Genomic DNA, 115,343 nt, shown 5'->3' on the forward strand with positions numbered 1-115,343 from the left:
TTCTAAGGTCCGCTTACACAAAAATCCTTTGCGTGTACTTGATAGTAAAGATAAGGATGATCAAAAACTTGTGGCAGATGCGCCTTCAATTTTGGATTATCTATCACCTGAATCTGCGAGCCATTTCGAAACCGTTAAAAATCTTTTAAAAGCTTTGAATATTGATTATACCGTTGACGCATCCATGGTTCGCGGCTTGGATTATTACAATCACACAATCTTTGAAATCATGGCTAACGATAAGGCTCTTGGAAAAGGCGATGTGACCGTTTGTGCTGGTGGCCGTTATAATGGCCTCGTTGAAGAGCTTGGTGGCCCTGAGACACCAGGAATTGGGTTTGGATTGGGCGTTGAACGTTTGTTGTTACTTATGCAGGCTCAAAATGCTCCATTACCAGCAATTAATCCTTTAGATGTATACGTTGTTGGCATTGGTGACGAAACAAAAGCTGAAACTTTAAAAATTGTCGAAAAGATTCGCAGCAATGGTTTTAGTGCTGATCAGGATTATTTAGATCGAAAACCTAAGGCGCAGTTTAAAACGGCTGATCGTCTAAATACCAAAATTGTCATCACCATTGGAAACGATGAATTAACAAACAAAGTCGTTAACTTAAAAGTGATGGCAACAGGTGATGAACAAAAAGTTAAATTAGAAGATGTTTACAAGAACTTTCCAGAATTATTTGGTAAGTTTTTAGAAAAGTAGGGAGATCATAAAATGAAACGAACAACATATGCCGGATTGGTTAATAAGCAGTATTTAGATCAAAAAATTGTTTTGAAGGGCTGGGTCCAGAAACGTCGGGATCTAGGAAATTTGATTTTTATTGATTTGCGGGACCGGGAAGGCATCGTCCAGTTGGTTTTTAGCAAGGAATTTTCTGAATCAGCCTTGGCCGTTGCAGATCAATTACGAAGCGAGTATGTTATTGAGATTAACGGTAAAGTTGTTCCACGTTCTGAAAAAGAAATTAATCCCAAAATGAAGACTGGCGAGGTTGAAGTCGAGGTATATGAAGCCAAGATTTTAAACAAGGCTAAAACACCACCTTTTTACATTCAAGATAACATCAATGTCTCTGATGAATTACGCCTAAAATATCGTTATTTAGACTTACGCCGTCCCGAAATGCAACGTGGATTAATGATCCGTAACCGCATCACACAGGCCGTTCATAGTTATTTTGATTCAGAAGGCTTCGTTGACATTGAAACCCCAGATTTAACAAAATCTACTCCAGAAGGAGCCCGCGATTACTTAGTTCCTTCACGATTATATGCTGGTCATTTTTATGCGTTACCTCAATCTCCTCAACTATTTAAGCAGTTACTGATGGGAGCTGGTTTTGACCGCTACTATCAAATTGCCCGTTGTTTCCGTGACGAAGATCTTCGTGGTGATCGTCAACCCGAATTTACCCAGATTGATATGGAAACGAGTTTCTTAGATGCTGAAGAAATCCAGGACTTAACTGAAGGCTTAATTGCTAAAGTTATGAAGGATACTTTAAACATCGATGTCAAACTCCCATTTGATCGGATTACTTGGAATGAGTCAATGGCCCGTTTTGGAACTGACCAACCTGATTTACGATTTGGAATGGAATTGAAAGATCTTTCAGATATTATGAAAGATTCTGAATTTAAAGTATTTTCTGGTGCTGTCGAAAAAGGCGGTCAAGTTAAAGCAATTGCAGTTCCAGGTGGAGCAGACCTCTATTCTCGTAAAGCAATCGATAAGTATACAGAATACATCGAACGCTTTGGTGCTAAAGGTTTAGCCTGGCTTAAAGTTACAGATGATAGCTTTTCTGGCCCAATTGCGAAGTTTTTCAAAGATGATGCTATTCGGGATCAAATTTTGACTGCCACTGAGGCTAAAGTAGGCGACTTACTCCTGTTTGTCGCTGACCGGACAAAAGTTTTAGCAGATACTTTGTCATACTTGCGCGTAGCAATTGCCAAAGAACAGAACATGATTCCCAAGAATAAGTTTGCCTATGTTTGGGTTGTAGATTGGCCACTGTTTGAATACGATGAAGGGGATAAACGTTGGGTACCAGCTCATCATCCTTTCACTATGCCAAACGAAGAAGACGTGCATTATTTGATGAATGACGATGAAGATGCCCATAAGGCCCACGCCCAAAGCTATGATATTATTTTAAATGGTTTGGAATTAGGTGGTGGCTCAATTCGTATTCACCAACACGATCTTCAAGAAAAAATGTTGGAAGCCCTTGGATTTACTAAAGAACGTGCGGAACAAAGTTTTGGTTACTTATTAGAAGCTTTGGATACTGGTTTCCCACCTCATGGCGGTTTAGCAATCGGCTTAGATCGTTTTGCCCGCTTATTGGCTGACCGTGATAATATTCGTGATGTTATCGCCTTTCCAAAGAATTCCAAAGCCATTGAACCAATGACATCAGCTCCTCGTCCAGTTGCCGAAAAACAGTTACAAGAATTACATTTATTTTCTGTTAACGAAAATGATCAAAATAAATAATTAAAATGATTATCAGCCGCGTAATGGAGGACGTTACCGGCTGATTTTAGGTTTAAAGCCAAAACAACAGAAATAGCTTGGCGATTATGATACGATATAAGCTAAAAGAAACAATTTCTTATTAAATTTAAAATGGAGATGGCTATTATGAGTGAAGAAGAAACCGCAATATTTGCAGGTGGTTGTTTTTGGTGCATGGTTCAGCCATTTGACTCTTTACCAGGCATCAGTAAGGTAGTTTCAGGTTACACAGGTGGACATACCGTCAATCCTACTTATGAAGAAGTAAAATCTCACCAAACCGGACACACAGAGGCTGTTAAAATTTCTTTTGATCCAAAAGTGATGTCTTATCAAAAACTGGTTCAAATTTATTGGCAGCAAACGGATCCTACAGATGCAATGGGGCAGTTTCAAGATCGCGGAGATAATTATCGCCCGGTCATTTTTGTGAATAGTCCCAAACAACGTAAAATTGCTGAACAATCTAAAAAAGATTTACAAAATCGAGAACAATTTGATAAACCAATTGTGACTACAATTGAAGATGTCGTTCCATTTTATCCAGCGGAAGAAGCTCATCAGGACTTTTACCAAAAAAATCCTGATGCTTATAAGCAACAAGAAGCTGGTGGGCGAGAAGCATTTAAAAAAGCAAATTGGGAAAAGGAGAATTAATTACCTTTCATGGATAAACAGTTTAAAAAGATTGCCAAACGTCATCAGTATTCAACTTTAGCTGGAACTGCTTTTATTTACGCTATTTTGGTCTCTATTGCGATGAATTTCTTTTGGACTCCGGGTAAAATTTACGCCTCAGGAATTACTGGATTTGCACAACTGGTTTCAACATTAAGTGGTCGTTATCTATCATTTAACTTATCAACCGCCCTAATGCTTTTTGTGCTAAATGTACCTCTGTTCTTTCTAGCTTGGCGTCAAATTGGTCATCGATTTACATTATTTACCATTCTTTCTGTTGGTTTGGCTAGTATCATGATCAAAGTTTTGCATCCCATGACCTTAACAACGGATCCCATTATTTGCGCTATTTTTGGAGGTGCTGTAAATGGTTACGGAACCGGATTAGCCTTAAAAAATGGGCTTTCCACTGGTGGGTTAGATATTTTAGGAATGGTCATTCGCAAGCGGACAGGTAAGAGTATTGGCACAATCAATATTGTTTTTAATGCCATGATTGTTTGTGCAGCTGGTTTTATCTACGGTTGGCCATTTGCGTTTTATTCTGCAATTGGGTTAATTGTAAATGCCAAGATTATGGACATGACCTATACGCGACAACAAAAAATGCAGGTAATGATCGTGACTGATCGTCCTAAGAGTGTGATTGATAGCGTTCAGAACCATATGCGGCGGGGGATTACCATTGTTCACGGTGCTGAGGGTGCCTACAATCATAATCAAAAAACGATTTTGTTCACCATAATTTCTCGGTACGAAATGAGTGATCTGGAGATGGCAATGAAAGAATCGGATCCAAAGGCGTTTGTAAGTATCTCAGGAAGTGTCACTATTCTGGGGCATTTTTACGAACCTTCACTTTAAACAAAGAGGAAAGAAACATGAAAATAATTTATACATTTCTTGTTCGACTCTGTTCATTACTCTTTATATGGCAAAAAAAATCACAAATTAGCTATCTAATGAGTTTTGGGAATAATCAAGATTTTGTCCGTCAACTCGCAAAACAAGTGAATCCAAGAACGCTTCATGTTTATTATCAAAAAGAAGTAAGCCAAAGCATTGTCCCACTGAAAAATGTGGCTAACATTCGATTTTCTGTTCTTGATAACGGTCCGCAATTATTTTTAAAAGTAATCCCCGGGTTGATGCGCAGTAAATTGATTGTTATTGATAATTATTTTCCTTTTTTGGGGTCTTTGTCTAAAACCAAAAATATAAGAATTTCACAAATATGGCATGCAAATGGCGCCATTAAGGAATTCGGTTTTAATGATCCAATGACAAGTCAACGAACCGCGTCTGATCAAATCCGTTTTCAACGCGTTTATAACGCTATGGATGATATTGTGGTTGGCTCAGAAAAGATGGCGGATACATTTCAACTGAATTATCGTTTGAATGGGGAACAGATTCGCCGACTTGGATATCCACGTTCGGATAAATTCTTAAACGAGAAATGGATTCATAAAGTACAAGCAACTTTTTTTGAAAACTATCCTGAATTAAAAAATAAACATTTAATTTTATATGCACCTACATACCGGAAAGATAGTCAATTTGCGTTTGCACCTGATTTTAAGAATCTGCAGCTACCGAAAAATACAATTTTAATTTTACGGTTACATCCACATTTGCAAGCCATGGAAAAGTCATGGGAAGAACGAATGCCTTTTATAACCTCCATTGATGCAAAGATTACCACTGATGAACTATTAACCGTAGTTGAAACGTTGATTACAGACTATTCTTCGATTTTATTTGATTATACCTTGCTGAAAAATGCTCGAAAAATTGGTCTTTTTACGTTCGACCAACTCGAGTTTTCCAAAACTGTTGGCTTACGATCAGATTTTTCAACGGAATTTCAGTCTATTGTAATCAAGGATGTCAATCAATTAACGGATTTTTTGGCCAAATCGGACAATAATCAAGCCATGATTGAGAAATTAAATTATGACTGGAATCAATTCAACGATGGTGCTGCTACAAAACGAACAATAAATTTTTTGTTGAAACGGAGCGACCTTTAAAATGCGTCATTTCATTACCCAACCCATAAAACTTTTGAGTCGTTATATTTTGATAGTCATTAATGAATTGCTGATTCGGTTACCGATTAAAAAGAATTTGATTATTTTTGAAAGCTTCAATGGCCAGTCCGTAAATGATAATCCAGCTGCTATTTATAAAGAAATTAAAATTCTTCATCCGGAACTTGCTTCAAATTTATTTTTTGGCATAAAGGGGAACTGTTTTTCTCAAGTTCAAAAAGATAATCCTGATGTGCAATTACTTAAGCGTTGGTCACTAAAATGGATTTTGGTCATGGCAAGAGCCAATTACTGGATTTTTAATTCGCGATTGCCATTATGGTGGCACAAAAACGCCCAGACTGTTTATGTTCAAACATGGCACGGAACGCCGCTTAAAAAATTGGGCTTGGACATTAAAAATGTTGAAATTCCGGGAACCTCTACAGAAAAATATCATCAGGATTTCAAAAAAGAAGCGGCCCGGTGGAATTATTTGATTGCACCTAACGCTTATTCTGAAACAATTTTCAAACGGGCTTTTGGGTTTAAAAATAAATTTATTCGGTCTGGATATCCCAGAAATGATGTCTTATTTACAACAAAACAAACAGAAATAAATAGTCTTAAGAAACGCCTTGTTGGTGAGAAGGTTGCACAAGTTGTTCTTTATGCACCAACTTGGCGAGATGATAATTTTATCTATAAAGGTCGCTATCGGTTTAACTTACCTTTTGATTTAAAAGAATTTTTTGAAGCTGTGCCATCGCATACAATGTTAATCATTCGTCCTCATTACTTGGTGAAGGATCACATTGATATACGGGGATTTGAAGATCGTGTCAAAATTTTGGCAGAAACCGACATTAGTCAGTTATATCTAATTAGTGATTTGTTGATTACAGATTATTCTTCTGTAATGTTTGATTTTGCTAATTTGAAACGGCCCATATTGTTTTTCCCATATGACTTAAAACATTATGCAGGCGAGCTCCGCGGCTTCTACTTTGATTATTTACGTCAGTGTCCAGGTCCCATCGTGACAAAAAGATCAGAACTGTATTCACAACTAAGAATTTTTTCAGAAAATAAAAGTTTTCCAAATTATCAAGAACAAATTAATGACTTCGAAGAAAATTTTTTGACTTGGGAACATGGGAATGCTGCAAAACAGGTTATTGAAGCGATTGGAATTTAGGAGGTAAATAAAATGTTATTAGGATCTCACGTTAGTATGAAAGCGCCAAAAATGTTTCTCGGATCTGTTGAAACCGCGGTTAGTTATCGTGCTAACATCTTCATGATTTATACAGGAGCTCCTCAAAACACCCGACGCAAGCCCATTTCTGAGCTTAATATTCCAAAAGGCCAGCAACTTATGGCCGATCATCAGATTTCAGATTTAATCATTCATGCCCCATACATTGTGAATTTGGGAAATACCAAAAAACCAGAAAGTTTTGAGTTTGGTGTAAATTTTTTGAAAGAAGAAATTAAACGTGCAGACGCCTTGGGTGCGAGCAATATTGTTTTACATCCAGGTGCCCATGTTGGCGCTGGCCCTGATTTAGCGATTGCTCAAATTGTGAAAGGGTTAAACGAAATCTTATCCGAAACTCAGCAAGTTAACATTGCCATTGAAACAATGGCTGGTAAGGGAACCGAGGTCGGAAAGACATTTGAAGAAATTGGCTCAATTGTCCACCAAGTTAAACTTCAAAGTAAAATTTCTGTTTGTTTAGATACTTGCCATACAAATGATGCGGGATACGCTATCCGTGAAGATTTTGATGGGGTACTTGAAGAGTTTGACCAAAAAATTGGTTTGGCCTATTTAAAGGTCATTCATTTAAATGATTCTAAAAATGAGCAGGGTAGTCACAAAGATCGTCACGAAAACATCGGATTAGGGACAATCGGCTTTAATGCTTTGAACACCATTGCCCATCATCCGCAACTAACGAATATTCCCAAAATCATGGAAACACCATGGGTTAAAGATCCATCAAACGCAAAGGTAAAATATGCCCCGTATGGATACGAAATTGCGATGTTAGAGCATCAAGTTTTTAATCCAAACCTGGTGTCAGACATTCTTTCTCAAAAATCAGTTGATACCTTTTTAAAATAAATAAAAAGCACTAGTGAAAGTGACCAGTTTTGGGTCAATGAACTGAACCCCGATAATTGGAGTAATCCAAATTATCGGGGTTTTGTTATGTTCTCAAAGGAAAATAAAATAAATGCAGTTTTAGAATTAACTAGTGGCCTGCCGCAAAGTATTATCATGAAAAAGTACGGTATCAAGGGCTCTGCCACTTTATATGAATGGAAACGCAGGTTAGAACAGTTCGGTGTTGAAGGTCTAAGTTTAAACCATAAGAAGACTTACTTTGATTATTCGTTTAAAATGAAAGTAATTAAATGGCGTTTAGATCAAAATGCATCCTTGCCGATAACTGCTAAGCAGTTTCGAATTAAACATCCAGCTGTAATTTGGCAATGGGAACGAGCTCTTGAACAAGGACGCCTTAATCCTAATCAAAGGCGGTCAAATACCATGTCAGATAGTAATAATGAAAAGTCTAAAAAGGAATTAGAAGAAGAAAACCGTGAATTGAGAGTTAAATTAGCTTATTTGGAAAAATTACACGCCTTGGTTCAGAAAAAGAAAGCATTAAAAACCAGGAAAAAGCACAAATAGTTGCTGAATTAAGGCGTGATTTGAACGAAGTGCTTAGCTTTATTTTAAAAGTTGTCGGTATGTCAAGTAGTAGTTATCATGATGCACTTAACCGACAATATAAAACTAATTATTCCCAGGACTTAGTGGATGAAATTCTTCAAATTAGACAAGATAATCCAGATTTCGGGTATCGTACGGTTACCGATGCATTAAGGAACAACGGTAAAATTGTTAACCATAAAGTGGTATTAAAGATCATGAAACAAAATGACGTGCTTTGTCATGCTTTTGATCGAAAAACTAGAAAATATAATTCTTATCGAGGTACTGTTGGTAAACTTGCTAAAAACAAACTGAATCGCAGATTCAATACGGATCGACCTTATCAAAAAGTAGTGACCGATGTGACTGAAGTTCGCTGGGGTTCTGGTTCGATTTCTGAGCGTGCTTATTTTACTTCATTTGTTGATCTTTACAGTAACGAGATATTGTCATGGAATATTGGTCTTAGCCCTAATGTAGCGTTTGTCACAAAACCTTTAATGGATTTAATTCGTTCAAAACCACAATTACCTTATAAGATGACAATTCATTCAGATCAAGGTTTTCAATATCAGAATTATCAGTATGTTTCCAAGCTAAAGAAAAACCACATTATGCAGAGTATGAGTCGCAAAGCGACTTGTCTGGATAATGCGGTTGCTGAGAGTTGTTTCCATATTTTAAAAGTTGGAACGGTGCATAATAACCACTATTCCTCCTACGAAGAATTAAGAATAGCCATAACTGAATACGTTAGTTATTATAATAATAAAAGAATTAGAACAAAACTGGCCGGAAAAACTCCGGTACAATACCGAAACCTATCCGACCAGTTGGTTGCTTAAAATTCACTCCAAATTATGGGGTTCAGTTCACAATCTCACTAGTGCTTCTTTTTTAATTAAATTATTTATTCGTCGCTCACATCAACTTCTAGGCTTTCCATAATTAAAGTTGCTGTTTCTTCAATAGATTTGTTTGCTGTATTAATCACTAAACAGCCGATTTTTTTGAAAACGTCATCGGCGTATCCTAATTCTCGTTTAATGCCTTCAGTATTTGAATAAGATGACTCAGGATTTAAACCGTAGGAAATCATTCGCTGACGTCGAATATCATTTAAAACATCTGCCGTCGTGGTTAAACCAAAGACCTTTTTAGGATCAACCTTCCAAATTTCATCTGGAATGGACGCCTGAGGTACGAGTGGTAAATTAGCTACCTTCAATCCCTTGTTTGCGAGATAGAGCGAAAGGGGAGTTTTAGATGTTCTTGAAACTCCTAGAAGCACAATATCAGCTTTTAAGAAACCGGTTGGATCTTTGCCATCATCATAAGTGACTGCAAATTCCATGGCCGCAATCTTGTCAAAATAGCCCTCTGTTAAATTATGGACAGTCCCTGGCTCATTAGCTGCTTCAACACCTGTTTGTTGCTTAAACAACGAAATAGCAGGGGTTAAAACATCATAATAGTAAATCTTGGCCTGTTCACATTTTGATTTAGCAAATTGATTTAATGCTGGATTGACGAAAGTAGAGAAAACAATAGCTCCTTGACGTTTGGCACGCTTTAAAATACCGTCAAGTAAAGACTCTGTTTGTGTAAATGGATAACGATCAAATTCAAAGTCTTCACTAGGAAACTGAGCAGATGCAGCCTTGGCGACAGACTCAGCAGTTTCACCTACTGAATCGGAAATTACAAATATTTTTGTAGACATAATCAATCACCCTCATCCTTTTAGGGTAAGTTTACCATAGGAAATAAGGAATGAAAACGGTTTTATGCATTTTAAAATGAATTTAAGAAAACTGTGATTGATGTATTGACGGGAAAATCTATGTTATGTATAATAATAAAGAACAACGGATTTACATTAGTTAGATTCGTCTGTTACTTTAGAGCTCGGAGGGAGGGATTCAAAATGGCAAAAACAGTCGTTCGTAAAAACGAGTCACTTGATGACGCTCTTCGCCGCTTTAAACGTACAGTTTCTAAATCAGGTACTTTACAAGAATATCGCAAACGGGAATTCTACGAAAAGCCAAGTGTTAAAAAGAAGTTAAAATCAGAAGCTGCTAGAAAACGCAAAAACAAGAAGCACTTCTAAATTTTTAACGCTCCTGAGAATATCAGGAGCTTTTTTTGTACAAAAAATAAAATTTCAACAAGGAGAATACTTATGAGTTTAGTAGATACAATTACGGATGATATGAAAACAGCCATGAAAGCTCGTGATAAAGAGACATTGAGCGTTATACGAATGCTTAAGGCTGCCTTAATGAACGAAAAAGTTAAAGTTAACCATGAGCTTAGTGATGAAGAAGCCCAGGCTGTCATTGGTCGTGAATATAAACAACGAAAAGAATCTGTAGAAGAGTTTGCAAAAGGTAATCGTGACGATTTAGTTCAATCAACTGAAGCCGAGATTAAAATCGTTGAAAAATATTTACCTAAGCAACTATCCAAAGACGAAATCGAAAAAATTGTTGCTGATACAATTTCGGCAGTTGGTGCAACCAGCAGCTCTGATTTTGGTAAGGTAATGGGTGCCGTTATGCCAAAGGTTAAAGGAATAGCGGACGGAAAATTGGTAAATCAAGCAGTTAAAAGTCAACTTAGTTAATAACTTAAAATAAAAAATATTTTGCGAAAGCATGTAGTTGAGAAGGAGACAATGCGACTTGGCTGAACAAAAAACAATTGAAAAAGAATTTTTGTTGTCCAAACAAAGTGATGAGTTATCACTTCTAGGCAATCAAGATCGATTCGTACAAATCCTTGAAGAAGGAATGAGTGTTTCCATTCATCCATTTGGAGAAAAAATTACGGTCACCGGTGAATCAGAGGCTGTTGATCGAACAATCAACGTTTTTAAGAGCCTTTTATCTTTAGTCCAGCAAGGTATTCAGCTTAACACCGCAGATGTTGTGAGTGCGATGAAAATGGCGGATAAGGGTACCTTGAATTATTTTCAGGACTTGTATAAAGAAACACTTATAAAGGATAATAAAGGCAAAGCAGTCCGCGTCAAAAATTACGGTCAGCGCCAATATGTAGACTCGGTTAAACGAAATGATGTTACCTTTGGAATTGGTCCTGCCGGAACAGGGAAGACCTACTTAGCAGTTGTTATGGCAATTGCTTCTTTAAAACGCGGTGAAGTAGACAAGCTAATTTTAACTCGACCTGCTGTAGAAGCGGGGGAGAGCCTTGGGTTTCTACCGGGAGATTTAAAAGAAAAAGTTGACCCTTACTTACGACCTATTTATGATGCTTTGTATCAAATTATTGGAGCAGAACATACAACACGTTTAATGGATCGTGGTGTCATTGAGATTGCTCCTTTGGCATATATGCGGGGACGAACTTTGGATAGTGCTTTTGTGATTTTAGATGAAGCTCAAAATACAACCAGTGCGCAAATGAAGATGTTTTTGACTCGTTTGGGATTTGGGTCCAAAATGATTGTAAATGGGGATAAGACACAAATTGATTTACCACACGGGGTTCGTAGTGGGCTTGTAGAAGCTCAACGCATTTTACAAGATCTTCGTCATGTGGGCTTTGTTAATTTCAGTGCGGAAGATGTGGTTCGCCACCCGGTTGTAGCGGAAATCATAAATGCCTATGAAGGGCATAAATCAAATTAAGTTGGAGTAGATTATGGACATTCAAATTTATGATCACACAAATGAAGAACCAAAAGCTAATATTGAACTTGTTCAAAATGTTTTAAATTTTGCTGGTGATTACCTCAAATTAGCAGAAAATACAGAAATGTCCGTAACTTTGATGCATAATGATGAAATTCATGAAATCAATAAAACTTATCGGCAAGTTGATCGTGCGACCGATGTGATTAGCTTTGCAATTGAAGATGATGAAGATTCAGATCCAATCATTATGGATGAGGAGTTAGCAGAAGAGATTGCACCTAATATTGGTGATTTGATGGTTTCGGTGGATAAGGTAAAGGAACAGGCTGAGTATTTAGGCCATTCTTATCAACGGGAATTAGGATTTCTTTGTGTTCATGGCTTTTTACATTTAAACGGCTATGACCATATGGAACCCCAAGATCAAAAAGTGATGTTTCCTCTTCAGAAAGAAATTTTAAACGCTTATGGCCTTAAAAGATAAAAGACAAACTGAAAAAAATCATACTTTTATACAATCCTTAGCACATGCCAGCCATGGTGTTGCGCGTATGTTTAAACAAGAAAAAAATATGCGCGTTCATGGCGGATTAGCAATCTTAGTAATTTTACTAGCCATAGTGCTCCAAATTTCTATTTTTGAGTGGTATTGGGTTTTAGCTTGTATTGGTGGTATGTTAGTTACGGAGACTTTTAATACAATTTCTGAAAATTTAGTAGATTTAATTACTGGAAAAACCTATAGTGAACTAGGAAAACACATAAAAGACATGGCAGCAGGCGGTGTCTTGATTTGCGCCATTTTTTCAGCGATGATCGGACTGTGCATTTTTATACCCAAGATTTGGAATCTCATTATCCATTAGAATAGGAGAATTAACTTGGAAAATTCAAGTAGTAAATTTCGTTCAGGCTTCGTGGCCATTGTTGGCCGCCCCAATGTTGGAAAATCAACATTTATGAACTATGTAATCGGACAAAAAATTGCCATCATGAGTAACGTTCCTCAAACCACTAGAAACAAGATTCGCGGTATTTATACAACTGATGAAGAACAAATTATTTTCATTGATACACCAGGAATTCATAAAGCACATAATAAACTTGGTGATTACATGGTACAGTCGTCTTTATCAACTTTAAATGAAGTTGATGCGATCATGTTTATGGTTGCTGCCAATGAAGAACGAGGTGCTGGTGATAACTTTATTATTGAACATTTAAAACAGGTTAATAAACCCGTTTATTTAATCATTAATAAGATTGATTTAATCAATCCTAATAAAATGCTTGAAATTATGGATACGTATAAAGATGCCCTAGATTGGAAAGAAGTTGTTCCAATTTCTGCTACCCAAGGAAATAATGTTTCTGAATTGATGGATACTTTGTCAAAGCAGCTTCCTGAGGGACCTCAGTACTACCCAGAGGATCAGGTGACAGATCATCCGGAACGTTTCATTGTCGCTGAATTAATTCGTGAAAAAGTCTTAATGTTAACGAGACAGGAGGTTCCACATTCTGTAGCCGTTGTTATTGATTCTTTGAAACGTCAAGATAAGCGTAAGATTCATGTGCAGGCCACAATTATCGTTGACCGTCCTACTCAAAAGGGAATTGTTATTGGGCATGGCGGCCAAATGTTGAAAAAAATTGGAACGCTGGCAAGAGAAGACATTGAACGACTCCTTGGTGACCAAGTTTATCTTGAATTGTGGGTGAAAGTTTCTGAAGGTTGGCGTGATAAACAATCACTGTTACAGTCTTATGGCTATCGGAAAGATAATTAATAGGTAATTACTATGGCAACACAAACAACTGCGCAATTTGACGGGATTATCATGTTTCGTAAAGATTATCGTGAGCGTGATCAATTAGTTAAAATCTTTACGCGTCAGTTTGGAAAGAAAATGTTTTATATTCGGGGCGCGCGAAAAAGAGGCTTTAAGCTTGCTGCTGCTATTTTACCGTTTACTAAGGGCGTGTACGTCGGCTTAATCCGAGAAAAGGGATTATGTTATCTAAATGCAGAAAAATCTCTGACTCAGTTCGAAAAAATTAATGAAGATATTGAACGTAATGCATATATTACGTATATTTTAAATTTAATTGACTCCGCCTTTGATGATAGTGTGCCAATACCAATATGGTTCGATATGGCTTCAGCAGCCTTGGAAAAGATTAATGCGGGGTTTGATCCTCAAATTATTGCCCATATTTTTGAACTGCAATTACTACCAACTTTTGGTGTTCAACAAGAATGGCAACAATGTATCGTCTGTCATCGAAACGATCTTCCCCTTGACTATTCAGAATCCTCCGGTGGTGTCTTGTGTCAGGACCATTGGCATCTGGACCCCAACCGTTCACATCTTGATCGCCGAACTATCTATTATTTGCAGCAATTAAGTTCGGTGAATTTACAAAATGTTCAATCTATTCAGGTGTATACAGAAACCAAAATTAGATTAAAAACAATTATTGATACGATCTATGAAGATGAAGTGGGCTTAAAACTAAAAAGTAAACACTTTATTGATACAATGCCTTCATGGAATTGAGTACTTTAGATATTGACTTTAGTGCCTATTTAAACTACTATAAAAGAGAATTTAATACTGAACTGTGATGAAAAGAATTTTTAAATATTTTTTTAGAAAGCTTAGGGTTGATGAGACTAGGTAATTTATTTAGAAATTGGCGTTTCGGAGTTTACAAATTAAGCTGCTGGTTGTTTAACCAGAAGTAGGGTGGAACCGCGAGTAATTCGTCCCTACGTAGATATTTGTCTACGTAGGTTTTTTTGTGTTCATAAATAAACTTAAATTATCTATTTTTGAAAGGAAGACACACAATGGTTAATAAGTTAGCTGTACAAGACATAATTTTGACCTTGCAGCACTACTGGTCCGAACAGGGCTGTATGTTGATGGAAGCGTACGATACGGAAAAAGGAGCAGGGACTATGAGCCCTTATACATTCCTACGGGCAATTGGACCCGAACCATGGAACGCTGCTTATGTAGAGCCTTCACGTCGTCCTGCTGATGGTCGCTATGGAGAAAATCCTAATCGTCTTTATCAACATCACCAATTTCAAGTTGTAATGAAACCCTCCCCAGAAAACATCCAAGAACTTTATTTAGGCAGTTTGAAGGCCTTAGGAATTGAGCCTTTAGAACATGACATTCGTTTTGTTGAAGATAACTGGGAAAATCCTTCTATGGGCTGTGCCGGTGTTGGTTGGGAAGTTTGGCTTGATGGAATGGAAATCACTCAATTTACCTATTTCCAGCAGGTTGGGGGCTTGGAAGTTTCACCTGTCACTAGTGAAGTCACATATGGACTAGAACGACTAGCTTCATATATTCAAAACGTGGACTCCGTTTTTGATTTAGAATGGGGCCACGGTGTCAAGTATGGTGAAATTTTCAAAGAACCTGAATATGAAAATTCTAAATACTCTTTTGAAGAGAGCAATCAAGAAATGTTGTTGCATCTTTTTGATGATTATGAAAAAGAGGCTAAAGCACAAATTAAAAATGGGTTAGTTCATCCTGCTTACGATTATATTTTGAAGTGTAGCCATACTTTTAATTTGTTAGATGCTCGTGGAGCAGTTTCTGTGACAGAACGAGCAGGGTATTTGGCGCGAATTCGAAATATGGCTAAATCAGTTGCCAAAGCCTTTGTTCAGGAACGTGAAGAACTTGGTTTTCCACTATTAAAAGATGAAGACCGTAAAAAGGAGGTTACAAAATAATGGCACATTCCTATTTACTAGAAATTGGTTTGGAAGAAATTCCAGCTCACGTGGTTACTCCAAGTATTGACCAACTAAAAAAACGGGTTAATGATTTTTTGACTGAAAACCGGGTTTCTTTTGAAACGATAACAACTTTTTCTACCCCTCGCCGTTTGACTGTCTTGGTTGAAGGCTTGGCAGATCGTCAAGAAGATATTGAAAAAGAGGTTAAAGGTCCAGCTAAAAAGATCGCTTTGGATGAAAATGGTAATTGGTCTAAGGCTGCAATTGGATTCACTCGCGGTCAGGGCGCCACTACAGATGATATTACTTTTAAAGAGCTTAAAGGTACTGAGTATGTCTATGTGACCAAAAAAACAACGGGCCAGGCAATCGCGGATGTGCTACCTAATTTAAAGGCAGTCATTGAAAAGATGAATTTCCCAACAATGATGAAATGGGCTAACTTTAGTTTTAAATATATCCGCCCAATTCGTTGGATTGTATCACTATTAGATGATCAAGTAATTCCCATTAATATTTTGGATGTTCGAGCAGGAAATGTTTCTCAAGGGCACCGCTTTTTAGGGAAACCAGTCACCATCGCTAACGCAACGGACTATGAGACTCAATTAAATGCAGCCTTTGTGATTGTTGACGCTCAAAAACGTAAACAGTTGATCACCGAACAAATCCAAAAGATTGCAATGGATAAAAATTGGGATATTCAATTAGATAAAGACCTGTTAGAAGAGGTTAACAACTTGGTTGAATGGCCAACCGCATTTGCTGGTCATTTTGATGAGAAATACTTGGAAATTCCAGAGGAAGTTCTGATTACATCAATGCGCGATCACCAACGTTTCTTCTACGTTCGTGATCAAGCTGGTAAACTATTACCAAACTTTATTTCGGTTCGTAATGGGAATCGGGAACATTTAGACAATGTGGTAAAAGGTAATGAAAAGGTTTTAACAGCGCGTTTGGAAGATGCAGCCTTTTTCTACCATGAGGATCAGAAGCACGACATTGACTATTACGTCGAAAAGCTGAAAAATGTTAGTTTCCACGATAAAATCGGGTCAATGTATGAAAAAATGGAACGAGTTCAAGTGATTGCACAAGAATTAGGTAAGTTTGTCGGCTTAGATTCACAAGCCTTAATTGATCTCAAACGAGCTAGCCAGATTTATAAATTTGATCTTGTTACGGGAATGGTTGGCGAGTTTCCTGAGTTACAGGGTGTAATGGGTGAAAAATATGCTTTATTAGCCAAAGAAAGTCCAGCAGTCGCAACTGCAATTCGTGAACATTATATGCCGATTAGTGCAGATGGTGCTCTTCCAAAAACAAAAGTAGGTGCTGTTTTAGCACTTGCAGACAAGTTTGACGACATTGGCAGTTTCTTTGCTGTTGATCTGATTCCAACGGGTTCAAACGATCCGTATGCACTCAGACGGCAAGCTCTTGGAATTGTACGTATTACACGAGATCAGAACTGGCACTTCCCGATTCAAGAACTACAAACAAAATTCCTGAAGGATCTTCATGATCACGAGGCTACTTTTAATTTAGATTTCAAACAACACGAAAATGCGGTTCGTGATTTCATAAAAGATCGTGTCCGGCAATGGTTTAGCCAAAAAAATGCCCGTTATGATATCGTTGAAGCTGTTACTAAGGGGACCGACTCGGATATTTTAGATATGCTGGATGCTGCTAAAGTTCTTGAAGAACATAAAAATGATGATAACTTTAAAGAAAATATTGAAGCTTTAACGCGGGTTCTTCGGATTTCAGAAAAAGCTGATCTAAAAGCTGGTGAATCAAATGTTGATCCTAAATTATTCGACAACGAATCTGAACAGAAACTGTATGATGCAGTGGAAGATGTTCGAAAAGCAGCCGCAGATCACACAATTAACGAAAATTTCCAGGCTCTACAAGCACTTCGACCTTTGATTGATAATTATTTTGATCAAACTATGATCATGGTTGACGATCAAAACGTGCGCAATAATCGTTTGACTCAATTATCTGTATTAGCTAAAATGATTTTCTCAATCGGAAACCTAAAAGAATTGATTGTGAAATAGACAAACTACTTAGGATTAGTTTGCCAAATTAAATAATCTTCATTCTCGATTGCAGCAAGGCATTCGAATGAAGATTATTTTTAGTTTAGGTTATTTGTCTTTCCAAACTAAGCATTTCAATTGCTTTTTATAGAATAGGGCGGTATTATTTGTTATGTGTCGATATCGTGGGTTAGTGTGCACTTGAGAGGAGGTAATTGAATTTGGCAAAAGCTATTCCAGAAGATCTTATTGATCAAATTCGTACCTCAGTGAACATTGTTGACGTGGTTGGACAATACGTACAATTAAAAAAACAAGGGAAGAACTTTTTTGGATTATGTCCTTTTCATGAAGAGAAAACTGCTTCTTTTTCGGTTTCAGAGTCAAAACAAATTTTTCATTGTTTCAGTTGCGGACGTGGCGGGAATGTTTTTAAGTTTCTAATGGAAATTAGTAACATTGAATTTCCTGCTGCCATTCATCAGGTTGCTGATTTGGCGAATGTTGAAATCCCGGCTGAATATTCTGAAACAGGACGTGTGTCTAAAGAAAGTAGTGAACAAAGCCAGCTGATCGGATTGTATGATCAGGCTGCAGAGCTATACACGCATGTACTGTTAAATACTGAAATGGGACAAGAAGCGCTCACTTATTTACACGGGCGCGGATTAACAGATGATATTATTACGAAATTTCAATTGGGTTTTGCTCCTGGAGACCAACTTTTAAAAGAGTTCTTTGCTGAAAAAAAGATAGATTATCAGCTTTTACGGCAATCAGGCCTTTTTATAGAGGATCAAGAAGGGCAACTTCGCGATCGTTTTCGTGGTCGCGTGATGTATGCCATTAAAAATCCGCAAGGCCATGTGATTGCATTTTCAGGAAGAATTTTAAATAAAGCAGACTCTCAGGCTAAATACATTAACAGCCCAGAAACACGAATTTTCAGTAAGAGCAACGTCCTCTATAATTTTGATGTTGCAAGATCAGCAATTAGACATGAAAAACGTGCAATCCTATTTGAAGGCTTTATGGATGTTATTGCGGCTTATCAATCTGGTGTAACCAACGGGATCGCATCCATGGGAACCAGTTTTACAAATGAACAAATTTATTTGTTGCAACGAACTACTTCCCAGTTAGACATTTGTTATGATGGTGATGATCCTGGACAGGCGGCAATTAATCGTGCTTTGGATGCTTTTGGGGCGAACAGTCAACTCAAATTGAGTGTTATCGAAATCCCCGATAAGCTGGATCCTGATGAATATGTACGTCAGCATGGAGCAAAACAGTTCAATGAAATCGTGCACTCTGCACGATTAACACCTACTGCTTTTAAGTTAACCTATTTGAAACGAAACTATAACTTAAATAATGAAGCAGATCAGCTAGCTTATATTGAACAAGCTTTAAAAGAAGTTGCAACCATAGATTCAAGTGTAGAACAAGATCTATATCTAAATCAATTGGCAAAAGAATTCGGTGTTCAGCCACAAGATTTGAGCAAACAGCTGCGCCAGGTTCGCTCACAAACCAGTGTTGCAAATCATCAACAACAACCAGTCAAAACCGTGTCCACAGTTAGACAAGAATATCATCGGCAACAAGTAAAACTAGATAAAGTGGAAACTGCAGAAGCTCGCTTGTTAAACTATTTGCTTTATGATCATAATGTCTGGCTTAAACTTGCTGAATTGCCAAATTTTCATTTTATTCATGAAAAATATCAGACAATTTATATGCTAGCAACAGGTTTCTTCGAAAACCATGACGGTTATGATTCAGCTGCATTTATGGATTTTGTTCATGATAGTGAACTCCAAAATGTGATCGCCGAGCTTGATTTACAGGATCTTGATGAAGAAAATGTTGACCAAGCTGTTGACGACTACATTAAGGTGATTACTTCAGAGGCGCCACTTAGTCTACAAATTACAACAAAGAAAAAATCACTAAATGAAGCTAAAAGAATGGGTAACACTGAATTGCAACAAAAGTTGGCTATTGAATTAATTGATTTATATCGACAGCGTCAAGACGCTTAATACGTTCATGGGAGGATTTAACTATGGCAGACAAAGAGACTACAACGAAAGCAACAAAAAAAACGACGACTACAAAAAAGGTAACAGCTAAAAAAGCCGTAAAAAAGACAACGACGAAAAAAAGGGCTCCCGCTAAGAAAAAAGTTGCTCCTAAAAATAGCGCAACAAGTGTATTTAATACAGCTGATTATAAGAAAAAAGTTAATGCACTTATTAAAACTAATAAACCCAGCAAACAAATTAAATATGACGAATTAGCAGACAAGATTTCAATTCCCTTTAAATTGGATGAACGTCAAATCGATGATCTTATTCAAAAAGTTGAAGATGCCGGAATTAGTGTGGTTGATGAAAAAGGCAACCCAAGTGCCCATGCTTTAAAAGCACAAAAAATCAGTAAAAAAGAATTAGACGATACAAAGGCTCCAGCTGGTGTCAAAATTAATGATCCAGTTCGTATGTACTTGAAAGAAATTGGGCGTGTATCTTTATTAACAGCCAAACAAGAAGTTGAACTAGCACTTCGTATCGAAAAAGGTGAAGAATCAGCTAAACAAGAACTTGCGGAGGCCAATCTACGGTTAGTTGTTTCCATTGCTAAACGTTATGTTGGGCGTGGTATGCAATTCTTGGATTTAATTCAAGAGGGTAACATGGGATTAATGAAGGCAGTTGAAAAATTTGATTACCGTAAGGGGTTCAAGTTCTCAACCTATGCAACTTGGTGGATTCGTCAAGCAATTACGCGTGCAATCGCTGATCAAGCTCGGACCATTCGGATTCCTGTTCACATGGTTGAAACAATCAACAAGTTAATCAGAATTCAACGTCAATTACTTCAAGACCTTGGTCGTGAACCAACCCCTGAAGAAATTGGAGCCGAAATGGACATGCCTACTGAGAAAGTCCGTGAAATTCTAAAAATTGCTCAAGAACCGGTTTCATTGGAAACTCCAATTGGTGAAGAGGACGATTCCCATCTGGGTGACTTCATTGAAGATCAGGATGCAACTAGTCCTGCAGACCATGCTGCTTATGAGCTCTTAAAAGAACAATTAGAAGGCGTTTTAGACACGTTAACTGATCGTGAGGAGAATGTTCTACGTCTTAGATTTGGGCTTGATGACGGACGTACACGGACTCTAGAAGAAGTTGGAAAAGTATTTGGTGTTACACGAGAAAGAATTCGCCAGATTGAAGCAAAGGCTTTAAGAAAATTACGCCATCCATCTCGTTCAAAACAACTTAAAGATTTCTTGGAATAAGTATTATTTTCTATTTAAGGATTCGAAGTAAAAGTACGTATTTTACTTCGAATTCTTTTTTTGTTTTTAAAATTCAGTTTTTTTAAGCAAAATTATCTTGCATGATATAATAAAGAAAAATCAAAAAAGGACTGTCTTAATGAATGCAAATAAACTTTCAGAGCGACTTCAAACTGTTGCTAGTTTTGTAAAATTAAATGCCAGAATTGCTGATATTGGCTCCGATCATGCTTACCTTCCGGTGTCTTTGGCCAAAAATAATCAAATTAGTTTTGCCATTGCTGGAGAAGTAGCGAAGGGACCTCACCAAAATGCCACTCATGAAATTATTGCTGAGGGTGTTCAAAAAATAGTATCTTCTCGTTTAGGTGACGGACTGGATGTCATTTCACCTGAAGATCAAATTGACACAGTTGTCATTGCTGGAATGGGCGGGACACTGATTACTCAAATCCTTGAACGCCAAAAAAATAAGTTAAAAGGTGTAACGGATTTAATTTTGCAACCTAACGTAGGAGAACAAAGTGTTCGTAATTGGTTAATGCACCATGATTATCAAATAAAAGCCGAGCGGATCCTCAAAGAAGATCATCACATTTATGAAATCATTGTGGCAGAACAAGGAAAAACACCAACGTACTCTGAAAAAGAACTCCTTTTCGGCCCGCAAATCTTACAAACTTTACCCAATAATATTTTTGAAGAAAAGTGGCAAGCTGAATTGCAGCGGGTTAAAAACGCAATGAGCCAAATGCAACGATCTCAAGTAGTACCGGAAGAGCGAATCATTAAATTAAACCACAAAGCAACCTTGATTAAGGAGGTTTTAACTCTTGAAGATTAGAACTTTTATTAATGAATTTGAAAAATTTGCTCCTAAAGAATTGGCTGAACCTGGCGATCCAATTGGATTACAAATTGGTGATTTGAATGCGGAGTTTTCCAAAGTCTTGGTTACTTTAGATGTTCGCCCTGAAGTCGTTACCGAGGCTATTGAACAACACTGTGATTTAATTTTTGCGCATCATCCTGCAATGTTCCGTTCAGCGCATAACTTAGATCTACCCGTTCCACAAAATAAAATGTATGCCGAAATCCTTAAACATAATATTACTGTTTATGCGGCACATTCCAATTTAGATGCAGCTGACAATGGAATGAACGATTGGCTAGCAGAGAAAATTGGGCTTCAACACACAGAACGACTATTAGACGGTTACGTGGATCAAAATCACCACCAGTTTGGTATGGGCCGGATTGGGCTTCTTGATCAAGCAATGAGCGTATTGACTTTTGCAAGGTTAATTAAACAAAGATTTGAACTGCAAGGACTTCGGATCATTACCCAAGATCCCCAACAAGAGATTTCACGCGTAGCTGTACTGGGTGGCGATGGCGGTAAATATTTCAAGCAGGCCCTAAAAAAAGGTGCTGATGTTTATGTGACTGGTGATGTTTATTATCATACGGGACACGACATGTTGGCAGCTGGCCTCACAGCCATTGACCCAGGGCATAATGTTGAAAAAATTTGCATTCCTAAATTGGCAACACTGTTCCGTTCGTGGCAACTAACAACTGACAATCAAATTCAAGTTTTCGAATCACAAGTGGATACAAATCCGTTTACCTTTATTTAAGGATTATTATTTTTTAGAATGGGGGATAAATTAATATGAATCCAGATAATCTTACAACTGCTGTGCAAGAAGCTGTTGCAGAAGCGCAAAAAGTTGCTGTCAACCGAAAACACCAAGCAATTGGCGTGCCAGAGCTATTTAAATTTTTAAGTCAACCGGATCAAATAGCTGGTGGTTTGTTTACGGAACTCGGGGTGAAAAATCAACAACTGCAACAAGAGATTGATGATGAATTGGATGCAGTGTCTATTGTTGAAGGCGAAAATATTCAATATGGACAAAGCATGAGTGGTGCTTTATTTAATTTGTTCCAAAAAGCGGATGAATTAAAAAAGAAAATGGGTGACGATTACATTTCAACGGAAGTCGTTGTCCTCGCTTTGTTGGCTATTGATGATCCGTTAACTAGTTTTTTGAAAGCAAACGGGGTTACTACTTCAAAACTAACAAAAGAAATCGAAAAAATGAGAGGAGGAGAAAGAGTGACTTCCAAAGATCAAGAGACCCAATATAAAGCACTAGAAAAATACGGTGTTGACATGGTAAAACAAGTTCATGATGGGCACCAAGATCCAATTATTGGCCGTGATGAAGAAATCCTGGACGTGATGCGTATCTTGTCAAGAAAAACTAAAAATAATCCTGTTTTAATTGGGGAACCTGGGGTAGGTAAAACTGCCATCGTTGAGGGTTTAGCACAACGAATTGCGCGAAAAGACGTCCCGGATAATCTAAAAGACAAAACCATTTTTTCCTTGGACATGGGCTCACTAATTGCCGGTGCGAAGTATCGAGGAGAATTTGAAGAACGTTTAAAAGGTGTTTTAAAGGCTGTAAAAAAGGCTGATGGTAAAATTATTCTGTTTATCGACGAAATTCATAATATTGTCGGTGCCGGAAAAACCGAGGGAAGTATGGATGCTGGTAATTTGTTAAAGCCAATGCTTGCTCGTGGCGAATTACATTTAATTGGGGCAACCACACTTGATGAATATCGAGAATATATGGAAAAAGATAAAGCCCTTGAGCGCCGTTTCCAAAGAGTTTTGGTCAAAGAACCTTCTATTCAGGATACAATTAGCATTTTACGAGGTTTAAAAGAAAGCTTTGAAATTCATCATGGCGTAAAAATTCATGATAATGCAATTGTGGCGGCCGCTAATTTATCGAATCGTTACATTACGGATCGCTATTTGCCAGACAAAGCAATCGATCTCATTGATGAAGCTTCTGCTACAATTCGGGTGGAAATGAATTCTAGTCCAACCGAACTGGATCAGACCAAGCGCCAGTTGATGCGGATGGAAGTTGAAGAAACTGCTCTAAAAAACGAAACTGATAGCGCATCTAAAAAAAGATTAGTTGAATTAAAATCCGAACTTGCAAATACGCGTGAAAAGAAAAATGCGCTTCAAAAACGATGGGAGTCTGAAAAACAGTCGATTCAAGTCGTTAATAATAAAAGAACTGAACTGGAACAAGCCAAACATAAATTAGAAGAAGCTGAAAATAATTATAATTTAGAGCAAGCCGCAAAGCTACAGCATGGCACAATTCCCAAATTGGAAGCTGAGTTAAAGAATCTCCAACAAAAAGAAGAACAGGAATCCGGCGGTTGGTTAGTGGAGCAATCCGTTACCGAGTCAGAAATTGCCACAGTGGTTAGTAAAATGACCGGCATTCCCGTTAATAAGTTAGTTAAAGGTGAACGAGAAAAGCTTTTACATTTGGCTGAAAGTTTGCATAAAAGAGTTATTGGCCAAAATGAAGCTGTTGATGCCGTTTCAGACGCTGTTCTTCGCTCGCGAGCGGGCTTACAAGACCCTAAACGACCACTTGGATCATTTATGTTTCTTGGTCCCACAGGGGTTGGAAAAACTGAATTGGCCAAAGCTTTGGCCGAAAATCTATTTGACTCTGAACAACATATGGTCAGAATCGACATGTCAGAATATATGGAAAAAGAATCAGTTTCTCGTTTGGTGGGGGCAGCCCCGGGATATATCGGTTATGAAGAAGGCGGCCAATTGACAGAAGCTGTCCGGCGCAACCCATATACCATTGTCCTTTTTGACGAAATTGAAAAAGCTCATCCTGATGTTTTTAACATCTTATTACAGGTATTAGATGATGGTCGTTTAACAGATGGTCAGGGGCGAACATTTGATTTTAAAAACACAATTCTAATTATGACATCTAACTTAGGTTCTGATATATTGTTACACGGCGTTGATGACCAGGGAAGAATATCTGAACAGACCAAACAGGCAGTCCAGCAACTTACTCAAACAAAATTTAAGCCAGAATTTTTAAACCGAATTGACGATATTATCTTATTTGCACCACTTAATTTACACGATATTGAACAAATCGTTGGAAAAATGATTACCCAGCTTTCCGATCGCTTAGCGGCCCAAGAAATTCAACTCGAAATTTCTGAACCTGCTGAAAAATGGATAGCTCGGCAAGGATACGACCCAGCGTACGGGGCACGGCCATTACGGCGTTTCATTTCAAATGAGGTGGAAACGCCTTTAGCTAGAGAAATTATTGCTGATCATGTTAAGCCACATACGATCGTAAAAATTAACCTTGAAGACGAAAAATTAGTTTTTCAAACTAAACCAACAATAACAAATGAAAAAAATTAAAAAATAAAAAACGAAGGCATTAAATTGTCTTCGTTTTTTATTAAGGTTTAAGTTTATTTTACTGAATCACTTTTAGATAATAAGCTAATTCCATTAGCGGTAATCAGGGCTACAAGTGCTGCGACGATCCCGATTGTTAATGGCTTGTACGTCATAACTTCCAAGGCACCACCGATAGCTCCAATTACTTCTCCAAAAATAAAAGCCCAAAAAATAATTACTACTTGTTTCATCATACTTGGACACCTCACAATCAAAAATAGTTTAGCACAATTTCTATAAAAATCAACTAGGATAGAAGTTAACTAGTTCATTATAAGCGATTCTTTTGTATAATGAAACTAACAAGTTAATTTGAACAGGAGGTGACAATATGGCTTTTGTACCACTACAAGTAACCAGTAGCTTTAGTTTACTGCAAAGTACCACCAGAATTACTGAACTTGCCGAAGAGGCAAAAAAACGGGGTTTTGAAGCTCTGGCCCTTACAGATAATAATATCATGTATGGCCTTGTTGATTTCTATAATGCCTGTCGAAAAGAAGGTATCAAACCAATCTTAGGTTTGAAACTGAATTTATTTGGCTGCATAGATTCCGATAATCATTTTCCGATTTTATTATTGGCTAAGGATCAGATCGGTTACCAACACCTTATGAAAATTAGCACCATTAAAAATACCCAAGCGTCAGGCGCAGATTTATATTACAAACAAATTAATGAATTTCTGACCCATTTAATCGTTATTTTCCCAGGCAAAGATTCAGAACTGGTAACGCTTGTTGGCCGTGGAGATACCGATTCTGCTCAACAGTTAATTAGACAGATCCAGGCCCAAGCTGATGACAACAGTGTTTTAATTGGTCTTAATGCGCAACAATCAACTGTTTTACAAAATACGCTTCAGCAATTGGGTAAAACTAGTAAAGCACGGACCATTGTTGTCCCCGAAGTCAATTATTTAAATGCTACTGATCATTTTGCTACTCAAGTTCTTAGAGATATCGACAAAGGCGAATCCATTCGCAATCCGGAACAGTTTGAAAATTATCAAGGCAATAATTGGCTTCGACCGGAAAAAGATTACGAGGCTATTTATAAAGAAAATGATTTAACAGACGCAATGGAGATGACTGCAACTGTTGCAAAACAATGCAACGTTACTTTGAATTTTAGGAAACCGGAATTACCAGAGTTTAAAGTCCCTGATGGTTTAGATTCCAAAACTTATTTAACAAAATTAACTCAAGTCGGTTTAGAAAAGCGATTGAAAAATCAATCGGTTGATAAAGCAACTTATCAAAAACGCTTAGATCATGAATTATCAGTAATTGATCAAATGGGCTTTAACGATTATTTCTTAATTGTTTGGGACGTTATGAATTTCGCTCATCATAACGACATCACAACTGGTCCGGGGAGAGGATCAGCAGCTGGATCACTTGTCGCATACGCATTACAAATTACAGATGTTGACCCGCTTCAGTATGATTTGTTATTTGAACGTTTTTTAAATTCAGAACGTTCACAAATGCCAGATATTGATTTGGATATTCCAGACAATAAACGTGATGAAATTTTAAACTATGTTCACGATAAGTACGGGCACAGTCACGTTTCACAAATTATTACCTTTGGAACGCTTGCTGCCAAACAAGCATTGCGTGATGTCGGACGTGTTTTTGGAATGGCACCTTACGAAATTAACGATCTCAGTAAATTAGTACCAAATGTCCTCAAAATTACCTTAAAAGAGGCTTTAAAACAATCACAAAAGCTCCAAAACTGGATCGCCGACAGTTCTAAAAATAAATTATTGTTCGAAATTGCCCAACAAATTGAAGGACTTCCAAGACACTATTCAACACATGCGGCTGGTGTTGTGTTGAGCGCCCAAAATTTAAGTGATGTTGTTCCACTTCAGTCTGGAAGTGATGCATTGTTGCTCACTCAATATCCAAAAGACACGGTCGAAGCACTTGGTCTCCTTAAAATGGATTTTCTTGGGTTACGTAATTTGAGTATTATGGCAAACGCCATCCGGATTATCACAAGAAATGGCCATCCAGATTTTAAAATTTCAGACGTTAAACTGGATGATCCACAAACGCTGGCCCTTTTTCAAAATGCAGATACAACGGGTGTTTTTCAGTTTGAATCAAGCGGTATCCGCAATGTTTTGCGCCAATTACACCCAGAAACATTTGAACTGGTTGCTGCAGTTGATGCGCTGTACCGGCCGGGTCCAATGGAAAACATCGATACTTTTATTAAACGAAAAAAAGGGATTGAGTCAGTTCAATATCCAGACCCCAGTCTAGAACCAATTTTGAAGAGTACCTATGGCATTCTTGTTTACCAAGAACAAGTTATGCAAGTGGCATCTGTAATGGGGGGCTTTTCACTTGGAGAAGCTGATTTATTACGTCGGGCTATGAGCAAAAAGAAACGGGCTGTTATTGATGATATGCAAACAAAATTCATCTCAGGAGCTGCTCGTAAAGGATATTCAAAAGATACGGCCATTCAGGTATACGATTATATTGAAAGATTTGCTAATTATGGTTTCAATAAGTCTCATGCGGTTGCCTATTCAAAAATGGCATTTGAACTAGCTTATCTAAAAGCTCATTATCCGGCCGCATTCTTTGCTGCTTTATTGAACTCTGTTTTAAATAATCCAAGTCAGATAAAGCGATACTTGATGGAGGCCAAACAACATGGTGTACAGGTTTCTGCCCCCAATGTAAATTTGAGCCAAGGTTATTTCATTTTAAAAAATGGACAAATAATTTTTGGATTAGCCAGTATAAAAGGTGCGCGTCGCGATTTTATTGCTGATGTTTTGGATGAGCGCAAACAAAATGGGCCGTTTAAAGATTTACAAGCATTTTTGCAACGAATTCCGGCGAAATGGTTGAAACAAGATTTGATGGAATCTTTGATTTATGCTGGAGCATTTGACTCATTTGGATATAACCGTGCAGAACTTCTGCAAGTATTGCCAGATTTATTAAATGGTGTTGCATTAAGTGGCAGTAGTATGAGTTTATTTGAAAAATTGACTCCAAAAATTATAAAGAAACCTGATTTGTCTCTCGAAGAAAAGCTCCAAAAGGAAAACGAGATATTAGGTGCTTACCTTTCTGGGCACCCAGTTGAACAATACGACCAATTACGTACTAAATATCGCATTACAGATATTATTGATTTGACAGTTAATCAATCTGTAACTTGCCTAATCTACATGACTAAGATTCGGGTTATTCGTACCAAACGCGGGTCACAAATGGCTTTTATTACAGGTAGTGATTTAACCGGTGAAATTGATATCACAGTTTTCCCCGAGCAATATCAACAAACAACTGAAATTCTTCAAAAGGGAAAAGTCCTCCTAATTCAAGGAAAGGTTGATGAACGCAATGGGCTACAAGTTATTGCTAATCACATTCAGCTCGCAAGCCAACTACTGCTAAATCATCCAAACCAGCGGTGGGTTTTACGATTTACCGAAACTGATAACATAACTACTGTTGAAAATCGATTACGGTCAATTCTGCAGTCCCATCCCGGTTCGATTCCGGTTTTACTTTTCTACCCAGCAACCGATAAAAAAGTTCTTTTGGAAAAACGATTTTGGACGACAAATTCAGAAGAAATCAATTCAGCGCTTACAAACCTGTTAGGTAAGGAAAATGTGGTCTTGCAATCGGTCAAAAGTACCGATATCTAGGGATTTGTTCCAGATGTTTTTTGTTAAGATTGAAGACATTCAAATTCAAAAGTGTTAAAATTATAAGTGAAGTTTAGATATTTAAATAATTTTTTGCTTGAGGTGAAGAAATGAAACGCATTGGTATTTTAACCAGTGGTGGTGATGCTCCAGCTATGAACGCTGCTATTCGTGCTGTTGCACGGAAAGCAATTAGTAATGGTTTGGAAGCATATGGTATTAACTATGGTTTCGCTGGATTAGTTGCTGGCGATATTCATAAGTTTTCTGCTACTGATTTGGACGATTCGATCGATGAGGGTGGTACAATGTTGTACTCAGCTCGTTATCCCGAATTTGCCCAAGTAGAAGGTCAATTAAAAGGAATTGAACAACTAAAGAAGTTTGGTATTGATGCTTTAGTTGTTATTGGTGGCGATGGCTCTTATCACGGAGCTCTTCGTTTAACTGAACACGGCTATAACACGATTGGTTTGCCAGGAACTATTGATAATGATATTCCTTACACAGACTTTACAATTGGGTTTGATACTGCTTTAAACACAGCTGTTGACGCCATTGATAAAATTCGTGATACAGCTAAAAGTCATCAGCGTGTCTTTGCAGTCCAAGTAATGGGCCGTGCAGCAGCTGACATTGCACTTTGGGCTGGTGTTGCCACAGGCGCAGATGCAATTGTGGCTCCAGGGTACGATACAGACGTCAAGGAAATTGCTGAGAAGTTGAAGAAGAATCGTGTAGATGGTAAGGACTATGGTATTGTAGTTATTGCTGAAGGCGATGCAAATTCTGATGCTGCACCAACATTTCTTGAAGAACTCAAGAAATATGGTGACTTTGATGCCCGTGCAGTTGTTTTAGGTCATATTCAACGTGGTGGCCGACCAACTGCTCGTGATCGAGTTCTTGCTAGCAAGATGGGTGCTTATGCTGTTGACTTGTTACTTGAGGGTAAAGGCGGTTTGGCCGTTGGAATTCTTGACAACAAAGTTCAGGCTCATGATATTACCGACTTGTTTAACTCAAAGCATCAACCAGATACAACTTTATTTGATTTAAACAACGATTTATCGTTCAAATAATTTCAAGTCACATGTTTTATAAATTTAGGTAAAAACGACGTTAAAGTCTTTTTATAAACTAATCAAGGGAGAGATATAGTTATGAAGAAAACCAAGATTGTTTCAACACTTGGTCCTGCAAGTACATCAGTAGATACGATTGTTAAATTAATTGAGGCTGGTGCAAATATTTTCCGTTTCAACTTTTCACATGGTGATCACGCAGAGCATTTAGACCGCTACAACAAAGTTATGGAAGCAGAAAAGGTCACTGGTAAAACTGTTGGTATCTTATTAGATACAAAGGGTGCTGAAATCCGTACAACAGTTCAAAAAGATGGCAATCAAGAATATCATACTGGCGATAAAGCACGCATCTCAATGGATGATTCATTAGATACAACCAAAGATAAGATTGCGGTTACTTACGCTGGCTTATACGATGATGTCCATGTTGGTGGCCATGTGTTGTTTGATGACGGTTTACTTGATTTTAAAGTCGACGAAAAAGACGAAGCAAACAAAGAATTAGTTGTTCACGCAATGAACAACGGTGTTCTTGGTTCACGTAAGGGAACTAACGCACCTGGCGTTTCAATTAACCTTCCCGGGATTACTGAAAAAGACTCAAGTGATATTCGTTTCGGTTGTGAAAACATGAATATCAACTTTATTGCTGCAAGTTTTGTCCGTAAACCTCAAGACGTTCTTGATATTCGTCAACTTTTAGAAGAAGAGAACATGACAGATGTTCAAATCTTCCCTAAGATCGAGTCACAAGAAGGTATTGATAATGCTGATGAAATTTTGAAAGTTGCTGATGGAATTATGGTTGCTCGTGGTGACATGGGTGTCGAAATTCCAGCAGAAAATGTACCTTTGGTTCAAAAATCATTAATCAAGAAATGTAACTCACTTGGTATGCCTGTAATTACAGCTACTCAAATGTTAGATTCAATGATTGAAAACCCACGTCCTACACGTGCTGAAGCATCAGATGTTGCTAATGCTGTTTGGGATGGTACTGATGCAACAATGCTTTCAGGTGAAAGTGCTAATGGTGCTTACCCTGTTGAAGCTGTTTCAACAATGGCTAAGATCAACGAAAAAGCTGAAAATGCTATGGCTGAAGATGGAAACTTACAAATCAACAAGTTTGATCAAAGTGATGTTACAGAAACAATTGGCGCTGCTGTTGCGCGTGCTGCAAAGAACTTAGGTGTTAAAACAATTGTTGCTGCTACAGAATCTGGTTACACTGCTAAAATGATTTCTAAGTATCGTCCAAATGCTGATATCTTAGCTATTACATTTGACGAACGTACTCGTCGTGGATTGACAGTTGAATGGGGTGTTCATCCAATCGTTGCTGACAAACCAGCAACTACAGATGACATGTTTGACTTAGCTGCCAACAAAGCCGTTGACTTAGGCTTTGCTAAAGAAGGCGACTTGATCCTTATCACTGCTGGTGTTCCAGTTGGTGAACGTGGAACAACTAACATGATGAAATTACAATTAATTGGTTCTAAGTTAGCAGCTGGACAAGGTGTTGGCGATGAAACAGTTATTGGCAAAGCAGTCATCGCAACTTCTGCAAAAGAAGCTAATGATAAAGCTGTTGAAGGTGGCATCCTTGTTACAAAGACAACTGACAAAGATTACTTACCTGCAATTGAAAAATCTAGTGCTCTTGTAGTTGAAAATGGTGGTTTAACTTCTCATGCTGCTGTAGTTGGTATCTCAATGGGAATTCCTGTTATTGTTGGGGTACAAAACGCAACATCAATTCTTTCAGATGATGAATTAATTACTGTTGATTCACGTCGTGGAGTTATCTATCATGGTGCTTCAAACGCTATCTAAAGCTTATTTATAAAGTAGTTTCTTTACTGGAAAGACCGCTGTTTATAGACAGCGGTCTTTTTAATACATAGTACACAACGAAAGGAACAGTCAAAATGGAAAGCTGGCTATTTTTAATTGGTATTTTGCTAATTGCAATCTGGGGGAAAAACCAATCCCTAATCTTCGCAACTGTTGCGGTACTCGTTCTTAAAGGCATTCCTAATTCAGAAAAGATTTTGCAAGTCGTTGAAAAGCAAGGAATTAACTGGGGAGTTACAATTATTTCGATTGCTATTTTAATTCCTATTGCAACTGGCAGAATTAGTTTTCAAGATCTTTTAAATGCTTTTAAATCACCAGTTGGCTGGATTGCGGTTCTTTGTGGTATATTAGTGTCAATTCTTTCAGCACGAGGGGTAGGGTTTCTGGCAGTATCACCTGAAGTCACAGTTGCGTTGGTTTTTGGAACTATTCTAGGTGTTGTTTTCCTAAAAGGAATTGCTGCTGGGCCAATTATTGCCTCTGGAATTGCTTTTTGTATCATTCAATTACTAAACATAAAAATTTAAAATATTAAATATTTAAGGAGCTAAACATGAACAATTTATTAGGACGCGTTATTGATACCAAAATGACCGATGAAAATGAAAATTATTACTTTTTGCAAAATTCCGGTGCTGTTTTTCAATTGGATAAGGAAGAACAAGTAGAACCTTTACATATTGGAGGCCATTTTAAAGGATTTGCTTATGAAAACGAGGACCACAAGTTGCAAATCACTTCAAAAATTCCCAAGATTCAAATTGGCCGTATGGGATTCGGAACTGTCGTACAAAGTCGACGAGATTTGGGTGTTTTTGTAAATATCGGCTTGCCAAACAAAGATATTGTTGTTTCACTAGATGAGTTACCAACAATTAAAAGCCTATGGCCTCAAAAAGGTGACCGGTTAATGGTAAGCCTCAGTTTAGATAATAAAAATAGACTTTGGGCTAATCTGGCTGACGAGACCACCTTTCAAGAAATTTCTCAAGCAGCACCAAAAACATTAAAAAATCAAAATTTAAAAGCCACTGTTTATCGACTGAAATTAGTGGGAACTCTGGTTATCACAAGTGATTACTATCTAGGCTTCATTCATCCAAACGAACGTGAACAAGAACCACGTTTAGGGGAAGAAGTCTCTGCTCGTGTAATTGGTGTTCACCCTGACGGCACATTAAATCTTTCGTTGAAACCTCGTAGTTATGAAGCTATCGGTGACGATGCGGCCATGTTATTAGCTATGTTACAGCACAATGATACGCACACATTACCATTTACTGATAAAAGTGATCCGGTTGCAATAAAAACCGAGTTTGGCATAAGTAAAGGGCAATTCAAACGTGCGGTGGGCCACTTACTAAAGGCTGGAGTTGTTACAGAGACAAAAACCGAATTACAATTAAAACCTGAAGACGAAGACTAGAGTTGAACAATAATGAACAATGACCTTCAAGATTATTTGCATACGCTGGTTGTAGAACAAGGACTCGCAAAAAACACAGTTCTTTCTTATCGACAGGAGTTAACTGAATTTTTCAGTTTTTTAAAGACGCAAAAAATTGAAGAATTTAATCAAATTGATCGTTATACTATTTTAAATTACTTGAAATATTGTGATGAACAAAATAAATCGCGAAATTCCGTCATTCACACGGTTACAAGTTTGCGCCAATTTTTCCATTATTTACTCATGCAAAACAAAATATCAACAGACCCAATGTTAAAAATTGACACCCCAAAAGCAGCTCATCATTTGCCACAGGTCCTTAGCAGTAAGGAGGTGGAAGATCTTTTGCAGGTGCCAGACACTAATAAGCCACTAGGAGTGCGCGACCGAACCTTATTGGAGGTCATGTACGCAACTGGTTTACGGGTAAGCGAGGCAGTAAATCTAAAGCTAGATGATTTGCGGTTGGAAATGGGACTTATTTCAACAATTGGTAAAGGTGATAAACAACGGATTATCCCAATTGGTGACGTAGCCATTCATTGGCTGTCCATCTATTTGGAAGGCGCTCGGGAACAATTATTACGGGGGAAGAACAATCCTTTTGTTTTTTTGAATAATCACGGAGAACAATTAACCCGACAAGGAATTTGGAAAAATTTAAAAATGATTGTGAAAAAAGCAGGCATTACAAAAGACGTCACTCCGCATACCCTTCGTCACTCGTTTGCAACCACGCTGTTGGAAAATGGAGCGGATTTGCGAACCGTACAGGAACTATTAGGTCACGCAGATATTTCAACAACGCAGATTTATACACATGTAACAAAAAAACATTTAACGGAAGTTTACAATAAATATCATCCAAGAGCCTAGGACAAAATTGTCCCATTCTTTAAAATATGGTAAAGTTGTTAGTAACGTTTATGAATTTTGAATTGAAACAGACCCTTAGGAGGCTGAGTTCAACTTGTTAGTAAAATATAGAGATTCTTTCCAAAAAATTGTCATGGGCTTGTTGTCTTTTATCCCAGGTCTAAAAGATATCGATCGAATTAATCAAGAATTGGATTGGTATGCAGCAAGTGACGATCGTAATTTGTATCTTCAAAAAAATGAGGCTGGTGATTTTATTGGCTTGGTAGGTGTAGAAAAGCAAGATCAATATTTGATGGTGCATCACCTGGCTTTTATTCCTCAACAACAAACACAAGCTAATGAACAAGAAATTTTTGACTCACTAGCTAAAAACTTCCCCGATTTACAAATGATGGGGACACTAGAAACCACCCCTGCATTAGCCCGATGGGAAAAAGGAAAGCCTGATCAACATGGAGAATGACACTTCGGGAAAATTACCGAACGTAAAAATCAATGATTTTGAGGGCCCTTTAGACCTATTATTGCACCTTATCAAACAGGCCAAAATGGATATTTACGATATCCAAATTTCAGAAATCACAGCGCAATATTTAGCTTATTTACACATAAATCAACAGCTCAAATTAGATATTGCAGGTGAATATTTAATTATGGCTGCCACTTTAATGCGGATTAAAAGTAAATTACTCTTACCAAGTGAACCTAGTATTGATGAGGAAACAACAGAAGAGGATGACCCACGATTGGATCTGGTCACGCAATTGGTAGAATACCAAAAGTACCAAGAAGCTGCTCAAAATTTGCAAATTCAGGAAACTAATCGCCAGCAGGCTTATACTAGAGAAGAAGCTGCTGTCCCAGATGGAATGCAACTAGCACATCTTGCACCTGGGTTAACAATAGAGACTCTCAAACAGGCTTTTGAACAGGTCTTAATTAAACAAGACCAGTCACAGCCGATTTATCGGACGATCACCGATGATCCTGTTTCAGTTACAGAACAAATCCAAATGATTAAAAATAGTTTAATTCAACATCCACAAGGAATGACATTCAATTCCTTATTTACAGACACGATTAGTTCCACAAAAATTGTGGTTACTTTTATGGCCATGCTGGAGTTAGTAAAAAAACAACAAATTAATTTTCAGCAGTCCACACGACTAGGAGCCATCAAATTATTTAATTCAGGTGATGAAGCAAATGACCAGTAATATTCAAAAAATTGAAGCTCTTTTATTTGTGAGCGGGGAAGATGGCCTGAGTTTAAACGATCTTTCTGAAATGACTGGATTTATGAAACCGGCGATTACGGCGATGTTGGACAAATTATCAAGAAAGTATCAAATGGATTCCGACTCATCACTATCAGTTTTACATTTTGGGGAAACTTTTCGATTGGCCGCCAAATCAGAAGTAGCTGATGTTATAAAAAATTATTTTGACGCACCACAATTAACGAAACTGTCCCCAGCTTCTCTAGAAGTTCTTGCAATTATTGCGTACAAACAACCGATTACAAGACTGGAAATTGACGAGATTAGAGGCGTTCAGAGTGGCACAATGCTTCAAAAATTAACAATTCGTGATTTGATTGGTGAAGCCGGGCGGTTAGAAGAACCTGGAAGACCAATTCTTTACAAAACAACAAATTACTTTTTAGATTATTTTGGTCTAAAAACAATTGATCAATTACCGGCTTTACCAAACATTCAGCCTGATAATTCATCTAGTTCAAAAGATCTTTATTTAAAACAATTTAATGAAAAACTACATGAAAACGAGGATGAATAGCATGGCAAGTGAACGCTTACAAAAAGTTATGGCAGAAGCTGGTGTTGCATCACGAAGAAAATCAGAAACTTTAATTACTGCCGGTAATGTGACCGTTAATGGTAAGCAGGTCAAAACGTTAGGCACAAAAGTAGATGAGGACGATCGCATTGAAGTGAATGGAATCCCTCTACAGAGAGAAAAATTAGTTTATCTTTTGTTCTATAAGCCTCGAGGTGTTATCTCAAGTGTTAAGGATGAAAAAAATCGTAAAACTGTTATGAGTTACTTTCCAGATGTTCAACAAAGAATTTATCCTGTTGGACGCCTTGATTACGACACCTCTGGCATTTTATTGATGACTAATGATGGACAACTGGCTAACAAACTGACTCATCCTAAATATAAGTTTGAAAAAACCTATGTTGCAAAAGTTGAGGGGATTCCTACGAATGACCAGATGGAAAAGTTGCGTCACGGTGTGCGAATTGACAAAAAGGCGACTGCTCCCGCAAAAACCAATGTTATTAGTACGGATCCAGCAAAGAAGACTGCTGTTATTGAGCTTACTATTCATGAGGGCCGTAACCATCAGGTTAAAAAAATGTTCGAAAAAATTGATCACCCAGTCATTAAGCTAAAACGAGAGAAATATGGTTTTCTTACTTTGGACGGTTTGCAATCAGGCGAATGGCGTTCTCTGAAGCTAAATGAAATCACACGTTTAATAAAGCGGTAGATAATATGGAAAAAGATTTTGATTTCGCAGACTTTTTATTGCAGTTTTATTCACGTTCTGAATGGCGACGCTCAAAAGTTATTTTAAACAATTTAATCGGGAGAAGAACCGTTTCCAATCTTTTTTGGGGAATGCAATACGGTCTTCTGCCTTTTTTTAATTTGTTCCCTAAACTAAAGCAAGATACCTTTGATCATTATCAAAAATATCTTGCGCAAACTAATTTAATTCAGATCCATGATACAGAAGCTCAGCTTACTCAAGCGGGGCAACAACGTAAAGAGGCTAAGCAAAAAGCTTTTCTTCGATATAAATTCAGCGGAATTGGTCTGTATACAAATTTAACAGTTATTCAAGACTGTCTAAATCTAAGTGTGCAAATCACTTCTGAATTTGCGTATCAAAACAATCGTTATTACCCGTTGCAGTATTCGGGACGTGTGATGAATTTTTGTAAACGCTGGTTTCATATAAATAGTACTCAAAAATTTCCTGATGAATTTCACGCGGAACTCACGGAATTCTTGGAAACTCTTAATTCAAAAGATGCTGACGTCTTTGTAGCCGGCTTTGTTGGTCATAATACTTTTGGACTTACAGATCAACAGATTGAAACTAATTTAAACCTAACCTCGTTTGAATGGCAGTTAAAAACCTTGGACCTTATTACCCAATTTATCCGGTGGTCCTCTGATGGACACCAGATAAATCATCCTCTCTGTACTCAGTTAATTACACCCTGGCTTAACGACTCACCACTTTCTATGAGTAGTGCAACAACCTATCAGCAGTTTTTGAATAATTATACTATTGAGATGATTGCTCAAAAGCGTAAGGTTAAGGTTAATACTATAAGAGAACACTTGCTGGAAGCTGCCATTTTAAAGAACAATTTTCCTTTTCAATCGTTTTTATCAAAGCCGCTTCCAGATAAGTTACATAAATATTTACAGGATAACGCGAGTGGAAAATGGCAATTTACAGATGTTACAGAATTAGCACCAGAAATTTCTTTTTTTGAATTTCGTTTATTACAAATTCGAGAGGTTAAATCCAAAAATGATGATTAATAACGAGCACATTTACCAAAAGCTTCAACAAAAATTTGGATTCACAGAATTTAAATCCGGACAATTAGAAATTATTCAACGACTTTGTGAACAAGAAAATGTGCTTGCTGTTTTGCCTACAGGTACTGGTAAATCTTTAATTTATCAATTATTTGGTTATTTAATTGAACGACCTGTTATTGTAATCTCACCATTAATTTCTTTAATTGATGATCAAGTTGCTCGTTTAAATCGGCTAGGTGAAAAACGAGTTATAGGGCTAACTTCAAAGCTCGACCATAATCAACGGCAATTTGCTTTGAACCATCTTCGAAATTATCGATTCATCTATGTTTCCCCTGAAATGGCAGATCAACCGGATGTACAACTACAACTGAGCAAAATTAATTGTGGTTTGTTTGTTGTGGACGAAGCCCATTGTCTGTCTCAGTGGGGACCTGATTTTCGGCCAGCCTACTTAAAATTAAAGGATCTCGTTCGCCAAGTCGGATCTCCAACTACTTTAATGTTAACTGCCACTGCTAAAGCTACAGTTAGAGAAGATATTATTAAAAAAATGGGGTTTGCTTCGACAGAGGTTAGTCAAGTTGTTCATTCAGTTGATCGACCAAACATTTTTTTAGAAATTGAACATTGTACATCTTCTTCAGAAAAAAATGAAAAATTATTAGATTTAGTTTCTTTACTCAAGGGACCCGGAATTATTTATTTTTCTAGCAAAAAAGTCGCTAATCAGATCTCTGAGTTAATTGCACAAAAAACTGATCGGGAAGTTGCTGCGTATCATGCGGACATTGATCTCCAGGATCGCTACCGAATTCAACAACAATTTATGCATGGAAATATTGATTTAATATGTGCCACTAGTGCTTTTGGAATGGGAATTGATAAAAACAATGTACGGTTCGTTATTCATTACCACATGCCCGGAAACTTGGAAAACTATCTACAAGAAATTGGTCGTGCTGGCCGTGATCAAAAAGCTAGTATCGCAATCTTACTTTATGCTCCTGGAGATGAATATATCCCAAGCACTTTAAACTTGGCAGGAACTCCAAGTGCAGCAAATATTCAAACTTTCTTTGCCAGACCAGAAAGTCGTGCTTCTTTTGATGAGGATCAACGACAGTTGCTTGACTATTATCGTGATCAAAACAACACTTCGGAAGAAGTTACACAAATTTTCCAGACACGACAACTAGCAAAACAGGTTAGTTTAACCAGTATGTTAGATTTCGTTAATGAAACAGGTTGTCTACGCACAAAACTGCTTGCCTATTTTGATGAACAGTTTGGCGACCATTCTTCAAGTTGTTGTGGCATTGATAATGCTTCGGAAAAGGTTAGTCAGCTTAAATTGGACTGGGAACCTGTCAAAAAGGATTCGAAAAACTCAAAAACTGGATTAATACCATGGAAAATAAGGCTTGAAAACTTATTCCCGTCAAAAAAATGAACACGTTTTTTTATCAATATGTTACAATTGTTCTGGTAGTTTTTTCTAGGAGGAATAAAAATGAATCAAAATAATGGTAATGATTCTGAAAACGAGCACAAAGACAGTAAACAACCTGATACAGAGCACTTTACAACTGATAAGCCTTCAAGAAGTGCAAGTCGAAAATCACATCGATACACAAAGCTAATAATTACTTTAGTAGGTATCGTAATTGTTTTACTATTTATTTCACCAATTGTGGTTTATAAATACAATCAGAATAATTTTAATCGACCACAAACTGATGCTCAAATTGCTTCCTCCAAAAAAAAGGCTAGTGCTTCTAGCCAAAAAATTGCAGATGCATCTGCCGAAAAAGCATCAAAAAAGGCAGCAAGTTCTGTTAGTGAAAGTAAATCGAAGGCACAAAGTACTTCAAGTGAAAAGGCCAAAAGTAGTTCTTTAGCTGAATCTAGTTCTAAAGCCAAAGCTAGTTCTAAAGCATCAGAATCTAGTTCGAGTTCAAGCAGTTCAAGTTCAAGTAGTTCAAGCTCAAGCAGTTCAAGCGGCACAAATAAAAAATATGTCACAGTTCCGGCTGGAGAAGGATTATACAGAATCGCTGTCAACAATGGGATTACGCAACAAAAATTAATGGAACTAAATGGCTTAACAAGTAGTTCCGAATTAACACCTGGTCAACGTTTGCGCGTAAAATAATTAAATAAGGGGTCGTTTTATAACATGGAAATGCAAAATATCCAGGTTGCAATTGATGGACCAGCATCTGCTGGAAAAAGTACGGTTGCCAAACTAGTAGCAACCGCGTTTGGCTATATCTACTGTGATACTGGTGCCATGTATCGAGCAGTAACATTACAAGCTATGCATGACAAAATTGAACTCACCAATGAGTCCGCAATCTTAGCAATGCTAAAACAGATAGAAATAGTTTTTAAACCTGGTGATCCAGTCCAGCATGTTTTTGTAAATGATTCAGAAGTTACGGAAGCCATCCGGCAACCTGAAATTACAAATGCAGTTTCAACAGTTGCCAGTTTACCCAGCATTAGAACTGAATTGGTTGCCCGTCAACGAGACATTGCATCTCAAAGTAACATTGTGATGGACGGACGTGATATTGGGACCGCAGTTTTGCCTAACGCACAAGTGAAGATTTTTTTGATTGCCAGCGTTGATGAACGTGCGGAGCGTCGATATAAAGAAAATATCGCCAAAGGAATTAATACATCTTTGTCAAAATTAAAAGATGAGATTGAAACGCGGGATCGAAAAGATTCAACTAGAAAAACATCTCCGCTGACTAAAGCCGCTGATGCCATTGAAGTTGATACAACCTCAATGAACATTGAACAGGTTGTAAAAGAGATTACTAAAATTATTAATAAAAAAATAAAATAAGGATTCTAATTTATTTAACTAGCTTTTATTGTCAATTTCAGCTATGATAGATTAGTATAGTGTTCTTAAGGAGGAAATTCGTAATGAGCGAAAACGAATCAGGTCAAAATAATGATTTATTAAACGCACTTAATAGTGTGGAAGAAGTAAAAATTGGTGATGTCGTAACTGGAGAGGTTTTAGACATTGACGATGACAAACAAGCTATTGTAGGTATTGAAGGTACCGGTGTTGAAGGTGTTGTTCCATTGCGTGAGCTTTCAACTGCTCATATCGATGATATTAACGATGCTGTTAAAATTGGTGACAAGTTGGATCTTGTTGTTGTTTCAAAAATTGGAAACGACAAAGAGGGCGGCAGTTACTTACTTTCTCACAAACGTATCGAAGCCCGCAAAGTTTGGGACGATATTCAGAAAAAAGCTGACGATGGTGAAGAAATTGAAGCACCTGTTACACAAGTTGTAAAGGGTGGTTTAGTGGTTGACGCTGGCGTTCGTGGATTTATTCCTGCTTCAATGATTGAAGATCGTTACGTTGAAGATCTTAACGTTTATAAAGGTCAGACTTTAAAACTAAAAATTGTTGAAGTCGATCCAGCAGAAAACCGATTGATCTTATCCCATAAAGCTATTGTCCAAGCAGAGAATGCAGCTAAACGACAAGAATTAATGGAACATTTACAGGCTGGAGATATCGTTGAAGGTACTGTGGCTCGTTTAACTAACTTTGGTGCTTTTGTGGACCTTGGCGGTGTTGATGGATTAGTTCATGTATCTGAAATTGCTTACGAGCATGTAAACAAGCCTTCAGATAAGTTAAAAGTTGGCGAAAAGATTAATGTTAAAGTTCTTTCAATCGATGAAGATCGTGGACGAATTTCATTATCATTAAAACAAACTTTGGCTGGTCCTTGGGATGACATTGAGGAAAAAGCTGCTGCTGGTTCCGTTCTTGAAGGTACAGTACGTCGCTTAACTGACTTTGGTGCTTTTGTTGAAGTATTCCCAGGTGTTGAAGGTTTAGTTCACATTTCTCAGATTTCTCATGAACATATCGAGAATCCAAGTGATGTGTTAAAAACTGGCGACAAAATTAAAGTTAAGGTTTTGGAAGTTCATCCAGATGCTCATCGTTTGGCACTTTCGATTAAGGCTTTGGAAGAAGCTCCTAAGTCTGCTGAACCAAAACGTAGCTCTAATAATAACAGTAAACCTCGTAGCAAACGTCCAGCAGCAAATAACTACCGGAATGATGCTCCAGAGGAAAGTACTGGATTTACATTAGGCGACTTAATTGGTAAAGCACTCCAAGATAGCCAAGACGATAATGACGAAAAGTAATTTAAAATAACAATTACTGAGGCTGTGATTATTTCACAGCCTTTTTTATAAACAAGAAAGTGAGGTTTTACTATGGCAAACCCTGTTGTTGCCATTGTTGGCCGTCCCAATGTGGGAAAATCAACAATTTTTAATCGGGTTGTTGGCGATCGAATTTCGATTGTTGAAGATACTCCCGGTGTTACGCGTGACCGAATTTATGCACATAGTGAATGGATTGGACACGAATTTAGTGTGATTGATACTGGTGGTATTGACATCAGTGATGAACCATTTGTTAACCAGATTCAAGACCAGGCCGAAATTGCAATTGATGAAGCTGATGTTATTGTCTTTTTGGTAAGTGTTAAAGAAGGAATAACTGACGCTGATGAAAAAGTAGCGCGAATTCTATATAAGGCTGATAAACCTGTTATTCTGGCCGTTAATAAGGCCGATAATGCAGAATTAAGACAACAAATTTATGATTTTTACAGCCTTGGCTTTGGGGATCCTTACCCAATTTCTGGTAGTCATGGACTTGGTTTGGGTGATTTATTAGACGCGGTTGTTAAAGAGTTTCCAGATGTACCAAAAGAGGAAGACGACGATTCAATTCGTTTCAGTTTGATTGGTCGCCCTAACGTAGGGAAGTCTTCACTTGTAAATGCAATTTTGGGTGAAGACCGTGTTATTGTATCTGATATTGCTGGGACAACCCGTGATGCCATCGATACTAAATTTACAACGCCTGAGGGTCATGAATTTACCATGGTAGATACGGCCGGAATGCGTAAAAAAGGAAAAGTTTACGAAAACACCGAAAGATATAGTGTTATGCGTGCGATGAAGGCCATTGATAATAGCAATGTGGTTCTAGTCGTTTTAAATGCTGAGGAGGGGATTCGTGAGCAAGATAAACGAATTGCCGGATACGCACATGAAGCTGGCCGAGGGATTATCATTGTTGTCAATAAATGGGACACTTTAAAGAAAGATAATCATACGCTTCATGAATTTGAAATGGGGATTCGTGAACAATTCGCTTATCTTAGCTATGCGCCAATAATCTTTGTTTCGGCGATTACTAACCAGCGACTTTCGCAACTTCCTGAACTCATTGAAAAGGTTGATCAAAACCATCGTCGCCGTGTGCAATCTTCTACACTTAACGACGTGTTAATGGACGCAATCGCCATTAATCCAACCCCTAGTGACAACGGCAAGCGTCTCCGAGTATACTATGGTACGCAGGTAAGTACTGAGCCTCCTACATTTGTCATTTTTGTAAATGATCCAGAAATGATGCATTTTTCATACGAACGTTTCTTAGAAAATCGAATTCGTGAGGCTTTCGACTTTTCTGGAACGCCTGTGCACTTAATTGAGCGACGACGTAAGTAATTCTTAAAAATCTCGTTATTTTTTAAGAAAATGGTTACTTATTTTGACGAATCACACTAAAAGCCTTGTCATATCAGTCTTCCTGTGATATCTTTGAAATTGAAATAATACCGTTCAGGGTTATTGTTTCGTCATTTTTGGACCACTCAAAAATGACAAATTGATGACTAGTTCATCAATTCAATTTTACCTAGGAGGTGAATTCATAATGGCAAACAAAGCTCAATTAGTAGATGATGTTGCATCAAAAACTGGTTTAACTAAAAAGGACGCTGCTGCAGCTGTTGACGCTGTCTTCGGTTCAGTACAATCCACTTTAGCTAAAGGTGAAAAGGTACAATTGATCGGTTTTGGTAACTTCGAGGTACGTCAGCGTGCTGCTCGTAAGGGCCGTAACCCACAAACTGGTAAGGAGATTCAAATTCCTGCTAGCAAAGTTCCTGCATTTAAGCCAGGAAAAGCATTGAAGGATGCTGTTAAATAATCTTTCAAACATTTTTATTTAGAAATCCAACATAGCGTAAGTTATGTTGGATTTTTTTGATAAAAACGCATAGTATGAAGATACTTATTTTTTGTTGAAAGGTGGATACCATGAGCTATTCAGAACAAGTTTTAGAGAAATTTGAGGCCGGCAATATTGAAGAAGGTAATCGTCTATACGGATGGGCATTGAGAAAAGATGATGACGACACCCTAAATAGTCTAGCTGAAGAATTATATGGTCTCGGTTTTGATGGAAAAGCTAAGCGTATATATGAGAATCTATTAAAAAAATATCCCCAAGAAGACACTCTGCGCGTTAATTTAGCTGATATTGAAATTGGACAGGGGAATACGGATGCTGCACTGCAACAACTTGCGCAGGTTAAGCCAGATTCGGATGCTTATCTGCAATCCTTGCTTGTTTCCGCAGATCTATATCAAACTGAGGAGCTTTACGAGGTAAGTGAACAAAAGCTCTTAGAAGCCGAAAAATTGGCTCCTGACGAGCAGGTTGTTTTATTTGCGCTCGCAGAATTCTACAACATGATGCAAAATTACAAAAAAGCGACTGTTTATTACTTAACTTTAGTTAAACAAGGGGTCTTACGTCTGTCCTCAGTAAATTTAGTTGCCCGCTTAGCAGCTGCCTATGCTGGAATGGGAAAATTTGAAACAAGTATGGCCTATTTTGAGCAAATTAAAGATATCGATAAGACTCCTGATATCTTATTCCAACAAGGATTTGTTTATTTGCAATTAAAAAATTACCCGGAAGCTATTGATATGCTAACCCAGCTTCGTGATACCAATCAAGATTATGTTTCATTGTATCCGGTCTTGGCAGAAGCTCAAGAAAACAATGGGGACAATGAAGCTGCCTATAAAACGATTCAAGAGGGTATTAGCTTTGACGAGTATAACGAAGATCTTTTTTCTCAGGCAGCACGTTTGGCCACACAATTACAAAAATATGATGATGCAGAACACTATCTAAAAGAAGCCATTAAAATCAACCCTGAACAGATGCGTGCGGTTGTTCAACTTAGCAACTTATTTATTCAACAACAACGCTATCAAGATAATGATGATTTGTTACAACCTTATATTCAAGAAAATGACTTGGACCCTCAGATTTATTGGAATATCGCTGTTTCTGAAGAACATCTAGAAAACTTTAAAGAGGCCCAAAATGCCTATCAAAATGCATTTCCATTTTTCACAAACAATTCTGACTTTTTGCATGCCGCAATTTATTTTTTCCGCCAAATTGGTTTAGAAGATTGGACTGTTAAATCTTTAAGAGCCTACCTAAAACTTGTCCCTGATGATCAGGAGCTCAGTTTGATGTTAGAAGATTATGAGGAAAATGGCTTTTGAGTATTGCAAGTGTTTTGTGCTAAGATAGAAGCCGTTAATTAAATTCATAAACTTTATTGAGGTAAAAAACATGTCTACTGAGCAATATAAAATAAAAACCTATTCACCAAAATTCGCGAAAAAAACAGTTACCGTTATGCGCAAAGTTTCACAACGTACTTTTGGAAGCCTTGGGACTGATAATTTTGACGACCAGGTTAGCCATTTTAAAAATGTCTTGGCTAAAAAGTATGAAATGCGCATTGTGACAAGCTTTAATGAACGGGTCATTTACGGAGTAGCTATTTTTAGCAAAACTGAGCTAATTGATCTGCTTGTGGATCCTATGAAAAAAGGACTCGGCATATCTACTGAGCTTATCGATATTGTAAAAAACCAAAGCAACGGGACACTTAGCTGTACAACAAAGAGTCGGCAATTAGCAGACTTTTTACAGAAGAATGGATTTAAACCTACGACCCATAACCAATTTGTTTGGCAAGAAAATTAGTTTCATAAAAGGAGATCCCGATGAGCAATCAAATTTACCTAGCAGCACCTTTTTTTAGTCCTGTTCAAAAAGAACATATTCAAACTGTCCAAAAACTTTTGGGACAGAATCCAACCTTAAACGCTGAAAAAATATTCATTCCCATGGAACATCAAATGGAAAGCGAAGAGTTCGGGTCATTCCGTTGGCAAACAGGTGTTTTTGGAAGCGATATGCGCCAGGTTCATCGAGCTGATGCGGTAGTTGCCATTTTGGATTATAAAAAAGACACTGATGGCATTAATCAACCTGACAGTGGGACTATTTTTGAAATTGGGGCAGCTTTTGAAGCAAACATTCCTGTAATCATGGTTCAATTTGAACATGATCAAGAATTAAACTTAATGCTTTCCAGAAGTTATACGGCATTTTTTAATGGGAACGACGAGATAAAAAAATTAGCAACTTACAATTTTAATGACCTACCAACCATTTTTAGCGACGTTAAAGTCTTTTAATAAAAATATACGAAACCTTCAAAATTTTTTTGAAGAGTTTCGTATATTTTTTTAGGTATTATTTAACTAATTTTCTTTCCAGTGGGTGAATCATAAGTAAAGCCTTCACCAATTACCTCATGAACGTCTACGACCGAGATAAAAGCATGTGGGTCAAGATCATCTACAATTCTTTTTGCTTCACTTAATTCATTTGGTGCTAAGACACAAAAAAACATTTTCTTTTTATCTTTTGAATAAGCTCCTTGGACATGCACAAAACTAGCGCCTCTTTGTAATTGCTCCATTAACTCATCCGCAATTAACTGATAGTTATCACTAATGACTAAGATTCCACGGGCAGCATAAGAGCCAACCTGAGTAAATGTAACAATTCTAGAAAATACAAACGCGGCCAAAAGGGTATACATCATCTGACGGATATCAATATAGCAAAGAGAAATCGTCAACACCACCGCATCCAGTGCAAAAAGGGTTTGTCCCATTGGTACACCACGTTTTTGCTCAATGATTCTAGCAATTACGTCCGTTCCGCCAGTAGTCCCGCCAAATCGGTAGACAAGACCACTTCCAAAACCGCCAGCGAGACCAGCTAAAATACCCGCAATAAACATATCATGACCAATATCGATATTAATTGGCACTCTTTGCCAGATCCAAAGACACATAGATAACATCAAAGTACCAAAGATTGTATAGTACAGGGCTCGTTTCCCTAAAAAACGATAGCCAATTGCCAACAAAGGAATATTAATTAAAATGGTCGAATAGGCTGGATCAATACGAAATAACGCTCTAAAAATAAGCGTAATTCCAGTTGCGCCACCCTCGGCTAAATGGTTGGGAATATTAATAGCCGCCAGACCAAGTCCATATAGACAGCAACCAAGAAAAATCATAAATAAATCTTTAAATTGAATCGATTCTTTTTTTGCCATATTTTTCACCTGCTTTACCCCAATATCATAACATATTCATTGATCTAACTGATTGCAACTATTTTTAAAAAATACCATATTCTGTTAATATTGAACGTAGGTTTAAATTTAAAATTCTTAAAAGTTTAGGTTGGCGAATTGTGTATGCAAATTAAAGAGTTACCAAAAGAGTTTATTACCGCACGTCCCATTCTTCAAACAATTGAAAAGGCCGGCTATGAGGCTTATTTTGTTGGCGGGAGTGTACGCGACACAATTTTGAATGATCATATTCACGATGTTGATATTGCCACTAGTGCTTATCCCTCGGAGGTCAAAGATCTTTTTAAAAAGACTATCAACACGGGAATTAAACATGGTACCGTCATGATTCTTGATCACCAGCAAAAATATGAAGTCACAACGTTTAGAACAGAAAGTGGCTATCAAGATTTTCGTAGACCAGATAAAGTGACCTTTGTTCGTTCTTTGGAAGAGGACCTTAAGCGACGTGATTTTACAGTTAACGCACTTGCCCTCAAGGAAGATGGCACAATCGTCGATCTTTTTTCGGGCTTACAGGATCTTGAAAAACATATTTTAAGAGCAGTGGGCATCCCTGATGAGCGTTTTCATGAAGACGCTCTGCGCATGATGCGCGCCGTCCGGTTTGCCAGTAAACTTGATTTTGTGATTGAAGATAAAACAGAAGCGGCCATTAAACATAACGCACCATTATTAAAAAAAATTGCAGTTGAAAGAATTCTAGTTGAATTTGAAAAGATGATGCTGGGACAAGCAGTCATTCAAGGAGTGAAATACTTCCTGGATACTGGTTTATATAACTATTGTCCCCAGTTTGAAGGCAAACAAGCACCGCTTAGCAAATTATTAGAATTGAATCCAAATAATCGTCTGACTTCAGAATCGCAAGTTTGGTTATTAATTTGTCATACTCTTGAGTTGTCTCCTGAGCAAAGCCGTTCATTTTTACGTGCTTGGAAAACGTCAAATGAATTAATCAACGAAGTAGAAAGTGGAATTCGTTTATTCGATGCCATTGCCAAAAATACTGTCTCTGAAAAACTACTTTTTCGAACTGGTCGAAACGTTCTCGAAGACACTATCAACGTCCTATTCGCAATTAACAGTAAAATAGACACGCAAATGCTTTTGAGTCGGTACGAACATCTTCCTATCAAGTCAACTCATGAACTTGACGTGAATGGCCACGACCTTTTAACGGCCGGAATCATAACGCCCGGCCCTCAAATGGGTATAATCCTTAACTATTTGCTTGAAGGCGTTCTTGTGGGTCAGTTTAAAAACAATCAATCGGAATTACTTTTGGAAGCTCGAAAATATACTTCCAAAAATCCAGAAAGCTGATTATGAATGCAAACTTTAAAAGCTGAAAACTTAACAGAAACATATGGTACTAAAACTCTGTTTGATGGCATTGATTTTTTGATCAACGCCCACGATCGGATTGGTTTGATTGGGACAAACGGTACAGGGAAGACGAGTCTTTTAAACGTCCTTGCAAACATTGATCCACAAGATAGTGGTGAAATTGAGACTCCCAAAAACTACACCGTTGGTTATTTACGGCAGACACCATCTTTAGATGAAAATATGACCATTCTTGATGCTGTATTTGCCGGTTCCCAGGCCGTTTTCAAAACCATCCGTTTTTATGAAGAAGCGTTAGAAAAATATTCTAAAGAACCTGAAAATTCTGAAACTCAACGACAATTTGATCTGGCTGAACAACGCATGAACCAAGAAGACGCGTGGACCGCTGAAAGTGATGTTAAAACAATTTTAACTCAGCTACATATTACTGATCTTAACCAGAAAATTGGAACCTTATCCGGTGGCCAACAAAAAAGGGTTGATCTTGCCCAAACTTTGATTCAAGCACCGGATTTATTAATGTTAGACGAACCAACCAATCATCTTGACTTTGATTCAATTGCTTGGTTAGAAAAATATCTGACAGCTTACAAGGGAGCGTTATTAATCGTTACCCATGATCGTTATTTTCTAGATCAAGTTGCTAACCAGATCTGGGAGCTATCCTTTGGCAAACTAAACCAATATCCTGGTAATTATCAGGCTTATGTAGCTAAAAAGGCTGTCCAAGAAGAACAAGCAGCTTCTCAGTCACAAAAACAACATCAATTGTACAAACAAGAACTTGCTTGGATGCGTCGTGGCCCTCAGGGAAGGGGAACAAAACAACAGGCACGAATTAATCGCTTTGATACATTAAGTGATTCGGTAAATGCTCCAGCCCAAAATACGGACAATATTGCTGTTCAACTCGGACAGCAACGACTAGGAAAAAAAGTGATTTCTTTAAAAGAGGCTTCATTGCGCCTAGGTTCACATTTAATCTTGGACAAGTTTTCTGATCTCATTCAAGCCGATGAACGAGTGGGGATTACGGGAAATAACGGGACCGGAAAATCCACGTTGCTTAATGTCATTGCTGGTCTTATTCCACTAGATTCAGGTGTGATTGACATCGGAGAAACCGTTAAACTGGGATACTATACTCAAAAAATCGAACCAATTCCAGAGGACAAACGCATAATTAACTATCTCAGTGAAGTCGGCGCCGGCGTATTAAATGCAAATGGTGAACGAATTAGTGTCACAAATTTATTGGAACAGTTTCTTTTTCCACGCGCAATGCATGGTACCCTCATTCGGAAACTATCGGGTGGTGAAAAACGCCGGCTATACTTACTAAAAATTCTAATGCAACAACCAAATGTTTTGTTACTGGATGAACCTACAAACGATCTGGATATTGGAACCTTAACCGTCTTAGAAGACTACTTGAGTGGTTTTCACGGAACAGTTATCACTGTTTCTCATGATCGATACTTCTTAGATAAAGTGGCGGATCATTTATTAATTTTTGAAGGTAATGGAAAAATAACCCATTATTCTGGGCAGTTTACCGATTACCTTAGTCATATCAGTGAAGTTCAATCAGACACAGAGAAAGTTGTACCAGTTACTGTTGATGAGCCCGCTTTATCAAAAAAGCCGGCCGTAAAAGAAAAGACTAAATTGACATACGCGGAACAATTAGAATGGCAAACCATTGAAGCAGATATCGATAAATTAGAAACAAAAAAAGCGGCTTGCCAATCAAAAATGAATGACACTGCAGATGATTATGGAAAATTAGCAGATCTTCAAAAAGAAATTGAAGACCTGGACCACCAAATTGATACAAAGATGGCGCGTTGGGAGTATCTGAGCCAATATACAGCGGATTAATCTGAGGAGGAATCACTAATGTTAGAGCAAGCTTACCTGGACTTAGAAGAATATGTTTTGAAAAATGGAAACTATAAAGATGATCGAACGGGAACTGGTACTTATAGCACTTTTGGTTATCAAATGCGGTTTAACTTGGCAGAAGGCTTTCCAATCCTTTCAACCAAAAAAGTTCCTTTTGGTTTAATTAAAAGTGAACTAATGTGGTTCTTACATGGCGATACAAACATCCGTTATTTATTGCAACATCATAACCATATATGGGATGAGTGGGCATTTAAAAAATGGATCGAAAGTGACGTGTACACTGGTCCAGATATGACCGATTTTGGTCGTCGTTCTCTAAAAGATGACAATTTTTCGGTGGCCTATCAGGAACAAAAAAAGATTTTTGATGACAAAATATTGAACGACGATGCTTTTGCTGATGAATTTGGAAATTTAGGAAATGTGTATGGCAGTCAGTGGCGGGCCTGGAAAACTTCCACCGGCGATACAATTGATCAGATTAGCAATGTCATTCAAACCATCAAAAACAATCCTGATTCACGGCGAATGATCGTCTCTGCATGGAATCCAGAAGACGTTCCCACATCAGCTTTGCCCCCTTGTCATACAATGTTTCAATTTTACGTAGTCGATGGAAAGTTGAGTTGTCAGCTTTATCAACGAAGCGGGGATATTTTCCTTGGAATTCCATTTAACATCGCCAGTTATGCTTTATTAACTTGTTTGATTGCTAAAGAAACTGGGCTGGAGCCTGGTGAGTTTATTCACACGCTTGGAGACGCTCATATCTATGCTAATCATATTGAACAAGTTAAGACGCAGCTTTCACGAACACCACGTCCGGCACCAAAATTAATTATTGATAGTCAGGCTAAAAGTATCTTTGATTACGATGTTAAAGATATTCACCTGGAAGGGTACAATCCATATCCAGCAATTAAGGCCCCTGTAGCCGTTTAAACAATGGAGTTGATCGTATGTTAGCATTTATTTGGGCAGAATCTAAAAATGGCGTCATCGGATCACAGAATAAGTTACCTTGGCGGATTCCAGATGACACACGCTATTTTAAACAACTCACAACTAATCATCCAGTTGTGATGGGACGGAAAACTTTTGAATCTTTTGGTGCAAAGGCTTTACCCAACCGTTTAAACATTGTGTTAACACGTCAAACTGATTTAAAAGAGACGAATAATCTTAAAGTGTATCATTCAGTTTCGGAATTTTTAACTGAGTTTAAATCCGATCAACGTTTAATATTTATTATCGGCGGAAAAGAAATTTACCGGCAACTTTACCCTTACGCAGAAATGTTATATCGGACAAGAATTGACAAAGAATACACAGGCGACACGAAAATGATTAACATTGATTATTCCGAGTGGACTCTCGAAGAATCATTGACGGGGGTGGGACCTAAAAAAAATCCAATTCCGCATTTTTTTGAAGTTTATACACGAAATAACACTAAAAATGAGACTAACGAATAATGAAAATGTCAGAATTCTCTGTTATAATCAATTCATAAATATATATCTGTGTAGAAAGTGTGGATTTCAATGTCAAAAGTCAAAATTGTGACTGATTCTTCTTGTGGAATAACCGATCAGGAAGCTCAAGATTATAACGTTACCATCGTGCCTTTAACGGTCATGATCGACGATACAATTTATGTAGAACGTGAAACGATTACAAACGAAGAATTCTTAAATAAAATGCAACATTCAAAAGCACTCCCAAAAACTAGTCAGCCTCCAATTGGCAAGTTTGTTGAGGTGTTTGATAAACTTGGTGAAGACGGTAGCCAAGTTGTTTGTTTTAACATGCTTGAGGCTATTAGTGGTACTGTGCACGCTGCCGAACAGGCTGCACAACTTTCAAAAACAGATGTTATGGTAGTGGACAGTCAAACAACTGACCGTGCGTTAGCTTTTCAAGTTATCGAGGCTGCTAAATTAGCCGAGGCGGGTAAATCACGTGAAGAGATTGTGGCAGCGGCAGCTAATATTCGCGACCACACAAAATTATATATGGGCGTTATGACCCTTGATAATTTAGTTAAGGGCGGCCGAATTAGTCATATGACCGGAATGATTAGTGGTTTGTTAAACATAAAAATCGTCTTGCAAGTAACTGAGGGCGAATTGAAAGTAGTTGCTAAGGGTCGCGGCATGAAGACCATTAGTAAGTTTTTTGATGGAGTCTACGAAAAAATGGCTAAATCACCAAATATCAAAGCCATTGGGATTTCCCATGTGGGGGCTCTTCAAACCATTGCGCCAATTAAAGAAAAAATTCAAGAAATGTTTCCAGATATTAACATCTTGGTTCGTGAAACGGTTCCAATTATCGCGACTCATGGTGGCCCCGGAGCATTTGCCTTAATGTACTATACTGGTGATTAAAAAAGTTACCAAACTTAGCGGGACAATTGGTAGTAGTTATAAAACTGCCTTTTGCCCCGTGTTTATATCATAAGAACCTTAAGCGAGGAGTCTGAAAAAGAGGTTAATGAAAAAAATTACTGATTTAGTGATCATGTTAATTGTGTTTGTTGTTATTGTGGCCTTAGTTGTACTGGGATTAAATTATTACTTTCCGACACATTCAACACAAGACCAATCATCAAAAACAACACACGTTATTCATAAAATCACAAAAGCAAAGAAAAAACAGATTCATATTACTGCACTCGGAGATTCCCTTACTCAAGGGGTTGGGGACAGTAAAAATGAAGGTGGCTATACAAAACGCCTTCAAAAACAGCTCAAAAACAATTATCAGATTAAAGCTAAAGTCGTGAATTACGGTATTTCCGGTGAACGTAGTGATCAAATTTTAAAACGGGTTAAACAAAGTTCTAAACTCCAAAATTCACTCAAGACTTCTGACGCAATTACAATAACTGTAGGGGGAAATGACCTTTTCCAGGCTCTTCAAAAATATTCCACCTCTTCATCTGGTGAGTTTACACTTGCATTAGAAAAATTAAATATTAAGTACGCGACACAAGTTCAAGATCTTTTAAAACAAGTTCGTCATTACAATAAATCTGCACCAATATACGTTGTGGGAATTTACAATCCCTTCTTTGTGTACTTCCCAAATATTACGCAAATTAATCGGGCGGTTACCAACTTTGACGAAACCACTAAGGCGGCAGTATCACAGACCAAATCAGCCTATTTTATCTCAGTTAATAAGTTACTTTCAAGAGGTCAATATCAAAGTGCCAAGTCACTTACAGAGCTCAAACAAAGCTCGACTGCAACCTCGGTAAATGATATGCAAATTAGTAAGGTGGAAAAGAATCTGGAAAATACTAAAGAGAAAAATATCTACCTTTCTAGTAGTGATCATTTTCATCCCAATCCAGCTGGATACGATCAAATGACACGCCTCTTATTACGTAGTTTACGCACGCATGAACAATGGCTTTATAAGAAATGAGAATAGTATATGAAAAATAAAACGGTCGAAACTAAGAAAACAAAGCTAAATATATGGAAATGGGCTTTTATCATCTTATTAGCAATCATTATTGCTTTTGGTATTTTTTTTAAGATGAGAATTGCAAATACTCCAGTCCCAGATTCACAGAACCAAACCACCACAACAAGTGCTAGTTCAATTAACGTAAATCTCAATAAAAACCAGCTAAATGCCTTAATGGCTGCTTATTTAAAGCCATATCAAACAAACAAAAATTTTTCTTATCAACTAAAAGTAAACAAACAAGTTTTCTTAATTGGTAAAGTTAAGGTTTTAGGCAGCAACGTGAATTATGCACTTTCACTAACGCCAACAGTTCAATCATCTGGAAATATTGTTTTGACGGCCAAGCATCTAGCGGTTGGGGCATTGAGCATCTCTCCCAAGCTAGTTCTATCTTATATTGGGTCTAATTATAATTTACCTAAATGGATTCGTATAAAAAATAAAACTATTACATTAAATTTACAGAAAATAAAAACTACTAATGGCGTTTATTTTAAAGCCAAAAAATTAGACATCAAAAATAACCAATTTATTTTCTCTATTAATATCCCAAAACAATCAGACTAGAGGGTTAACTATGAGTGTAAGTAAAACATTTTATCAATTTTTAATGACCCAACGTGATCCAGAAAGTTACGAACCAATCTCGGAATTTGCTAACAACGCTTTTTATGACCAGGCTTTCCCAAAACAATCGACAGATTTTGATGAACTTTCTAAATATTTAGAACTTAACGGTAACTATTTGCCTTCAATGACTATCTTTGATGAAACCTGGCAAAAATACTTAGAATCCAATGTTCACTAAGGAGATTTAAATGGATAAAAAACAACCGAAAACAGTTAAACGCACAACTTTGATTTGGTCCATTATCATTGCCTTATTAGTGGGCGGGGGGATTGCCTACGGTGTCGCATACGTCCAAACTCGTGCGGTCATTTCTCAAGCAGAAACAACCACGGCTTCAATGCAAAAAATTCAAGCGGTTTACGAAACAATTGAGAATAATTACTACAAGCCAGTTAGTTCAAAAAAAGTAACTAATGGAGCAATTAAGGGTATGATTTCTTCCCTTGATGATCCATTTTCTGAATATATGAACGAAACCGAAGCTACCAGCCTGAATAATCAGATTTCATCCAGTTTTTCTGGAATTGGTGCTGAGGTTCAAAAATCAGGACAATATATTAAAATCATTTCACCAATTAAGGGAACACCTGCCAAAAAGGCCGGATTACAACCAGAAGACATAATTACTGCCGTTAACGGAAAATCCATTGCTGGTAAATCAGTGACTGAAGCCGTTAAATTAATGCGTGGAAAAATTGGGACTAAAGTAACCCTCACTGTTAAACGGAATGAAAAATCCTTTACACAAACCTTAACCCGGGCAAAAATTCCCGTTAATACCGTGAATTCACGAGTAATCAACAAAAAAATTGGTTATATCCAGATTACTTCTGTTTCAGAACACACGGCTTCAGAGCTAAAAACTGCCTTAAAACGTTTGGACAAAAAGGGAGTTAAATCTTACGTTTTAGATGTTCGTGATAATCCAGGTGGTCTAATGGATCAAGCATTAAAAATGTCTTCAATGTTCTTGAAGAACGGCAAAACCATTATGAGGGTTCAAGCTAAAACTGGCCAACAACAGGTTTACAAAGCCGGAAAAAAATATGATGGTGGTTATAAAGTAACTAAACCGGTTGCCGTTTTAATGAACGGTGGGAGTGCAAGTGCCGCTGAAATCTTTGCAGGGGCCTTGCATCAATCTGCAGATGCACCATTAATTGGTACCCAATCTTATGGCAAGGGGACTGTCCAAACTGTCAGTGATTTCAAAGATAAGAGTGAAATGAAGATTACGATTGCTAAATGGCTGACCCCAAATGGAAGTTGGATTAACAAAAAGGGGCTTACACCCACATACAAAGCGGACTATCCAAAGTACGCCTACCTACAGTTAATGAACACCAAAAAGACATATAAACTTGGTGACGTTTCTAGTCAAATCAAAACATTACAAAAGGAGCTAAAAGCTTTAGGTTATTTCGAAGACAAAGCTAATGGTTACTTTGGTAAAACAACTCAGACAGCCGTTAAATCTTATCAACAAAAAAACAAGCTGGAAGCAACGGGCACAACGAACGCTAAAACAATCATAAGTGTTGAAACTAAGCTGCAGGCACAGATTGCTAAAAACGATGAAGCACTAAAAAAAGCTGAATCAATTTTAAAATAACTAGTAAAAATTGGAGAAAAATAATGGCAAATATTCAATGGTATCCAGGGCATATGGCCAAGGCAATCCGTCAAATTGAAGAAAAATTACACTTAGTAGATATCGTCTTTGAATTGGTTGACGCACGAATTCCTGAATCGTCTAGAAATCCGATGGTTAAAGAGGTCATTCAACAAAAGCCACATCTATTAGTTTTGACTAAAAGTGATCTTGCTGACCCAGTAATCACTAAGCAGTGGCTAGATTTCTATCAAAGCCAAGGTCAACCCGCTATTGCGGTGGATTCCCGTGCAAGAACAATCGAACGAAGCATTCAAAAGCAAGCTTCAGAAATGCTTGCTAAACGGCTACAAAATCAAACAGATCGTGGTCTGCAACATCAAACTATTCGAGCTGTTTGTGTTGGTATCCCAAACGTCGGAAAATCAACGCTCCTCAATCATTTAGTTAACAAAAAAATCGCTAAAACTGCTGATCGACCGGGGGTCACAAAAAATCAACAATGGTTAAAATCCAATAATGGGTTAGCCCTTTTGGATACTCCTGGTATCTTGTGGCCTAAGTTTGAGGATCAAACGGTTGGACAACGATTGGCATTTACAGGTGCAATCAAGGAAAATCTTTTTGCGAGTGATGATGTTGCATTAATGGGACTTGAAATTTTCAAGAAATCATATTGGCCAATGTTAAAGGCACGTTACAAGCTTAATGAAGATGATCTTTCTCTGTCCACTCCTGATTTACTCCTAAAAATTACTCAATTTTTAGGAATGGGAGAAGATTATGATCGAGCAAGTAATCGCATTATGCTAGATGCCCGAAAAGGAAAACTTGGGCGTTTTACGTTGGATCAAGTTGAGGAATTTAATCATGAAAAAAAGGATAACGATTAAAGAAATTCAATTGCAATTAGCAAACATCACAGAAGAAACGGATCCTATTTTCAAACAATATCAAGCAGATCCGCGGGCAGGGGTTCAGCGACTGCTCAATCAATGTAAAAAAAGGGTATTAAAACATCAGGTTTTAGTGACCCAGTTTCAAAAACGGCTTACGTTGGAAAAATCAGCTTGGGAAAAGGGACTTAATTTAGTCGCCGGTATTGACGAAGTCGGTCGGGGCTGTTTGGCTGGTCCTGTCGTGACAGCTGCGGTTATCTTGCCTCACGATTTTAATTTGATTGAGGTTAACGACTCAAAACAATTGTCAAAACAAACACGGGAACGACTGTATCCTCAAATTATTGAAAAAGCAGTCTCCGTTTCAATTGGTACAGCTAGTCCAGCAACGATTGATCAGCTCAATATTTTACAGGCAACGCGTCAGGCTATGAAAAATGCTGTCCTTCATTTAGCGGTACGGCCTCAACAATTGTTAGTCGATGCCGTTGATATTCCTGTAAATATTCCTAAACAACGGATGTTTAAGGGCGATTCCAAAAGTGCTAGCATTGCTGCAGCTAGTATTGTGGCTAAAGTTTACCGAGATCATTTAATGACTATCTATGATCAGCTCTATCCAGGTTACGATTTCAGTCAAAATGTCGGGTATGGAACTGCTAAACATTTACAAGGTTTAAAAAATCTGGGTACAACGCCTATTCACCGATTGACTTTTTCGCCTGTAACGCATTACGTTAAAAACTAATTGGTTTGCGTATCTTCCTTTGAGGTGAAGAATATGCAAATCAAAGAATTTTTATTAAAATTACACTTATGTAAAGGGATAGGTTGTCATGGAGAGGCTAAATTTTGGCAATGGTGGCAAACGCATCATTCCCAGGAACAGGCCTGTTCGTTGACGCCAGATCAAATATTAAATTTTGTAAGTAGTCAAAATCAAAAACGATTTCTGGCGGATTTTAGCTCAGAAAACCTACAGAATAAAGTTACTCGACATTTGACACAAACAAAAATATTGGCTATTTGTGATCCGGAATATCCGCAGCAACTGACAGAAGCTTTTATGGCGCCAATTATTCTCTTCTATGAAGGGGAATTGGCGCTTTTGCGTTTACCATTATTAGGCATGGTAGGGGCTCGCTTAGCAAATCAATACGGCGAAAAATGTCTCGCAACACTCATACCAACAGTGGTTGCCCAAAATATTGCTGTCATTAGCGGATTGGCAGCTGGCATCGATGCCATGGCTCATAAAGAAACCTTACGCCGTGGCGGCTACACAATTGGTGTAATTGGAACTGGGTTAAATCGATATTACCCAAAACAAAATGAAGCTTTACAGAAATATATGGCCTCACATCAATTAATTTTAAGTGAATATCCTTTGGATGCGGGACCAAAGCGCCATCACTTTGTCGAACGCAATCGAATCATTGCCGGGCTTTGTGAGACTTTATGTGTAGTCCAGGCTAAACAGCATAGTGGAAGCTTGATTACAGCCAATTTAACGCTACAAAATAATCGTAATGTTATCGCCATTCCGGGACGAATTGATGATGTTCTTTCGATCGGTTGTAACGAATTAATTGCCGCTGGAGCAAAACCAGTTCTGAACTCCCAACATATAGTAGAAGAATTTTTGATTTGACAGAATCCAGAATATGAAATACGATTACTAGGAATTAGGAACCCTTAAGGATTTTAAAACAAGTTCAAGATTAAAGGAGTTTGGTCATGGCAACAAAATCCAAAACAACAAAGTCCAAAAAAAAGCTCGTCATTGTGGAATCACCTTCCAAAGCAAAGACGATTGAAAAATATTTAGGTCGAACTTACAAGGTTGTCGCAAGTCTTGGTCATATCCGAGATTTGCCCAAGAGTAAGATGGGTGTCGATGTCGATAATGACTTCGAACCCCACTACATCTCAATCCGAGGTAAGGGTGATGTCATTAAAAATTTGCGTTCTGAAGCTAAGAAAGCAAAAAAAGTCTATCTGGCATCTGATCCTGATCGTGAGGGAGAGGCCATTGCTTGGCACCTTGCATACTTATTAGGACTAGATACTACTGATAAAAATCGCGTTGTCTTTAATGAAATTACTAAAGATGCTGTTAAGAACGCTTTTAAAGAACCTCGCACAATTGATATGAACCTGGTTGATGCCCAACAAGCCCGACGAATTTTGGATCGGTTAGTTGGCTATTCAATTAGTCCTTTGCTTTGGAAAAAAGTAAAGAAAGGTCTGAGTGCCGGCCGAGTTCAATCCATCGCTTTAAGTTTAATCATTAAACGGGAAGAAGAAATTAAGAGTTTCAAACCCGAGGAATATTGGACCATTGATAGCGAATTTCAAAAGGGCCGTCAAAAGTTTCAAGCAACGTTTTATGGTGAAAGTGGTAAAAAACTTGCTTTACCAAATAATGATGCCGTCCAAAATGTTTTGAAGAAAATTGATAAAAAACAACCCTTTGAGATTACAAAAGTTACAAAGAAAGAACGTAAACGATTTCCAGCACCACCATTTACAACTTCTTCCATGCAACAAGAGGCAAACCGTCGTTTAAACTTTAGAACCCGTAAAACAATGATGGCTGCTCAACAGCTATACGAGGGGATTCATATCGGAAAAGAAGGTACCGTTGGTCTAATCACTTATATGCGGACTGATTCTACCCGAATTTCTTCAATTGCAAAACATGAAGCTTCTGTATTAATTCATGAAAAGTATGGTGCCGATTACGCTGCCACCAAACCGCGTAAGGGAAAAATGCCAGAAGGCGCACAGGACGCGCATGAGGCCATTAGACCTTCTTCAGTTAGTCGTACCCCGGAAGACTTGAAGAAGTACTTGAATAAGGATCAATTTCGCTTATACAGCTTAATCTGGTCCCGCTTCGTTGCTAGTCAGATGACTCCTGAGGTTATGGATACCATGTCAGTCGCTTTAGAACAAAATCATGTGAACTTCAGAGCTAATGGATCAAAAACTAAATTTGATGGTTTTACAATCATTTATAAAAATGGGACAGATAAAGATAATATCTTACCTGACCTCGTTGAAGGCGATGCTGTTAAATTAGCCAAAACAGATCCAGCACAACATTTCACGCAACCACCAGCACGTTACAGTGAAGCTAATTTAATCAAAGCTCTTGAAGAAAATGGGGTTGGACGTCCATCCACATATGCACCGACGCTGGATACTATTCAACGACGTTACTATGTAAAATTAGTTTCTCGGAGATTCGAGCCGACCGAACTTGGTGAAATTGTAAATAAGATCATTCTTGAATTTTTCCCAGACATTGTTAATATTTCCTTTACTGCCGATCTAGAAAGTGAATTAGATGGGATTGAAGAAGGCAAAGAAAACTGGGTAGAAGTCGTGGATGAGTTTTATAAACCTTTTTCCAAGGAAGTCGCTCATGCTGAAGAGAATATGGAATCCGTCCAGATTAAAGATGAACCAGCCGGCTTTGATTGTGATATCTGTGGATCTCCAATGGTAGTAAAGATGGGCCGCTATGGTAAATTCTTTGCCTGCTCCCGTTTTCCTGATTGTCGCAACACAAAAGCTATCGTCAAAGAAATCGGCGTGGTTTGTCCAAAATGTCATAAGGGACAAATTATTGAACGTAAGTCTAAACGTGGGCGTCTCTTTTATGGATGTTCTCGCTATCCTGACTGTGACTTCGTTTCATGGGATAAACCAGTGGGTCGTGATTGTCCAAAAGATGGCCACTTCCTAGTTGAAAAGAAGGTTAAGGGTGGCAAACAGATCTTATGTCCTAATGGCGATTATGAAGAAGCTGTTCAAAAATAAAGATAAATACAAACTTAGATGTTTAATGGGGTTTGTTATTGAGTTTTCCTCCGTACTTTGCTAAAGTGGCAATGTACGGAGGTTTTGTTATGGAACAAGATTATATTAAATTATTCCTTGAGTACCTAAAGGTTGAGCGCCAGTATTCTGTAGATACAATCAAAGCTTACCAAAGCGATTTAGAGGAATTCTGTACTTTTTTAAAAGAAAATGGGGGATTCAAACCATTTAAAGATATTGATCATTTGGATGTTAATGTTTTTATGACAGACTTGTTTGATCGAAAATATAGCCGAACGACGATTTCTCGCAAGTTATCGACCATGCGGTCTTTTTATAGTTTCTTGGCAAAAAATGACCTCGTTACCCGTAACCCGTTTGCAGAAATTAAATTAAAAAAACATCAAAATCATTTACCTCGATTTTTCTATCAAAAAGAAATGACAGCCCTTTTTGAAGCAGCTCAATCAGATTCACCATTAGCATTGCGCAACGTTGCTTTATTAGAGGTTTTATATGGAACTGGAATTCGAGTAAGTGAGTGTGCAAATCTGCGTTGGCAAAATGTTGATCTTTCATTAAAAATGATGTTGATTCGCGGCAAAGGTGACAAGGAACGTTATGTACCATTTGGCCAATACTGTTATGATGCTTTAATTAATTATCATGATCAGTGTCGTAATGAAATCATGGCAAAATATCATAAACAACATGATTTCATTTTTATTAATCATTATGGTGATCAAATCACTTCAACCGGGATCGAATATGTTTTAAATCAAATCATCAAACAAAGTAGTCTCACCAGTAAGATTCATCCCCATATGTTGCGGCACACGTTTGCAACCCAGCTACTAAACAACGGTGCTGATCTTCGAACTGTCCAAGAATTACTCGGACATAGCAGCTTATCAACCACCCAAATATACACACATGTCACTCAGGAAAATTTACAAAGTAATTATCGTAAGTTTTTTCCTCGAGCAACACATGAATAATGAAAACACGCGCTTAACGAACTAAAAAAAAATTGATAACACCACATTATTTCTAAAAGATCTAGGAGGAATTTAAATGGCCGAAATTGATAAAACACCTAAACAAATTGTGAGTGAATTAGATGAATATGTGATCGGGCAAACTGCCGCAAAAAAGGCAATTGCGATTGCTCTACGTAATCGTTACCGGCGTTTACAGCTTTCAGCTTCAATGCAAACAGAAATCACACCCAAAAATATGTTAATGATTGGACCAACTGGTGTGGGGAAAACTGAAATTGCCCGTCGCTTAGCGAAAATCGTCGACGCCCCGTTTGTAAAAGTTGAAGCTTCTAAATTTACTGAAGTCGGACATGCTGGTCGCGACGTAGAATCAATGATCCGTGATCTAGTGGACAGCTCAGTTCAGATGGAACAAAAGAGCCAGTTCAAGGGTATTCGCTCAGATGCCGAACGTCGTGCCGATAACCGAATTGTCAACATTTTGGTGCCCGCAACAACGGCGGATGGCACTCAAAAACAATCCGGAGTCGATTTTCAAAACTTAGTAAGTATGGTTGAGAAAATGCAGCGTGGTGAAACTCCTGAGGTCCCAAATGCTCAATCCGAAGAAATCACTAGTGAAGTTCGTGATAAGCGTTCGGCCACTGCGGATCAATTGAGACGCGGTCTATTAGACGGTAGAGAAATTACCATCACGATGGACGACCCCCAACAAGATTTAGGTATGAATAATATGATGGGGCAAATGGGCATTGATTTTGGCACATCACTCGGACAAATGTTACCAAAAAAGCGAATTCAGCGAACCGTTGACGTTTCTGAAGCTCGTGAAATATTTATCCGTGAAGAATCCGAAAAGTTAATTAGTCATGGTGATTTATACCATGCAGCCATCAAACGGGCTGAAAATACCGGGATTGTTTTTATCGATGAAATCGATAAAATCATCGCCAAAACAAACCAGGGTGGCGAAGACATTTCTCGTGAAGGTGTTCAACGTGATATTTTACCAATCGTTGAAGGCTCTCAAGTTAATACAAAATATGGGCCAATCAATACCGATCACATCCTCTTTATTGCTTCAGGGGCTTTTCAGGACTCTAAGCCAAGTGATTTAATTGCTGAATTACAAGGTCGTTTTCCAATTCGAGTCGAGCTAAATGATTTAACCAAAGAAGATTTTGTTAAGATTCTTACTGAACCAAAAAATGCGTTAGTCAAACAATATATTGCCTTAGTTGGCACAGAAAATATTAAACTAACTTTTACAATTGAAGCCATTAATAAAATTGCCGAAATTGCAACTCAGCTTAATCGTTCTACTGAAAATATTGGTGCTCGTCGTTTGCACACCATTTTAGAAAAACTCTTAGAGGATATTCTCTACGAAGGAGCGGACATGGAAATGGGCGACATCACAATTACAGAACATTATGTAGAAGAAAAAATTGGTGAAATTGCTAGCGATAAGAATCTTAGCCAATATATTTTATAAATGAATGGGGTTTTAATTAATGGTTACTTTAGAAAATGAATATTTGCGCGTTAAAATCAATGAATTAGGGGCTGAACTTTCTAGTGTTGTTTCTTTAGATAATAATCTAGAATATATATGGCAGGCCGATAAAAGTGTATGGGGCCGACATGCACCCGTACTTTTCCCAATTGTTGGCCGTTTAAAGGATGACCAATATGAGTACCAAGAAACAACTTACGAAATGCATCAACATGGTTTTGCCCGTGATAGCAAGTTTGAAGTCGTTGATAGCAGTGACACACACGCGACCTTAAAACTTACTGACAGTAACAAAACGCACAAATTATATCCTTTTGAATTCGAACTAGTAATTAGTTTTGATTTAAAGAATCACGAATTGCATGAAACATACCGAGTTTACAACCCAGATGCAGACAATCATTTATTATTCTCTATAGGTGGGCATCCTGGATTCGATACCAACTTTGAAAAGGACCAGGTATTTGAGGACAGTAATTTAAACGTTGCGCCCAAGCAGACATACACACAAATTCCATTGAAGGCCCCTTACAATGATAAGGATAATTCATTTCCAAACGATTGTAGTAAAGCAACTCACTTAACTCATGACTTGTTTAAAGATGATGCCATCATCCTTGAATTAAATCAGCAAGAAACAACCATTATGTTAGATAATCAGAAAAATGATCATGGGGTTGCATTAACTGTGACAGACGCACCTTATGTCGGTATCTGGTCTCCATATCCAACTACTGGTGACTTTGTCTGTATCGAACCCTGGTGGGGAATTGCAGACAATGTAAATGCGACTGGCAAGCTCGAAGAAAAGATGGGAATCACAGATCTACAGCCACAAAGCGAATCTTCACAAAGCTTTGAAATTTCTTTCTTTTAATGATACAAAAAAAGGAGGTTGTCACAAATGTGATGGCCTCTTTTCCGTTACATATATTTTTTTATACTTACGATTTCTTTTTATGATTATACCAATACCCAAACGGGATCAGACTTTCCGTACCGTTTTTTAACCGTTTTATATTCTCCCGATGACGATAAAAGATAAAAACCGTTAGCACAACGGCGACGGTTGTTAAAATCCAGTCGTGATAAAACAAAGACAACAGACTGATAAGAACTAATGCAGTCATGCTTGCCACACTCACCATACTGGTCAAATACACCAAGCTTGCAAAAATGATACAAGCAACAATAAAAAATGGCGGATTATAAGCTAACAAAATTCCGGCACTAGTAGCTACTGCTTTGCCACCATTGAAGTGATCAAAGATTGAGAAAGTATGTCCTAAAATTGCAGCTAACCCAATTAATAGGGGGTTAACGTTTGGCGTCTGAAACAAGTAAGGCTGGCTAGCAGCTAACGTACCTTTTAAAACATCCATTAGCAAAACTACTGTTCCTGCTTTCGGGCCAAGAACTCGAAAGGTATTGGTTGTTCCGATATTACCACTGCCAGCTTTACGAATATCAACATTAAAGAATTTTTTTCCAATCATGACCCCAGAAGGGATTGACCCCAGTAGATAGGCAATGATCAGCATAATAATAATTTTTAACAAATGGTTGGCCCCTTTTCAATTGAGAATCATTTTCAATTTTAGCATGTTTAAAAATTGATTCCAATGTTTGTTTTTGCGTATGTTATATTAAGGAAGGTAGTATTCAGAAATTTATAAATGATATAATAATAAGGATTATAAGTAGAAAGGGTATTTTGAAATGAGTAAACGTAGTTCAGCAGAATACAATGACTCTTCCATTCAAGTTCTGCACGGTTTAGAGGCTGTGCGTAAACGCCCCGGTATGTATATTGGTTCAACCGATAGCCGTGGGCTGCACCATCTGGTTTATGAGATAGTCGACAATGCCGTTGATGAAGCTCTAGCTGGTTTTGGTAAAGAAATTAACGTTACCATCCATAAAGATAATAGCATTACAATCTCAGATCAGGGACGAGGAATGCCGGTAGGAATGCATTCTTCAGGAATTCCTACGGTCGAAGTTATTTTTACAGTTCTTCATGCCGGTGGAAAATTCGGTCAAGGCGGTTATAAGACCTCTGGTGGATTACACGGTGTTGGAGCCAGTGTTGTTAATGCGCTATCTGAATATCTTAATGTTGAAATTGTCCGTGAAGGGAAAAAATATCGCGAAGAATTCAAAAATGGTGGGCATGCAGTTGGTAGTTTGAAAAAAATCGGCAAAACAAAAGAACCAAATGGGACGGTGGTGACTTTTAAACCAGACCGTGAAATTTTCACAACCACTGTTTTTAACTTTAATACATTGGCCGAGCGCTTGCGAGAATCTGCTTTTCTTCTTAAGGGTGTCACAATCACGTTAACTGATGAACGTGAAAATCAGGCTCAAACGCAAACTTTTCTTTATGAAGAAGGAATTAAAGAATTTGTGAGCTACTTAAATGAAGATAAAGATACCCTCGGTGATATCCTTTATTTTGATGGCACTAAAGAAGGCGTCGAAGTTGAGGTTGCAGCTCAATATAATGACGGCTATTCTGAAAACGTCTTATCCTTCGTTAATAACGTGCGGACAAAAGATGGTGGTACTCATGAAGTCGGTATGCGTTCAGGGTGGACAAAGGCCTTTAATGAATACGCCCATAAAGTCGGATTACTAAAAGAAAAAGATAAAAACCTTGAAGGTAGCGATGTTCGTGAAGGACTGTCAGCTGTTATTTCTTTAAGAATTCCAGAAAAAATTCTTGAGTTTGAAGGTCAGACCAAAGAGAAGCTTGGTACACCTGAAGCACGTCCCATTGTCGACAGTATCGTAAATGAGCAATTACTCTTTTACCTCATGGAAAACGGTGAATTTGCCCAAATGCTTGTGCGTAAATCTTTAAAGGCACGAGAAGCTCGCGAGGCTGCCCGCAAAGCACGAGATGCAAGTCGCAGTGGCAAAAAACGCAAAAAACAAGATCGTCTTTTATCAGGTAAATTAACCCCCGCACAGTCCAAAAATTCGGCCCGTAATGAGCTTTTCTTGGTCGAAGGCGACTCTGCCGGCGGTAGCGCTAAACAGGGCAGAGATCGCAAGTTTCAGGCTATCTTGCCATTGCGAGGAAAAGTTTTAAATACTGAAAAAGCTAAATTACCTGATGTTATGAAAAATGAGGAAATAAGCACAATGATTTATACCATTGGCGCTGGTGTAGGTCCTGAGTTTAAAATTGAAGACAGAAATTACGATAAGATTATTATTATGACTGATGCGGATGATGATGGATCCCATATTCAGATCCTATTGCTGACATTTTTCTATAAATACATGCGTCCAATGCTTGACGATGGTCATATTTACATCGCGCTTCCACCGCTTTACCGTTTGCAAAAGAAAAATGGTAAAAAAATGAAAACTGTTTATGCTTGGACGGATGAAGAATTAGAACAAGCTTCAAAAGAAATCGGGCGCGGATTTGCACTACAACGATACAAAGGACTTGGAGAGATGAACGCGGATCAGCTTTGGGAGACAACAATGAATCCTGAAACCAGAACTTTAGTGCGTGTTCGTATTGACGACGCTGCTTTGGCTGAACGTCGCGTAACCACTTTGATGGGCGATAAAGTTGAACCTCGCCGGAAATGGATTGAAGAAAATGTTGAATTCTCTTTAGAAGAAGAGGGTAGCATTTTAGATAACGAAGCCGTTAATATTGCACATGAAGATGGTATTCTTGAAGATGACGAAAATCAATGAAAGGGGGATATAAAAAATGGCTGATGAAAAAAATCAAAAAAATGATAAAATCCAGGAACTCACATTAGAAGATGTGATGGGAGATCGTTTTGGACGCTATTCTAAATATATTATTCAAGAGCGAGCACTTCCTGATGTCCGTGATGGGTTAAAACCCGTTCAACGGCGAATCTTGTATGCTATGAATCAAGATGGAAATACCTATGATAAGGGATTTCGAAAATCTGCAAAATCTGTCGGAAATGTAATGGGTAATTTCCATCCACATGGGGATAGTTCTATCTATGAGGCCTTGGTACGAATGAGCCAGGATTGGAAACTACGCGCTCCCTTAATTGAAATGCATGGTAACAACGGTTCAATTGATAATGATCCGCCGGCCGCAATGCGGTATACCGAAGCACGTTTAAGCAAAATTTCAAGCGAAATGTTGAAAGATATTGATAAGGAAACTGTTGATTTTGTTTTGAATTTTGATGATACAGAATACGAACCAACTGTTTTACCAAGTCGTTTTCCTAACTTACTTGTTAATGGAGCTACCGGTATTTCAGCTGGTTATGCGACAGATATTCCTCCTCACAATTTAAATGAAGTCATCGATGCCTTGTTATATTTATTACAACATCCCGATGCGTCATTAGAAAAATTAATGACCTTTGTGCAAGGACCAGATTTTCCTACCTCAGGAATTATTCAGGGAATTGACGGCATAAAAAAGGCTTATCAAACTGGAAAAGGGCGAATTATCGTCCGATCGAGAACTAAAATTATTGCTTTACGTGGTAACAAATCACAAATTGAAGTTTCCGAAATTCCCTACGAAGTGAACAAATCTCAATTAGTAAAAAAGATTGATGAAATTCGCATTCTAAAAAAAGTGGATGGCATTGTTGAAGTTCGTGATGAATCTGATCGTAACGGCCTCTCAATTGCAATTGAGCTCAAACGAGATACTGATGCAAAGGGAATTTTGAATTATTTATTCAAAAATACCGATCTACAAGTTTCTTACAATTTCAATATGGTTGCAATTAGCCATAAGCGCCCTGAAACTTTGGGACTAAAAGCATTTTTGCAGGCCTACTTAGCTTTCCAAAAAGAAGTCATTACCAAACGGACTCAATTTAGTTTAACCAAGGCTGAGAAACGTCTTCGAATTGTCCAAGGATTAATTAAAGCCCTCTCTATCCTCGATCAAGTGATTGCCACCATCAGGGGTAGTAAAGACAAAAAAGATTCAAAAAATAATTTAGTTCAAAAATTTAGTTTTACAGAAGAGCAAGCTGAAGCAATTGTTTCCTTACAACTTTATCGACTATCTAACACGGATGTCACTGCCTTAGAAGCGGAATCCGATGATTTAAATAACCACGTCCAGGAATATAATGAAATTCTAAATAGTCCAACAGCATTGGCAAAAGTACTTCGTACGGAACTTACGAGCATCAAAAAACAATATGGCACTCCACGATTAACAGAAATACAAGATGAAATTGAAGAAATTAAAATTGATCGAAAAGTAGTCGTGCCAGAAGAACAGGTGATGGTTTCAGTTAGTCACGATGGCTATCTAAAACGAAGCTCACTGCGGTCATATAGTGCATCCGGTGAAAATGATGATGGCTTAAAGGATGAGGATTATCCGATTTTCTTGAAACAAGTTAGCACCCTAGATCACCTAATGATGTTCACCAACAAAGGAAATCTAATTTCACGTCCCGTACATGAGCTGGCCGATTCTCGTTGGAAAGACACTGGTGAACATATTTCTCAGACCATCGGTTTAGGCGATAATGAGCGAATTATAAAAGCATTTGCTTTTCATTCATTAAAGGAAACCGGCGAATTTCTAATTGCAACTAGCGATGGTTTCATTAAGCGGACGGATTTCTCTAATTTAACCCCTGGTCGTAATTACAAAAAACACGCGGCTGCATTTATCAAATTAAAAAGTGCTGCTTCAGTTGTGGTAAATATTTTCTTTATTGCCCACCAATTAAAACAAGCTGTCATGCTAATTTCAGAACGAGGATATGGCTTGCGCTATGATCTTGCGGAAATTCCAATTATTGGAGCTCGTACTGCTGGAGTGAAATCAATGGATCTGCGTGAAGACCAGGTCACTAACGTGCAACTTGTAGATGACTCAAATCAAGTTGGTCTAATTACGCAGCGAGGTGCTTTTAAACGAATGGCCGTTACCGATATTCCTGTTACAAGTCGTGCAAGAAGAGGAATCTTGGTCCTTAGAGAATTAAAGAAAGATCCGCATCGTGTGATTGATTTTATTAAAACAGATAAAAATTCTATTTTAGAGGTTCGAACTAGTCGGGGCACCTTACATGATATCATTGTAGCTGAACATCCACTGAGCGCACGGTACTCTAACGGCTCATTCGTTGTTGATATTGATTCAGAAGGTATTCCAGTTTCTATGAAACTAAAACCGGTTCCCGTTGTAGCGTCCACACCTGAACATTAAATCTTAAATTAGAATTAACCTCCGGATTTTCCAGTTACAATTTGTTGTGTTTTTTTTCATTAACCATTAGAATAATTATAGTTATTATTTAAGTGACATTATGATGATAAAAAACTTAAGGAGTAAACAGAATGAAATCAAAACAAGAAACGATCTTTTCATCTAAAACTTTAACTTACTTCCTGCAATTGGCAGATACAATGAATTATACGCAAGCTGCCCAAATTTTAGGGATTACACAGCCTGCTTTAACTCAACAAATCAAGAAGCTGGAACATACGGTAGGTGCACCATTATTCTATTCCGTTGGTAAAAAATTACGTTTATCAGATGCTGGATACACGATGCTGAAGGCAACTCATAATATCAATGAGGTTTTAAATCAGGCTACTGATGAAATTCAACAAACAACTTCTGCAACTCACGGTGAAATCAACATTGGCATGTTGGCTTCGATTGAATCCCGTGTGTTTGAAGACTTCATCACAAAATATTATGAAAAACAGCCTGACATTCTGATTTCGTTCCATACCTTAACACGTAAAGAAATTTGGGAACGGTTAGAGAATAATCGTATTGATTTGGCAATTATGTACTTGCCAGACGACAGTATCAAAAATTGGAAACCCTACGAATCACGAAAAATTATTAACGAAGATTTATTTTTCATTCACCATGAAGAAAAGCTTTCTAAACAAAAGAAGATTAAATTAAAGCAAACATTAAACGCTAATTGGGTTACTTATCCGGAAGGTTATTACTTAGAGGGCGTTTTACGTGAGGCATATAAAAATCAATTAGTTGATGTGCCAAATAGCGTTGCGCGTTTTACGACACCAGATCAAATTCGCCGCTTTGCAGAAACTGCAAAAGTAAATACAGCCTTACCTGCTTCGTATGTAATTTCACATCCGGGATCAAGTGAGACATGGATGGCACGTTTTGACCCAGCCATTAACTTTGACTTAAGTTTTGTTTTCCGAAAAGATAAGGATGAAATCCCCAGAATCAATACTTTCTTAGAAGAATTTGATGACTATCTAAGCAAAGAAAGCTACACAGAACGTTTACGTAAAATGATCGGTAACCAAAATTAAATATATAAAAATTAAATATATATAAGGAGTTTTTATTAATCATGAGTAAAGAATTAGTTTTTGGTCATAAGAATCCAGATACAGATGCCATCAGTTGTGCAATTGAATATGCTTATTTAGCAAACAAGTTAGGTGACGAGGTTGAAGCTGTTGCTTTAGGTGAGACTAATAACGAAACAAACTTTGTTTTGAATCACTTTAACGTAAAAGCACCTCGTGTGATTACTAAAGCCAAACCTGAAGTTGATTCAGTTGTTTTAGTTGACCATAACGAAGCTATCCAAAGTGTATCCGATTTGGCAGATGTCACTGTAACAAGCGTTATTGATCATCATAAGATTGACTTTACTTCCGCACAACCTCTTTTTTATCGTGCAGAACCCATTGGCTGTTGTAGCACAATTATCTATAAAATGTATTTAGAAAATGACGTTGAAATTCCTAGCAATATTGCTGGTTTGATGTTATCTTCAATTATTTCAGATACATTACTTTTGAAATCACCTACAACTACTGATGATGAACGCAATGCGGTTCCTGCTTTAGCAAAAATTGCTGGCGTTGCTGATTACGAAGCTTACGGAATTGAAATGCTGAAGGCTGGTAGCGACGTTAACAGTCGTAGTGCTGAAGATATTCTTGAAGGCGACGCTAAATCGTTTGACATGGGTGGCAAAACTGTTCGAATTGGTCAGGTTAACACTGTTGATTTAAACGATGTTTTCAAACGCCAAGATGAATTAGAAGATACCATGAAATCGCTTATTACAAATAATTCTTATGATTTATTCCTTCTATTAGCAACAAACGTTTTGACCAGTGATTCAGAGTTATTGGTCTTAGGTGAGGGGACAGAGGCCGTCGAAACTGCCTTCAATCACAAGTTAAGTAATAACCGAATGAATCTTCCAGGCGTTGTTTCACGTAAAAAACAAGTGGTTCCACCATTAACTAAGGTTTTAAAATAGTTACTCAAAATTATATTTAAACAAACCCAATTTCTATTTGAAAAATAAGAGATTGGGTTTTTGTTCGGAAAACAATGTATGCCATGAATTAATATACGTATCGTTTATCACGTATTTGGTTTAACCTTTAGTTACCTGGAGGAATTGGTAATATCTAAATACAAGTACTCTAAAAATGATTTTAAAGACAGTTATCCACGAAAGTTTTTGAAGTTACACAACACACCGCCATAGAAGCACCGTTTATTGGATAAATATAGTTTTTTATCAAACAGGTATTTAGATAAGTGTCGTCAGTGGTAAGTCGTTATTTTAAAATATAATGCCAACTTGTGGCTTAGTAAAACCGATCGACCAACAATACAACGCATGAGCTTCGGTGATGGCTTGTGAGTTGTAATGGATGATAGTAGATGATCAGCATCCTGACACAGGCACACAAAGGCGTTTTACAATTCTGTATTAACTTGGTGGCTTTAATAACTTATCCAAAAGAGGATGTCCAATCAAGGATTAATCCAAACATTTAAATTCACCTGGTCTAAAACAGTTTTAAACTACTTTGAATAATATATATTATGTAAACTAGAATAAAAATCTAGTTTCATCCACCATCTATTCATGTCTCCTCTCTTATCAGTTTTACTATGCAAACAAAAAAGGTTTTTCAGTTTATTGACTGAAAAACCTTTTTATTTTAAATCTTAATTTCTTTGTGAACTTGATGCCTTACTCGAAGAACTTTGTGAACTGCTATTTTTTGATGAGCTACTGCTACTAGTTGAACTTGACTCACTGCTTGCTCTACTTGCACTGGTGCTACTTGAAGCTCTAGTTGATGAACTTGCTGCAGATTCACTTGCTGCTTTTGCTGATGCTGATCTAGCACTTTCAGAAGCTGCCGCGCTCTGTGAAGAAGCAATAACTGCCGACGCACTCTGTGAACTTGCTATTGCAGCTGATTCACTTGCTTGTGAACTTGCTATCGATGAAGATTCGCTTGCTTGCTTCTTACGATACGTCTTAACTGCTTTTTCCACTCGGGTAAGATCTTGACTAGCTCGTTCAAAATTAGGATACTTATTAAGTTTGTCTAGCAGATTGTTCAACTTAACAGTCGTAACAGAAGCACTTAAAGTACCACTTTTCCCATTTTTAAACAAGTTATTGGTCTGCTTATGCAATTTGCTGACTTCAATTGCTTTAGGTTTTAAATTAGTTAATGATTTATGATATTCATTATAAAATCCAGTAAAATCTGATTTAAACGTTGTTGCTTTCAAATCCTCCAAGAGACTTGTAACCTTGGAACCAGTCGTTGTCACCCGATAATTATTGCCACTTTGTAGGTTAGCAACTTCTTCACTAAACGAAATGGCACTCTTACCTAAACTTGCTAACTGACTGTATTGATTGGCTTCTGTATTATCTCTGATTTTCTTGGCATCAGCGGCAAGTTGAACCATTTGCGCCCGTGTAGCATTATCTGTAATATTATCTCTATCATCATTGAAGCTCTTTTGAACGATGCGTTCTGCATTCTCTTTTGCTGAAGCATTGTTTGTGCGACGAACAATAAAAAAGATTGCAATAAAAATTACGACAATGATTCCAACAATCCAAAACCATTTTTTTTGATTTTCGTTTTTCTTCTTGTTTTGTGGTTTTACAGACTTAGGTGCTTTTGACCCATTTGGATCCTTGGTAACTTTTTTTCGTTTATTAACTTTATTTTGCTGCTTTTGCTGTTCTTTTGCTCTTAAACGGCCCATTCGTGATTCTGGCACAGACCAATCATTATCATTGTTAATCGCAATCATCTTCCCATCTCTATAGGTTTATCCAAATCTATCTCTATAATTCTAATTTAACATTTTTCTGTTCGAACAACTAGTTTGAAACTAATTTAATTCCATAAATTAATATTAAAATCAAAAAAAGAACCTTTAAATGCGAAATTTTATTCTCACATTTGAAGACTCTTACATTATCTCATAAATAAGTGAGTAAATTCAAAATCATTGATTTATTCAAAAATAAGCATAGGTACAATCATTGGGCTTCGTTCTGTTTTTTGATATAAGAACTCCTGCAAATCACCAATGATATTCTCGTTAAAGTCTTTCTCAGTTGGATGCGACTTTTCTTTCATTGTGTTTAACAGTGAACTAAACGCTGCTTTATTCGTATCATGAATTAATTCATTTGATTCTCGCATATAGATAAATCCTCTAGAGATTGTATCAGGACCAGCTGTAATGCGATGTTTTTTAATATTGATGGTTGCAACAGCAGTCACAACCCCTTCGCTAGCTAAAATTGTGCGATCGCTTAAAATTTGTGAGCTAACATTATCATTAATATCAGCATCGTTTAGATAAACATCACCGGCACTGAAGTGATCAGCAATTCGTGCACTATCTCTGGTTAAAGCCAAAACGTCACCATTTTTCATGATGAAGCAATTGTCTTCAGGAATCCCAGTTTGCTCAGCAAGCTTAGTATGAATCATCTGCATTCTAAATTCACCATGACAAGGCATGAAAAACTTTGGCTTGATTAAGCGTAACATCAATTTTTGATCTTCTTGACCACCATGACCTGAAGTATGGATATTATTTACTTTACCATGGATAACTGTAACGCCAGCTTCGTCTAATTTATTGATAAGGTTATTTACACTGACGGTATTTCCTGGAATTGGATTACTTGAGAAGACAACCGTATCGTCAGGTTGTAAACTAATTTGTCGATGCGTTCCATTAGCAATTCGGCTCAACGCTGCCATTGGTTCACCTTGTGAACCCGTGCACAAAATCATCAGCTTATTGGCTGGCAGATTATGCAATTCCTGAGCATCTACTAACGCTTCTTCTGGAATATTTAAATAGCCTAATTTCTGTCCAGCCTCAATAGCGTTCTCCATACTTCTTCCAAAAATGGCAATCTTTCTGCCTTGTTCTAATGCGGCTTCACAGGCTTCTCGTACTCGATACACGTTAGAAGCGAAAGTTGCAAAAATAATCCGCCCTTGAATTTCTGTAAAAATTCGTTTGATACTTTTCTCAACAAATCGTTCAGACTTTGTAAATGTTGGACGTTCTGCATTTGTACTATCAGACATCAAAAGTAAGGAATCTTTTCCACCAATTGCAGCCATTTTTTGGAAATTTGGAGATGGTAAATCACCAACCGGAGTTAAATCAAACTTAAAGTCACCCGTTTGTACAACTGTTCCTTGTGGTGTGTGAACTGCAATTCCCAAAGTATCTGGAATTGAATGAGTTGTTCTAAAAAACGAGACAGACAGTTTACGGAATTTTAAAACCGTATCTTCTTGCAGTTCATGTAATTCAGTCGTCCGTAATAAATTATGTTCTTTTAATTTTCCTTTAATTAATTCTGACGCAAATGGGCCAGCCCAAATTGGAACATTCAACTTTTGTAAAAAGAATGGAATTCCTCCGATATGATCTTCATGTCCGTGGGTAATCACCATTGCTTTGATTTTCTTTTGATTTTCAATCAGAAATTGATAGTCAGGAATAATATAATCGACACCTAATAACTCATCCTCCGGAAATTTGATCCCACAATCAATGATCACAATTTCATCTTGATACTGGACACAGTACATATTTTTACCGATTTCTCCCAAACCACCAATGGCATAAACTGCCACTTCATTATTCTTAACCTTTAATTTACGCATAAAAAACTCCTTCTTCTAATAAACACCAAAACGCTCCATTGCAGAGAGTCTTAGTATTTTGTGTTCCTAATAATTTTTTTCATGGCGATCAATACTCACCATTCCGATTGTATTAAATTAACCATATCACATTAGCCCTCAGTTCACAACAAAAGTACTAATCCTTTTCCACTAACTTTTTTTAATATTAAAAAAGATGGATCTGCCACCTTGTGTGACCTAACCATCTTCTTGCCTAATGTTTTGTATAGTCCCGTAACCATGCCAGCGCCAATGCTTTTTCCCCTAAATGAGTTCCAATCACCGGGCCAAAATAGCTGATATCAATTGGTAGATCTGGATATTTTGCTTGTAAACGCTCTTGCCACTTCAATGCCCCCGGTTCATCGTTTGCATGGATAATAATTGCTCGGATTGGATAATTAATCTCCGCCTTATTTTGAGCAAATAATTCCTCAACTCGTGCAAAAGCTTTTTTTGCTGAGCGAACCTTTTCAAAAGCCACAATTTCATGAGCATCATTGAAGGTCAAAATAGGTTTAATTTTAAGTAGTCCCCCAATAAAAGCTGAGGCGTTCGATAAGCGTCCCCCACGGACAAGATTCTGTAAATCATCTACAATAAAATATTCCCCAAATGTGGCGCGAAGTTCATTTAGCTGCGTTAAAATATCTTCCGGAGATTGCTCTTCACGAGCCATTCTAGCAGCTTCTAACGCAAGTGTCCCCATTAATCGAACTGTTATCTCAGAATCATAAACATACACATTCAGGCCTTCAATTTCGTCTTTAATGGAATCAAGACTATTAACAAATCCTGAAATTGTACTTGCTAAATGAATACTAATAACATTTTCATACCCCTTGTCACGGAGGGTTTTATATAACTCAATCATTTTTCCCAATGGGGGTTGTGTAGTGCTTGGAAAAGATCCAGATGTCCGTAATTTTTGGTAGAACTCTTCAGTTGTAATATCTACTCCCTCATCATAGCTTTTACCGTCAATCACTACCGGGATCGGTACTACAGTAATGTGGTTATCTGCAATTTCTTTGTCTGTTAAGTAACAGGTACTATCCGTTACAATGGCCGTTTTCATTTATACACCAACTTCTGATTTTAAAATTAATATTTTAATAGTATCACAAATTCAAAAAAATTCAAAAACTCTTCAAACTTTCGTAAACAAATGCGCTTTCAGACTGATTCTCAAGCTTTCATTTATTACTTTCCCTTTTTAGACTGGTATACTAGATATTAACAGTTTATTCAAGAAGAAAGTAGGTCTAATTATGTCATTTGACGGTTCCTTTACACACGCCATGGTTCACGAATTAAATTCTTTGTTACAAAGTGGACGAATTACTAAAATCCATCAACCTTACGACAATGAAATTATTATTACTTTTAGAGCAAATCGAAAAAACTTTCCTGTTTTACTTTCCGCACACCCTAATTACGCCCGCGTACAGGTTACTCAAATTCCTTATGCGAATCCTGCTGTCCCAACAAATTTTACAATGATGCTGAGAAAATATTTAGACGGTGCCATTTTAAACTCCATCAAGCAGGTGGAAAATGACCGAATAATTAACTTTTCGTTTTCAAAAAGAAATGAACTTGGGGATATTGACGAATTGTTGCTTGCCGTTGAAATTATGGGACGTCGTAGCAATATTATCTTGCTCAACAATTCCACAAAGGTAATCATCGATACCATTAAACATATTAATGCCGATCAAAATCGTTATCGCTTGCTTTTGCCTGGAGCGACCTACCTTACCCCACCCAGTCAAGATAAAAAGAATCCTTTTAGCGACTCTAGTGAGGACTACAAGACTGATTTACAAAAGTTCCCTAACCAAGAAGTCCTTGCTGATGAACTGCGTAAAAATTATCAGGGATTGAATAAGGAAACTAGTTTAGAACTCGCAAATTATTTACATCAACATTCCTCAGAAAATGCGTTCACCGATTTTTTTGCTAAGTTTGAACATCCTGAACCAACAATGACTACACAAAAACAAAAAGCAATATTTACGGCCTTTCCGTATGCCACTTTGGAAGGACAAGTCAAACAGTTCGAATCGCTTAGTTCTCTACTGGACGCCTTTTATGTGGCCAAAGCTCAGCGAGACCGGGTTATTCAAAAAGCAGGCAACCTTGTTCGAGTAGTTAAAAATGATTTGAAAAAAAATAAAACCAAATTAAAGAAATTAAACCAAACCCTTGTGAACTCCGAACAAGCTGATACCTACAAAGTTAAAGGAGAGATTTTAACTACTTATCTTAATCAGGTAGATCGGGGTATGACTGAAATTACCCTACCTAATTTTTACGAAGAAAATCGGGACATTAAAATCTCCCTATCTAATCAGATCTCGCCATCTCAAAACGCCCAAAAATATTTCAAAAAGTATCAAAAAGCTAAAAATGCGGTGCATTATGTTTCTGAACAACTTGAGAAGACACATCAAGAAATTGACTATCTGGATAATATCATGACCCAAATCGAACTGGCTAATCCCCAAGATTTGGATGAAATCCGTGAAGAACTTGAAAAAGAAGGTTATTTAAAACCAAATCAAAAAAAGAAGAAGCAAAAACGGCTCCAAACTTCTAAACCAGAAACATTTCAGGCTACAGATGGTACTCAAATATCTGTTGGAAAAAACGACACCCAAAATGATCGGCTTACATTAAAAACTGCTAAAAAAACTGATATTTGGTTGCATACCCAAAAAATTCCCGGCTCTCATGTAATCATACACAGCTCGGATCCTTCAGAACAAACACTCTCAGAGGCGGCTAATCTGGCTGCTTACTTTTCAAAAGCCCAATTGTCTTCACATGTTCCGGTTGATTATGTACCGGTTAAACGCGTTCATAAACCAAATGGCGCCAAACCAGGATTAGTAATATACGAAGGTCAAAATACCATTTTGGTAGATCCTGACGAAAATATCGTGAATAAATTACGTAAATAAATTAAAAACACCACTCCATTTTTCGGAAGTGGTGTTTTTCTTAAATTTTAGTAATTTTTGCCCCAATTGCCAATGAAAACGGCGGATTCTGCGGTTTTTCAATCTGCAATTGTTCATAAGGAAAAATATGATCTAACTTAAGTTGTCCCTCACCTACTGGAGGTTCAACTTTTTTCGAATTTTCGGTTTGGCCAAGCATCATTTTCACAACATCTTCCACTAAATCATAATTTAAAGCAACCGTCATGAAGGGAATATCTTGAATTGCGAGGGGAATCGTCCCTGTAACAATCAAATGGCTTCCCTCTTGCTTAAACATAATCTGGTAAATACCATCCGTTTGCTTTCGTAATTCGCTTTGAGAAATACGCTTAATTTTATTCGAGATTTCAGGATCAGCTTGAGAAGGAAAACGTAAGCTGGCATCACTGGCCGTTTGAAAACAACCTAAATTACGTTCATTATCACCTGACTTTTCGCCTACTACTAAGTAATGTGAATCAACATTTTCAGCTCTTGAAGTTCTTGAAAGAGGCAACTGAGTGATGTTTACACCGGCCTTACTCAGATCAGTCACAATCTGCCATTTTCCTTGAGCAATCACAAAATCTGGTTGCTCACTATTAATAATATTCAGACAGTTTTCAACAGTCAGAGGCTCTAAGTAAAGTTTATCAGCTAACCGCGGTAAAATCGAAATAGCTCCTGGATTATTATTAATTAAAATAGTTTCGTATCCCAACTTTTGACAAGTTTGAATTGTATGAACGGTGACGTAATCTGCGGCAGCGTTAGTTCCAACCTGATTATTTGCGGTGCCTAAAATAAATACTTTTGGTCGTTCGCTTATTTGCGCCTCATTTTCAGTTTCAAACGTCGTATAATAACTCCGATTATTGTATGGAAATTCCCCGGCTGTGGGTTCAATTCCCTTAAACGTTGGTTCAATCTGATTGGCATGTCGGAATTCACGAACTTTCTTGTTAGAACATTTCCATAATCGCGCAATTTGTGAATCACCATATCCATAATATTTTGCATTTTGTAAAATTGCAATGTCAAAAGGATTTTTGCGAAGATCCTTTTCAATTTGAACAATATGAATGAGTTTGTAAAAATAAAAAGCATCTATTTTAGTTAGTTCGGCTAGTTCCTCCACCTGATAGCCCCTTCGAATTGCCTCAAGTAAATAAAATACCTCACCAGCAGTCGGATGAACCAGCACGTTAATCAATTGGCCTTCATTCAGTCGCGACTCATCCAATGCAGCTTGTTCTGAAGTGGTTGCTGAATCAACTGATCTGATGGATTTTAGAAGCGTTTCTTCAGTACTTCGTCCAAATGCGATGACCGCACCTGTAGATTTCATTCTCGTGTTTAGTTCTTGATTTGCATTAGCAAAACTAGCAAAAGAAAACGTTGGAAATCTCACTGCAACATGGTCAAGAGTCGGTTCAATTAGCGCCAATGAATCGTGTTGCTTTAAACCAGGAATTTTAATATTTCTAAGGTTTCTCCCAAAACTAATTTGGGTGCAAACTAAAGCGACTGGATACCCCGTAGAGCGAGCAGCAAAAGCCGTCGTTCGATCAAAATATGGATTCACACGGGTCACAAAGTAGTTCCCCGTAGATGTATTTAATGCAAATTGAATGTGGCAGATACCGCGAATTTTAAACTCTTGAACAATACGCAAAGCCGAAGTTCGAATGGCTTGAAACTCTTGGTCTGTAAGTGTCTGTGTAGGTGTGAATACTACTGAATCACCCGCATGAACACCGACTGGATTAAAGTCTTCTGCTGCACATACCAGCATTCGTGTGTTTTCGTTATCTCTTATAAGCGTCATTTCTATTTCTTTAAAGCCCACAATACTTTTTTCAACAGCCACTTGATGGGTCGTTGAAATTCGGAACGCGGAGGCCAACATTTGTCGAAGTTGATGTTCATTTTCGCAACGCATTCGATTAGAACTGCTAATTGCAGCAATTGGCTTCACAATCACTGGATATCCAATTCGATGAACGAATTTTAAAACTTTATCAGTATCGTTCAAAATATTAGTTGGAATGTAAGGTTCATGAATATTTTTTAAAACTCGATTAAGTGATTCAGGATTTTGTGTGTTTGCGATCGTCCGTAAACTAACGCCTAACAATCGGACATTTAATTGGTCAAAAATACCAGCTTCATCAAGTTGATGTAGCACTTGAAAAACTGGAGCACCACCAAGGGTTGGAATAATTGCATCAAACTCATATTTTCTGAGAATTGCAATTAACGCGTTAGCATCCAAATCACTCACTAAAAAGTGCGCAATATCTAAATAGTCCCCAATAATTGAATTAGCATTATTAGTGACAAAAGTAACGTCTTTTCCTACTTGATGAAGCTCTTCAATCGTTTGTAATGTTGCTGCTTCAAGCTCTGTATCAACACCAATAACATTCGGTCCTGAACCAATAATTAAAATTTTTTGTAATTTTGTTCGTGCCATTTTACCGCTCCATTCGAGTAGTCATTACATCGACAAATTCGTCAAATAGTTCTGTGGCCTCTAAAGGGCCTGGAGCACCATCTGGGAAAAACTGGACACTAAACGCTGGAAAATCTCGGTGTCGCAATCCTTGAACAGATTGATCAACTAAATCGACATGCGTAATTAACATTTTGTCTCGATCAATTGAATCGCGTTCCACAGTATACCCTTGGCCTTGCGATGCATAAAAAATTTCATCTGTAATAATTGACAGGATGGGATGATTATCACCGTGGTGCTCAAATTGAAGAGGTTTAACGTGTGCGCCATTCGCTATAGCAAACAACTCATGTCCCAATCCAATCGCAAACAATGGCACTCGTTGTTCAACCTCTGCAATCATCATCGTTAATGTTTCAGGAAGATCAGTTGGGCTCCCAGGACCCGTTGACAAAATTACCCCATCTGGATCTAAATCAAAGATTTGCTCTGCTGTACAGGTATATGGCAATACTGTCACATTACAATTTCGTTGACTAAGCTGTCGCAAAATACCATGCTTGAGCCCCAAATCAACCACCACCACATTTAGCCCCGTCCCCGGATTAGGATAGGCCTTAGGCGTTGATACTTGATTTACTTGTTGGTTTGTCAGCACAATGGCATTTAACTGATCAAAGGCATGTGCTAAATCTTTAACAGGATCAACAATACTACCTTTAATTGTCCCCTTTGCACGTAATTTGTGAACTAAAGCCCGGGTATCTATTCCACTAATTCCAGGAATGTTTTGAATTTTTAAAAATTCATCCAAAGATAGTCGTCGTTGACGATTGGTTGAAACATCCGCAACATCACGAACAATCACCCCTTTACAGGTGGGCTCAATTGATTCGTAACTCGCGCGATCAACACCATAACCACCAATTGACGGTTGTGAAAACACAATAATTTGGTTATGGTAAATTTGATTTGTAATAATCTGTTGATAGCCGGTAGCACTGGTATTAAATACGACTTCACCAAATGTAGTCGCTGGTGATCCAAAAGCTTTCCCGCGATACACACTACCATCGTCTAAGATTAAATATCTATCCCCCACAAGCTTTCACCTCAATTAACTATTTGCCGTTAACAATTCTTACAGAATCTTCTTCATCAATTTCTGAAACAAAAACTTCAATTTTTTCATTTTGGGCTGTTGGAATATTTTTTCCAACAAAATCTGCTCGAATTGGTAATTCTCGATGGCCGCGATCTACTAGGATAGCCAGATTAATCCGTTTTGGTCGGCCAATATCCATAATTGCGTCCATTGCTGCTCGAATTGTCCGTCCAGTATATAATACGTCATCTACCAAAATAACTTTTTTTCCTTCTAAACTAAATTCAAAATGTGGTTTTCCAGGAAGCTTGGGATCATTATCCAATTGATGAATATCATCTCGATATGCAGTAACATTTAGTTCTCCAACTGGTACTTCAACATTTTCAAGTTGCTTTAGTCTTTCAGCAATTCGTTGAGCCAAAAAAACTCCCCGTGTTTTGATGCCAATAATAACGATATCTTCCACACCGCGATTTCGTTCGATAATTTCATATGTAATACGGGTTAAAGCCCGCTTCATTGCCATCGCGTCCATAATTTCTTTTTCCAAAATAACACCCTTCCTTTCTAAAATAAAGGCGAACCAAATTTACATTTGCTTCGCATATCCACATGAAGAGATCCTCTTCTATTAATCTCATCACAGTTCTCAGTTCACTAATTACGCATTAACTTTAACCATGTTCAGTTTGCGTGTCAAGCCGTTCCAGTGTCTTCTTAAAAATGGCTGGTAGTGGAGCCTCAAACTCTAAATATTTATTTGTTGTTGGTTGCCTGAATCCCAAAACACTGGCATGTAAAAATTGTCCTTTGCCCTTTAATGTTTTTCGAGGTCCATAAAGTGGATCTCCTGCCACTGGATGACCAATATACTTTAAGTGAACACGAATTTGATGAGTTCTACCAGTCTCTAACTGGCATTGAATTAAGGTGTACTCACCATATCGTTTCAAAACTTTAAAATGGGTTACCGCTGGGCGTCCATCAGCAACAATGGCCTGCTTTTTCCGATCCTTTGGTGAGCGCCCGATTGGTGCATCAATTTTTCCCTCATCTTCTTTGATGTTTCCATGAACCAGCGCAATATAAAGCCTGGTATTCGTTTTAGCCTTTAATTGAGCCGACAAACTTTGCTGTGCGTGATCATTTTTGGCCACCATCAACAATCCCGAAGTATCTTTATCAATTCGATGAACAATTCCCGGCCGAAATTCTCCGTTAATTGTGGCTAATGGGCTGTGAAACAAAAGTGCATTTACCAGTGTATGGTTAGGATGGCCTGCCGCGGGATGGACAACCATTCCTTGAGGCTTGTTGACCACAATAACATCTTCATCTTCGTAAACAATATCTAACGGAATGTCCTCTGGCTCTAATGCAATTGGTTGTGTTTCCAAATCTTGAACTTCGATTCGATCACCTGATTTTACCTGATACTTATTTTTGACCGATTCTCCATTAACCAAAATACGCTCTTCCTTGATTAAGGATTGTATATGAGATCTGGTTAAATCTGGAAAAGCCTCTGCAAGCACCTTATCAATTCTTCCTTGCTGATCTTGAATCGTAAGTTCATGAGTTAACATATTAGCCCTCCAATTGGTCCTCTTTAATTATTGCTACAAAAAGTAAAATAACACCGATTGTTAATGATAAGTCAGCCACATTAAAGATTGGGAAATTAATAAAATCAATCTGAAACATGTCCACTACGTATTTCAATCTAACTCTGTCGACAAAATTGCCAAACGCCCCAGCAATCATAAAACTCAAGCTAATTTGATAAAGCCAATGTCCTCGAGTTTGATACAAAAAATAAATTAAAACACCCAAAGCTACAATCGTTATTAAATAGAAGAAAGTTGTTTTTCCTTGTAAAATACTCCAGGCTGCTCCATCATTTCTAAGGTTTGTTAGAGACAGAATTCCCGGAATAAATTGATGAACCTCATTCAACCCAACGTGCAAAGTTGTCCAAAGTTTCACAAATTGGTCTATAACAATCATGCCTACGATGATTAAAATATCGACAATAAACAGTATTCTACGTCTTTGCTTCACCATTAAAATAACCCGCTAATCTTTCCGTCATCACTAATGTCAATATTCAAGGCAGCCGGACGTTTTGGTAATCCTGGCATAGTTAGCACATTTCCCGTCATTGCTACAATAAATCCAGCGCCTAATTTAGGAATGAATTCCTTAACATGAATTGTAAAATCATGTGGTTCACCTAACTTCTTAGGATCGTCTGATAAAGAATATTGCGTTTTAGCCATACATACAGGTAACTTATCCCAGCCATTTTGTTTGAATCGTTTCATTTGATTTAGTGCTTTTTTAGAATATTCAACATGCTTGCCACCGTAAATTTTAGTCACTATTGTTTGAATTTTTTCGGTTAAGTCGGTATCTGCCGAATAAAGTGGCTTGAAAGTAGCCGGTTTTTCAACTGTTTCCACCACAGTTTGAGCTAAGTCTAACGCGCCATCTCCGCCTTTTGCCCATACATCCGTGTCTAACGCTTGAACGCCAAAGTCATCACAAACTTCTTTTACATAATTAATTTCACGATCAGTATCTTGGGTGTAACGATTAATTGCTACCACAACCGGAACACCATATTGAGCCATACTTTTAATATGATGCGTTAAATTAACCACACCCTTTTTAAGGGCACTTAAATTTTCTGTATCAAGTTCCTGCAAAGCTTGACCGCCATTTAGCTTTAATGCCTTAACAGTTGCTACTATGACGATGGTATCGGGATGCTTTCCCAAAACTGGTACTTTGATATCAAGAAACTTTTCTGCACCAAGATCGGCCCCAAAACCAGCCTCAGTAACTGTATAGTCGGCCAAACTCATGGCGGTTCTTGTTGCCAGCACACTGTTACATCCATGGGCAATATTTGCAAACGGCCCCCCATGCACAATTGCAGGTGTGTGGGCAAGAGTTTGCACCAAATTAGGTTTGATTGCATCTTTCAATAATGTTGCAATCGCTCCACCAACTTGTAGATCTTGAACAGTAATGGGGTTCCGGTCTGTCGTATAACCAATGACAATCCGGTTAATGCGAGCTTTTAAATCGTGCAAACTTTTAGACAAACACAAAATTGCCATTAACTCACTAGCCACTGTAATGTCGAAACCGTCTTCACGAGGAACCCCTTGAACGGGTCCACCAAGACCAATTACGATATTTCTTAAGGCCCGATCATTAATATCTAAAACCCGTTTCCAAACAATTCGCCGTTGATCAATTCCCAAAGCATTACCCTGTTGCATATGATTATCAATCAAGGCTGCTAGAGTATTATTGGCAGTTGTTAAGGCATGCATATCGCCTGTAAAGTGTAGGTTAATATCTTCCATAGGAACAACTTGTGCATATCCGCCCCCAGTTGCCCCGCCTTTCATACCCATCACTGGGCCTAAAGAAGGTTCGCGTAATGCGATCATGGCATTCTTATTTAATTTTCGCAAAGCGTCACCTAAACCAACTGTAACCGTAGATTTTCCTTCTCCGGCCGGAGTTGGATTAATCGATGTAACTAGAATCAATTTTTCTTTTGTCGATTTGGTTGCTTTTAAAGGCAATGTAATTTTGGCTTTATATGATCCATACATCTCAATGTCATCTTCACTTAACCCAACTTGAGCAGCGACACGCCCGATTTTATCCATTTTGGTGTTTTGTGCAATTTCAATATCTGTCATTTATCTACCTCATAAGTTCTTGTTGACTTTTATTAATTATTTGAAGGATTGCTTTTCTTTGTTTTTTCGTCAGATAAAAGCGACGAGTTCCTGAGTTGTATATAAATTCGATTCCAATTTTGGTTTCTCGTATGGAACTTAAAGCATCAATATTAATAACCAACCAATTTTTTTGCAGTGTTCGATTAATGATGAGTTGCTTATTTTGTATAAAAATGGTTCGAGTTAAAGTTTGAACTAAAATTACCACAATGAACAAGACAAAGAATAGGGCCGTGATCCAATTAAAATGTGTCACTTCAAGCCAAAAAATCACTCCCATGATTAGAATCAAGAGTGTCCACGACCATGATGAAATACTTGCCAAAAAAGCTGGTTGATAATAAAAGCGAGATTTAGATGATTCCATATTGCTCACTATCCTTTCTCATGAACGTAATTTGAAATTTCTTTTTCATAATTCGAGAACAAATGAGGTGATTCTAATAAAGAAACCATCAGTTTAGCAATTAGAGGACCAGTGGTTAAACCTGACGATCCTAATCCAGATGCAACGAGGATGTGCTGACTATTTGCCAGCCACCCAAAAAATGGCGCAAAATCGTCTGTAAAAGCCCGCATACCAACTCTAGTGCCAACCAGGTCCTTCTCCTTTAAATTATTATCGATTCGCATGGCACTTGTTAATAATTCATGTAATGCAGCCTCAGTAAAATCCGTTTTATTCTCTGGATTATTTTCATGTGTAGCACCAATAATTAATTTACCATGTCCAAGTGGCATGAAATCTTTTTCTCCTTCTGGCATGAGGACTGGTGCAGATATGTCAGTTGGATATTTTGGAACAGCCAATTCAATCAGTTGTCCTTTTTGAGGGTGTACAAGAACTTCATAATTTAATGAATCAAGTAACTCATTAATTCCAGATCCGGCACAAACAAAAATATAATCGAAGGTTTTTTCCTTTTCATCCATTAAAACCGTTTGTTCATTAACAAGTTTCACTTGGTTATTTATAACTTTTAAACCATGTTTTTCACCGAGCTTTAGTAAATGGCTAACAAACCGATCACCATCAATGCGCGCACCACCACTTATAAAGATGTCTTCAAGGTCAGCTGTTACAAGGGGCAAAAGATGACGAATATTTTCAGCGTTCACCCGCTTGATTTCTCCCATCTCAGGAGCTGACTCTCGCCTTTTTAGCGCAAGCTGTTCTAGCTCGTCTACATCAGCTGGTTGTTTTCGAGTTACGATGGTACCTGACTTTAAATACGTATCAGGTTCCATTTGTGTTTCCTCAGCTAATTCAGAAATGTAGGCAGCACCATCTTTTGCTAAAGCGTACCACTGACGATTACGGCGTTTGGATAACCAAGGAGATATAATTCCGGCCGCAGCTTTGGTTGCCTGGTACTCACCAGAATCATACAAGGTTACCGCATATTTAGATTCTTTACTTAATAAATAAGCCGCAGTGGCGCCAACAATTCCGCCACCTATAATCGCAACTTTTTTCATTTTACTTTTTTTCACGCTTTCCGTCATGGTGCCAAATTGGTTTTCCCCAATACTGGAATAAATCCGTTCTTAAGGCACCATTATACAGTTTTCGCCGCTTCGTTGAACGAGATCCATAGAATTGTTCGAATTCTAAATCACTAGTTAAGATGTATTTACTCCAAGTTGAAAGTGGTTTATATGTTTGACCCATCTCCCGATACAATTTACGAACACTTTGTTGATCACTCAAACGTTGTCCATAAGGAGGGTTGGCCACTATAACGCCATTCAACTTGTCAGTCTTAAAATCTTTTACAGCTAACTGTTTAAAGGAAACAACATCTCCCAAACCAGCCTCAATGGCATTTTTCTTAGCAATATCTACCATATTTTGATCGATATCATAGCCTGTAATATCGAGTTTAGCATCATAATCAGCTTTTTCATCTGCTTCATCACGTAATTGTTCACTGACACTTGCAGGAACCCAATCCCATTTTTCGCAAATGAAATTACGATTAAATCCTGGTGCTATATTTTGACCAATAAGTGCGGCCTCAATGGCAATTGTTCCTGAACCGCAGACAGGATCAACAAATGGCATGTCTGATTTCCAACTGGTCAGCATAACTAAAGCTGCTGCCATGTTTTCTTTCATTGGTGCGCCACCCTTACCAATCCGGTAACCCCTTTTAAATAGGCTGTCACCAGTGGTATCGAGGGTTAGCTGTACCTGGTCCTTGTTAATCGCAACTTCAAGAGGATACACTGCCCCTGTCTCAGGCAAACGGGTTCTTCGATGATAAGTCTCTGAAAGTTGATTAACGATCGCCTTTTTTACAATTGCCTGTGCATCTGGCACACTGTGCAATTGTGAATTTCTAGAACGACCTTCAACTGGAAAACTCGCATCAATGGGCAATAATTTATCCCAGCTAACTTTTTTTGTGAGTTCAAATAGATCATCAAACGTCTTCGCTTCAAATTCACTCACAATAATCTTTACACGATCCGCTGTTCTTAACCACAGATTTGTGCGCAAAATATCCTCAATTGTCCCTTCAAAACGAACTCGTCCGTTCTCAACTTGAACGTCATATCCTAAATCGCGTAGTTCTCTACCGACCAACGCTTCAATCCCACTTGCACATGTTGCCATTAATTCAAATTTTTGCATATTTTCACCTTTTATATTTTTAATCTAAAAAAAACTAGGATAAAAGCGAACTTCTACCCTAGTCTCCCTGAAATGTAAATCTCTATAAGCCATGTTTTGTCCAAAATGAATTTTCAGGTGCAATTCAAATTTGGGTAATCATCTATCTCCAAGCGTTAACGCTTGCCCCCACATTTAGTTCAATTCCAGATGTGAAGCGCCCCTACCAATGTTTGGGTTGCCCGCTCGTGGGGTTTACCGCGTTCCATCAATATGATTTCTCACATTGCAACGTTTCTGTGGCACCTTAGGGAACATGAGAGCATAGCCGAAACCTTAGCTCTGTATTCCGCCGTTATCTCATACGAGATACCTCAGCTTATTTTTTCACCGAGCGCGAACACTACAAGCATCTCAGCTTGTGCGGGCATGGACTTTCCTCAGCCTGCATAAGCAGACCGCAATTACCCGAGATTTACAAATTGTAATTAAATTCGATGTGATTCGTTTTCCCCATTATCAAGCTGGGAACCAAACACACGACGTTCTAAATTCGAAAGACGTTTTAGAATATCCATGTTAGTCGCATTGCTAACTGGTTGTACGCTAGAAGTTGTTTTACCAACTGAAACTTGTTTTGTTAATTCATCAATCTTATCGCGTAATCTTTCATTCTCATCCTTTAACTGTTGGATGTTTTTCTGAAAGCTCTCATAATCCTTGATGACGTTATCTAAATAAGTATCAACATCTGCTGGATCGTAGCCACGCATCTTAGGTTTAAATTCTTTTTGCAAAATATCTTTTGGAGTAAGATTTAAGTTATCCATATTTAACACCTCATAATTATTGTAATCTCCGCGTAACACGTATTCCATTGTATCAGACTTTAATCTAAATTAAAACTATTGTTCTGACTTTCTTCATATTCATTTGCGGCATCCTGGAGATCATCGAAATCAATCAGCTCTAATGGATAAGGATGATTCTCTTGCCATTTCTGAATAACTTCGTAATCATATTTACTTTTTCCTGGATGCTCAGGGTCATAAAGGAGGATCGCCTGATCAGTATGGGTTAACATAAAATGCTGATACGTCCGTAACTGCCGTGGTGACTGGTATGGAGAATGGCTCACACTGTCTGTAAAGTCAGCTTTTGTTAAGATTCCAGAAAGTTTTGCTTGATTGTTTTCATTCCATTGATTCCCAAACTCGGTAAATGGCAACATCACTGCTATTTTAAATTCAGGATAAGTTGGTTTTAGCTGGGCCCCTGCTTCAATAGCCCACTGTTCAACGCCTAATTGAGCTCCGGTAATTAACCAAGTAGCACCAGATTCGATTTGATTTTTTAATAACTGTTTTAAAACAAGTGTGATTATTTTTAATTTTGGATCATCATCCTTAAAAATTTCTAATTCATAGTTACGATATCCGGTAATCCATATGCGACTCATATTGAATCCTCCAAATTTTAAGAATATATTTCAAACGGTTTTGTCTTTACATCTATAGTATAATATAGAAAATAGGAAGTGATGCAGTTGAACTTTCATTATCCATCTGGAAAAAATTATGTTTCTAGCGGTTCAAACCCACAACAACATATAAAAAAGATCCCCACTCAATTTGGAAAACGTGGTATGTCGCTAGAAGATGAACTCAACGAAAGTAATCAGTTCTATCTTTCACACGGAAAAGCAGTTATTCATAAAAAGCCAACCCCCATCCAAATTGTCAAAGTGGATTATCCGAAGCGAAGCGCTGCTGTTATTAAAGAGGCTTATTTCAGGCAAGCATCCACAACAGATTATAACGGTGTTTATAAAGGATATTATCTAGACTTCGATGCTAAAGAAACAAAAAATAAAACTGCATTTCCACTTGATAACTTTCATGAACATCAAATTAATCACATGAAAGCTTGTCTCAATGCTGGTGGCATTTGTTTCACAGTTATTAAGTTCGTGGAACTTGATCAAATTTTCCTACTTTCGGCCACAAATCTTTTTTTCTATTGGGATCAACAAAAAACGGGTGGTAGAAAGTCCATTCCACTCAATTATGTAAAAAAACATGGCTACTTAATCAATTACCATTTGAATCCACTTATTCCCTATTTGGATGCTGTGGATGCCCTGTTGATTAAGAAACACGAAGGAGAACACAATGCAAAGTAATAATCATAACTCTGATAATAATCAGGAACACCGCACACAACATTCGCAGCTAACCTCCCCACCTCATCGACGGAGATCCATTTTTATTCGGATCATACTGTGGCTTTTTAGTCTGTTTATTATAGCCTTAATCGCTGGAGCTGGTCTGTTTATGTATTACGCAAAAGATGCTCCCAGCATTTCCGAGAAACAACTATCTAGTGATGAGGCTACCGTTATTTACGATAAAAGTGGGAAGGTAATTAGTCGGCTTGGTGCTCAAGATCGAGATTATGTAAAAGCTGACGAAATTCCCAAAACACTAAAAAGTGCAGTTGTTTCTATAGAGGATAAACGTTTCTATAAGAATAATGGTGTTGACCCAGTGCGAATTTTAGGAGCTACTTTCGCTAACATCTCTGGATCATCATTAGGCTTACAAGGAGCCAGCACACTTACTCAGCAACTGGTCAAACTTTCAGTTTTCTCAACTTCTGCCAAAGACCGAACACTCCGGGTTAAGGCACAAGAAGCGTGGTTAGCAATTCAAGTTGACAAAAAATATTCAAAAGATAAAATTCTAGAGTTTTACATTAACAAAGTTTATATGGGTAATGGTATCTATGGAATGGGAACTGCAGCCAAGTATTATTATGGAAAATCTCTTTCTAAATTGACACTTGCTCAGATGGCATTACTTGCAGGTATGCCACAAGCCCCAACTTCTTATGACCCAATCAAATATCCAAAATATGCCCTTTCGAGAAGAAATACTGTATTGCAAGCCATGGTTAACAACAATGTCATTACAAAATCACAAGCTACCACAGCTAGCAATACGAATATTAAAACTGGTTTGGCAAAGAACCCAAGCGTTTCTGGTTCCTCAACAGTCAACAGTAAAGTGGTTGACGCTTATCTAAAACAAGTTATTAGTTCTGTTGAAGCTAAGGGATTTAACCCATATACTGATGGCATGAAAATCTATACTAATTTAGACCTTGCGGCACAAAAACATCTTTACGAAATCGGTAATACCAGTAATTATGTTCAGTATCCGGATTCTAAATTCCAGCTTGGCGTATCCGTTACCAATCCTAATAATGGTAAAGTAGTTGCTATGCTCGGTGGACGTCAAACTGGCAATGTAACCTACGGATTAAACCGGGCAGTTCAAACAGATCGAAGTAGTGGTTCAACCTCTAAACCGCTGATGGATTACGGTCCGGCTATTCAATACTTGAATTGGCCAACAAGCCGAAAAGTAAAAGATGAATCTTTCACCTATCCAGGCACAAACATTAAATTATATGATTTTGATAAACAATATCAAGGTAAGATAACGATGCGTTCAGCTCTTGTCCAATCACGAAACATTCCTGCAATTCGTACTTTACAAGATGTTGGAATTAGTAAGGCTACTACCTTCCTGAGTAGATTGGGAATTTCTCAGAAATCAACTTATTCATTACAAAACGGAATTGGCCTATATATATCTCCTCTTCAAGAATCTGCGGCTTATGCAGCATTTGCTAACGGTGGAACTTATTATAAGCCATACTACGTAAACAAAATTGTCACTCAAAGTGGTAAAACTTATCATTACTCTAGCAAGGGTAAGCGGGCCATGAGTAAGGCCACTGCTTACATGATTACTGACATGTTAAAAGGTGTCATATCAAGTTCAACAGGAACTGGGACTACCGCTAATATTTCCGGACTGTATCAAGCAGGAAAATCAGGAACCACTGCCTATCCATCTGATATTGCGGATAATTACCCTAGTTCAGCTTCAATGGATGCTTGGTTTACTGGTTATACGCGTCATTACAGTATGGCTGTATGGACTGGATATGATCATCAAAATACAGCTTCAGGATTCTTAAGTGAACAAGAAACGGTCCTCTCTCAACAAATTTACAGAAGTATGATGAGCTACTTATCAACATATGTCACAAACGAAGACTGGGTAAAACCTTCAAGCGTGACGGAGAAAACAGTCAATGGGGTTAAAGAACTTTTCAAGACCAATTCCAGTTATAGTTCATCAGGAACTAGCGATGATTACTCACAAAATAATTCATCCAGCAGTTCAAGTACGCCTTTTACGACTAGCAGAGATACTTCAGCAAGTAGTAGTAGCAACAGTAACAGTAGCAATAGTAGTTCTAATAGCAGTTCTATTACTAGTTCAAGTTCATCTGGCTCAAGTAGTTCAAGTTCATCTAGTGTAAGTTCTAGCTCAAGTACGGAATCTACTTCTTCTAGTAGCAGTAGTAAAGAATAACTAGTACAAAAAAATTCACCTCTTCGCCTATCTAATCAGAAATGATTGGATAAAACGAAGAGGTGAATTTTTTATTTGTTTTGATCTGAAATTTTATAAATTGGAATCTTAGGACCCGTTAAATCTGCTTTTCCTGCGGTGTTATTCGAAGCATCATGATTATCACGAGGTGTTGTTCCTCTTTGACGTTCAGATTCTTTTTGCACCTGTGCAACTGTCGTTAAATGTTTCTTTTCCCAATTTAATAAGATTCGATCCATATACCTCAAACTGTAAGCCTGACTCAAGACTGCTTCTTTTAAGGCCAGTGAAATCAGGTCAGGAGCATAATGGTCGTCTTCTAACCATTGGTTAATGGTTTCAAATTCGATTGGTGAGAGCGGTCGCCCAAATTCTGATTCAATTTTGGCAAAAACATTCTCTCGATCGACTTTATTGGTTTGTTCATTCTTCTCAGTGACGTCATTATCGGCAGACTGCAATAATTTTTCAAAAAGCAGATCAAAATTATATTGATCATAGTTCTGACCATCTGCATGTTTGATAGTTTGAATCTCCATGAGCTTATTTTGAATCAATTCATGAAGCAATTCATAAACCTTAGCTTCGCTCAAACCGGATTCTTGAGCAATCAGCCTGGAACTTGGAAACAAATCACCTTTTGAGCTTTGTTTTTCAATAATTAAGTAAATAACCAGTTCATCGTTAGTCAGCCCAATTTGATGAAAATTGCTCAATAAATAATTAGAGATAACTGTATTGCCAGCTTTGAGAAATTTTCGTGTTAAATCATTCAAAATTGACCCTCCCCATCCTTTTTAAGGATAAAGCCGATGTAACATTCTTGGAAATGGAATGGTCTCTCGCACATGATCTTCCCCTGTAATCCAGGTCAAAGTACGTTCTAAACCTAACCCAAAACCTGAATGAGGAACGGAACCATATTTACGTAGATCTAAATACCACTCGTAATTTTTAGGATCCTGTCCAGACTTTTTAATTTGTTCAACTAAATAATCGTAATCAACTGCTCGTTCGGAACCACCAATAATTTCTCCATAACCTTCAGGAGCAAGTAAATCAGCACAAATAACTAAATCATCCCGAGTTGGATGAGGCTTCATGTAAAAGGCCTTGATAGCTTTTGGATAGTTCAAAACAAAAACAGGTTGCTCGAATTGATCAGCCAAAAATGTCTCTTCAGGTGATCCAAAGTCAACGCCCCATTGTAAGTCTGGAAATTTACCAGATTCTTGGAGCATTTCGATGGCTTTATCATACGTAATTCGTGCATAAGGCAATTTTGTGTACTTCTTCAGAACTTCGATGTCACGCCCTAATGTATTTAGCTCGTATTCACAATGGTCAATAACATTTTGAATTAAAAAGGCCACATAACGCTCTTGAACTTCCAAACTTTGCTCTTGATGCATGAATGCCATTTCGGGTTCAATCATCCAAAACTCAATCAGATGACGTCGTGTTTTGGATTTTTCTGCACGGAAGGTAGGGCCAAATGAAAAGACTTTTCCAAAAGCCATTGCCCCTGCTTCTTCATAGAGTTGTCCACTCTGTGAGAGATATGCTTCCCGATCAAAGTATTTTGTTTTGAATAATTCTGTTGTTCCTTCAGGCGCACTCCCTGTTAAAATTGGAGCATCCATCTTAATGAAACCTTCGTTGTTAAAGAATTCATATGTTGCTCGGATCACTTCATTACGAATCTTCATAATGGCATGTGGCCGTGATGAACGCAGCCAAAGATGTCGATGATCCAATAGAAAATCAATCCCATGTTCCTTGGGTGTAATCGGATAATCTTCACTTTCACCAATGACTTCAATTCCATCAACTTGAATTTCGTATCCAAAATGAGATCGATCGTCTTGATGAATCGTCCCCGTAATCCACATGCTTGTTTCTTGGCGCAGCTTTTTGGCTAATTCAAAAGTTTCTTCACCAACCGCATTTTTTATCACAACCCCTTGAAAAAAGGCCGTTCCATCTCTTAATTGTAAAAAGCTGATTTTTCCACTAGACCGTTTATCTGTCAACCAAACGCCAATTTTAACACGTTCGTCTACATGATCTTTGGAATCAACAATACTAATCTGTTCCAAATCAATATCCTCCTCAAGTTTCTTTTCTTTAGATGTTATTCACGTGTCGAACAACTTCACCATTTTTAAAGTTTAAAGTTTTCAAGCATAATTGTCCAGAGGCATTCATGTATCCAACCTCCCAAACTGGTTTTTTCTTATACATCCCCATCGAAATGGTTGTCACTTTTTTGGGATTATAATTATTCCAAACTTTTTTTAAAACATCATTACGATTGATACCTGCCGACTGTTTGAAGATCCTCACTTTTTTCCCGTTATTGGAAATAATGACATATATCGGTGTGTTCTGCTTGCTAGTTCCTGTAACAGTGTAATAAGTGTCATCGTAACTAGCCCAAGAGAAATCTGTTTCCGTTTTTAAATGGGCGTATTTTTTTGCAATGGCCACCGACTGACTTTTCGCAGAATCAACTGGCTTACGGATTTCATGATAAATAATCGACGTACCACCGACCAAAATAATTACAGCCGCAATAAATATTAAAAACCAATGGCTAGTATGCTTTCTTGAACGTTTCACATTTACAGCTCACTTTCTATTGAATTCAGAACTACAGTAATTATAGCAAATAAATCACCCTATATTAGCGATGTTTTCTAAAGAATTCACTAAGCGACCCGTTTATTTGATTTAAAGGCTGCTTTTCAATCGGCATCCCCTTCGGCAAACTGTGTAACATCGTTTTCCCATAACTCTTGTCGATAATCCTTCGATCTAAAATCACGGCGGCACCGTAATCTTTTTCTGATCGAATTAATCGCCCAATGCCTTGCTTAAGCCGGAGAATACTCCTGGGAAGCAATGTTGATATAAATGGATTTCGATGAGCTTGCTGGTGAATTTTTGTTTCGGCTTTTGTAAAGATGTCATCAGGCGAATCAAATGGTAATCTCGTTATGATCAAGAGATCCAGTTGGCCGTTGGATAAATCCATCCCTTCCCAAAAGCTTGCCGCACCAAACAAGATACCGGTAGAACTTGACATAAACTCTCTTGTTAGTTTCGATTTGGTGCCATTGACACCTTGCGCAAGTATCTGCCGACGACGACCCAAATCCGTTTTTTGAATGCGATTAAACACATCTTTAATTGTAGCTAGCGAATTAAATAAAACTAATATTTTGCCAGGGGTTGATTTTGCCAATTGATAGATGGCATCAGTCAGATATAGAGCGTATTCGTCTGAACTTATTTCATTAATGAATGGACCATCATTAACAATTTCTAGCAACGCGTTATCCGTAAAATTATAAGGACTACTGTATTTTTTCACAGTTGTCGAATCGCTGGCTAACCCCACTTGATTAAGAAAATACTTCGAGCGACTGTTTGAAAACAGAGTTGCACCAATCAAAGTCGGTTTTTGAAACCATGGATAAACATTTTGATTAATAAAATCGGCACTTTCGATAATGCCTTGTGACAAACTAACACTACCGGCATCATGTTGTGGTCCAACTTGCACCCAATAAAATTTAGTTTCATTATTCAAGTGCTTGGCACCGCTCAGTAACGAATCGAAAATTTGTCTAAAGATTTGCGATTGAATTTCAATTTCTAATTGTTGTGTATTCAATTTAACCCAAGTACGAACCTCTGTTTCCACTAAATTTTGTTGCTGTTTTTCAAGAATCTTATTCAGTGCTTCAAAAGCTAATATTTCTGAAACAAAACTTTCCTGTAAACGTTGAATCATTTCTTGATTAGTCTCAAAAAATTTAGTCAATTCTGAGTAGTTAATCAACCGTTGATAAGGTAAACTGTTGGACTCCATCGGAATTTGATGGGCTAAAAAACGCTTATAGAGCTGTGACTGAATCTCACTAATCTCCTGATTAATCGCTTCAAGTTCATCTGCCATTTGAAAAACATGGAAACTCCCCATTGGATTAGCCTTCACAACCGGCGACCGGTCTATTCCCCTGCTCATTTTTAAATGGCTAACTGCACTATGCGCCATACTCATTAAGTGATTAAAGTCGAGGGTCACCCGATTCTCTTGTAAAATTGTATTCACAAATCGTTGTGCTTCATCAATAACCAGATAAGGCGGCCGGTTCTTGCTTCCTAACAAATCTGCATGCCGCGTGAGAAAAGCATGGTTAGTCACCACAATTTGAGAAAGATGCGCTTTACGAATAACTCTTTGATAGAAATCAATTTCATAAAACGGATTGGTTGCATCCAAACTGGCAATTCCTTGATGACGTACCTCGTTTAGGAGCGGGATCTTGTGGTTGTTAATATGTAGTTCGTCAAGATCCCCAGTTTTTGTATACGTTAGCCAAACCAACAATTTCATCTTAATCAAGCGACTCTGGTTAGCCGGATCACTTTCATTCAATTGTTGAGAAAATTTGGCTAAATCAATATAATGATTACTCCCTTTTACCAAAGTAGCGTCAAGTTGTACAGATAAAATTTTACTTAAAACTGGAATTGTCTTTTCCATTAGCTGCGATTGCAATAGCGTCGTCGTTGAACTAACCACAACTGGTAAATGGTTTTGAAAGGCCAAAAAGACAAACGGCAACAAGTACCCTAGCGTTTTCCCAATCCCAGTTGGCGCTTCAATCACCAACGCTTTGGGAGCATCATTTTGATAATTTGCGTAAATAGCGTTCATAATTCTCGACTGGGCGCTACGCCATCCTAAGTCATTTTTAAAAAGGTCTAATTTGGATTTTTTTGAATGCGGGTAATGCATTAGTTGTTCACTGGTGTCATCAATAATTCTAGTCCGCTGCACCCGCAACACTAAATTTTCTTTGATCATTAAAAAGGCGGGGAGTTTCCCCGGTGATTTTTGCTTTTGCGCGTAAGCCCCTTCAATCAGCGTTGCAGTTTGTCTGGGCAGACTGCCAGACAATTTGTTTAATTGTGCCAACGTTATAAGTGGTAAACCAGATAAACGTTTTTGTAACATAATAAATAACTTCGCAGTTGCTAAAGCATCGCTGTCTGCAGAATGCGGATGCTCATGTTTAATGCCAAAATATCTAGATAAATCACGCAGCCGGTATCCATTTACACTAGGTAACAAGATTTGACTTAGTGTCACAGTATCCACTGCTTCAATAGTCAAGGCTGGATAGCCCACTCTTTCGAATTCATAATTTAAAAAAGGAAAATCAAAGTTCACGTTGTGCGCCACAAAAACAGTATCTGAAAGGAGCCCAAATAAAGTTGGCGCAATATCATCAAACAAAGGTGCTTTTCGCACTCGCCGATTGGTGATCCCCGTCAACTGTTGAATGGCATTTGGAATTGCCATTTCAGGATTAATATCAGTTGCAAAAGTATTTATAATTTTATGATGCTTAATAAATACGCAGCCAATCTGAATGACCCGCTCATTTGCGTTCAAATTGGTGCCTGTAGTCTCAATATCTACGACTGCATATGTTGTATTTGAATCCATATCCTCACCAGTTAACTCATAAGATGTTTGTTCCATATCTTTTATAATACTACATTAACGTCTTGTCATAAATGCCTGTAAATTTCAGTTAACAAAATTTAAAGTAGTCGACCACTATTTTTATTTAGATTTTGTGTAGTCACACCGCCACATCCTCTGCTTTCTTCAAGTTATGCTGGTATTACTAAAAATATGTTAAGATATAAACTTGTTTATAGCGTAAAAAAGTCTAAAAGTTTAATATTAAGCTGAAAAACATTTCTGATCCCAACCGATCCAAAACAATTTAGTTAAGAGTTGTTAGTTTAACGGCGTTTCTGATAATAACTTTACAAATTTGAAAGTGAGCGATCGTGTTGTTAAAAACTGCAATTGGAAAAAGTCATGCCAAAATAATTTTTTTTGGTGAACATAGTGTGGTCTATGGCCAGCCTGCCATCTGCTTACCCATCTCCAAAATACAAACGAAAGTAACCATCACCAAAACCAATGCCCCTCAAACGATTCAAAGCCGCTATTTTGATGGGAAGTTGATTGATATGCCTAACAATGAAACTGGCATTCAACTTCTCATTAAAACCATTTTAACTGAGCTACACCAAGAAAACGTTTCCTTTAATATTAAAATTCAAAGTGAAATCCCGTCAGAACGGGGGATGGGATCTTCTGCGGCTACGGCTGTTGCCCTTATTCGCGCCCTATTTCATTTTTTTGAACAGCCCCTTTCTCATTCGGAATTACTCCGTTTAGCAGATGTTTCTGAACAATATATTCACGGAAACCCCAGTGGCTTGGATGCTGCAACTGTTAGCGCTAAGGCCCCCATTTGGTTTATTCGTGGTCGTCGGCTCCAGACGGTGCCAATTACTAAAAATGCGTTCCTTGTGATTGCCGACACGGGCATCTTAGGTCAGACTGGTTTAGCCGTCCAACACGTCAAATCTCAGCTTGCTTCTTCAACTAGTGCCGAAACCGCCATTGAAAGATTGGGAGAAAATGCCAAATCAGCCCGTGAGTGCTTAACCACCGGTAATTTCAAAAAACTGGGCACCTTAATGAATAATTCGCAAAATCTGTTGGCTAAACTAGGTGTTAGTCATCCGACTTTAGATCTTTTTGCCCAGTTAGCCATCACCAATGGGGCCTTAGGAGCCAAGCTAACTGGTGGTGGCATGGGTGGCTGTTTAATTGCTTTAACCCAGGACAAAAAGACCGCTCAGCAAGTCGCTGACATTTTAATTAAGAATGGTGCAGTAAATACTTGGATTGAACCACTCAAAAGCCCAGATCATAAAGGAGCTCAATAATGATAACCGCTCGTGCACATACTAATATTGCTTTTCTAAAATACTGGGGGAAAAAAAACGTTAAGCTTATTCTTCCGTACAATGACAGTATCTCGCTTACCCTAGACCGTTTTTATACAGATACTTCTGTCGATTTTGATCAATCCTTAGATCACGATGAAATCTTCGTTGATGAGAAGCCTTTGACTGGTTCAGGTGTTAAGCGCGTCAAAAATGTTTTAGATTTAGTTCGTCATCTAAGTGGGATTTCAAATTTTGCAAAAGTACAGTCTACCAATCACGTACCTTCCACTGCCGGTTTAGCTTCTTCTGCTTCTGCATTTGCAGCCTTAGCAGCTGCGTCCACAAAAGCGGCTGGGCTAAACTTATCTAATCGTCAATTATCGATCATAGCTCGCCATGGTTCTGGATCCGCATCACGCTCCATTTTTGGTGGTTTTGTCCAGTGGCATGCTGGCCATGATGACCAAAGTTCTTATGCAGAACCCATTCAAGAAAATGTCGATTGGGATATTAATCTCATCACGGTGCTTATAAACACTGCTCAAAAGAAAGTTAGCAGCACCAATGGCATGCAGTCTGTTGTGGAAACCTCCCCTTTCTATCCAGCTTGGGTAAAAAATGCCCAGGCTGACGTAAAACCGATGAAAACGGCCATTCTTAATCAAAATTTAGCAACTTTGGGTGAGCTTGCCGAGCAGAGTGCAATGCGGATGCACGCGACAACGTTTGGTGCCGTTCCCAGTTTCACTTATTTCCAACCGCAAACGCTCGCAATTCTTAGTGCTGTTCGCAACATGCGAAAACAAGGTGTAGAATGTTATAGTACTGTGGACGCGGGGCCAAACGTTAAGATTATCTGTGCTTCTTCTGATAACGAATTTATCATGCACGAGCTTAACCAAATTGTGAGTGCAAAACAACTAGTCGTTTGCAAACCGGGCCCAGGCATCACATACCTATAAAAAATAAAAAACAATTTAAATGTTGAAGGGACTTGATTCATTGATTACGGTGAAAGCACCTGGAAAACTTTACATCGCAGGAGAGTACGCAGTTGTTGAATCAGGATATCCAGCGATTATTGTGGCGCTAAATCAGTTTGTAACAGCGTCAATTGAAAAAACTGAAAATATTGGCCGAATCGTTTCTGAACAATACCATGAAAATTCTATTCTTTGGCGACGTGAAGGTTCCAAAATGATTTTTGATAATCGTGATAATCCATTCCACTACATTCTTTCTGCAATCACCATTACGGAAGAATATGCAAGCAATCTCCACAAAGATCTCGGTCTATACAATCTTTATATTAATAGTGACCTTGATAGCTCAGATGGGAAAAAATACGGGTTAGGCAGTTCTGCTGCCGTTACCGTCGCCACGATTAAAGCTTTGGCAAAGTTCTACCACCTGCCATTAACTAAAGATATCCTCTTTAAGTTAGCTGCAATTGCCCATTTTGATGTGCAAGGCAATGGTTCATTAGGTGACATTGCTGCTAGTGTTTATGGTGGCTGGATTGCCTATCATTCTTTTAATCGTGATTGGCTCTCTGCACAACGTCGACAAACAACGTTAATGGACTTGCTAAACAAAACCTGGCCAGGACTCAATATTGAATTGTTGACACCCCCTGCTGATCTTAAGTTAATGATTGGCTGGACAGGCTCCCCGGCATCTACTTCCCACTTGGTGGATAAAGTAGCGATGGGTAAGGTCAAAGACCAACGCGAATATCAAGTTTTTCTAGAAGAAAGTAAAAATTGTCTTAAAGAAATGGTCAAAGGGTTTCATGATCAATCGATTGCGGTTATTCAAAACCAATTGCGCATTAATCGTAAAATCCTCAAAAAACTCAGTGATTTTAGTAAAGTTTTGATCGAAACCCCTACCCTAAAAGAAATGATAAATGACGCCGAAACAGCTGGTGGGGCTGCCAAAAGTTCAGGAGCTGGTGGTGGTGATTGTGGGATTGTCTTAATTGATCGTAATCGTCCCACTGATTCCCTCTTAGCCACATGGCATGATAAAGGTATCGAGCAATTGAAATTTAATGTCCATAATGTAACCGAGCTTTAAGGAGAATTAACTATGAAAGACATTCAGTCTCACCGAAAAGATGAACACGTTTCTTTAGCGGAACATTTTTATCAACCACAGTCTGAAGCCGGGTTTCAGCACATTCGGTTACTGCCGAATGCCCTTCCGGAAATCAATCAAAAACAAGTTAGTCTAAATAGTCAAATGGGGGGGATCTTTACAGATTTCCCTTTTTACATTGAAGCCATGACCGGTGGTAGTGCATATACAGGTAAACTCAATGCTAGCTTAGCCCGGATTGCAAAAGCAACCCACTTACCCATGGCTGTGGGCTCACAAAGTATTGCCCTTCGAGAACCCTCATTACGAGAAACTTTTCAAATTGTTCGTGAAATCAATTCGGATGGGCTGATTATTGCTAACATTGGAGCTAATCATTCCCCAGTTGCGGCTCAAGAAGCAGTTGATATGATTCAGGCTAATTTACTTGAGGTCCATGTGAACGCTATTCAAGAAATGATTATGCCCGAGGGTGATCGTGAATTTAATTGGCTTCAAAATATTGGTGAAATTGTTCAACATGTTTCCGTTCCAGTGATTGTTAAAGAAGTTGGCTTTGGAATGACGAAAGATGCCATGCAAAGCCTACAGGCTGTGGGGGTTCAATTTATCAATGTTGCTGGTCACGGGGGCACTAATTTTGCTAAAATTGAAAATGCTCGCCGCCATGACAAAGCCTATGATTATTTACAAGATCTGGGATTAACCACCGTGGAATCCTTGCTAGAATCACAGGCCTTACAGGACAGCTTAACTATCTATGCTTGTGGCGGCATTCGAACGCCTTTAGACATGGTAAAAGGTTTTGCACTAGGTACTAACATGATTGGAATTGCTGGTACGGTTCTCCATTCGCTTTTGAGAAATGGTGAAAATGACACAATTACACTCATTACTAATTGGCAAACTCAGCTCAAGGATCTTTTAACTATCCAAGGTGCCCAAACCATTCAGCAATTAAACGCAAAGAATCTTATTTTTGATGAATCATTAAGTCATTATTGCAGACAGCGTCAAATCAAACTCTTATAAAACAAAGGGCGTCAGACATTTTTTGTCTGACGCTTTTTGTTACATTTCTATTTATTTGTTAATGCTAAAGCGAAGTTTTTTAGGATAAAAATTTTTGACTACCCCGTTAACTACCTTCCCAAATCCAACGGTTAGTTCATGGCATGTTAACGCGTGCCAGCCATTAGTTACGTCTGAAATACTAAATGTATCACCATGAACATAATCTACCCATTGTTCCTCAGTAATTGGAACTGGCTCTTGAAAATCTTTTGCTTGAAATGCCAATGCTAATGGCAAAGCAGGCTCAAATCGATTTTTCTTAAACATGCCTAGATTAACTCCGGGACGAATCACTTGTAGTTTGCTGAGCTCTGGTAAATCTGTTGGCATTGCATACAAATGCTCTCCAAACGCTAGGAGACGAGAATCCTCAATCGTGATTGATAGCAATTGATCAGCAACTTTGTGCCAATCTTGTCGCTGCAATTTGTTTACATTACTCTTTTGTGGCTTAAGTTCCTTAGTCTTTACATCAGTAATCTGTTTTTGCAGCTGGGCAATAAAATGGCCTTCACCACGCATTTGATGTGGAAAAATTCTGAGGGCCTTAGTTAGTTCTGAATTGCCATCTGCCCACTCCGGACGACCGTCAGCCATCCCTGGATATTTTTTTATCGGCAGCAATTGTAAGTCAGCATATTCCTGTAATAACCAGGCCATATTCTGTTCGTCTTCTTCAGGGGCAAACGTACACGTTGAATAAATTAGTCGGCCGCCTGGCTTCAACATTGCTAAAGCACTTTTTAGAATCTTTTTTTGTCGGTTGGCACAAGATAATGGATATTCAGGCGTCCAATACTGCACAGCCTCATGATCCTTACGAAACATCCCTTCACCAGAACACGGTGCATCAACGACCACAACATCGAAAAATGCAGGAAAATGCTTTTCTAAACTATCAGGAGATTCGTTGGTCATAATCGTATTCTGCAGCCCAAATCGTTCCACATTTTCAGCTAAAATTCCGGCGCGTTTCCGATTAATTTCATTGGAAACTAAAAGTCCTTCTTGATTCATATAGCTTGCCAAATGGGTTGTTTTCCCACCAGGAGCTGCACAAAGATCCAACACACGATCTCCAGGTTTAGGATGTGCAACTTCACCCACGTACATTGCACTAGGCTCTTGGCTATAAATTAGCCCACTTTGGTGATCAATTGTTTTCCCACTTACAGTTCCATAGTAGCCAAACTGACAGTATGAAACTGGATCATTGGTAGCGTGCTCCGTTGGTTGACTCGAACTTTTTAAAGGATTCACCCGAAAGCCCCGCGTTGGTTCTTCATTTAAAGCTTGAAAAAAAGCTGGCGCCTCATCTTTTAAAAGCTGTGTATACTTTTCAATAAAGCCTTTTGGTAATTGCATAATTCCACTCATTTCTAAATTTGATAGCATCCATCCTTAATCTATGTTAATTTAAATTAGGATACATTACTTTTATTATAAAGCTTATTGGAGTTGAATAACATGCCACAAAAATTAATCACCATTGATCTCGACGGAACGACGCTCAATAGTCAAAATCAAGTGTCACCCAAAACTGTTGAAGTAATTCAAAAAGCCACTGCTGCCGGCCATCTTGTTAGTATTGTTACCGGGCGGCCTTACCGAATTTCTGAAGCCATTTACGATCAATTACAGCTGAAAACACCCATGACTAACTTTAATGGGGCTCTTACCCATATTCCCCATCAACACTGGTCCGGTGAGTACAAACGCACCATCAGTAAGGCAATTGTTTTGGATATGATGGCTAATCGTAAAAAACTACAATTAGAAATGATTGCAGCTGAAGGTAAACATACGTACTTAGCGGATCATTTGCCTCCGTCCTCTCTAGGCTTTTTCCCCACCACCTTAAATCAGGACCAATTGCTCTCTAGGAATTCACTTAAACGAAATCCAACTTCCATGGTCCTTTTGGTGGCTCCTAATCAAGAACAAACTGTGCGTAATATTGTCATGCATAACTATGGTCAACAGGTGGATATCGGTGTTTGGGGCGGCCCTAACAGCGTCTTGGAAGTCGTTTCAAAAGGCATTCAGAAAGCCAAGGCCGTTGCCTACATTGCTCGACAATACAATATTGATCGCCAAAACATCATCGCATTTGGGGATGAACATAACGATGCTGAAATGTTGGATTACGTTGGCCGCGGGGTCGCCATGAAAAACGCAACTCCGGTCATCAAAAGTATCGCCAATGACGTAACTGAATTTGATAACGATCATGACGGTCTTGCAAGATATCTCGAAAATTATTTAAATTTAGCCAATTAAATTAGAATTCGAAAAGGAGTAACCCATAAAGGTTGCTCCTTTTCTTGTGACCACTTGTTATTTTTCGTCACTACGCAATACGCCGCCATCACTATAACGATCAGGACGCATCTCGTTTAACACAATGTGAATATGTTCAGCCGGAGCCCCTGTATTCTTAGAAACAGCTGCGGTAACCTCTTTTACTAAGTTTCGTAGCTGATCGGTAGACCGACCTTCAATCAAATCAATATGAACCAATGGCATGTTTATTTTCCTCCTCATTCATTTGATCTATTGTCGCAATATTTTCCATAAATTTCAATCAAAGATTTATGATAAAATAAAAACTGTATATATATTCATTTTCAAGGAGGAAATTTAATGGTAAATCAATCTAATTCGTATTCAGCCTGTACCAGTTTTTTGGCCGGTCGTCTGGCAACTACTGACGGCTCAACTTTAATTGGCCGTAATGAAGACTCACGGGCCGCATGGCCTAAACATTTTGTGGTTCATCCCCATCATGAATACTCTGAAACTCAAATTTTTAAATCAATGGATAATGGTTTCACCCTCAATCTTCCTAAGGTTGCTGGAAAATACACGGCAACTCCCGAGTGGACTGATAAATTTGGATTGTTTGAAGAAGATGGAATCAACGAATTCGGGGTCGCTATGAGTGCCACTGAAAGTGCCTATACGAACAACCAGGCTCTCGGTGCCGATCCACTTGTTGAAAATGGAATTGGCGAAGAAGCGATGGTCACTGTTACTCTCCCCTACATCAAAACTGCTCGTGAAGGCGTAAATTATTTAGGCAACATTATTGAAAAGTATGGAACCTCTGAAACAAACGGAATTCTATTTTCCGATCAGAAAGAGGTTTGGTATATGGAAACGGCAGCCGGTCATCAATGGGTCGCCCAACGGATTCCTGATGATGCCTATGCCGTTGTTGCCAATCAACTTTCAATTCAAGAAATTGATTTCGATGATAATGAGAACTTTATGACCGTTGCCGGCTTAGCTGATTTTGTGACCCAAAATCATTTAAATCCTCAGACCACTGGATTTAATTTCCGCAATATTTTTGGGACCAATGATCTATCCGATGAATTTTACAATAATCCCCGGGTTTGGTACGGACAAAAACTATTGAACCCCCATACTGAACAACAGCCACAAAGTCATGACTTACCTTTTATTCGACGTGCAGAAAAACTGATTCAAGTAGATGACGTCAAACAAGTCTTAAGTTCTCATTTTCAAGGAACGGCTTTTGATCCAATCGGAGTTGGTGATGCTCGGGAACGAACCCAGTATCGGCCAATCAGTTTGGCAAAAACACAAGAATCGCACGTTTTACAAATTCGACCAAATTTGCCCACTGAAATTGCGGGTATTCACTGGTTAGCGATGGGGGTTGCTGCTCAAAGTATTTATATTCCATTTTATGCAGGAATAAAGGATACACCAGCTAATTACAAACGCGGCAGTGAGACCTTCCAACCTGATTCCGCTTATTGGATTTACAAACAAGCTGGTGTTTTGGTGGATACTAACTACTTAGAGTTCGGCTCATTACTTGAAGATGTGCAGGCAAAAGTTAATCAGCAACTCATTTTAAACCTGCATATCAGTGATAAAATGGCTCGCACCCTTGAAGGAAAACAACTAGAGAATTATTTAACCAGTCAGAGCAAACAGAATGCAGATTTGGGACTGCAATCAATGCAAAAGCTTACTGCTCAATTAATCACCAAAATGACTGATTTATCACCACTAAACTTTAAGCAGGATATGAACCTATAATTAAATAAGAGGAAGTAAATATAATGAAAAACACAAAAAAGATCTCAGTTACGGGGTTAATACTGATGATCTTCACATCGATTTTTGGGTTTGCAAACACCACAGTGGCTTTTGACCAAATGGGATATGCAAGCATTATTTGGTACGTCTTGGCAGCATTTCTTTTCTTCTTACCCAGTGGTTTAATGTTCGCGGAGTATGGATCCACCTTTAAAGATGCCAAAGGCGGTATTTATTCCTGGTTGGAACAATCGATTGGCGAAAAACTGGCTTTTATTGGGACTTTTATCTGGCTATCATCTTGGATTATTTGGATGGTTTCCACAGCTTCTAAAGTTTGGATTCCCTTCTCAACCATTTTTGCCGGTCATGATGCCACCCAAAGTTGGCATTTGTTTGGGCTAAGTTCAACCCAAACAATTGGTTTGATGGGAATCTTTTGGATTGTCTTTGTAACTTTCTGTACGACCCGCGGGATGACCTCGATTGCCAAGGTTTCTTCAGTGGGTGGTATTTTTGTGGCTTTACTCAATGTGGTTTTATTTATCGTGAGTTTAAGTATTCTCTTTTTAAATCATGGACAACTAGCCGAACCCTTCAATGGTTTAAGCAGCGTTGTTCATTCTCCTAATCCGTCCTTTACATCACCCATTGCTATGCTCTCATTTATCGTATATGCCGTTTTTGCCTATGGCGGAATGGAATCCATGGGTGGGGTGACAGACAGTCTTAAAAAGCCTGAGAAGACTTTTCCTCGAGGAATCATCATTTCAACTGTTTTTATCGGCATTATGTATGCTTTATCTATTTTCTTATGGGGAATTTCAACTAATTGGCACCAAACGCTCTCAGGACATAACGTCGATTTAGGCAATATTACCTATGTCATGATGAACAATCTTGGTTTTGTATTCGGAAAGGCCTTAGGATTACAACAAGCAACGGCTATTACGTTGGGACAATGGTTCGCCAGATTTGCTGGTTTAGGCATGTTTATGGCCTATCTAGGATCATTTTTTGTCTTAATCTATTCCCCTTTGAAATCTTTTATTCTGGGATCACCAAAGAAATTTTGGCCTGCAAAAGTAACCACATTAAATAAAGCTGGTGTGCCTGCCTTTGCAATGTGGTGTCAAGCTGCTGTGGTTGCTGTTTTTGTTCTTTTTATTTCATTTGGTGGTTCAGACGCTCAGGGATTCTACACGATTCTGACCGATATGGCTAACATTTCAACAACTTTCCCATACCTTTTCTTAATCGGCGCTTTCCCATTTTTCAAACGTCGTCAAGATTTAAATCGTCCGTTTGTCATCTATAAAACAAAATTCAGCGTTTATGCCACAACGATTATTGTCTTGATTGTCCTCATGTTCGGAATTGTGTTTACAGTTGTGGAACCACTGCTACAACACGATTTAAATACTGCCTTTTGGACAGTCATCGGTCCAATCTTATTCGGTGCCATTGCTTGGGGATTTTATGTCGCAAGTGAACATAAAACAAATAAAAAAATTTAAGTACTAAAAAACTATCAAGTCATGATTTAATTGACTTGATAGTTTTTTTCTCGATAATTCAATCCATAAATTTCTATAAAAAAATACAAGCCATAATTGACTTGTACTTTAATCATCTTAACGACGGTCTTCTTTAATACGAGCAGCTTTACCGTTCAAAGCACGTAAGTAATAAAGTTTAGAACGACGAACACGTCCATGACGAGTAACTTCTAGCTTAGCAACACGTGGTGAATGTAATGGGAATGTACGTTCAACCCCAACACCATTGCTGACTTTACGAACCGTATATGTTGCACTGATTCCAACACCATGACGTTTGATAACAACGCCTTCAAAAAGCTGAATACGTTCACGTGTTCCTTCAACGATTCGTGCATGCACACGAACACTGTCTCCAGCACGGAAATCAGGGATGTCATCACGCAATTGTGACTCGGTAATTTTATTAATTAATAGATTCATTGAGAACCTTCCTTTCATCAACATTCTTATCCTTTTTGAACAGCGGAATATTGTGTGTTTGTCTTAACAGACTATTTAATATGTTAGCATAAAATCAAAACACTGTAAAGCTGTTTTAAACCCAACTAATCATCAGTGTCGTCACTAAATTCAAGCTTAATCTCTTCTAATAATTCAAAATCTTTACGATCAAGCTTAATTTTATCTAATAAGTCTGGACGCTTTTGCAGGGTTCGCTTTAAAGCTTGTTTACGACGCCATTGAGCGATCAATTGATGATTTCCGTTCAGTAACACCTCTGGAACTTGCATCCCCCTAAAATCGGCCGGACGCGAATATTGTGGATATTCCAATAATCCGGTAGAAAAAGAATCCCCCGGAGCAGATTCTTCATTTCCTAGCACTCCTGGTAAGAGGCGAACAGTTGCGTCAATCATAACCATTGCCGCAAGTTCACCACCAGTCAGGACATAATCTCCTAGAGAAACTTCATCAGTGGCGAGCGTTTTAATACGTTCATCGTATCCCTCGTAATGCCCACAAATGAATGTTAAGTGTGACTCACTAGCAAAATTTTCAGCCATCTTTTGGTTAAACGGTTTACCGCCTGGATCTAGGATAATCACGCGTCCTTTTGGCAACTGTTGATTTGTTTCATCAATGGCGGCCATTGCATCAAAAATCGGCTGTGGTTGAAGAAGCATCCCAGCCCCACCGCCATACGGATAGTCATCGACATTATTGTGTTTATTGCTAGAATAATCACGAAAATTAGTCACATCAATATCAAGCAGATGATCTTCGATAGCTTTACCCACAATTGATTCGTGCATCGGGCCACTAAACATATCTGGAAAAAGGCTTAAGATGTCAATTTTCATTCATCAAGCCCCTCTAATAATTCCACTATTACGCGATGGGTCTTTAAATCCACCTGTTTAATAACCTGATGAATATATGGTAATAGTAAATCTTTTTGGCCTGGCCGTTTAACTACCCAAACATCATTGGCACCAAGTGACATGATTTCAGATATCTGACCCAATAGTTGATTATCTAAATCATAAACGTCTAAGCCAATAATATCGTTATAATAAAATTCGTTAGAAGCAAGTTGTCCTCGATCCTCTTCCGGAATTTTTAAATCAAACTCTTTATATTTCTCAACATCATTGATGGAATCTAAACCCACAAAGCGTAAAAAATAGAGGCCTTTTTGTTGTCGAACTTTGGAAACTTCTAACGTTTTTACTGGTTTATCTTCACTTTTAGGTGAGAACAAGTACAATTGCTTACCCACCTGAAACCTATCTTTTGGGAAATCTGTGATGGGCATGATTTTTACTTCACCTTGAATGCCATGTGTATTAACAATTCTACCCACATTAAAATATTGCATTAATCTACCTCATAATATAATAAAAACTCTTAAACAAAACCAGGTTTCGTTTAAGAGTTTTTCGATTTGCCGTCTTCAATCACCAACCGAACCCGCTTATTACCTTGAAGGCGAAAGCTATAAACAACGTTTCGAATCGCCTGAGCAACTCGCCCACGTCGTCCAATAACTCGGCCAACATCAGCTGGATCCATACTTAAATGAAATTCATAAAAACGTTCTGATTCTGATTGTTCAATTGAGATTCGCTCTGGATGAGAAACGAGCGGTTTAACAATTGCTAAGATTAAAGCTTCTATATCTTTCATAATCAGTTATCCCGATTACTTAGCAAGCTTTGATTCGTGATACTTCTTCATAATTCCAGCTTTTGAAAGAATATTCTTAACGGTATCTGATGGTTGAGCACCATTGCTTAACCAACCTAAGATGTCTTCCTCATTTAATTTTACTTCAGCTGGATTAACTAATGGATTGTAAGTACCAACTTGGGCGATAAAACGACCATCACGTGGTGAGCGAGAATCAGCAACAACAACACGATAGAAAGGACGCTTTTTTGAACCCATTCGTTTCAAACGAATTTTTACAGACATGTCAACACCTCCTGTTTTATTTCACGTTAAATAATATACCAGTTATTCATTTAGATGTAAAGTGTTTTTTCTTTACAGGTTACATAAAGACCGACAAATCAGCCTTGAATTTAATTATTTACCGGTCATCTTCAACTGTAACCGCCGCATTTCTAATCGATTCTACTGTATCTGAATCCTGATTAGCCTGCGAAACAATATGTTTTAAGCTAACTGTTGCAACTGCTTCACCAAAATTATCAAATGTATATTTGTGGTCTTCATAACTTCCAGTATAGTAATTCACATAACCATCCCTCAGCGTATAAAACAAACGAGTTGAAGAACTATCGGTAGATGCTATTTTGACCGTATACAAAACATTGTCCTCACCAGGATTACTAAGGGTATCATCACTAACTTCATCAAAATTATTCACATAAATAGTCATTCCGGTAGCGTCCGCCTCTGACCAAATGTCAGCCCAAACTGCCGAATCAGTAATTTCATCGCTACCGTAGTGAATGATCGCGGCCCCGGATTCCTCTGGATCTAACTGATTGATATCCAATTTATCCGTGACTTCTTCAGAACTGGAACTAGAACTACTTGATTCCACACTTGAGGTAACCTCTTTAGCAGAGCTGGCTTTCTTAGAACTAGTTTTTGTTTGTACACGACTATAGTTATCAGCATCCCCACCACTGACCTTATTGCCAGCAGACATAATAAACCATGTTCCAATCCCGAGGGCAATTAGCATCCCAATCAACACAGCTCCAATAATTTTCCAAGTTCCGTTTGATTTATTTTTAGGATTTCTCGGTCCTTGCTCATTTGTTTCCGTGTATCCTGAACGTTGTGCATGTTGTTGACTTCTTGTTATTGGTTCAGAAGGCGTTTCTTTCATGGGCTGTAGCGCATATCCACAATTGGGACAAAATTTAGCACCAGCTGCTAATTCGAAACCACAGTTTGGACAAAAATTCACTTTTTTATTTTCCATTGTTTTCACCTAAACTTCATCATTATTTTTTATAGAATATCATGTTTTGCGTAATGGATAAAGTTCAGCCGTTAGACCAATCATAATAAAAATCAGATAACTATTGTAAATTCACCCCATAAATGGTATTTTAAATTTAAGAAATTTATTCTGCTCAACTTCGTGATGGCTTTTTATTGCACGCCAGCGAGGATACGACCCGTACTTGAGAAAGCCAAGCTACGGGTCTTTTTAATTAAAATAACTGTTTTTAAAGAGGGATTTACTTTGTATCAATATTTTATTCAACCAATCATAAATAAATATAATCAGTCCGTTATTAGCTACGAACTATTACTTCGCCAACAAGACAAAACATTCTGGGGTCCTGTAGACAACTTCTCTACCGTCCCAGCCCATGTCATTGTTGATGAACTAATTGAGGTCGCTAAGCAGTTAGCTCAAAAGGTCCCCTTTATCTCAGTTAACCTAAACCGAGCCCAACTTTTAAATCCGGATATTATTGAGTCCCTTATTCAAGCTCAAAAACGGCTTCGTCCTGTTCAAATCCAGATCGAACTAACTGAAGACGTCGTAGACATTGATTTTTCAGATAATGACATCATCGCAGTCCTTCAGCAATTTATCAATGAAGAGATGAGCATTTCCATTGATGATGTTGATTGCGGTTGTAACACGGAAGCATTCGTAAAAAAACTTATTCCGTTTACACACGAAATTAAATTTGCTTTACAGAACTTTGGACAATCGGTCTTTTTACCTGAAATTCAGCAAAGAATGCTTTACTGGCGTAATTTCGCCAAACTTCATAAAGTACGGTTCATCTTAGAAGGGATTGAAAACGAAAAAATCGATGAGTTTATTGATCGATTTAACATTGATATTCGCCAGGGCTACTTCTATGAAAAGCCCCATCCGCTCCATTTAAATAAGGCAATTAGCATTTAAATTTTTCCATCCTAAAAGGTAAGCTTATTTTAACCACAATAAGCTTACCCCTTTTAATTTATTTATTTTTTTAGTAACGGTAGCTTTGCGTCACCAAAGTAATCCCCCTCTAAATAATCAAGCCCCTCTTGTTCCATTAGCCAACTTTCCATCGATTGGTTGGCCACGCCATCAATTACAAGCATAACGTGCCATTTCTTGGCAATATCTCGCCAAAATTGGATATCTTTCCGTAAATAAATTGGAAACTTTGTTTTATCTTTAACATGAATATCCAACTTAATCCCATCAACATACTTCAGACTTGCAACAATCTTTTCAAAGTGTCGATTATCATTAATCTTACTAATCAGAACAATAATTCCATTTTGGTGAAGTTGTTCCATCATCGACTTTAATAAATTAGTCGTTGGAATATCTTTAAGTTCAATAAACATGTTTTCTGGACCATCAGGACTATTGAAAAAAGCAATTATTTTATTAGCCGTCATTGGATCCAGAAAATCCGCAATTGACAAAGAAATAATAATTGAGCGACATCGGCTATTGACTAACGCATCTTGCATCAACGTAAGACGAGTATCAATGTCTAAATAATCCTCAGTCGGAACTGTCCATTTTTGCTTGTCATAATCGTAACTGCGTAAGAGCAACTCATTGGCAACCCGTCGCCGTTCTTGATTTGAACTTCTGTCATAAACGCCTTTCACAAAGAACGCATAAGTTTCCCGTTCTAAATTGTCATCCCCGTTTGAAGTCTTTCCGTTAACAGTAACTGCATCGCGACCATGCTTTTTACTCGTGTATAAAGAATTATCCGCCCGTTCATAAACGTTTACAGCCGATTTGTCGCTGTCAATTGCCTCGGTTGCTCCAATTGAAATTGTGACTTTAATCTGATGTTTTTCATAGTTAAGATTCATATTTCTAACTGCCGTCCAGCAATGATTAAGAACTGGCAAGGCCTCGTTTACCGAACAATCTGGAAATACCAGTACAAACTCCTCACCACCAGTTCGATATAATCTGTAAGCACTGCTGTATTGGGCAATTGTATCTTTTAATACGCTCGCAATTTCAGTAAGGACCTTATTACCTGCCAAATGACCGTACTTATCATTGATCAGCTTAAAATGATCGATATCAAGGACAGCCATCGACAATGGCTGATGCTTCGTATGTGCAATCCCAAAATCATTAAAAATATCTTTTCGATATGCGCCATAATTTTTTGTATTTGTCATCTTGTCATAATTAGCAGAGTATGCAAGTTGCGCGTTATGATTCCATAAAGTCTGTTGATTTCCCGTAGAAATTTTCATTAAGAAAAACATCAAAATTGCTTGGATAGCAATGGAGGGCGTCACAAGCATGCCAACAGAATGGAGTGGCAAAGTGACCCAAAAATCAATCGCCACCAGCATACAAACTAGCAAGCGCAATGGAAAACTGGCCTCTATTTTTGCTCGATATTGCCAGATAATTACCAGTACAAACCACATTGCCAATAATGAAATTCCAAAACGGGGAGTTGTGTAGTCGCTGCTGTGATGGAGAAGCCATAATGTGGTCAGACTGGCACAGCGAATTAAAAATTCACCACCATTAATGCCTTCATCGAGAATGGCGAGAATTAAGATAAATAAAGCAATATTATGATACATCATCGTTGTAGTATTACTAGCGTTTACATACCCCGCCAAAAATAAAAGCATGCTCAAACCGGTGCTCACCACAATCAATAAACCACGATAAATAACTCGTTTTTTATGTGATTGATGGACATCCCCAAACCCCCGATTCCAAACTTGTGTATAAAAATTCACAAATCCCGAAATGATTAATTGGGCCACAAGTAACTGAGTTATCCAGTTTGCACTAAGCAGCAAAATATTTTGAATTTTCAAAGCCTTTATCCTTCTTCCAAAACTCATTTCAAATAGTTAGATATTTTTTAAAAAATTTTTCGTGTTAAATGAAAAGCCGAACACAATCAGGCACCACGGCCATATGTTGGCTGTAGTTTATTAGTCATACCGGTCTAGTATATCAAACAAACTCATGTCTGGGTTCGCAAAACTTAAGGAATTTTGTTTTTTATTTAGAAAATTTTACATACCAATGCAAAAAGAGTCCTAGGAAAAAATAGCCTTTTCTTAGAACTAATCTAGATTTGTTTGTATTATCGTCAAATTGTTTATAACTTTACAATTGCTTCGTGCTCATTTTGAAATTTCTCCTTGGACTGGACCTTTGAAAAGTGATCAAATTCACTCACCTGCAAATTACTGATATCAATTAAATTTTGCTTATTTTGCATATATTTCAAAATATCCAATGTGTTCTTCCCTAAAACAATTAAACGTTGGGGCTGGATGATTGCTAATTCATCGTTAAACATTTCAGCACTTTCCTTTAGTTTTCCGATATTTTTTGGATTCTTCACATATTGCAGAACCTTGTTGCTATTGGTTTCTGGAAAACTTTTAATAATATCTGTGATGTAACAGCCTTCAAACGGTGTGTTTAAAAATAATTTAGCAAGTGTGTAGTCGTGACCATGGCTTAACTCGGTATTATGGAAATCCTGCCAATTCTTTTGATGTGTCTTGCCTCCGGATGACCAATTAGTA

106 protein-coding genes and 1 other RNA gene (2 of these 107 cut by a window edge) are annotated in these 115,343 nt (G+C 37.9%); 74 read left to right on the top strand and 33 right to left on the bottom strand.

The annotated features are described in order from the left end of the window. The 9 genes from hisS to ACLHK8_RS01885 form a co-directional block, all read left to right on the top strand. Nucleotides 1-709, top strand: the 3' portion of a protein-coding gene (gene hisS, locus ACLHK8_RS01845) for a histidine--tRNA ligase (RefSeq protein ID WP_063697581.1). The gene continues 584 nt to the left of window position 1, outside the view; 709 of the gene's 1,293 nt are visible here — the last part of the coding sequence; its start codon lies beyond the left edge, outside the window; it ends in the stop codon at nt 707-709. A gap of 12 nt (nt 710-721) precedes the next feature. After that, nucleotides 722-2,512 carry an aspartate--tRNA ligase gene (gene aspS, locus ACLHK8_RS01850; RefSeq protein ID WP_320532093.1) on the top strand — a complete coding sequence of 597 codons (1,791 nt, stop codon included), beginning with the start codon at nt 722-724 and terminating at the stop codon, nt 2,510-2,512. Nucleotides 2,513-2,659: 147 nt separating this feature from the next. After that, the gene (gene msrA / locus ACLHK8_RS01855) at nt 2,660-3,190 is read left to right on the top strand and encodes a peptide-methionine (S)-S-oxide reductase MsrA (RefSeq protein ID WP_057772092.1); all 531 of its coding nucleotides are present in this window, start codon (nt 2,660-2,662) and stop codon (nt 3,188-3,190) included. Nucleotides 3,191-3,199: 9 nt separating this feature from the next. Further along, nucleotides 3,200-4,078 carry a YitT family protein gene (locus ACLHK8_RS01860; protein WP_057772094.1) on the top strand — a complete coding sequence of 293 codons (879 nt, stop codon included), beginning with the start codon at nt 3,200-3,202 and terminating at the stop codon, nt 4,076-4,078. A gap of 17 nt (nt 4,079-4,095) precedes the next feature. Next, entirely contained in the window at nt 4,096-5,247 is a 1,152-nt protein-coding gene (locus tag ACLHK8_RS01865) for a CDP-glycerol glycerophosphotransferase family protein (RefSeq protein WP_063697574.1), read from the top strand. Between the two features lies 1 nt (nt 5,248). Continuing rightward, nucleotides 5,249-6,445 carry a CDP-glycerol glycerophosphotransferase family protein gene (locus ACLHK8_RS01870; RefSeq protein ID WP_057772099.1) on the top strand — a complete coding sequence of 399 codons (1,197 nt, stop codon included), beginning with the start codon at nt 5,249-5,251 and terminating at the stop codon, nt 6,443-6,445. Between the two features lie 12 nt (nt 6,446-6,457). Then, nucleotides 6,458-7,378: a deoxyribonuclease IV gene (locus tag ACLHK8_RS01875; RefSeq protein ID WP_057772100.1), complete on the top strand. Its 921-nt coding sequence runs from the start codon at nt 6,458-6,460 to the stop codon at nt 7,376-7,378. A gap of 87 nt (nt 7,379-7,465) precedes the next feature. After that, complete coding sequence (locus ACLHK8_RS01880) at nt 7,466-7,951, top strand: helix-turn-helix domain-containing protein (RefSeq protein WP_063698689.1); 486 nt, start codon at nt 7,466-7,468, stop codon at nt 7,949-7,951. A gap of 20 nt (nt 7,952-7,971) precedes the next feature. After that, a complete protein-coding gene (locus ACLHK8_RS01885; protein ID WP_320531864.1) occupies nt 7,972-8,820 on the top strand; it encodes an IS3 family transposase in 849 nt (282 codons plus the stop codon). 65 nt (nt 8,821-8,885) lie between these two features. On the opposite strand, the gene ACLHK8_RS01890 is transcribed toward ACLHK8_RS01885, so the two are convergent. Continuing rightward, nucleotides 8,886-9,698, bottom strand: a complete 813-nt coding sequence (locus ACLHK8_RS01890; RefSeq protein ID WP_063697547.1) for a pyruvate, water dikinase regulatory protein — start codon at nt 9,696-9,698, stop codon at nt 8,886-8,888. Between the two features lie 204 nt (nt 9,699-9,902). Here ACLHK8_RS01890 and rpsU point away from each other — a divergent pair, with 204 nt between their 5' ends. The 14 genes from rpsU (at nt 9,903) to clpB (ending at nt 25,064) form a co-directional block, all read left to right on the top strand. After that, nucleotides 9,903-10,088 (top strand): 30S ribosomal protein S21, encoded by a 186-nt coding sequence (gene rpsU, locus ACLHK8_RS01895; protein WP_056985993.1) that lies wholly within the window; start codon nt 9,903-9,905, stop codon nt 10,086-10,088. A 72-nt stretch (nt 10,089-10,160) separates the two neighbouring features. Next, the gene (locus ACLHK8_RS01900; protein WP_063697544.1) at nt 10,161-10,604 is read left to right on the top strand and encodes a GatB/YqeY domain-containing protein; all 444 of its coding nucleotides are present in this window, start codon (nt 10,161-10,163) and stop codon (nt 10,602-10,604) included. Nucleotides 10,605-10,662: 58 nt separating this feature from the next. Then, on the top strand, nt 10,663-11,631 hold the full coding sequence (locus ACLHK8_RS01905; RefSeq protein WP_057772107.1) for a PhoH family protein: 969 nt from the start codon (nt 10,663-10,665) through the stop codon (nt 11,629-11,631). A 13-nt stretch (nt 11,632-11,644) separates the two neighbouring features. Continuing rightward, nucleotides 11,645-12,121: an rRNA maturation RNase YbeY gene (gene ybeY / locus ACLHK8_RS01910; RefSeq protein WP_057772108.1), complete on the top strand. Its 477-nt coding sequence runs from the start codon at nt 11,645-11,647 to the stop codon at nt 12,119-12,121. Then, the gene (locus ACLHK8_RS01915; RefSeq protein WP_063697541.1) at nt 12,105-12,503 is read left to right on the top strand and encodes a diacylglycerol kinase family protein; all 399 of its coding nucleotides are present in this window, start codon (nt 12,105-12,107) and stop codon (nt 12,501-12,503) included. Before ybeY ends, ACLHK8_RS01915 begins: the two co-directional genes overlap by 17 nt. A gap of 15 nt (nt 12,504-12,518) precedes the next feature. Continuing rightward, on the top strand, nt 12,519-13,427 hold the full coding sequence (era, locus tag ACLHK8_RS01920; RefSeq protein WP_057772112.1) for a GTPase Era: 909 nt from the start codon (nt 12,519-12,521) through the stop codon (nt 13,425-13,427). A 12-nt stretch (nt 13,428-13,439) separates the two neighbouring features. Further along, the gene (gene recO / locus ACLHK8_RS01925; protein WP_063697539.1) at nt 13,440-14,198 is read left to right on the top strand and encodes a DNA repair protein RecO; all 759 of its coding nucleotides are present in this window, start codon (nt 13,440-13,442) and stop codon (nt 14,196-14,198) included. A gap of 293 nt (nt 14,199-14,491) precedes the next feature. Continuing rightward, nucleotides 14,492-15,400 carry a glycine--tRNA ligase subunit alpha gene (glyQ, locus tag ACLHK8_RS01930; RefSeq protein WP_057772117.1) on the top strand — a complete coding sequence of 303 codons (909 nt, stop codon included), beginning with the start codon at nt 14,492-14,494 and terminating at the stop codon, nt 15,398-15,400. Beyond that, a complete protein-coding gene (gene glyS, locus ACLHK8_RS01935; RefSeq protein WP_434520384.1) occupies nt 15,400-17,478 on the top strand; it encodes a glycine--tRNA ligase subunit beta in 2,079 nt (692 codons plus the stop codon). Before glyQ ends, glyS begins: the two co-directional genes overlap by 1 nt. A gap of 203 nt (nt 17,479-17,681) precedes the next feature. Next, nucleotides 17,682-19,508, top strand: a complete 1,827-nt coding sequence (dnaG, locus tag ACLHK8_RS01940; protein ID WP_063697533.1) for a DNA primase — start codon at nt 17,682-17,684, stop codon at nt 19,506-19,508. A gap of 23 nt (nt 19,509-19,531) precedes the next feature. Next, nucleotides 19,532-20,773, top strand: a complete 1,242-nt coding sequence (gene rpoD / locus ACLHK8_RS01945) for an RNA polymerase sigma factor RpoD (RefSeq protein ID WP_082854848.1) — start codon at nt 19,532-19,534, stop codon at nt 20,771-20,773. A gap of 139 nt (nt 20,774-20,912) precedes the next feature. Next, nucleotides 20,913-21,617: a tRNA (adenine(22)-N(1))-methyltransferase gene (locus ACLHK8_RS01950; protein WP_063697530.1), complete on the top strand. Its 705-nt coding sequence runs from the start codon at nt 20,913-20,915 to the stop codon at nt 21,615-21,617. Beyond that, nucleotides 21,607-22,413, top strand: coding sequence for a Nif3-like dinuclear metal center hexameric protein (locus ACLHK8_RS01955; protein WP_063697526.1), 807 nt, complete (start codon nt 21,607-21,609; stop codon nt 22,411-22,413). Before ACLHK8_RS01950 ends, ACLHK8_RS01955 begins: the two co-directional genes overlap by 11 nt. A gap of 35 nt (nt 22,414-22,448) precedes the next feature. After that, complete coding sequence (gene clpB, locus ACLHK8_RS01960; protein ID WP_434520385.1) at nt 22,449-25,064, top strand: ATP-dependent chaperone ClpB; 2,616 nt, start codon at nt 22,449-22,451, stop codon at nt 25,062-25,064. A 53-nt stretch (nt 25,065-25,117) separates the two neighbouring features. Here clpB and ACLHK8_RS01965 read toward each other — a convergent pair whose 3' ends face one another. Continuing rightward, on the bottom strand, nt 25,118-25,300 hold the full coding sequence (locus tag ACLHK8_RS01965; protein WP_057772127.1) for a YjzD family protein: 183 nt from the start codon (nt 25,298-25,300) through the stop codon (nt 25,118-25,120). Between the two features lie 137 nt (nt 25,301-25,437). Between ACLHK8_RS01965 and dnaE the strand changes: the two genes are divergently transcribed. The 20 genes from dnaE (at nt 25,438) to ACLHK8_RS02065 (ending at nt 46,098) form a co-directional block, all read left to right on the top strand. Beyond that, nucleotides 25,438-28,797, top strand: coding sequence for a DNA polymerase III subunit alpha (gene dnaE, locus ACLHK8_RS01970; protein ID WP_063697520.1), 3,360 nt, complete (start codon nt 25,438-25,440; stop codon nt 28,795-28,797). Nucleotides 28,798-28,907: 110 nt separating this feature from the next. After that, entirely contained in the window at nt 28,908-29,879 is a 972-nt protein-coding gene (gene pfkA / locus ACLHK8_RS01975) for a 6-phosphofructokinase (RefSeq protein ID WP_057772131.1), read from the top strand. A gap of 81 nt (nt 29,880-29,960) precedes the next feature. Further along, a complete protein-coding gene (pyk, locus tag ACLHK8_RS01980) occupies nt 29,961-31,724 on the top strand; it encodes a pyruvate kinase (RefSeq protein ID WP_057772133.1) in 1,764 nt (587 codons plus the stop codon). A gap of 95 nt (nt 31,725-31,819) precedes the next feature. Continuing rightward, the gene (locus ACLHK8_RS01985; protein ID WP_057772135.1) at nt 31,820-32,275 is read left to right on the top strand and encodes a DUF441 domain-containing protein; all 456 of its coding nucleotides are present in this window, start codon (nt 31,820-31,822) and stop codon (nt 32,273-32,275) included. Between the two features lie 26 nt (nt 32,276-32,301). After that, a complete protein-coding gene (locus tag ACLHK8_RS01990) occupies nt 32,302-33,174 on the top strand; it encodes a CvfB family protein (RefSeq protein WP_063697517.1) in 873 nt (290 codons plus the stop codon). A 12-nt stretch (nt 33,175-33,186) separates the two neighbouring features. Beyond that, nucleotides 33,187-34,074: a site-specific tyrosine recombinase XerD gene (xerD, locus tag ACLHK8_RS01995; RefSeq protein WP_063697514.1), complete on the top strand. Its 888-nt coding sequence runs from the start codon at nt 33,187-33,189 to the stop codon at nt 34,072-34,074. A gap of 94 nt (nt 34,075-34,168) precedes the next feature. Next, nucleotides 34,169-34,540, top strand: coding sequence for a hypothetical protein (locus ACLHK8_RS02000; RefSeq protein WP_057772141.1), 372 nt, complete (start codon nt 34,169-34,171; stop codon nt 34,538-34,540). Further along, the gene (locus ACLHK8_RS02005; RefSeq protein ID WP_063697511.1) at nt 34,530-35,294 is read left to right on the top strand and encodes a segregation and condensation protein A; all 765 of its coding nucleotides are present in this window, start codon (nt 34,530-34,532) and stop codon (nt 35,292-35,294) included. The genes ACLHK8_RS02000 and ACLHK8_RS02005 overlap by 11 nt, the downstream gene beginning before the upstream one ends. Next, the gene (gene scpB / locus ACLHK8_RS02010; protein ID WP_063697507.1) at nt 35,284-35,874 is read left to right on the top strand and encodes an SMC-Scp complex subunit ScpB; all 591 of its coding nucleotides are present in this window, start codon (nt 35,284-35,286) and stop codon (nt 35,872-35,874) included. Before ACLHK8_RS02005 ends, scpB begins: the two co-directional genes overlap by 11 nt. A 1-nt stretch (nt 35,875) precedes the next feature. Beyond that, a complete protein-coding gene (locus ACLHK8_RS02015; RefSeq protein WP_057772147.1) occupies nt 35,876-36,592 on the top strand; it encodes a pseudouridine synthase in 717 nt (238 codons plus the stop codon). Nucleotides 36,593-36,597: 5 nt separating this feature from the next. Continuing rightward, on the top strand, nt 36,598-37,662 hold the full coding sequence (locus tag ACLHK8_RS02020) for a helix-turn-helix domain-containing protein (RefSeq protein WP_057772149.1): 1,065 nt from the start codon (nt 36,598-36,600) through the stop codon (nt 37,660-37,662). After that, nucleotides 37,652-39,118 (top strand): RecQ family ATP-dependent DNA helicase, encoded by a 1,467-nt coding sequence (locus ACLHK8_RS02025; protein WP_082854847.1) that lies wholly within the window; start codon nt 37,652-37,654, stop codon nt 39,116-39,118. Before ACLHK8_RS02020 ends, ACLHK8_RS02025 begins: the two co-directional genes overlap by 11 nt. Nucleotides 39,119-39,178: 60 nt before the next feature. Beyond that, nucleotides 39,179-39,820, top strand: a complete 642-nt coding sequence (locus ACLHK8_RS02030) for a LysM peptidoglycan-binding domain-containing protein (RefSeq protein ID WP_063697504.1) — start codon at nt 39,179-39,181, stop codon at nt 39,818-39,820. Nucleotides 39,821-39,844: 24 nt separating this feature from the next. Continuing rightward, complete coding sequence (cmk, locus tag ACLHK8_RS02035) at nt 39,845-40,522, top strand: (d)CMP kinase (protein WP_063697501.1); 678 nt, start codon at nt 39,845-39,847, stop codon at nt 40,520-40,522. A gap of 83 nt (nt 40,523-40,605) precedes the next feature. Continuing rightward, on the top strand, nt 40,606-41,865 hold the full coding sequence (rpsA, locus tag ACLHK8_RS02040) for a 30S ribosomal protein S1 (RefSeq protein ID WP_057772158.1): 1,260 nt from the start codon (nt 40,606-40,608) through the stop codon (nt 41,863-41,865). A 72-nt stretch (nt 41,866-41,937) separates the two neighbouring features. Then, entirely contained in the window at nt 41,938-43,248 is a 1,311-nt protein-coding gene (gene der / locus ACLHK8_RS02045) for a ribosome biogenesis GTPase Der (RefSeq protein WP_063697498.1), read from the top strand. A gap of 208 nt (nt 43,249-43,456) precedes the next feature. Next, nucleotides 43,457-43,732 (top strand): HU family DNA-binding protein, encoded by a 276-nt coding sequence (locus ACLHK8_RS02050; RefSeq protein ID WP_046871107.1) that lies wholly within the window; start codon nt 43,457-43,459, stop codon nt 43,730-43,732. A gap of 110 nt (nt 43,733-43,842) precedes the next feature. Next, nucleotides 43,843-45,111 (top strand): tetratricopeptide repeat protein, encoded by a 1,269-nt coding sequence (locus tag ACLHK8_RS02055; RefSeq protein ID WP_063697495.1) that lies wholly within the window; start codon nt 43,843-43,845, stop codon nt 45,109-45,111. 70 nt (nt 45,112-45,181) lie between these two features. Continuing rightward, nucleotides 45,182-45,601, top strand: coding sequence for a GNAT family N-acetyltransferase (locus ACLHK8_RS02060; protein WP_063697492.1), 420 nt, complete (start codon nt 45,182-45,184; stop codon nt 45,599-45,601). Between the two features lie 20 nt (nt 45,602-45,621). Further along, entirely contained in the window at nt 45,622-46,098 is a 477-nt protein-coding gene (locus tag ACLHK8_RS02065) for a nucleoside 2-deoxyribosyltransferase (protein WP_063697489.1), read from the top strand. 62 nt (nt 46,099-46,160) lie between these two features. On the opposite strand, the gene ACLHK8_RS02070 is transcribed toward ACLHK8_RS02065, so the two are convergent. Continuing rightward, the gene (locus ACLHK8_RS02070; protein WP_320531804.1) at nt 46,161-47,036 is read right to left on the bottom strand and encodes a YitT family protein; all 876 of its coding nucleotides are present in this window, start codon (nt 47,034-47,036) and stop codon (nt 46,161-46,163) included. A gap of 144 nt (nt 47,037-47,180) precedes the next feature. On the opposite strand from ACLHK8_RS02070, the gene ACLHK8_RS02075 reads away from it, so the two are divergent. The 16 genes from ACLHK8_RS02075 (at nt 47,181) to ACLHK8_RS02150 (ending at nt 64,186) form a co-directional block, all read left to right on the top strand. Then, on the top strand, nt 47,181-48,404 hold the full coding sequence (locus ACLHK8_RS02075; RefSeq protein ID WP_063697483.1) for a CCA tRNA nucleotidyltransferase: 1,224 nt from the start codon (nt 47,181-47,183) through the stop codon (nt 48,402-48,404). A 6-nt stretch (nt 48,405-48,410) separates the two neighbouring features. After that, nucleotides 48,411-50,312, top strand: a complete 1,902-nt coding sequence (locus ACLHK8_RS02080; RefSeq protein WP_320531805.1) for an ABC-F family ATP-binding cassette domain-containing protein — start codon at nt 48,411-48,413, stop codon at nt 50,310-50,312. Nucleotides 50,313-50,330: 18 nt separating this feature from the next. After that, nucleotides 50,331-51,281, top strand: a complete 951-nt coding sequence (locus ACLHK8_RS02085; protein WP_063697478.1) for a thymidylate synthase — start codon at nt 50,331-50,333, stop codon at nt 51,279-51,281. Between the two features lie 17 nt (nt 51,282-51,298). Beyond that, nucleotides 51,299-51,814, top strand: coding sequence for a dihydrofolate reductase (locus ACLHK8_RS02090; protein ID WP_063697475.1), 516 nt, complete (start codon nt 51,299-51,301; stop codon nt 51,812-51,814). 69 nt (nt 51,815-51,883) lie between these two features. Further along, nucleotides 51,884-52,729: a DegV family protein gene (locus ACLHK8_RS02095; RefSeq protein ID WP_057772174.1), complete on the top strand. Its 846-nt coding sequence runs from the start codon at nt 51,884-51,886 to the stop codon at nt 52,727-52,729. A 106-nt stretch (nt 52,730-52,835) separates the two neighbouring features. Further along, entirely contained in the window at nt 52,836-53,774 is a 939-nt protein-coding gene (locus ACLHK8_RS02100; protein ID WP_057772175.1) for an SGNH/GDSL hydrolase family protein, read from the top strand. 9 nt (nt 53,775-53,783) lie between these two features. Beyond that, nucleotides 53,784-54,389 carry a YpmS family protein gene (locus ACLHK8_RS02105; protein ID WP_057772177.1) on the top strand — a complete coding sequence of 202 codons (606 nt, stop codon included), beginning with the start codon at nt 53,784-53,786 and terminating at the stop codon, nt 54,387-54,389. A gap of 10 nt (nt 54,390-54,399) precedes the next feature. Continuing rightward, entirely contained in the window at nt 54,400-54,630 is a 231-nt protein-coding gene (locus ACLHK8_RS02110; RefSeq protein WP_057772179.1) for a YozE family protein, read from the top strand. A 10-nt stretch (nt 54,631-54,640) separates the two neighbouring features. Beyond that, complete coding sequence (locus ACLHK8_RS02115; RefSeq protein ID WP_063697472.1) at nt 54,641-56,065, top strand: S41 family peptidase; 1,425 nt, start codon at nt 54,641-54,643, stop codon at nt 56,063-56,065. A 23-nt stretch (nt 56,066-56,088) separates the two neighbouring features. Continuing rightward, a complete protein-coding gene (ylqF, locus tag ACLHK8_RS02120) occupies nt 56,089-56,958 on the top strand; it encodes a ribosome biogenesis GTPase YlqF (protein ID WP_063697469.1) in 870 nt (289 codons plus the stop codon). Then, nucleotides 56,936-57,712 (top strand): ribonuclease HII, encoded by a 777-nt coding sequence (locus ACLHK8_RS02125; protein ID WP_057772184.1) that lies wholly within the window; start codon nt 56,936-56,938, stop codon nt 57,710-57,712. The genes ylqF and ACLHK8_RS02125 overlap by 23 nt, the downstream gene beginning before the upstream one ends. 33 nt (nt 57,713-57,745) lie before the next feature. Next, complete coding sequence (gene dprA, locus ACLHK8_RS02130; protein ID WP_434520386.1) at nt 57,746-58,615, top strand: DNA-processing protein DprA; 870 nt, start codon at nt 57,746-57,748, stop codon at nt 58,613-58,615. Between the two features lie 86 nt (nt 58,616-58,701). Further along, nucleotides 58,702-60,792 carry a type I DNA topoisomerase gene (gene topA, locus ACLHK8_RS02135; protein ID WP_057772187.1) on the top strand — a complete coding sequence of 697 codons (2,091 nt, stop codon included), beginning with the start codon at nt 58,702-58,704 and terminating at the stop codon, nt 60,790-60,792. A gap of 89 nt (nt 60,793-60,881) precedes the next feature. Continuing rightward, the gene (gene xerC / locus ACLHK8_RS02140; protein WP_057772189.1) at nt 60,882-61,790 is read left to right on the top strand and encodes a tyrosine recombinase XerC; all 909 of its coding nucleotides are present in this window, start codon (nt 60,882-60,884) and stop codon (nt 61,788-61,790) included. 76 nt (nt 61,791-61,866) lie between these two features. Further along, entirely contained in the window at nt 61,867-63,288 is a 1,422-nt protein-coding gene (gene hslU, locus ACLHK8_RS02145) for an ATP-dependent protease ATPase subunit HslU (protein ID WP_057772191.1), read from the top strand. Between the two features lie 19 nt (nt 63,289-63,307). Further along, nucleotides 63,308-64,186 carry an aldose 1-epimerase family protein gene (locus ACLHK8_RS02150; protein ID WP_063697464.1) on the top strand — a complete coding sequence of 293 codons (879 nt, stop codon included), beginning with the start codon at nt 63,308-63,310 and terminating at the stop codon, nt 64,184-64,186. A 67-nt stretch (nt 64,187-64,253) separates the two neighbouring features. Here ACLHK8_RS02150 and plsY read toward each other — a convergent pair whose 3' ends face one another. Then, nucleotides 64,254-64,850 (bottom strand): glycerol-3-phosphate 1-O-acyltransferase PlsY, encoded by a 597-nt coding sequence (plsY, locus tag ACLHK8_RS02155; RefSeq protein WP_082623219.1) that lies wholly within the window; start codon nt 64,848-64,850, stop codon nt 64,254-64,256. Between the two features lie 178 nt (nt 64,851-65,028). Here plsY and parE point away from each other — a divergent pair, with 178 nt between their 5' ends. The 4 genes from parE to ACLHK8_RS02175 all read left to right on the top strand — a co-directional run bounded on the left by parE (nt 65,029) and on the right by ACLHK8_RS02175 (nt 71,582). Then, nucleotides 65,029-67,032: a DNA topoisomerase IV subunit B gene (gene parE, locus ACLHK8_RS02160; RefSeq protein ID WP_057772197.1), complete on the top strand. Its 2,004-nt coding sequence runs from the start codon at nt 65,029-65,031 to the stop codon at nt 67,030-67,032. A gap of 16 nt (nt 67,033-67,048) precedes the next feature. Further along, a complete protein-coding gene (parC, locus tag ACLHK8_RS02165; protein WP_320531807.1) occupies nt 67,049-69,517 on the top strand; it encodes a DNA topoisomerase IV subunit A in 2,469 nt (822 codons plus the stop codon). A 131-nt stretch (nt 69,518-69,648) separates the two neighbouring features. Further along, complete coding sequence (locus tag ACLHK8_RS02170; RefSeq protein ID WP_063697458.1) at nt 69,649-70,614, top strand: LysR family transcriptional regulator; 966 nt, start codon at nt 69,649-69,651, stop codon at nt 70,612-70,614. A gap of 41 nt (nt 70,615-70,655) precedes the next feature. After that, nucleotides 70,656-71,582: a manganese-dependent inorganic pyrophosphatase gene (locus ACLHK8_RS02175; RefSeq protein ID WP_063697455.1), complete on the top strand. Its 927-nt coding sequence runs from the start codon at nt 70,656-70,658 to the stop codon at nt 71,580-71,582. A gap of 704 nt (nt 71,583-72,286) precedes the next feature. Here ACLHK8_RS02175 and ACLHK8_RS02180 read toward each other — a convergent pair. The 3 genes from ACLHK8_RS02180 to ACLHK8_RS02190 form a co-directional block, all read right to left on the bottom strand. After that, the gene (locus tag ACLHK8_RS02180; protein ID WP_057775595.1) at nt 72,287-73,402 is read right to left on the bottom strand and encodes a hypothetical protein; all 1,116 of its coding nucleotides are present in this window, start codon (nt 73,400-73,402) and stop codon (nt 72,287-72,289) included. A 206-nt stretch (nt 73,403-73,608) separates the two neighbouring features. Further along, the gene (rnjA, locus tag ACLHK8_RS02185; protein WP_057773001.1) at nt 73,609-75,294 is read right to left on the bottom strand and encodes a ribonuclease J1; all 1,686 of its coding nucleotides are present in this window, start codon (nt 75,292-75,294) and stop codon (nt 73,609-73,611) included. Nucleotides 75,295-75,529: 235 nt separating this feature from the next. Further along, a complete protein-coding gene (locus tag ACLHK8_RS02190; RefSeq protein WP_063697452.1) occupies nt 75,530-76,393 on the bottom strand; it encodes a DegV family protein in 864 nt (287 codons plus the stop codon). Between the two features lie 193 nt (nt 76,394-76,586). Between ACLHK8_RS02190 and ACLHK8_RS02195 the strand changes: the two genes are divergently transcribed. After that, entirely contained in the window at nt 76,587-78,281 is a 1,695-nt protein-coding gene (locus ACLHK8_RS02195) for an NFACT RNA binding domain-containing protein (protein WP_057772997.1), read from the top strand. A gap of 40 nt (nt 78,282-78,321) precedes the next feature. On the opposite strand, the gene ACLHK8_RS02200 is transcribed toward ACLHK8_RS02195, so the two are convergent. The 12 genes from ACLHK8_RS02200 to ACLHK8_RS02255 all read right to left on the bottom strand — a co-directional run bounded on the left by ACLHK8_RS02200 (nt 78,322) and on the right by ACLHK8_RS02255 (nt 89,708). Then, the gene (locus tag ACLHK8_RS02200) at nt 78,322-80,778 is read right to left on the bottom strand and encodes an ATP-grasp domain-containing protein (RefSeq protein ID WP_057772996.1); all 2,457 of its coding nucleotides are present in this window, start codon (nt 80,776-80,778) and stop codon (nt 78,322-78,324) included. Nucleotide 80,779: 1 nt separating this feature from the next. Beyond that, entirely contained in the window at nt 80,780-81,862 is a 1,083-nt protein-coding gene (locus ACLHK8_RS02205; protein ID WP_057772994.1) for a carbamoyl phosphate synthase small subunit, read from the bottom strand. A gap of 19 nt (nt 81,863-81,881) precedes the next feature. Next, nucleotides 81,882-82,418, bottom strand: coding sequence for a bifunctional pyr operon transcriptional regulator/uracil phosphoribosyltransferase PyrR (pyrR, locus tag ACLHK8_RS02210; RefSeq protein WP_057772992.1), 537 nt, complete (start codon nt 82,416-82,418; stop codon nt 81,882-81,884). Between the two features lie 124 nt (nt 82,419-82,542). After that, a complete protein-coding gene (locus ACLHK8_RS02215) occupies nt 82,543-83,454 on the bottom strand; it encodes an RluA family pseudouridine synthase (RefSeq protein WP_057772990.1) in 912 nt (303 codons plus the stop codon). A 1-nt stretch (nt 83,455) separates the two neighbouring features. Further along, entirely contained in the window at nt 83,456-83,932 is a 477-nt protein-coding gene (lspA, locus tag ACLHK8_RS02220) for a signal peptidase II (RefSeq protein ID WP_057772988.1), read from the bottom strand. After that, nucleotides 83,932-85,590: a formate--tetrahydrofolate ligase gene (locus ACLHK8_RS02225; protein ID WP_057772986.1), complete on the bottom strand. Its 1,659-nt coding sequence runs from the start codon at nt 85,588-85,590 to the stop codon at nt 83,932-83,934. The genes lspA and ACLHK8_RS02225 overlap by 1 nt, the downstream gene beginning before the upstream one ends. A gap of 4 nt (nt 85,591-85,594) precedes the next feature. Then, nucleotides 85,595-85,999 carry an EbsA family protein gene (locus tag ACLHK8_RS02230; protein WP_063697565.1) on the bottom strand — a complete coding sequence of 135 codons (405 nt, stop codon included), beginning with the start codon at nt 85,997-85,999 and terminating at the stop codon, nt 85,595-85,597. An 8-nt stretch (nt 86,000-86,007) separates the two neighbouring features. Continuing rightward, nucleotides 86,008-87,126 carry an NAD(P)/FAD-dependent oxidoreductase gene (locus tag ACLHK8_RS02235; protein ID WP_197460022.1) on the bottom strand — a complete coding sequence of 373 codons (1,119 nt, stop codon included), beginning with the start codon at nt 87,124-87,126 and terminating at the stop codon, nt 86,008-86,010. Continuing rightward, the gene (locus ACLHK8_RS02240; RefSeq protein ID WP_063697446.1) at nt 87,113-88,270 is read right to left on the bottom strand and encodes a THUMP domain-containing class I SAM-dependent RNA methyltransferase; all 1,158 of its coding nucleotides are present in this window, start codon (nt 88,268-88,270) and stop codon (nt 87,113-87,115) included. The genes ACLHK8_RS02235 and ACLHK8_RS02240 overlap by 14 nt, the downstream gene beginning before the upstream one ends. Before the next feature lie 80 nt (nt 88,271-88,350). Beyond that, nucleotides 88,351-88,725: RNase P RNA component class B (rnpB, locus tag ACLHK8_RS02245), an RNA gene on the bottom strand. 12 nt (nt 88,726-88,737) lie between these two features. Next, the gene (gene gpsB / locus ACLHK8_RS02250; RefSeq protein ID WP_057772978.1) at nt 88,738-89,079 is read right to left on the bottom strand and encodes a cell division regulator GpsB; all 342 of its coding nucleotides are present in this window, start codon (nt 89,077-89,079) and stop codon (nt 88,738-88,740) included. A gap of 59 nt (nt 89,080-89,138) precedes the next feature. Further along, nucleotides 89,139-89,708: a DUF1273 domain-containing protein gene (locus ACLHK8_RS02255; RefSeq protein WP_063697436.1), complete on the bottom strand. Its 570-nt coding sequence runs from the start codon at nt 89,706-89,708 to the stop codon at nt 89,139-89,141. 87 nt (nt 89,709-89,795) lie between these two features. Here ACLHK8_RS02255 and recU point away from each other — a divergent pair, with 87 nt between their 5' ends. Together recU and ACLHK8_RS02265 are read left to right on the top strand one after the other, a co-directional pair. Beyond that, a complete protein-coding gene (gene recU / locus ACLHK8_RS02260; protein WP_063697434.1) occupies nt 89,796-90,431 on the top strand; it encodes a Holliday junction resolvase RecU in 636 nt (211 codons plus the stop codon). Next, nucleotides 90,421-92,697: a PBP1A family penicillin-binding protein gene (locus ACLHK8_RS02265; protein WP_063697432.1), complete on the top strand. Its 2,277-nt coding sequence runs from the start codon at nt 90,421-90,423 to the stop codon at nt 92,695-92,697. The genes recU and ACLHK8_RS02265 overlap by 11 nt, the downstream gene beginning before the upstream one ends. Nucleotides 92,698-92,768: 71 nt before the next feature. Here ACLHK8_RS02265 and ACLHK8_RS02270 read toward each other — a convergent pair whose 3' ends face one another. The 4 genes from ACLHK8_RS02270 to ACLHK8_RS02285 all read right to left on the bottom strand — a co-directional run bounded on the left by ACLHK8_RS02270 (nt 92,769) and on the right by ACLHK8_RS02285 (nt 98,278). Then, the gene (locus ACLHK8_RS02270) at nt 92,769-93,494 is read right to left on the bottom strand and encodes a DnaD domain protein (protein ID WP_057772970.1); all 726 of its coding nucleotides are present in this window, start codon (nt 93,492-93,494) and stop codon (nt 92,769-92,771) included. 21 nt (nt 93,495-93,515) lie between these two features. Then, nucleotides 93,516-94,817 carry an asparagine--tRNA ligase gene (gene asnS, locus ACLHK8_RS02275; RefSeq protein WP_057772968.1) on the bottom strand — a complete coding sequence of 434 codons (1,302 nt, stop codon included), beginning with the start codon at nt 94,815-94,817 and terminating at the stop codon, nt 93,516-93,518. A 28-nt stretch (nt 94,818-94,845) separates the two neighbouring features. Then, on the bottom strand, nt 94,846-95,340 hold the full coding sequence (locus ACLHK8_RS02280; protein WP_057772966.1) for a DUF5590 domain-containing protein: 495 nt from the start codon (nt 95,338-95,340) through the stop codon (nt 94,846-94,848). 64 nt (nt 95,341-95,404) lie between these two features. Next, nucleotides 95,405-98,278 (bottom strand): helicase C-terminal domain-containing protein, encoded by a 2,874-nt coding sequence (locus tag ACLHK8_RS02285; protein WP_057772963.1) that lies wholly within the window; start codon nt 98,276-98,278, stop codon nt 95,405-95,407. A gap of 320 nt (nt 98,279-98,598) precedes the next feature. On the opposite strand from ACLHK8_RS02285, the gene mvk reads away from it, so the two are divergent. The 4 genes from mvk to fni are packed head-to-tail and all read left to right on the top strand — an operon-like array spanning nt 98,599 to nt 102,684. Further along, nucleotides 98,599-99,549 carry a mevalonate kinase gene (mvk, locus tag ACLHK8_RS02290; protein WP_057772961.1) on the top strand — a complete coding sequence of 317 codons (951 nt, stop codon included), beginning with the start codon at nt 98,599-98,601 and terminating at the stop codon, nt 99,547-99,549. Continuing rightward, nucleotides 99,549-100,514 carry a diphosphomevalonate decarboxylase gene (gene mvaD, locus ACLHK8_RS02295; RefSeq protein ID WP_057772960.1) on the top strand — a complete coding sequence of 322 codons (966 nt, stop codon included), beginning with the start codon at nt 99,549-99,551 and terminating at the stop codon, nt 100,512-100,514. Before mvk ends, mvaD begins: the two co-directional genes overlap by 1 nt. Before the next feature lie 40 nt (nt 100,515-100,554). Beyond that, entirely contained in the window at nt 100,555-101,631 is a 1,077-nt protein-coding gene (locus ACLHK8_RS02300) for a phosphomevalonate kinase (RefSeq protein WP_063697430.1), read from the top strand. 12 nt (nt 101,632-101,643) lie between these two features. Further along, the gene (fni, locus tag ACLHK8_RS02305) at nt 101,644-102,684 is read left to right on the top strand and encodes a type 2 isopentenyl-diphosphate Delta-isomerase (protein WP_057772958.1); all 1,041 of its coding nucleotides are present in this window, start codon (nt 101,644-101,646) and stop codon (nt 102,682-102,684) included. A 51-nt stretch (nt 102,685-102,735) separates the two neighbouring features. Here fni and ACLHK8_RS02310 read toward each other — a convergent pair whose 3' ends face one another. Beyond that, complete coding sequence (locus ACLHK8_RS02310; protein ID WP_063697557.1) at nt 102,736-104,091, bottom strand: RsmB/NOP family class I SAM-dependent RNA methyltransferase; 1,356 nt, start codon at nt 104,089-104,091, stop codon at nt 102,736-102,738. 102 nt (nt 104,092-104,193) lie between these two features. Here ACLHK8_RS02310 and ACLHK8_RS02315 point away from each other — a divergent pair, with 102 nt between their 5' ends. Beyond that, entirely contained in the window at nt 104,194-105,006 is an 813-nt protein-coding gene (locus tag ACLHK8_RS02315; RefSeq protein WP_057772957.1) for a Cof-type HAD-IIB family hydrolase, read from the top strand. A gap of 57 nt (nt 105,007-105,063) precedes the next feature. Here ACLHK8_RS02315 and ACLHK8_RS02320 read toward each other — a convergent pair whose 3' ends face one another. Then, nucleotides 105,064-105,270, bottom strand: coding sequence for a 2-hydroxymuconate tautomerase (locus ACLHK8_RS02320; RefSeq protein WP_269084002.1), 207 nt, complete (start codon nt 105,268-105,270; stop codon nt 105,064-105,066). Nucleotides 105,271-105,369: 99 nt separating this feature from the next. Here ACLHK8_RS02320 and ACLHK8_RS02325 point away from each other — a divergent pair, with 99 nt between their 5' ends. Continuing rightward, nucleotides 105,370-106,800 carry a C69 family dipeptidase gene (locus tag ACLHK8_RS02325; RefSeq protein ID WP_063697427.1) on the top strand — a complete coding sequence of 477 codons (1,431 nt, stop codon included), beginning with the start codon at nt 105,370-105,372 and terminating at the stop codon, nt 106,798-106,800. A gap of 23 nt (nt 106,801-106,823) precedes the next feature. Next, nucleotides 106,824-108,317 carry a glutamate/gamma-aminobutyrate family transporter YjeM gene (gene yjeM / locus ACLHK8_RS02330; RefSeq protein ID WP_063697425.1) on the top strand — a complete coding sequence of 498 codons (1,494 nt, stop codon included), beginning with the start codon at nt 106,824-106,826 and terminating at the stop codon, nt 108,315-108,317. 117 nt (nt 108,318-108,434) lie between these two features. Here yjeM and rplS read toward each other — a convergent pair whose 3' ends face one another. The 6 genes from rplS to ACLHK8_RS02360 all read right to left on the bottom strand — a co-directional run bounded on the left by rplS (nt 108,435) and on the right by ACLHK8_RS02360 (nt 111,762). After that, the gene (rplS, locus tag ACLHK8_RS02335; protein ID WP_057772950.1) at nt 108,435-108,782 is read right to left on the bottom strand and encodes a 50S ribosomal protein L19; all 348 of its coding nucleotides are present in this window, start codon (nt 108,780-108,782) and stop codon (nt 108,435-108,437) included. 125 nt (nt 108,783-108,907) lie between these two features. Next, on the bottom strand, nt 108,908-109,663 hold the full coding sequence (trmD, locus tag ACLHK8_RS02340; protein ID WP_063697423.1) for a tRNA (guanosine(37)-N1)-methyltransferase TrmD: 756 nt from the start codon (nt 109,661-109,663) through the stop codon (nt 108,908-108,910). Next, nucleotides 109,660-110,181 (bottom strand): ribosome maturation factor RimM, encoded by a 522-nt coding sequence (gene rimM / locus ACLHK8_RS02345; RefSeq protein WP_057772946.1) that lies wholly within the window; start codon nt 110,179-110,181, stop codon nt 109,660-109,662. The genes trmD and rimM overlap by 4 nt, the downstream gene beginning before the upstream one ends. Before the next feature lie 50 nt (nt 110,182-110,231). Then, on the bottom strand, nt 110,232-110,489 hold the full coding sequence (locus tag ACLHK8_RS02350; protein ID WP_057772944.1) for a KH domain-containing protein: 258 nt from the start codon (nt 110,487-110,489) through the stop codon (nt 110,232-110,234). A gap of 15 nt (nt 110,490-110,504) precedes the next feature. After that, on the bottom strand, nt 110,505-110,777 hold the full coding sequence (rpsP, locus tag ACLHK8_RS02355) for a 30S ribosomal protein S16 (RefSeq protein ID WP_057772943.1): 273 nt from the start codon (nt 110,775-110,777) through the stop codon (nt 110,505-110,507). A 118-nt stretch (nt 110,778-110,895) separates the two neighbouring features. Continuing rightward, nucleotides 110,896-111,762, bottom strand: coding sequence for a zinc ribbon domain-containing protein (locus ACLHK8_RS02360; RefSeq protein WP_063697421.1), 867 nt, complete (start codon nt 111,760-111,762; stop codon nt 110,896-110,898). 267 nt (nt 111,763-112,029) lie between these two features. On the opposite strand from ACLHK8_RS02360, the gene ACLHK8_RS02365 reads away from it, so the two are divergent. Beyond that, nucleotides 112,030-112,710: an EAL domain-containing protein gene (locus ACLHK8_RS02365; RefSeq protein WP_063697418.1), complete on the top strand. Its 681-nt coding sequence runs from the start codon at nt 112,030-112,032 to the stop codon at nt 112,708-112,710. A gap of 62 nt (nt 112,711-112,772) precedes the next feature. On the opposite strand, the gene ACLHK8_RS02370 is transcribed toward ACLHK8_RS02365, so the two are convergent. Together ACLHK8_RS02370 and ACLHK8_RS02375 are read right to left on the bottom strand one after the other, a co-directional pair. Continuing rightward, nucleotides 112,773-114,617 carry a GGDEF domain-containing protein gene (locus ACLHK8_RS02370; RefSeq protein WP_057772938.1) on the bottom strand — a complete coding sequence of 615 codons (1,845 nt, stop codon included), beginning with the start codon at nt 114,615-114,617 and terminating at the stop codon, nt 112,773-112,775. A gap of 290 nt (nt 114,618-114,907) precedes the next feature. Beyond that, nucleotides 114,908-115,343 carry the 3' portion of a hypothetical protein gene (locus ACLHK8_RS02375; protein WP_057772936.1) on the bottom strand. The gene runs 191 nt beyond the window's last position, so only the last 436 of its 627 coding nucleotides appear in the window; its start codon lies beyond the right edge, outside the window — the gene reads right to left on this strand; it ends in the stop codon at nt 114,908-114,910.

This window comes from Pediococcus sp. M21F004 (assembly GCF_051122535.1).
In the GTDB taxonomy this organism is placed as follows: domain Bacteria; phylum Bacillota; class Bacilli; order Lactobacillales; family Lactobacillaceae; genus Pediococcus; species Pediococcus inopinatus.

Excerpts from the sequence above, each read along its gene's own strand:
- ybeY (WP_057772108.1), top strand. The coding sequence starts at position 11,645 with ATGGACATTCAAATTTATGATCACACAAATGAAGAACCAAAAGCTAAT.
- xerC (WP_057772189.1), top strand. The coding sequence starts at position 60,882 with ATGGAACAAGATTATATTAAATTATTCCTTGAGTACCTAAAGGTTGAG.
- ACLHK8_RS02320 (WP_269084002.1), bottom strand. The coding sequence starts at position 105,270 with ATGAGGAGGAAAATAAACATGCCATTGGTTCATATTGATTTGATTGAA.
- rpsU (WP_056985993.1), top strand. The coding sequence starts at position 9,903 with ATGGCAAAAACAGTCGTTCGTAAAAACGAGTCACTTGATGACGCTCTT.
- ylqF (WP_063697469.1), top strand. The coding sequence starts at position 56,089 with ATGGCAAATATTCAATGGTATCCAGGGCATATGGCCAAGGCAATCCGT.
- ACLHK8_RS02360 (WP_063697421.1), bottom strand. The coding sequence starts at position 111,762 with ATGGAAAATAAAAAAGTGAATTTTTGTCCAAACTGTGGTTTCGAATTA.
- ACLHK8_RS01985 (WP_057772135.1), top strand. The coding sequence starts at position 31,820 with ATGGAAAGCTGGCTATTTTTAATTGGTATTTTGCTAATTGCAATCTGG.
- ACLHK8_RS02240 (WP_063697446.1), bottom strand. The coding sequence starts at position 88,270 with ATGCAAAAATTTGAATTAATGGCAACATGTGCAAGTGGGATTGAAGCG.
- parC (WP_320531807.1), top strand. The coding sequence starts at position 67,049 with ATGGCTGATGAAAAAAATCAAAAAAATGATAAAATCCAGGAACTCACA.
- der (WP_063697498.1), top strand. The coding sequence starts at position 41,938 with ATGGCAAACCCTGTTGTTGCCATTGTTGGCCGTCCCAATGTGGGAAAA.
- ACLHK8_RS01865 (WP_063697574.1), top strand. The coding sequence starts at position 4,096 with ATGAAAATAATTTATACATTTCTTGTTCGACTCTGTTCATTACTCTTT.
- rpsP (WP_057772943.1), bottom strand. The coding sequence starts at position 110,777 with ATGTCTGTAAAAATTCGTTTGAAACGAATGGGTTCAAAAAAGCGTCCT.
- xerD (WP_063697514.1), top strand. The coding sequence starts at position 33,187 with ATGAACAATGACCTTCAAGATTATTTGCATACGCTGGTTGTAGAACAA.
- ACLHK8_RS02230 (WP_063697565.1), bottom strand. The coding sequence starts at position 85,999 with ATGGAATCATCTAAATCTCGCTTTTATTATCAACCAGCTTTTTTGGCA.
- ACLHK8_RS02175 (WP_063697455.1), top strand. The coding sequence starts at position 70,656 with ATGAGTAAAGAATTAGTTTTTGGTCATAAGAATCCAGATACAGATGCC.
- rnjA (WP_057773001.1), bottom strand. The coding sequence starts at position 75,294 with ATGCGTAAATTAAAGGTTAAGAATAATGAAGTGGCAGTTTATGCCATT.
- hslU (WP_057772191.1), top strand. The coding sequence starts at position 61,867 with ATGGCCGAAATTGATAAAACACCTAAACAAATTGTGAGTGAATTAGAT.
- pfkA (WP_057772131.1), top strand. The coding sequence starts at position 28,908 with ATGAAACGCATTGGTATTTTAACCAGTGGTGGTGATGCTCCAGCTATG.
- ACLHK8_RS01875 (WP_057772100.1), top strand. The coding sequence starts at position 6,458 with ATGTTATTAGGATCTCACGTTAGTATGAAAGCGCCAAAAATGTTTCTC.
- scpB (WP_063697507.1), top strand. The coding sequence starts at position 35,284 with ATGACCAGTAATATTCAAAAAATTGAAGCTCTTTTATTTGTGAGCGGG.
- ACLHK8_RS02015 (WP_057772147.1), top strand. The coding sequence starts at position 35,876 with ATGGCAAGTGAACGCTTACAAAAAGTTATGGCAGAAGCTGGTGTTGCA.
- fni (WP_057772958.1), top strand. The coding sequence starts at position 101,644 with ATGAAAGACATTCAGTCTCACCGAAAAGATGAACACGTTTCTTTAGCG.
- pyk (WP_057772133.1), top strand. The coding sequence starts at position 29,961 with ATGAAGAAAACCAAGATTGTTTCAACACTTGGTCCTGCAAGTACATCA.
- ACLHK8_RS01870 (WP_057772099.1), top strand. The coding sequence starts at position 5,249 with ATGCGTCATTTCATTACCCAACCCATAAAACTTTTGAGTCGTTATATT.
- ACLHK8_RS01950 (WP_063697530.1), top strand. The coding sequence starts at position 20,913 with ATGAATGCAAATAAACTTTCAGAGCGACTTCAAACTGTTGCTAGTTTT.
- ACLHK8_RS02025 (WP_082854847.1), top strand. The coding sequence starts at position 37,652 with ATGATGATTAATAACGAGCACATTTACCAAAAGCTTCAACAAAAATTT.
- rpsA (WP_057772158.1), top strand. The coding sequence starts at position 40,606 with ATGAGCGAAAACGAATCAGGTCAAAATAATGATTTATTAAACGCACTT.
- cmk (WP_063697501.1), top strand. The coding sequence starts at position 39,845 with ATGGAAATGCAAAATATCCAGGTTGCAATTGATGGACCAGCATCTGCT.
- rplS (WP_057772950.1), bottom strand. The coding sequence starts at position 108,782 with ATGAATCTATTAATTAATAAAATTACCGAGTCACAATTGCGTGATGAC.
- ACLHK8_RS02215 (WP_057772990.1), bottom strand. The coding sequence starts at position 83,454 with ATGTTAACTCATGAACTTACGATTCAAGATCAGCAAGGAAGAATTGAT.
- ACLHK8_RS01880 (WP_063698689.1), top strand. The coding sequence starts at position 7,466 with ATGTTCTCAAAGGAAAATAAAATAAATGCAGTTTTAGAATTAACTAGT.
- ACLHK8_RS02055 (WP_063697495.1), top strand. The coding sequence starts at position 43,843 with ATGAGCTATTCAGAACAAGTTTTAGAGAAATTTGAGGCCGGCAATATT.
- ACLHK8_RS01890 (WP_063697547.1), bottom strand. The coding sequence starts at position 9,698 with ATGTCTACAAAAATATTTGTAATTTCCGATTCAGTAGGTGAAACTGCT.
- aspS (WP_320532093.1), top strand. The coding sequence starts at position 722 with ATGAAACGAACAACATATGCCGGATTGGTTAATAAGCAGTATTTAGAT.
- ACLHK8_RS02090 (WP_063697475.1), top strand. The coding sequence starts at position 51,299 with ATGTTAGCATTTATTTGGGCAGAATCTAAAAATGGCGTCATCGGATCA.
- clpB (WP_434520385.1), top strand. The coding sequence starts at position 22,449 with ATGAATCCAGATAATCTTACAACTGCTGTGCAAGAAGCTGTTGCAGAA.
- plsY (WP_082623219.1), bottom strand. The coding sequence starts at position 64,850 with ATGCTGATCATTGCCTATCTACTGGGGTCAATCCCTTCTGGGGTCATG.
- parE (WP_057772197.1), top strand. The coding sequence starts at position 65,029 with ATGAGTAAACGTAGTTCAGCAGAATACAATGACTCTTCCATTCAAGTT.
- ACLHK8_RS01900 (WP_063697544.1), top strand. The coding sequence starts at position 10,161 with ATGAGTTTAGTAGATACAATTACGGATGATATGAAAACAGCCATGAAA.
- mvaD (WP_057772960.1), top strand. The coding sequence starts at position 99,549 with ATGATAACCGCTCGTGCACATACTAATATTGCTTTTCTAAAATACTGG.
- ACLHK8_RS02005 (WP_063697511.1), top strand. The coding sequence starts at position 34,530 with ATGGAGAATGACACTTCGGGAAAATTACCGAACGTAAAAATCAATGAT.
- ACLHK8_RS02100 (WP_057772175.1), top strand. The coding sequence starts at position 52,836 with ATGAAAAAAATTACTGATTTAGTGATCATGTTAATTGTGTTTGTTGTT.
- ACLHK8_RS02265 (WP_063697432.1), top strand. The coding sequence starts at position 90,421 with ATGCAAAGTAATAATCATAACTCTGATAATAATCAGGAACACCGCACA.
- ACLHK8_RS02125 (WP_057772184.1), top strand. The coding sequence starts at position 56,936 with ATGAAAAAAAGGATAACGATTAAAGAAATTCAATTGCAATTAGCAAAC.
- ACLHK8_RS02200 (WP_057772996.1), bottom strand. The coding sequence starts at position 80,778 with ATGGCACGAACAAAATTACAAAAAATTTTAATTATTGGTTCAGGACCG.
- trmD (WP_063697423.1), bottom strand. The coding sequence starts at position 109,663 with ATGAAAATTGACATCTTAAGCCTTTTTCCAGATATGTTTAGTGGCCCG.
- ACLHK8_RS01965 (WP_057772127.1), bottom strand. The coding sequence starts at position 25,300 with ATGATGAAACAAGTAGTAATTATTTTTTGGGCTTTTATTTTTGGAGAA.
- ACLHK8_RS02315 (WP_057772957.1), top strand. The coding sequence starts at position 104,194 with ATGCCACAAAAATTAATCACCATTGATCTCGACGGAACGACGCTCAAT.
- msrA (WP_057772092.1), top strand. The coding sequence starts at position 2,660 with ATGAGTGAAGAAGAAACCGCAATATTTGCAGGTGGTTGTTTTTGGTGC.
- gpsB (WP_057772978.1), bottom strand. The coding sequence starts at position 89,079 with ATGGATAACTTAAATCTTACTCCAAAAGATATTTTGCAAAAAGAATTT.
- ACLHK8_RS02070 (WP_320531804.1), bottom strand. The coding sequence starts at position 47,036 with ATGGCAAAAAAAGAATCGATTCAATTTAAAGATTTATTTATGATTTTT.
- ACLHK8_RS02170 (WP_063697458.1), top strand. The coding sequence starts at position 69,649 with ATGAAATCAAAACAAGAAACGATCTTTTCATCTAAAACTTTAACTTAC.
- ACLHK8_RS02085 (WP_063697478.1), top strand. The coding sequence starts at position 50,331 with ATGTTAGAGCAAGCTTACCTGGACTTAGAAGAATATGTTTTGAAAAAT.
- ACLHK8_RS02060 (WP_063697492.1), top strand. The coding sequence starts at position 45,182 with ATGTCTACTGAGCAATATAAAATAAAAACCTATTCACCAAAATTCGCG.
- ACLHK8_RS02110 (WP_057772179.1), top strand. The coding sequence starts at position 54,400 with ATGAGTGTAAGTAAAACATTTTATCAATTTTTAATGACCCAACGTGAT.
- topA (WP_057772187.1), top strand. The coding sequence starts at position 58,702 with ATGGCAACAAAATCCAAAACAACAAAGTCCAAAAAAAAGCTCGTCATT.
- recO (WP_063697539.1), top strand. The coding sequence starts at position 13,440 with ATGGCAACACAAACAACTGCGCAATTTGACGGGATTATCATGTTTCGT.
- rpoD (WP_082854848.1), top strand. The coding sequence starts at position 19,532 with ATGGCAGACAAAGAGACTACAACGAAAGCAACAAAAAAAACGACGACT.
- ACLHK8_RS02115 (WP_063697472.1), top strand. The coding sequence starts at position 54,641 with ATGGATAAAAAACAACCGAAAACAGTTAAACGCACAACTTTGATTTGG.
- ACLHK8_RS02225 (WP_057772986.1), bottom strand. The coding sequence starts at position 85,590 with ATGACAGATATTGAAATTGCACAAAACACCAAAATGGATAAAATCGGG.
- ACLHK8_RS02080 (WP_320531805.1), top strand. The coding sequence starts at position 48,411 with ATGCAAACTTTAAAAGCTGAAAACTTAACAGAAACATATGGTACTAAA.
- ACLHK8_RS02095 (WP_057772174.1), top strand. The coding sequence starts at position 51,884 with ATGTCAAAAGTCAAAATTGTGACTGATTCTTCTTGTGGAATAACCGAT.
- ACLHK8_RS02310 (WP_063697557.1), bottom strand. The coding sequence starts at position 104,091 with ATGCAATTACCAAAAGGCTTTATTGAAAAGTATACACAGCTTTTAAAA.
- ACLHK8_RS02065 (WP_063697489.1), top strand. The coding sequence starts at position 45,622 with ATGAGCAATCAAATTTACCTAGCAGCACCTTTTTTTAGTCCTGTTCAA.
- ACLHK8_RS02325 (WP_063697427.1), top strand. The coding sequence starts at position 105,370 with ATGGTAAATCAATCTAATTCGTATTCAGCCTGTACCAGTTTTTTGGCC.
- yjeM (WP_063697425.1), top strand. The coding sequence starts at position 106,824 with ATGAAAAACACAAAAAAGATCTCAGTTACGGGGTTAATACTGATGATC.
- ACLHK8_RS02195 (WP_057772997.1), top strand. The coding sequence starts at position 76,587 with ATGTCATTTGACGGTTCCTTTACACACGCCATGGTTCACGAATTAAAT.
- ACLHK8_RS02350 (WP_057772944.1), bottom strand. The coding sequence starts at position 110,489 with ATGAAAGATATAGAAGCTTTAATCTTAGCAATTGTTAAACCGCTCGTT.
- ACLHK8_RS02255 (WP_063697436.1), bottom strand. The coding sequence starts at position 89,708 with ATGAGTCGCATATGGATTACCGGATATCGTAACTATGAATTAGAAATT.
- ACLHK8_RS01990 (WP_063697517.1), top strand. The coding sequence starts at position 32,302 with ATGAACAATTTATTAGGACGCGTTATTGATACCAAAATGACCGATGAA.
- lspA (WP_057772988.1), bottom strand. The coding sequence starts at position 83,932 with ATGGTGAAGCAAAGACGTAGAATACTGTTTATTGTCGATATTTTAATC.
- ACLHK8_RS02180 (WP_057775595.1), bottom strand. The coding sequence starts at position 73,402 with ATGATTGCGATTAACAATGATAATGATTGGTCTGTGCCAGAATCACGA.
- ACLHK8_RS01860 (WP_057772094.1), top strand. The coding sequence starts at position 3,200 with ATGGATAAACAGTTTAAAAAGATTGCCAAACGTCATCAGTATTCAACT.
- ACLHK8_RS02020 (WP_057772149.1), top strand. The coding sequence starts at position 36,598 with ATGGAAAAAGATTTTGATTTCGCAGACTTTTTATTGCAGTTTTATTCA.
- ACLHK8_RS02105 (WP_057772177.1), top strand. The coding sequence starts at position 53,784 with ATGAAAAATAAAACGGTCGAAACTAAGAAAACAAAGCTAAATATATGG.
- glyQ (WP_057772117.1), top strand. The coding sequence starts at position 14,492 with ATGGTTAATAAGTTAGCTGTACAAGACATAATTTTGACCTTGCAGCAC.
- glyS (WP_434520384.1), top strand. The coding sequence starts at position 15,400 with ATGGCACATTCCTATTTACTAGAAATTGGTTTGGAAGAAATTCCAGCT.
- dnaE (WP_063697520.1), top strand. The coding sequence starts at position 25,438 with ATGGCTTTTGTACCACTACAAGTAACCAGTAGCTTTAGTTTACTGCAA.
- dprA (WP_434520386.1), top strand. The coding sequence starts at position 57,746 with ATGCAAATCAAAGAATTTTTATTAAAATTACACTTATGTAAAGGGATA.
- ACLHK8_RS02050 (WP_046871107.1), top strand. The coding sequence starts at position 43,457 with ATGGCAAACAAAGCTCAATTAGTAGATGATGTTGCATCAAAAACTGGT.
- ACLHK8_RS02150 (WP_063697464.1), top strand. The coding sequence starts at position 63,308 with ATGGTTACTTTAGAAAATGAATATTTGCGCGTTAAAATCAATGAATTA.
- ACLHK8_RS01915 (WP_063697541.1), top strand. The coding sequence starts at position 12,105 with ATGGCCTTAAAAGATAAAAGACAAACTGAAAAAAATCATACTTTTATA.
- ACLHK8_RS02030 (WP_063697504.1), top strand. The coding sequence starts at position 39,179 with ATGAATCAAAATAATGGTAATGATTCTGAAAACGAGCACAAAGACAGT.
- rimM (WP_057772946.1), bottom strand. The coding sequence starts at position 110,181 with ATGCAATATTTTAATGTGGGTAGAATTGTTAATACACATGGCATTCAA.
- ACLHK8_RS02285 (WP_057772963.1), bottom strand. The coding sequence starts at position 98,278 with ATGGAACAAACATCTTATGAGTTAACTGGTGAGGATATGGATTCAAAT.
- ACLHK8_RS02190 (WP_063697452.1), bottom strand. The coding sequence starts at position 76,393 with ATGAAAACGGCCATTGTAACGGATAGTACCTGTTACTTAACAGACAAA.
- ACLHK8_RS02075 (WP_063697483.1), top strand. The coding sequence starts at position 47,181 with ATGCAAATTAAAGAGTTACCAAAAGAGTTTATTACCGCACGTCCCATT.